The organism is Streptomyces sp. So13.3, from assembly GCF_005860785.2.
Classification (GTDB): Bacteria; Actinomycetota; Actinomycetes; order Streptomycetales; family Streptomycetaceae; genus Actinacidiphila; species Actinacidiphila fildesensis.
The window spans coordinates 8,036,585-8,151,927 of sequence record NZ_CP048835.1; the positions used below are offsets into that span (position 1 = coordinate 8,036,585).

Here is a 115,343-nt window from a genome sequence, read left to right on the forward strand (position 1 = left end):
GCCGACGGATGGCTGATCGAGCACTCGACCATCCAGTACAACTCCGGCGCCGGGCTGATGGCCGGTGCCCGCCAGCAGGTCCGCGCCAACTGCCTGCGCAACAACGGGCAGTACGGAATGAACGCGTACAAGTCCGGTGGCTCCATCAGCGGCCTGGTGGTCGAGGGCAACGAGATCGTCGGCAACAACACCGGCGACTGGGAGCGGCGGAAGGAAGGCTGCGGCTGCACCGGAGGCATCAAGTTCTGGGCCGTCAACGGCGCCGACATACGCGGCAACTGGGTGCACGACAACCGCGGACCCGGGTTGTGGGCGGACACCAACAACAACGACTTCCGCATCGAGGACAACGTGCTGGAGGCCAACGACGGTGCCGCGCTGATCTACGAGACCAGCTACAACGCGGTCATCCGGAAGAACACGATCCGGCGGAACAACTGGGTCGAGGGCCGCAAGTACGCCGACCGCGGCGACACCTTCCCGTTCGCGACCGTCTACGTGTCCGAGTCCGGCGGCGAACCACGGATCCGAGCCCGTACGGACAAGATCGAGATCTACCGGAACGTGCTGGAGAACAACTGGTCCGGGATCACCCTGTGGGAAAACGCTGACCGGTTCTGCAACAGCCCGGCCAACACCTCGTCCGGTGACTGCACGTTGCTGGTGAAGAAGACCGACCTCTGCGCACGGCCGGCGATCGCCACCGCACCGCTCTACGCCGACTGCCGGTGGAAGACCCAGCGGGTGGACATCCACGAGAACCGCTTCGTGCTGGACACGTCCGTCGTCCAGTGCACGGTGAAGTGCGACCGCATGGCGGTCCTCGCCAACTACGGCACCTATCCGGACTGGTCGCCGTACCAGGGCGAACGGGTCGCCGAGGCGATCACCGGCAAGCAGAACAACCGCTGGCACGACAACGTCTACATCGGACCGTGGAAGTTCGTCGCCCACGACCCGAGCCGGGTGCTCGACTTCGGGCAGTGGCAGGGCACGCCGTACCAGCAGGACACGGGCAGCACCCTCCGCGCACAGGGCGGTGGTTGAGATGAGCCCGGACCACACAGAGCACACGTCGAAGATCGTCGGGACGGTCTGGGGGCTGCTGATCCTCAACACGCTCGGCTCCACCGGAGCGAAGACCATCATCCCGCTGCCCCGCTCCCTCATCCAGATGGTCACCATGGGCGCGCTGGTCGCCGCGTTCGCGCTGGCGCTCGCAGGTAATCTCCAGCTGCGCATCCGGCCCAGCGCCTTCGTGTTCCTGCTCACCCTGCTCCTTGTGCCGAGCATGATCTCCAGCGCGAGCCTGGAGTCCGGGTCGGGTGCGCTGTTCCGCTGCGCCCGGCTTGCTCTGTTCATCGGCACGCTGTGGCTGCTCAGCCGCTGGTGGGACGGCGGCCTGACGTTCGTACGGCACCACATCCGGATCTACTTCGCGGTGCTCGGGTCGGTGGCCGTCGGCCTGGTCGCCTCACCGGGAGCGGCCATGCCCGGGCTCTACGGCGGGCGGCTTGTCGGCGCGTTGTGGCCGCTCACCCCGCCGCAGATCGGACAGTACGCCGCAGTGATCATCGGGCTCACCGTGCTGCTCGTACTGGGGCACCGGATCGACAGGGGCAGCGCGGCGGTAGTCATCGTGCCGTCACTCATCCTGCTCGCGCTGACCCATACCCGGACGGCCACGCTCGGCCTGCTCATCGGGCTGGTGCTGGCGATCGGCTCGCTCGTCCTGACCAGCGCCGCCGCCCGCCGGTTCTTCGGCTGGACGGTGGTGATCGCCACGGTGACCGCGGTGGGGTTCAGCTCCGCGCTGCAGGCGTGGTTCCTGCGCGGACAGGACAAGGAGAACTTCTCCAACCTCACCGGTCGGGCCAAGGTCTGGGACGCCCTGCTGGCAGCCCCCCGGACGAGCTCGGAGCAGTGGTTCGGCATGGGCCTGGGCGACAAGTCGTTCGGCGGCCTGCCGATCGACAACAGCTGGCTGGCCGTTTACAACGAGCAGGGTCTGACCGGCGTCACCCTGGTAGCGGCGATCATCATCGTGCTCGGCGGCGTCGCGTTGCTGCGGCCACCGTCGCTGTCGAGGGCCTGCGCGATCTTCCTGATCAGCTACTGCGCGATCGCGTCGTACACCGAGGCCGGGCTTGGCGACGCCTCGCCGTATCTGCTGCATCTGGCCGTGGCCGCCTCGCTGCTTGCGGCACCTGCCGCGGTCACTCCCCGCTCCACGCCCCAAGTCCCTCGACGGCACATACCGCGATGGGCCCAGAGATCGGAGGTGATCTGAGCATGCATGTCCTCGTGTTGCACAACCGCTACGCCTCGGCGCAGCCGAGCGGGGAGAACAAGGTCGTCGACCAGGAGGTGGCTCTGCTGCGCGAGGCCGGCCACCGGGTCGAGGTGTTCGAGCGGCGCAGCGACGACATCGCCACCCTGTCCCTGCTCGCCAAGGTCGCGCTGCCGCTGCTCGTGCCGTGGAACCCGGCGGTCCGCTCGGAGCTCGCCGCCCGGCTTCGCACCTCACGCCCTGACGTGGTGCACGTCCACAACGTCTTCCCGCTCCTGTCGCCCGCGGTGCTTGCCGCCTGCGCCGACGCCGGTGTGCCCGTCGTCGCCACGCTGCACAACTACACCCAGGTCTGCCCGCCCGGCACGCTGCAGCGGGACGGCCGGCCGTGCACCGAGTGCGTCGGGTCGGCGCCGCTGCCCGCCGTACGGCACGGCTGCTACCGGAACTCCCGGCTTGCGACGGTGCCGCTCGCGGTCAGCCTCTCGGTCAACCGGCGGCGGTGGTGGTCCGGCGTGGAGCGGTTCTTCTGCATCTCCGCTGCGCAGCGCGATGTCCTGGTGCGGGCCGGCATGCCGGCCGAACGGCTGGCGGTGAAGCACAACTTCGTGCCGGACCCGGACGCCCGCCGAGCGGGCGACGGCGAGCATCTGCTCTATCTCGGGCGGCTCGCGGAGGCCAAGGGCGTGCGGTTGCTCATGGCTGCGTGGGACGAGATCGCCGCCGGCGGCGGTGTGGGCGTGCCGCTCGTGGTCGCCGGCACGGGGCCGCTGGAGCCAGAGGTGACCGCCTGGGCGGCGGGCCGGGACGACGTGCGGTACGTCGGCCTGTATGACGCGGAGGAGTGCCGGCAGGCCATCGCGCGTTCGGTCGCCGTGGTGGCTCCCTCGACGTGGTTGGAAGCGTTCGGCCTGGTGGTCGTGGAGGCGATGGCGGCCGGGGTCCCGGCCGTCGCCGCCGGTCACGGCGCCTTCGTCGAACTCGTCGAGGACGGGGTGACCGGGCTGCTGCACCGGCCGGGCGAGCCCGCCTCGCTCGCGTCCTGCATACGCCGGATCGCGGCCGAGCCGGCCCGCAACCAGGAGATGGGCCAGGCGGCCCGGCGCCGTTACGAGCAGGGCTTCAGCCCGGCCGTCGGCCTGGAGCGCCTGGTGGAGGGGTACCGCACCGCGATCGCGGTGCGGTCCGGCGGCGGGGACAGCGCGCCGCCGATAGGGATGGAATCAATGGGGGGCAGTAAATGACACGTTGCCGACTGTGCGGCTCGGCGTCGCTGGCGAGCGTCGTCGATCTGGGGGCGACCCCGCCGTGCGAGAGCTTTCTCGCCGCGGACCAACTGGACCTGCCGGAGCCCGCGTACCCGCTGCATTTGCGGGTCTGCACCGACTGCTGGCTCGCGCAGATCCCTCCGCTGATCACGCCGGAGGAGACGTTCAAGGAGTACGCGTACTTCTCCTCGTACTCGACCTCCTGGGTTGAGCACGCGCGCACGTTCGTCGCGGATGCCGTGCAGCGGGTGGGTATCGGGTCCTCGGAAGAGGAAGCCTTCGTGGTCGAGGTCGCGAGCAACGACGGGTACCTGCTGCGGCATGTGGTGGACCGGGGGATCCGCTGCCTCGGCATCGAGCCGTCGGTCAACGTCGGGGCTGCGGCGCGGGACGCGGGTGTGCCCACGCTCACGGAGTTCCTGAGCCCGGACACCGGCGCCGCCGTCCGCGCCGAACACGGTCCGGCGGACCTGGTCGTGGCCAACAACGTGTACGCGCACATACCCGACGTGGTCGGGTTCACCCAGGGGCTGCGCGCCCTGGTCGCCGACGACGGCTGGGTCTCCATCGAGGTGCAGCACCTGTTGACCCTGATCGAGGACAACCAGTACGACACGATCTACCACGAGCACTTCCAGTACTACACGGTCGCGTCCGCGATCCGGGCCCTTGCGAGTGGCGGACTCGCGCTCGTGGACGTCGAGTTGCTGCCCACGCACGGCGGCTCCATCCGGCTGTGGGCCCGGCCCATCGAGGTGGCCGGCGAGCCGACACAGCAGGTGGCCGATGTACTGGACCGGGAGAAGGCCGCCGGGCTTCAGGAGCTGTCCGGGTACGCCGAGTTCTCCGCCCGGGTGGCCAAGGTGCGCCGGGACCTTCTGCGGTTCCTCATCGAGGCGGCCGAGCGCGGCGAGACGGTCGTCGGCTACGGCGCCCCGGGCAAGGGCAACACCCTGCTCAACCACTGCGGCATCCGGCCCGACCTGCTCGCGTACACGGTCGACCGCAACCCCTACAAGCACGGCAGGTTCACCCCGGGCACCCGCATCCCGATCCTGCCGCCCGAGCAGATAGCCGCCGACAGACCGGACTACGTCCTCGTCCTCCCGTGGAACCTGCGGGCCGAGCTGGTCGAGCAGCTCTCCTTCGTGCACGACTGGGGCGGCCGGCTGGTCTTTCCCATCCCGGAACTGAGCATTGTCGAGGCCAAGTCATGAAGGTCGTGCTGTTCTGTGGCGGTTACGGGATGCGCATGCGCAACGGAACCTCCGACGACGTCCCCAAGCCGATGGCGATGGTCGGACCGCGACCGCTGATCTGGCACGTCATGCGCTACTACGCGCACTTCGGGCACACGGAGTTCATTCTGTGCCTCGGGTACGGGGCGCACCACATCAAGGACTTCTTCCTCAACTACGAGGAGACGACGTCCAACGACTTCGTGCTGCGGGGCGGGCGGACCGAGCTGCTGTCCACCGACATCTCGGACTGGACGATCACGTTCGCGCAGACCGGCATCGAGTCGCCGATCGGGGAGCGGCTGCGCCGGGTGCGGCGCCACCTGGACGGCGACGAGATGTTCCTCGCCAACTACGCCGACGTGCTCACCGACGCCCCGCTGCCGGAGATGATCGACCAGTTCGCCCGGCGCGACGCCGGTGCGTCGATGATGGTGGTGCCGCCGCAGTCCTCGTTCCACTGCGTGGAACTGGGCGAGGACGGCCTGGTGGGGGGCATCACCGCGGTGAGCGACATGCCGCTGTGGGAGAACGGTGGCTACTTCGTACTCCGCCAGGAGGTCTTCGACCACATACCGGAGAACGGGGACCTGGTCGCCGACGGATGTGGACAACTGGCCAAGCGCGGACGGTTGGTGGCGCATCAGCACCGCGGCTTCTGGAAGCCGACCGACACCGTGAAGGAGCGGGCCGCGCTCGACGACGCCTACACCCGGGGCGACCGCCCGTGGGCCGTGTGGGAACGGGACGGCGCCGGGGCGAGCACGACCGGCAGCAGGCACGGCGCCGGAGCGAAGGCGTGATCCGGCTCGGGGCCGGGCGCCTGGACCGGATCGCCGCGGTGGGCGCGCACTGCGACGACATCGCCATCGGCGCCGGCGGCACGCTGCTGACGCTGTGCCTCGCGCGGCCGGGTATCCGCGTCGACGCGCTGGTGCTCTCCGGCGGTGGCGGCGCGCGGGAGCAGGAGGAGCGGGCCGCGCTCGCCGCCTTCTGCCCGGGCGCCGATCTGCGGCTGACGGTGCTCAAGCTGCCGGACGGCCGAATGCCCGTGCACTGGGACGAGGCCAAGGCCGCGGTCGAGGAGCTGCGCGCGGGGACCGAGCCGGATCTGGTGCTCGCGCCGCGTACCGATGACGCGCACCAGGATCACCGCGGCCTGGCGAAGCTGATACCCACCGCATTCCGCGACCACCTCGTGCTCGGCTACGAGATCGTCAAATGGGACGGCGATCTCGGCCGTCCGTCGGCGTACCAGCCGCTGTCGCCGGAGACCGCCGAACAGAAGGTGCGGCTGTTGCAGGAGCACTACCCCTCGCAACGGCACCGGCCCTGGTTCGACCGGGAGGCCTTCATCGGTCTTGCGCGGATCCGCGGCATCGAATGCCATGCGCGCTACGCCGAGGCGTTCGCCGTCACCAAACTCACGCTCAATCTGGAGGGATGAACCTTGCGCGTACTACTGACCGGCCACCAGGGCTACCTGGGCACCGTGATGGCCCCGGTCCTCAGCGCCGCCGGACACGAGGTCGTCGGGCTTGACGCCGGTCTGTTCGCGGACTGCGTGCTCGGCCCGCCGCCCGCGGACCCGCCGGGGCACCGGGTGGACCTGCGCGACGTCACGGCCGACCACGTGGCCGGGGTGGACGCCGTGATCCACCTGGCCGCGCTCTCCAACGACCCGCTGGGATCGCTGGCGCCGGAACTCACCTACGACATCAACCACCACGCGTCCGTCCGCCTCGCGCGGCTGGCCCGCGACGCCGGAGTGCGACGCTTCCTGTACGCGTCGACCTGCTCGGTCTACGGCGCCTCCGGCGGCGACGACCTGGTCGCCGAGGACGCCCCGCTGCGCCCGGTGACGCCGTACGCGGAGTCGAAGGTGCGGGTGGAGGACGACCTGCACGCGCTGGCGGACGGCGACTTCACCCCGGTGTTCATGCGCAACGCCACCGCCTTCGGCTACTCGCCCCGGCTGCGCGCCGACATCGTGCTGAACAACCTGGTGGGCCACGCGCTCCTGTCCGGCGAGGTGTTGGTGCTCTCCGACGGCACCCCGTGGCGCCCGCTGGTGCACGCCGCCGACATCGCGCGCGCCTTCACGGCCGCGCTGACCGCGCCGCGCGAAGCCGTGCACGACCGGGCCTTCAACATCGGCAGCGAGATCAACAACGTCACGGTCGCCGAGATCGCCGACCAGGTCGCCGAGGCGGTGTCCGGCGCGAAGGTGGTGATCACCGGGGAGAACGGTGCCGATCCGCGGTCGTACCGGGTGGACTTCTCCCGGTTCCGCGCCGCGATACCCGGCTTCGACTGCGAGTGGACGGTGAAGCGGGGTGCACTCGAACTCGCCGCGGCCTACCGGAAGTTCGACCTGACCCGGGAGGACTTCGAGCAGCGTTTCACCCGGCTTGCCGTGCTGCGCGCGGCGTCCGACGCGGGCACCGTCGACGACACCCTGCGGTGGCGCCGATGACCGACACCGCCGAAGAGATGTACACGCTGGTGGAGCGGCTGTACCCGCTGTGCCGGAGCATCACCGGCGACGGTGTGCGCGCCACCCTGGACATCGTCGGGGAGTACATCCCCTTGCAGGTGCATGAGGTGCCGACCGGGACGCAGGTGCTCGACTGGACGGTGCCGCAGGAGTGGAACATCCGGGACGCGTACGTCGCCGACGCCGCCGGCAACCGTGTCGTCGACTTCGCCGCGTCCAGCCTGCACGTGCTCGGCTACAGCGTGCCGGTGTCGGCGACCATGCCGTTGGCCGAGCTGCGCGAACACCTGCACACCCTGCCGGACCAACCGTCCTGGGTGCCGTACCGCACCAGCTACTACAAGCCGGAATGGGGGTTCTGCCTGGCCCAGGAGACCCTGGACGCGCTGCCGGACGGCGATTACGAGGTGCGCATCGACTCCACACTCGCGGACGGCCACCTCACCTACGCCGAGCACGTGGTCCCCGGACAGGTCGCCGACGAGGTCATCGTCTCCTGCCACACCTGTCACCCGTCGCTGGCCAACGACAACCTCGCCGGTATCGCCGTGGCGACGTTCCTGGCCCGCGCGCTGGCGCAGGAGACGCCGTACTACACCTACCGGTTCATCTACGCGCCCGGCACCGTCGGGGCGATCACCTGGCTGGCCCGCAACGCGGAGCGGGTGGAACGGGTCAAGCACGGCCTAGTGCTGGCCTGCGCCGGGGACCCGGGACAGTTGACGTACAAGCAGAGCAGGCGCGGCGACGCGGAGATCGACCGCGTGATGCGGCACGTGCTGGCCGCATCCGAACGCCCGCACCACGTCAACGAGTTCACCCCGTACGGCTACGACGAGCGGCAGTACTGCTCGCCCGGTTTCAACCTGGGCGTTGGCTCGCTCACCCGCACCCCGTACGCCGGCTACCCCGAGTACCACACCTCGGCGGACAACCTGGACTTCGTCTCCCCGGACGCGATGGCGGACACCCTCGCGGTCTGCCGCGAGGCATTCGCCGTCCTCGACCGCAACCGGCGGTACCTCAACCTCAGCCCCTACGGCGAACCACAGCTGGGCCGACGCGGGTTGTACGACGCGCTCGGCGGCCGCAGCGACACCAAGCAGGCCCAGATGGCCATGCTCTGGGTGCTCAACCTCTCCGACGGCGAGCACAGTCTGCTGGACGTCGCCGAGCGGTCCGGGCTTCCGTTCGACACCGTGGCCGCCGCCGCCGACGCCCTGCGCGGCGCCGAACTGATCAAGGCATGAAGCCGATGACCACCGAGGGGGAGAAGACGACGGCACCGGCGGCCCCGGCCGGACCCGCCCGGCAGACCGCCAAGCGGGCCATGGTCGGCCGGCTGTCCTGGGGACTGGCCGACCAGGCGGCCTCCAGCGTGAGCAACTTCGCGGTGGGCATCTACGTGGCCCGCTCGCTGGGGGTGACCGCGTTCGGCGTGTTCAGCCTGGCCTGGGTGACCTACGGTGTGGTGCTCAACGTCTCCCGCGGCCTTGCCACCGACCCTCTGGTGGTGCGCTTCAGCGGCGCGCCGGACACGTCCTGGCGCGGGGCGGTGGCCCGGTCGACGGGTACCGCACTCGGCGTCGGTACGGCCATCGGCGCGGTGTGTCTGGTGGCCGGGCTCGGCCTCGGCGGCCGCCTGGGGCCCGCGTTCGCCGCCCTTGGTGTCATGTTGCCCGGGCTGCTGCTCCAGGACGCCTGGCGGTTCTCGTTCTTCGCCGCCGGCGCCGGGCGGAAGGCGTTCGTCAACGACGTCGTGTGGGGTGTCGCGCTCGTCCCGGCCCTGGTGGTGGCGGCCCGGGTGGGCAGTGTGGCCGCCTTCGTGTTCGCCTGGGGCGCGTCCGCCACGGTGGCGGCGGGGTACGGCTGCATCCAGTCCGGCATCGGGCCCCGGATGACCGAGGCACGCGGGTGGCTTCGCGAGCAGCGTGATCTCGGCTACCGGTACCTGGTCGAGAACGTCAGCCTCAGTGGCGCGAGCCAGTTGCGGGCCTACGGGCTCGGCGCGATCGTCGGGGTCGGCGCGGTGGGCGCGGTGCGGGGCGCCGAGCTCCTGCTCGGCCCGTTCCTGGCAGTGCTCATGGGACTTTCGCTGGTCACCGTCCCGGAGGCGGCACGGGTGCTGCGGCGGGCCCCGCATCAACTGGGCAGATTCTGCCTCCTCCTTGGCGGCGGGCAGGCCGCCGGCGCGCTGATCTGGGGCTCGGCGCTGCTGCTGATGCCTGGCCGGTTCGGCGAGCTGGTGCTCGGCGACGTCTGGCACTCCGCCTCGCAGCTCATCGTGCCCATCACCCTCGGCGTCGCGGGCGCGGGACTCGGCACCGGCGCGGCGGCCGGGCTGCGCGCGTTCGGCGCGGCTCGGCGCAGCCTGCGCTGCCAACTGTTCGCCTCCGCCTGCTATGTCAGCGGCGGACTCGGCGGGGCGGCTGTGGCCGGCACGGTCGGCTCGGCCTGGGGCGTCGCCGCCGCGACCGTCAGCGGCTCGGCCGTGTGGTGGCTGCAACTGCGGTCCGCCCTGCGCGAGCACAACCACCCCCTCCCCGAAGTGAGGACCTCATGACCGCCCAACCCAGGCTGAGCATCGGCCTGCCCGTCTACAATGGCGAGGAGTACCTGGCCGAGTCGCTCGACGCCCTGCTCGGCCAGACCTACGAGGACTTCGAGCTGGTCATCTGCGACAACGCCTCGACCGACGGGACTCAGGACATCTGCCGCAAGTACACCGAGCAGGACTCGCGCATCCGGTACCTCCGGCTGCCGCGGAACATCGGCGCCACGCCGAACCACAACCATGTGCTCGCCGAGTCCCGCGGCGAGCTGTTCAAGTGGGCCTCGCACGACGACCTTTACGCCCGCGACCTGCTGCGGCGCTGCGTCCAGGCGCTGGACGAGCGGCCGGACGTGATCCTCGCGCACACCGGCCAGGCGGTCATCGACGGCGACGGTCAGGTGACAGTCCCGTACGAGTACACGCTCGCCACTGACTCGCCGCACGCGCCGGAGCGCTTCCGCAGCATGCTGTTCGAGCCCGGCGGTGACGACTTCTACGGGGTGATCCGGGCCGACGCGCTGCGCCGGGTGAAGCCGATGGACAGCTACCACCACGCGGACCGCACGTACGTCGCCGAGATCGCCCTGCACGGGCGCTTCCACCAGGTGCCGGAACTCCTGTACTTCCGCCGCGACCACCCCACCCGCGCCGAGCGGGCGAACCCGTCCAAGCGCTCCCGGTGCGTCAATCTCGACCCGCGCCGGGCGGGCCTGCTGCACCCGACGCCCCGGCTGCTCGCCGAGTACGTCTGGGGCTTCGCCTCAGCGATCCGGCGGGCGCCGTTGTCCGCGGCCGACCGGCGCTCGTGCTACCGCCACCTGGCCGCATGGATGACCAGCCGGGTCCGGCCGGGCGCCGGCGAGCGGGTCGAGGACCGCGCTCCGGTCGATCCGGCCCTGCTCACGGTCTCCGTCGACGCCGTCGTCGCCGGCCGTGAGGGGAGGCAGAGATGACGTCCACGGATGAAACTCCGGTGCGTGTCGGCGTGTTCGGCCTGCTCGGATCCGGCAACCTCGGCAACGACGGATCGCTCGAAGCCGTGCTCGGGTACCTCCGCACCGAACACCCGGAGGCGGTCGTGGACGCGCTGTGCGGCGGACCCGAGGCCGTGACGACCCGGTTCGGGATCCCCGCGACGCGGCTGCACTGGTATCGCGGGGAGTACCGGACCGCGTCGCGCGCGGGCGCGGTCGCGGCGAAGGGTCTGGGCAAACTCGTCGACGTCTTCCGCACCGCTGCCTGGGTGCGCCGGCACGACGTGGTGATCGTGCCGGGCATGGGCGTCCTGGAGGCCACGCTGCCGCTGCGGCCGTGGGGCTTCCCGTACTCGCTGTTCCTGCTCTGCGCGAGCGGCCGACTGTTCGGCACCCGGGTCGCGCTGGTCAGCGTCGGCGCCGCGACGATCGGCAACCGGCCGACCCGGCTCCTGGTCCGCTGGTCGGCGCGGCTGGCCGCATACCGGTCGTACCGGGACGCGCAGTCCCGCGACGCGATGCGGGCGATGGGCGTGGACACCGCGCGCGACGAGGTCTACCCGGACCTCGCGTTCGCCCTGCCGACGCCGCGGGCCGGCGCGCCCTCGGACCCGTCGGCACCGCCGGGACCGGTCTGCGTCGGTGTCATGGACTTCCACGGCGGCAACGACGACCGCGCCCAGGCCGAGGAGATATACCGGCGCTACCTCGACGGGACGATCCGGTTCGTCGGCGCGCTGGTCCAGGAGGGCAGGTCGGTCCGGCTGCTCACCGGCGACGAGTGCGATGCGTCGGTGGTCGCCGCGATCCTCGACGCGGTGGACTCGCCGCTGGTCACCGCTGCCGAGCCGTCCTCACTGGCCGACCTGATGAAGGAGATGGCGGCTGCCGACACCGTGGTGGCGATCAGGTACCACAACCTGATCTGCGCGCTGAAGACCAGCACGCCGGTGCTCGCCCTCTGCTATGCGGCGAAGAGTGACGCGCTCATGACGGAGATGGGTCTCGGCGCGTACTGCCACCCGGCGCGCGAGGTCGACGCCGACCGGCTGCTCGAGCAGTTCTGGGCGCTGGAGAAGCGATCGGCCGAGCTGCGGCAGACCCTCACCGAGCGGAACCTGGCCGCCGCCCGGCAACTCGAGCACCAGTTCAACTCCTTGACCGCGGCCCTGTTCCCTGCGGCCGACCACGTCCACACCTCGAGGAAGGCTCCATGAAGGCGACCGAAGTCCCGGAGATCACCGGCGCGTACCTCTTCGAGCCGACGCGGTACGCCGACGAGCGCGGCTTCTTCTGCCGTACCTTCGACGCCGACGTGGTCCGCTCGGTGGGCCTCGACCCGGACGCCTTCGTCCAGGACAGCGTGTCCCGCTCGGTCCGGGGCGTGCTGCGCGGCCTGCACCTGCGCTCCGGAGCCGGCGAGGCGAAGCTGGTGCGGTGCTCGTACGGGAGGATCTTCGACGTCGTCGTGGACCTGCGGACGGACTCGCCGACCTATCGCAACCGAGCCTTCTTCGAGCTGTCCGGCGAGACGCAGACGACCCTGTACATCCCGGCGGGGTGCGCGCACGGCTTCCAGGCGCTGACCGAAACCGCTGACACCTCGTACCGGATCGACCGCCCGCACGATCCGGCCGAGGACGTGACGATCGCCTTCGACGACCCGGAGCTCGCCATTCCCTGGCCGCTGCCGGCCACATCGATGTCCCAGCGGGACCGGGAGGCGCCCAGCCTCGCCGAAGTCCTGAAGCACAGCGAGAAGTGAGGTCGGCGTGGACACCCAACACACCGAAGAGACTGAAGTCACCGTGGACACCGAAGAGTTCCTCCTGCCCCGGTCGCGGATGGCGAACGAGCGGTTGCACGCCATGATCCCCGGGGGCGCGCACACCTACGCCAAGGGCGACGACCAGTACCCCGAGAACGTGGCGCCGGTCATCAGCCACGGCCGCGGTGCCCACGTGTGGGACATCGACGGCAACCGCTATATCGAGTACGGCTCCGGCCTGCGGTCGGTCAGCCTCGGCCACGCCCACCCACGCGTGCTCGAGGCGGTGCGGCGGGAACTCGACCGCGGCAGCAACTTCGTCCGGCCGTCCATCGTGGAGGTCGAGGCCGCGGAGCGCTTCCTGGCCACGGTGCCGACCGCGGAGATGGTGAAGTTCGCGAAGAACGGCTCCGACGTCACCACCGCCGCGGTGCGCCTCGCCCGCGCCGTCACCGGGCGCCCGCGGGTGGCCATCTGCGGCGACCATCCGTTCTTCTCCGTCGACGACTGGTTCATCGGCATCACGTCGATGTCCGCAGGCATTCCGGCGGCGACCACCGGGCTCACCGTGGCGTTCCCTTACGGGGACCTGGCCGCCACGGAGGAATTGCTCACCCGGTACCAGGATGAGGTCGCCTGCCTGATCCTCGAACCGGCCGGCCACACCGAGCCCCCGCCCGGATACCTCGCCGGCCTGCGCGAGCTGGCCGACCAGCACGGCTGCGTACTGATCTTCGATGAGATGATCACCGGCTTCCGCTGGTCCGAGGCGGGCGCCCAGGGCCTGTACGGCGTGGTGCCCGACCTCTCCACGTTCGGCAAGGCGCTGGGCAACGGGTTCGCCGTCTCCGCGCTGGCCGGGCGCCGCGACCTGATGGAGTGGGGCGGGCTGCGTCACTCCGGCGACCGGGTGTTCCTGCTGTCCACCACGCACGGTGCGGAAACGCACTCCCTGGCCGCCGCGATGGCCGTGCAGACCACCTATGTCGAGGAGGGCATCACCGCACAACTGCACGCCCTCGGCGAGCGGTTGGCCACCGGTGTCCGCGCCGCCGCGGCCGGCATGGGCGTCGGCGACCACGTCGTCGTACGAGGCCGGGCCAGCAACCTGGTCTTCGCCACCCTGGACGAGAACGGGCAGCCGTCGCAGCAGTACCGCACCCTGTTCCTGCGCCGGCTCCTCGCGGGCGGAGTGCTGGCCCAGTCGTTCGTGGTGAGCAGCGCGCTTGACGACGCAGACATCGACCGAACCATCGACGTGGTGGCCCAGGCATGCGCGGTGTACCGGAAGGCACTGGACGCCGCTGACCCCACCCCCTGGCTGGCCGGGCGGCCGGTGAAGCCCGTGTTCCGCCGCTTGGTGTGACGTGACGTCAGCGACGCTCCCGCCAACCGGCCGCGGCCGTCCGATCAACCAGCCAGTCGGCCATCCGGTCGACCAGCCACGCGGTCGCCGGGATCACCGCCAGCGCGGTGCACCAGCCGCCGAGGGCGTCGGTCGGGTAGTGCGCGCCCAGAGCGACCTGCGCCCAGCCCATGGCTGCGCCGGCAACCAGCGCCGCGGCGAGCACGAGTAACGTGCGGCCCGTCCGGCCGAGGCCGAGCCGGCCGGTCGCGAGCAGCGCCACCATGAGGGCGAGCGCGGTGGCGAAGGCGGTGTGCCCGCTCGGGTAGGACAGGTTGCCGTCGCCGTGGATGGTGCGCCCCACCAGATGCTTGAGCAGCGTCGCCGTTCCCACGGTCATGCCGACACCGGCAACGACGAGCACCGCTGCGCGAGGACTCCGAAGCAGCAGGCACCCCGTCACGATGGCCACGACCAGCATCACCGCTCCCACGGGCTCCCCCAAGAAGTCCATGGTCAGAGCGACGTTCCGCCACGGCGGCCGCACACCCTCCACCGCCGGCTGGATCCACCCGTCCACCCTGCCGGGCTGGCTGTGGCCGGCATACAGGACCCCGAGTACCGTGACCGCCAGCGCGGCGAGGGCCGCAATCAGCCCGAGCCACACGCGCAGCGATGGGGGCAGCATCGCGGGCGCCGCCCGGCCGGTCACCCGCCCACCGCGTCCGGTCGACCTGCGGTAGTGACCATCTTTTCTGCCGTGCGCAGCGTCGGGCGTTGCGGGATTGCGTCGCAGCCGTGCCGGCGCCGCGGGACCGCATCAAGACGCTGACCGCGTTGGCGGAGCCGGTGACCGCGCCCCACGCCGGCGGGGCGTGGTTTCCGAACGACTCCGGTGCCCGGAAGTCCGGGCACGCCACGGCTTACCGCCCGCTGCCGCCCGCCGACATGGCCGGGATCGTCAGCCTGTACGGGTTGCTCGGCTGGACCGAGGAGGATGACAAACCCGTGCAGGATGAACTGGTCTTGGCCGACTTCCAGGTCCGCTCCGGCCAGGCGATCCAACGCGAGCCCCCGTCGTGTCCGACTCATCCTCCAGCGACCATGACCATCCCGCGAAGAACCGCTCCTGGCCTGTACGACCCCTTTACGTGTCATCCTAACGATCCGAACCATGCGGCGCTGCCGGTCTGGGAGCGTTACAACGAGCAGTCCCGTACCACCATGCGTTTCGACTTCGTGATCACGGCCACCGGTGACCTCGCGGAGACGGCGACGGTGACCGCCGTCGAGGTGGCGTACACCCAGGACTCGGTGGCCCAACTGGCGGAACGCTGGCCGGGGCTGGGTCTGGACGCGGTCTTCGCGTACAACGACGAGTACGCGGCGCTGCTGATGCACGCCTTCCAGGACGTGGGCATCGGGTTCCCGGAGGACGTGGCCGTGGTCGGCGCCGACGATCTGATGCTGGCCTCGCTGCAGCGCCCGCCCCGGTGGACGTCACCCTCATCCACCGGGCGTCCTCGTAGCGTCAGTTCACTTCCGGCTCAGCCGGCGCGCTCCCGGGCGAGCAGCGGCGCGAAGGCCCACCAGAGCAGCAGCGAAGTACCCGCCCCGGCCAGCGCGCCCGCGACCGTGTCGCTGAGCCAGTGCGCGTGCAGCCACGTCCGGCTCCACATCATCAGCGCGACGAACAACCCGCCGCCCAGCCACCAGGCCCGGCGCCGGGCGAGCGGGATCAGCAGGACGCCGACGATCACCACGAGGGTCGCCGCGCCGGCGGCGTGGCCGGACGGGAACGAGCCGTGGTCCACCCTGACCAGCGGGTGGGCGGGCCGCGGCCGGTCCACCACCTGCTTGAGGACCTGGACGACGAGCATGTTCGCCGCGAGGTAGGTGGTGAGCAGATACAGCACCGACCACCAGCGCCTCAGGACGAGCAGCGCCACCAGGAGCGCCAGCGGGACCACCACGCCGAGCGGTCCGCCGAACCAGTTCAGGACCGTGGCGACCGCCTCGTAGACACCTCGGTGCGGTCCTCCCATCCAGCCGAGCCACCGCTCGTCCAGCCCCTGGAAGAAGGGGCGCCGGACGTCGGCGCGCGTGGCGATCCCGATCAGCGCGGTGGCCAGCAGGCAGACCAGCGCGAGGGGGAGCACGCGTGGTCGCGGGGGAGCGGCGGGCAGCCGGTGGTTCCCGGCGGCGGTCGGGAGCTCGGGAACGGCGGTCGATGTGTCGGTCACGTGGTGCCTCTCGCGGCCCGGTCCGCGGGGGCGGACGGACGGGGAAACGGATGAACGGATACGGATACGGAAGAGCTGGACGAGGGACGGGGGCGGCGTGCCGAGAGCGGCGGCCGGAGGTCCGGCCGCCGCTCGCGGAAGCAACCGCCCGGGTCAGGGCTGGGACGGGCCGTTCAACCGGCCGGCGATGAAGGCGACGCTGTCGCAGACGATCGAGACGATGTCCGGGGAGCCGAGGAAGATGTGGTCGGCGCCGTCCACCGGCGTGAGGGTGACCTCGCCGCCCGCGGTGCGCAGCTCCGCGGCCAGGAGCTCGCTCTGGCTGTAGGGCACCAGACCGTCCTTGGTCCCGTGGATCAGCAGGAAGGGCGGGGCGCCCGCGCCGACATAGGTGACGGGGCTGGCGGCCCGTGCCAGGTCGGTCCGCTCGTCCTCGGTGCCGCCGAGCAGCGCCGCGAACGGGTTGGGGTACTCGGGCGCGCCGGGCGGTGACGGCGGCATCGGGTGGGCGAGCAGCGAGGCGATCTCGTGGACCCCGTACCAGTCGACGACGGCCTGCACCGCGGTCGGCTCGCCGAGGACGCCCTCGGTGCCCTCCATCGCGGCGCCGCCGGGGCCGTCGGCCGTGGTGAGCCCGGCCAGTGCCGCCAGATGACCGCCGGCCGACTCGCCCCACACGGCGATCCGGTCGGTGTCGATGCCGAAACTGCCGGCGAAGCGGCGGATGTAGCGGATCGCCGCCTTGACGTCGTGCAGCTGCGCCGGGAACGGCGCCTCGAGGCTGTGCCGGTAGTCGATGGAGACGAGGGCGAAGCCGGCGCCGAGGACCGAGCCGTGCAGCAGCTCGACGGGCACGGTGGGCGGCGGGTAGCGCCGGTCGCCCTCCATCCAGCCTCCGCCGTGGATCCAGAGGACGACCGGCGGGGGCGTCGCGCTCGCGGGCACCTGGACGTCGAGCAACCGCGGCCGGTACCCCGGCGAGGTCGCGTAGGTGACGCCCTCGAACCGGGTCACGCCGTCGTCGCCCACCACGGGCGGCACGGGGGCCAGGAAGGGCGGCGGAGGCCACCCCAGGTCGAGTTGGGCTGGCGGTGACTGCGTCATTCCGGTCCCTTTCCATCCAGGTCGATCGACGTGTGTCCGCGGCGGCGCACGGGCCGTGTGCTCGGCGGAGACCACCGCGGACGGCCGCGCACGTCAGTGGAGGTCCACGAGGTCCACGAGGTCTATGAGGCGCACGGGAGTGCGCGGTGGTTCACGGCGTCGGTGAAATCCGACATTCGGCAACTTTTGCCCGAAATGCCTTGCGCTTGGCGCGGAGGGCTGCCTAGCATGTTACACGTGTAACAACGATCCGTACCGGCACTGACCCCAGAATTTCGGTCCAGTTGATCCGAGAGGTGGCGCAGGAGCCGGCGGAGGTTGCACGAGCGACACAGGCGTCCGTCCCCCCTCGCCTCGCCGTCCCGCCCCGGGAGTCCCGCGATGCTCACCGTCACCGCGTTCACCGTCTCCGCTCCGTCCACCCCGCCGATGCCGTCCACGTCGTCGGCCCCGCCGGTCCTGCCGGCGCCCGCCGGCGCCGGGCGGGCGCGGTCCCGCCCGTCCGCGCCGCCTCCTCCGGGCCGCGCGATCGTCCACTGGGTGCTGTCGCCCGAGGTGGCGGCCGTCCCGCGGATCCGCCGGCGGCTGCACCGTGTCCTGCTGGACTGGCACATCCATGCCGACGTCATCGACACCCTCCTGCTGGCCGTCACCGAACTGGCCGCCAACTCCGTGCAGCACGCCGGGCCGGCCACTGAGCAGCTGCGCGTCACCGCGGCCGTCGGCGGCGGTCAGCTGTGGCTGGACGTGAGCGACGGGGACCCGTGCCCGCCCCGGGCCGGGGCGGACGTCGATCCGGATGCGGAGTGCGGGCGCGGTCTGCTGATGGTGAACCTGTTGGTCGACGAGGCGTGCGGCTCGGTGGAGGTCCTCCCGTACGGCGGTAGGGGTGCGGGCGGTGGTGCCGGGAAAACCATCCGGGTGCGGGTGCCCGTCGCGCGCTGACGGGCGTCCCGGCGGCGCCAGGTGACCGCCCCGGCCCGTTGCGGACCTCCGCTTCCGTCACTTTCCGTGACGAAACCTGTTCTTAACGAGAACCTTTATAGCGAATCATTGACTGCCGTCATTTTGGCGAGATACTGGCTCCACTCTCCCCGCTGCCCCGAGATTGAGGTGCCGCCCCATGGAGCTCTCTCCGTCCGCGCATGCCGATACCTTCTGTCGCGACCGGCTGCCACCGTTCGCCCAGTGGCCCGAACTCAGCTTCGATCTACCGGAGTTGGCGTATCCGACCCGGCTCAACTGCGCGCAGTCGCTGCTCGACGACGCCGTCGCCCGCTGGGGTCCCGACCGGCCGTGCCTGCTCACCCCGACCGGGCGATGGACGTACGGGGACCTCCTGCGGCGCGCCAACCAGGTGGCGCAGGTGCTCACCGAGGACCTCGGCCTCCAGCCCGGCAACCGTGTGCTGCTGCGCGGCCCGAACAATCCGTGGCTGGTCGCGTCCTGGTTCGGCGTCCTGAAGGCCGGCGGCGTCGCCGTCACCACCATGCCGCTGCTGCGCGCCGCGGAACTCGCCGAACTGCACGACATCAGCCGCCCGGTCGCCGCCCTGTGCGATCACCGCTATCTCGAAGAGCTCGACGCGGCCGGTGCCGCCGGCCTGACCGTCGTCCCCTACGGCGGCACCGGACCGGACGACCTGGCGGCCCGCAGCGGGACGAAGAGCGGCTCGTTCGTGAACGTCGACACCGCCGCGGACGATGTGGCGCTGATCGCCTTCACCTCCGGCACGACGGGACGTCCCAAGGCGACCATGCACTTCCACCGGGACGTGCTCGCCAACGCCGACACGTTCTCCCGGCATGTCCTCCAGCCCCGGCAGGACGACGTGTTCACCGGAACGCCTCCGCTGGCGTTCACCTTCGGGCTGGGCGGGCTGGTGGTGTTCCCGCTGCACGTCGGCGCGGCGACCCTGCTGATCGAGCAGGCGACACCGACCCAACTCGCCGACCTGGTGGCCGAGCACGGTGTCACGGTGCTCTTCACCGCACCCACCGCCTATCGCGCGATCATGGCCGCCGGTGTCGCGGACCGGCTGGCGGGCGTCCGCCGGTGCGTCTCCGCCGGCGAGGCGCTGCCGGCGAGCGTGTGGGAGGAGTTCCGCGCCACCACCGGACTGCACATCATCGACGGCATCGGTGCGACCGAGATGCTGCACGTGTTCATCTCCGCCGCCGACGGCGACATACGCCCCGGCGCGACGGGCAAGCCGGTCCCGGGCTACCGGGCGGCCGTCGTCGACGAGACGGGGGCGGCCGTCCCCGACGGGCAGCCGGGCCTGCTCGCCGTCAAGGGCCCCACCGGCTGCCGGTACCTGTCGGACCCACGGCAGTCGGAGTACGTCAGGGACGGCTGGAACATCACCGGCGACACCTACGTCCGGGACGCCGACGGCTACTTCTGGTACGTGGCCCGCAGCGACGACATGATCGTCTCGTCCGGCTACAACATCGCGGGTCCCGAGGTGGAGAAGGCGCTCGTCGTCCATCCCGACGTCGAGGAGTGCGGTGTGGTGGGAGCCCCGGACGGCAGGCGCGGCATGGTCGTCACGGCCTATGTCGTCCTGCGGGCCGGGGTCGAGGCCGGCGCGGACACCGTCAAGGCGCTGCAGGACCACGTCAAGCGGACCATCGCGCCCTACAAGTACCCCCGCGCCATCGAGTTCGTCACCGCGCTGCCGCGCACCAGCAACGGGAAGCTGCGCCGCGGTGAACTGCGCAGGATGGCGGTGGACGGTGCGACGGGCGGCGAGGCGTCGCTGCCCAGCGTGACCGTCGAACGGCGGGTCGAGTGGCCGGACACGGACGCGGCCGGGCACTACCACCACTCCACGGTGGTGCGCTGGGTCGAGGCGGCCGAAGCGGTCCTGCTGCGCAGGCTCGGCCTCGGCCATCTCTTCGGCAGCATCCCCCGGGTCCACTTCGAGGCGGACTACCGGGAGCGGCTGTGGTTCGGGCAGGCCGTCCGCACCGAGCTGCGGATCACCAAGGTGGGCACCAGTTCGCTGCATTACGCCTTCACCGTGCGCGGTGAGAGCGAGGACGGGGCGGCGGACGGGGACGGGGTCGCCGCCACCGGGCGTATGACGATCGTCCACTCCGCCGCGCGCGCCAAGGGCTCCGAGCCCTGGCCCGACGACGTCCGCCGGCTGCTGTCGACGGCGGGCGCACAGGCTCCCGAGCTGTTCGCCTGACCGGCGCGAGCCGGGCGGGACCGCACGCGGTCCCGCCCCGCCATGTTGCAATATTGACGATCGCAGAAAATGCGGCATATCTTATGTCGCAGAACCACGAGGAGGACCCGTGCGCGTAGCAGTCATCGGAGGAGGGCCCGGCGGGCTGTACTTCGCAGCCCTGGCCAAGCAGCTCTCACCGCGATGGGACGTCACCGTCTGGGAGCGCAACGCCGCTGAGGACACGTTCGGCTTCGGGGTCGTGTTCTCGGACGAGACGCTCGACGGCATCGCGCAGGCCGACCCCGAGGTCTACGCCGCCATGTCGGAGGAGTTCGCCCGCTGGAGCGACATCGACGTCTGTTACGGCGGCCAGGTCCTCACCTCCGGCGGCCACGGCTTCGCCGCCCTGGGACGCAAGCGGCTGCTGCAGATCCTGCAGCAGCGCTGCGCCGCCCTGGGGGTCGACGTCCGGTACAGCACCCAGGCGCCGCCGGCGGCGGAACTCGCCGCGGAGTACGACCTCGTGGTGGCCTCCGACGGGGTGCGGTCGGCGACCCGGGAGCACTTCGCCGACCGCTTCGGGCCGGATCTCGACGAGCGCGGGTCCCGCTACATGTGGCTGGGCACCGACCGGGTCTTCGAGGCGTTCACCTTCATCGTCGCCGAGGCGGACTTCGGCACCCTGCAGGTCCATGCCTATCCCTTCGACGGGAAGCGCAGCACCTTCATCGTCGAGATCGACGAGGCGGCCTGGCGGCGCGCGGGCTTCGACACGTTCGCGGCCCGTGACCTGCCGCCCGGCACCAGCGACGAGGAGAGCATCCGGCTCTGCGAGGAACTCCTCGCGGACCACCTCGACGGGCACCGGCTCATACCCAACAACTCCAAGTGGCTGCGGTTCACGACCGTGCGCAACCGGTCCTGGCAGCACGGCAACGTCGTGCTGCTGGGGGACGCGGCGCACACCGCGCACTTCTCGATCGGCTCCGGCACCAAGCTGGCGATGGAGGACGCGCTCGCCCTCGCCGCCTGTCTGCAGGAGCACCCGGACGTTCCCGCGGCGCTGAGCGCCTACGAGGCGGAGCGCCGGCCGGTGGTCGAATCCACCCAGCGCGCGGCCCAGGCCAGCCTGGAGTGGTTCGAGAACGTCGGCCGGTACACCGGCCAGGACCCGCACCAGTTCGCGTTCAACCTGCTCACCCGCAGCCGCCGCGTCACCTACGACAACCTCCGGGTGCGGGACGGGGAGTTCACCGCGGCGGTCGACTCCTGGCTCGCCGAGGCGGAGGAACCGCTGACCGCGGCGGTGCGGCCGGCGGCGGTGTCCGTGCCGCCGATGTTCCGGCCGTTCCGGCTCGGCGGCCTGCACCTGCGCAACCGGGTGGTCGTGCCGCCCACGGCGCTGTACACCGCACGCGACGGTGTGCCGGGGGACTTCGACCTCGTGCACCTGAGCACCCGGGCGCTCGGCGGCTCGGCGCTGGTCTTCGCGGGGATGACGGCCGTCAGCCCGCAGGGGCGGGCCACCCCCGGCTGCCCGGGGCTGTACACCGACGGGCAGGAGGCCGCCTGGCGGCGGATCACCGACTTCGTCCACCAGCAGTCGGACACCTGCCTGGGCATTCAGCTCACCCACGCCGGACGCCGCGCCGCGACCACCATGCCCCGCTCCGACGGCAGTTCCGGCCCGCTCGGCGACGACGGCTGGCCGACCATCGCCGCCTCGGCCCTGCCCTGGAACGAGGCGGACCCGGTGCCGCGCGAGGCCACCCGCACGGACATGGACGAGATCGCCCGGGACTTCACCGCCGCCGCGGAACGCGCCCACCGGGCCGGATTCGACGTCCTGGAGCTGCAGTACGGCCACGGCCATCTGATGTCCGGCTTCCTCTCCCCGCTGACCAACCTCCGCACCGACGCCTACGGCGGCACGCTGGAAGGACGGCTGCGCTTCCCCCTGGAGGTGCTGCGGGCGGTGCGCGCCGTATGGCCGGCGGGGAAGGCACTGGTCATCCGGATCTCCGCGGCGGACTGGGCCGAGGGCGGCACCAGCGAAGCCGACGTGGTGGAGATCTGCCGCGCCCTCGCGGACGCCGGGGCGGACGCGCTCGACGTCTCCACCGGTGAGGTCGTCGCCCATGAGCGGCCGCGCTACGGGCGCAGCTACCAGACGCCGTTCGCCGACCTGGTGCGCAACGCCACCGGGATCCCGACCATCGCCGTGGGCGCCATCTCCACCTACGACGACGTCAACTCGATCATCCTGGCGGGCCGCGCCGACCTGTGCGCCGTCGGCCGGGCCCAGCTCCACGACCCGCTGTGGACCCTGCACGCCGCCGCGGCCCAGGACTACACCGGGCCGGGAGCGACCTGGCCGCACTCGTGGAAGGCGGGCAGCGGCAAGCCGCCCGGCGCCCGCACCGACCGGGTGCCGCCCCGGCTCCAGCTGCTGCGCGAACCGCCCGTGCCCGTGCACCAGCGCTGGCTTCCGCACCCGGCGGCCGGGCTGCCGGACGCGGACCTGTCCGGCGCGACGAGCGGCCGCTGATCGTGCCGACCACCGACCGGGCGCCGTTGACCGCGCTCACCACCGCAGAAGCAAGGAGGACCGGATGCTGAACCTGCCCCGCTTCACCGCCGCCGCGGTCCAGGCGTCACCGGTGTACCTGGACGCCGGCGCGACCGTCGACAAAGCGATCGCCCTCATCGGGGAGGCGGCCGGCAACGGCGCCTCGCTGATCGTCTTCCCCGAGGTCTTCATCCCCGGATACCCGTACTGGAACTGGACGATGAACCCGGTCCAGGGCTCCCCGTGGTTCGAGCGCCTCTACCGCTCGTCGGTCGACATCCCGGGACCGGAGGTGGACGCGCTGCGCGCCGCCGCCCGCCAGTACGGCGTCGTCCTCGTCATCGGCGTCAACGAGCGCGGCGCGCACAGCCTCGGCGTCCTCTACAACACGATGCTGACGATCGGTACCGAGGGCGAACTGCTGGGCGTGCACCGCAAATTGGTGCCGACGTGGGCAGAGAAGCTGACCTGGACCGGCGGCGACGGCAGCTCCCTGCAGGTGCACCGGACCCCGATCGGCCCGCTCGGCGTCCTGGCCTGCGGCGAGAACACCAACACGCTGGCCCGCTTCACGCTGCTGGCACAGGGCGAACTCGTCCACGCCTCCAGCTACATCGCCCTGCCGGTGGCCCCCGAGGACTACGACATGGCGGACGCCATCGCGGTCCGCACCGCCGCGCACTCCTTCGAGGGCAAGGTCTTCTCGGTCGTGGCCTGCTCCACGATCTCCCCGGAGATCGTGGACACCATCGCCGGCGACGACCAGGAGGTGCGCCGGATGCTCGCCCGCCCCCGCAGCGCGCTGTCCGGGATCTTCGGCCCGGACGGACGCCCGGTCACCGAGCCGCTGATCGACGACGAGGGCATCGTCTACGCCGAGATCGACCTCGGCAAGTGCATCCAGCCCAAGCAGATGCACGACATCACCGGCCACTACAACCGCTTCGACGTCTTCCAGCTCCACGTCGACAACCGTCCACGCCAACCGGTGACCTTCGCGACCGACCCCGCGCCGGCGGCTCCCGCCCCGGACGCCAAGGACAGCACCGAACTGCAGGACCGCAACGGCCTCAAGGACCTCAAGGAGGAGATATGACCGCCGAGAACGACGACACCATGCTGGGACGCGCCCGCGTGTCCGACACCCCCGAGCTGACGGCGTACTACGGCGAGCTCGCCGGCCTCGAGGCCGGCGCCCTGTGGACCGTCGCCAACGAGATCGAACCCTGGTTCCCGCAGCCGAAGTCCGTGCCCGTCCTGTGGCGTTACGAGGAACTGCGGCCGCTGGTCCACAAGGCGCTCGACCTCGTCAAGGCCGACGACGCCGGCAGGCGGGTCGTCATGCTCGTCAACCCCGGCCGCAAGGACGTCAGCGCCGCCGCGGGACTGCTCTACACCGGACTGCAGATCATGGGCCCCGGCGAGGCGATGACCGCCCACCGGCACCAGGCCGCCGCACTGCGCTTCGTCCAGGAGGGCACCGGTGCCTGGACGATCGTGGACGGGCAGAAGCTGAAGGTCGGCGCCCGCGACTTCGCCATCACCCCCAACGGCACCTGGCACGAGCACGGCAACGACTCCGACGACGCCCCCGTCATCTGGCAGGACGGCCTGGACATCCCCCTGGTCAACTCCCTGGACGCGGGCTTCTACGAGGTCCACCCCGACCTCTACCAGACGCCCGGAAAGGTGATCAACTCCTCCGTTCTCACCTACGGCGGCAACCTCCTGCCGTACGGCGTGGAGAAGTGGACGAGGCCGTACTCTCCGCTGCTGGCCTATCCCTGGGAGCCGACCTACGCGGCGCTGCGCGACCTGGCGAAAACCACGGACGGCTCCCCGTACGACGGCGTGATCATGGAGTACACCAACCCGCTCACCGGCGGATCCGTGATGCCCACGATGAGCGCCCATATGCAGCTGCTGCGCCCCGGCCAGGCGACCCGCGCCCACCGGCACACCGGATCCGTCATCTACACGGCCGCCAAGGGCCACGGTGTCTCGGTGATCGCCGGGCAGCGGTTCGCGTGGAAGCAGGGCGACATCTTCTGCGTGCCGTCCTGGGCCTGGCACGAGCACGAGAACCTCGACCGGTCCGAGGACGCCTGCCTGTTCTCGTTCAACGACTTCCCGGTGATGCGCTCGCTCGGCTTCTTCCGTGAAGAGGCGTACACCGCGAACGACGGGCACCAGCCCGTCACCTAGGCGAGCACCGACCCGTCGCTTGTCGGGCCCGTCACCCGACGGGCCCGCCACCCAAGACGTCCCGCGCCGCCGGATCCGCCGGCCCTGACACCGGCTCCGGCGCCGGAGTCTCCGGGGACACTCCTGTCGCGCCGACACCGTCCCCGGCCAGGACCGGCGGTGTCCTCCTGATGGGGACACCGCCGGTTCACCCCCCGGCCCTCCCGACCCCGACGTACCCCGTCCCACCCTCGCAAGGAGCAGCCATGCGCCTGATCACGTACACCCACAACGACGCGCCCGACCGCCTGGGCGCCCAGCTCGACGACCGGGTGGTCGACCTCGCCGCACTGGCCGGGCACGCCGGGACCGAGCTTCCGGCCGACCTGCTCTCCTTCATCCGGTCGGGATCCGCCGCCCTGGACGCGGCCCGCGAGCTGCTGAGCGGCGACCCGGCCGGCTGGCCGGCCGGCGTCGTGCACCGCCTCGCCGATGTCGAACTCCGCGCACCGCTGCGGCCGGGCAAGGTCGTCGGCGTCGGTCTGAACTACGTCGAGCACGTCGCGGAGTCCAGCCGCACGCTGGACACCGCGAAGGAACTGCCCGACCGGCCCGTGCTGTTCGGAAAGCCCGCCACCGCGATCACCGGCCCCGGCCGGCCGATCCTGCACAACGCGGATCTGACGACACAGCTGGACTGGGAGTGCGAACTCGCCGTCGTCATCGGCCGCACGGCCTTCCGTGTCTCGGAGGCGGACGCCTGGGACCACATCTTCGGCTACAGCATCATCAACGACATCAGCGCCCGCGACCAGCGCCGCTCCGGCCAGTGGTTCTTCTCCAAGGGCCAGGACTCCTACGCGCCGTTCGGCCCGGCCGTGGTCACCGCCGACGCGGTGGGGGACCCGATGGCGCTGGACCTGTCGCTGCGGGTCAACGACGTGATCAAGCAGAAGTCGAACACCCGGCACATGCTCTTCCCGATCGCCCGGCTCATCGCGGACATCACCTCGGGCATGACCCTGGAACCCGGTGACGTCATCGCGACCGGCTCCCCGTCGGGCGTCGGCGCCGGCATGGTCCCGCCGGAGTTCCTGCAGCCCGGCGACCTGGTCGAAGCCACGATCGAGGGCATCGGCACGCTGTCGAACCCGGTGATCGACGCCCGCTGACCCACCGTCATCAGCCAACCCCCGCACCGAAGGAGCGCACCGCCTTGTCCCACCGCAGCTACCGGATCGGCCAGATCGTGCCGAGTTCGAACGTCACGATGGAAACCGAAGTGCCCGCCATCCTGCGCGCCCGGGAGACCATCGCACCGGAACGGTTCACCTTCCACTCCAGCCGGATGCGGATGACCCACGTCACGCCGGAACAGCTCAGGGCCATGGACGCCGACTCCGACCGGTGCGCCCTGGAGCTCTCCGACGCCCGGGTGGACGTGCTCGGTTACGCCTGCCTGGTGGCGATCATGAGCATGGGTCTGGGCTACCACCGCGTTTCCGAGAGCCGGCTGCACGCGCGCACCGCCGAGAACGGCGGAGCGGCCCCGGTGGTCACCAGCGCCGGCGCCCTCGTGCACGGGCTGCGCACCCTCGGCGCCAAGAAGATCGCGCTCGTCGCCCCCTATATGCGCCCGCTCACGCAGACCGTCGTCGACTACCTCACCCATGAGGGTTTCGAGGTGCTCGACTACGAGGCGCTGGAGATCCCCGACAACCTCGACGTCGCGGCCCACGACCCGGCCCTGCTGCCGGACATCGCGCGGGCGCTGGACTACGAGGAGGCCGACGCCGTCGTGCTCTCCGCGTGCGTGCAGATGCCCTCGCTGGGCGCCATCGACCAGGCCGAGCAGCTGCTCGGCAAGCCCGTGGTGTCCGCGGCGGTGTGCACCGCCCACCAGCTGCTCCGCGCGCTGGACCTGCCGGCGGTCGCGCCCGGAGCGGGACATCTGCTGTCCGGCGGCTACGCCGAGGTGCCCATCCTCGGGCAGGAGGTGGCCGCCGGGTGACCACCGGGGGATACCGCCGGGTGCCCGCCGGCCCGCTTCCCGGACCGGCCGGGCCGGCCCGACGTGCCCTGGGGACGGGCCGAGGGCGTACGTCTCGGTAGGATCGCCTCCGCACACGACGGAAGGCGATCATGTCGGACAGCTCGACCCGGCCCAGCTCCCTGATCAACACGGTCTACGGGGCCTTCGTCCGGCATCTCGGCGGATGGATCTCCATCGCCGACCTGATCGTCCTGATGGCGGAACTGGACGTGGACGGCCCCGCGGTGCGGTCGGCGATCTCCCGGCTCAAGAAGCGGGGCATTCTCGAACCCGAGCGGCAGGGGGCGACCGGGTACCGGCTCAGCCCCGCCGTGCACGCGATCTTCGACGAGGGCGACCGGCGGATCTTCGGCAGCCTGGAACCGGCGAACCTCAGCGACGGCTGGGTGATGGCCGTCTTCTCCGTGCCCGAGTCCGAGCGCGCCCACCGTTACCAGCTGCGCACCCGGCTGACCTGGCTGGGCTTCGGGAACACCGCGGCCGGCGTGTGGCTGGCGCCCGGCCGGCTGCTGGAGGACGCGCGCAACACGCTCGAACGCCTCGGGCTGAGCGACTACGTCCATCTCTTCACGGCCGACTACGCCGCGTTCAGCGATCTGCGGACCGCCGTCAGCTCCTGGTGGGACTTCCCGGCCATCGAGGCGCAGTACGAGGCGTTCACCGGGATGTACGCGCCCATCGCGGCCCGGCTGGCGGAGCAGTCCGCCATCGATCCCACCGAGGCCTTCCGCGCCTATGTGCCGATGCTGACGCAGTGGCGCCGGCTGCCGTACCTCGACCCCGGCCTGCCCGCCGAGCTGCTTCCCGGTGACTGGAACGCGGTGGAGGCCCGCCGGGTCTTCCAGCAGCTGCACGAGCTGCTCGCCGAGCCGAGCCTTCGCCATGTGCGCAAGGTGACGGGCTCCGAAGCTCCGTAGACCGGGCTTCCCCCGGGGTGAAATCCCCGTCAATCCACCCTCAGGTATCACGTGTAACCCGCCATCTTGAGTAGTGCGGTGCAGTCTATTGACACGTGTAAATTTCGTATGTTCTTCTTCTGGCTGTAGCTAAATCAGCTCGATAATCTTCGCTGGAGCCGCGCAAGCGGCCATGCCCGCCGCGTAGTCGCACCGCCTGTGGCGGTGGCCCGGCCGGGGGATTCGGCGTAACCCGCCACCGCCCTCCGTTCCGCGACCCGGCATCCAGGATCTCTCTCGCCATCGCCGCCGAGGCGCCCTCAGCGCTCCCCAGATCCTCCCTTCGTACAACTTCCGATGAGGTGAGCATGGCAATATTCCGGCTGGTGATCCGGCGGCTGCTGTCGTCGACTCCGCTGCTGTTCATGGTCTCGGCCCTGACGTTCGTGCTGGTGTCACTGGTGCCGGGGGACCCGGCCCGGACGATCGTCGGGCAGCACGCGACCGAGGAGCAGTACCGGACCGTCCGCGGCCAACTGGGCCTGGACGAACCGCTGCCGGTGCAGTACTGGCACTGGCTGGTGCGGGTGTTCCACGGCGACCTCGCCTCCTCGCTGTTCAGCGGTGAGCCGGTCACGTCGGTGCTGAACAACCGGCTGCCGGTATCGATATCGCTGATCGTCGCGGGCACCGTGGTGTCCGGGATCCTGGGCGTGGCGCTGGGCCTGCTGAGCGCGCGGCGCGGCGGTTTCCTCGTCAGGATCGTGGACGGGCTGTCGCTGATCGGCCTGGCCGTCCCGGCGTTCTGGCTCGCGCTGGTCCTGATCGCGGTGCTGGCGGTGCAGTTGCGCTGGTTCCCGGTGACGGGCTACGTACCGTTCGCCGACGACCCGGCGCAGTGGGCGCGTTCGCTGGTGCTGCCGGTCATGTCGCTGTCGGTGGGCGCGGTGGCGATCATCGCCAAGCAGACCCGTGACTCGGTGCTGGACACCTCCACCCGCGACTTCATCCGGGTGATGCAGGCCAACGGCTTCTCACCGCGCTCGATCCTCTACCGGCACGTGCTGCGCAACGCGGCGCTGCCGGTGGTGACCGTCCTGGGCGTGGTGCTGGTCAGCCTGCTCTCCGCCGCTGTCTTCGTCGAGACGGTGTTCGCCATGCCCGGCCTCGGCAGCCTGACGCAACAGGCCACCATCCAGCACGACATCCCCCTCATCCAAGGAGCCGTCTTGTACATCACGGTGCTGGTGGTCCTGGTCAACCTGCTGGTGGACCTGGCGTACGGCCGTCTCGACCCGCGGGTGCGTGCCGCATGAGCACCGCCGCGAAGAGACCGGGTCTGCTCGCCCGGGTCGTGCGCCGCCCGTCGGGCGCGGCCGCCATCGGCTGGCTGGTGCTGCTGACCGCGGCCACCGCCGGAGCCTCGTTCACCGCCCCGCGCGGGCCGCTGGAGCAGGACCTCGGACACGTGCTGGCCGGCCCCTCGGGCGGCCATCTGCTCGGCACCGACAACCTGGGCCGGGACCTGCTGAGCCGGCTGCTGTTCGGCGGCCGCTCCACGCTGCTGGCGGTGGCCGAGTCGCTGCTGGTCTACCTGGTGATCGGCACCGTCCTGGGGCTGGCCTCGGGGTATCTCGGCGGCTGGGTGGACTGGCTGGTCACCCGTACCGCGGACCTGATGTTCGCGCTCCCGGGCATCATCATCGTGCTCGTCGTCCTGTCGGTGTTCCCCGGCAATCTGCACGCCGCGATGATCACCTTCGGGGTGCTCGGCAGTCCGGGCCTGATCCGGATCCTGCGGTCACAGACCCTCGGCATCCGCGAGGAGTTGTACGTCGCCGCGGCGAAGGTCGCGGGGCTGACGCGCTCCCAGATCCTGCGCCGGCACGTGCTGCCGCGGATGACCAGCATGGTCATCGTCCAGGCGGCGCTGTTCTCCGCGATCGTCGTCACCATCCAGGCGGGGCTGGGGTTTCTTGGCCTCGGGGCGCAGCCGCCCGACCCGTCGTGGGGCGGTCTGGTCGCGGACGCGTCCCAGAACATCGACCGTGATCCCTGGATGCTGGTCCCCGCGGGCATTCCGCTGGTCATCACCGTGATCGCGCTGGGTCTGCTGGGCGACGCGATCCGCGACGCGGCCATCGAGGGCTGGTCGGTCTCCAAGATGGCGGCACCGCCGGGCCGCACGGTGCCGGCGCCGAGGTCCGCCGAGGACGCCGTGGCCCCGGTGGAGGGCTCGATTGAACCGGACGCGCGGGCGCTGCTGTCGGTGCGGAACCTGTCGGTCGAGATCGGCGGCATCCCCGTCGTCCAGGGAGTGTCCTTCGACGTCATGGCGGGCGAAACACTCGGCGTCGTCGGTGAGTCCGGGTGCGGCAAGTCGGTGACGGCGCTGGGCGTCCTGGGCCTTGTGCCCGGCGGCGGCCGGGTCGCCGGCGGCCAGGTGGTGTTCGACGGGGTCGACCTGGCCGGCTCCCCGGCCGAGCTGGCCCGGGTCCGTGGCTCCGGGATCGCCTATGTGTCCCAGGAACCGATGGTGGCCCTCGACCCGACCTTCCCGGTCGGCCGCCAACTCGCCGAGGCCGTACGGCGGCACAGCCGCGCCGACCGGCGGACGACCCGCGCCGCGGCCCACCGCCGGGTGATCGAGCTGCTGACCATGGTGAACATCCCCGACCCGGAGGCGGTGGCCGGCCGCTACCCGCACCAGCTGTCCGGCGGGATGGCCCAGCGTGTCGCCATCGCGCTGGCCCTGGCGGGCGACCCGAAGCTGCTGATCGCCGACGAGCCGACCACCGCGCTGGACGTGACCGTCCAGGCCGAGATCCTGACGCTGCTGCGCGGGCTGCAGGCAGAGACGGGGATGGCCGTGCTCATCGTCACCCACGACTGGGGGGTGGTGGCGGACCTCTGCCACCGGTCGGTCGTGATGTACGCGGGGCAGGTCGTGGAGCAGGCGGACGTCGAGTCGATGTTCACCCTGCCGCTGCATCCGTACACCGCGGGCCTGCTGGCGGCCAACCCGCACCTGGCCGGCGGCGGAGAGCCGCTGCCGACGATCCCCGGCACGGTGCCTGCCCCCCGCGACTGGCCGCAGGGCTGCCGGTTCGCCGCCCGGTGCTCGCGCGTCACCGACGCGTGCGCGGCGGCACCGGTCGCCCTCACCCGGCCCGTACCCGACCGCCTCACGCGGTGCGTCCATTCCCAGCAGCTCCTCGTGGAGGGCACCCCCAGATGACTCCGCAGACCATCCTCGACATCCAGGACCTGACCGTCGAGTTCCGCCAGGGCCGGCGTACCGCGCCGTTCCGTGCCGTGGACTCGGTGTCCCTGACCATCGCGGCGGGGGAGACCGTCGGCCTGGTCGGCGAGTCCGGCTCGGGCAAGTCGACCATCGGCCGGGCCGTGCTCGGTCTCAACCCCGTCCGCTCCGGCCGGATCCACTTCGAGGGCGCCGACATCACCAGCGCCCGGCCGGGTGTCCGGCGGGAGCTCAGCGCCCGGCTGCAAGTGGTCTTCCAGGACCCGTACTCATCGCTCAATCCGGCCCGCACCATCGGCCGGACGCTCGCCGAACCGCTGCTGGTGCACCGGAAGATCGGTGCGGCGGAGACCGCCGAGCGGGTCACGGAGATGCTGGCGCGGGTCGGGATGCCCGCCGACACCGCGAACCGGTACCCCGGGCAGTTCTCCGGCGGGCAGCGGCAGCGGATCGCCATCGCCCGCGCGCTGATGCTCTCACCACGCCTGGTGATCTGCGACGAACCGGTCAGCGCACTCGACCTGTCCATCCAGGCCCAGGTGATGAACCTGCTGGCCGATCTGCAGAGCGAGCTCTCCCTCAGCTATCTGTTCATCGCCCACGACCTCCCCGTCGTCCGGCACCTCTCGCACCGCATCGTCGTCCTGTACCGCGGCCAGGTCATGGAGTCCGGGCCCGCCGACGACGTCTACGCCGATCCCGTGCACCCCTACACCCAGGCGCTGCTCGCCGCGGTCCCCGAACCCGATCCCCGGGTGCAACGGGCCCGCAGGGCCGACAAGGAGGCGGCCGGCGCCACGGTCCTGTCCACCCAGCCGCCCGCGGCCACCGGCTGTGCCTTCGCGCACCGCTGCCCGCACGCGATCGACATCTGCCACAGCCTGCGCCCCGAGCTGCTGCCCGTCCCCGGCGGCGAAGCGTCGGGCGGCGGGCGGACCGCCGCCTGCCATCGCGCCGCGGACCTGCATCCGCTGACCGTTCCAGCACATTCAGGAATCACAGGAGAGGAAGTGCCGTGTTCAGGCAACGAATGATCAGCGGGCTGGCGACCTTGGTGGTGCTCGCCGCCGCGGCCACCGCGTGCGGCGGGTCGTCGAAGGAATCCGGCGGCCAGGGCGACACCCTGACCGTCATCTCCCCGAGCGCCCCGGCGAGCCTCGACCCGGCGAAGGCCAACGTCGGTTCCGACAACTGGTTCGTCAACCTGGCCTACGACACCGTTCTGCGGCAGGGGCAGGACGGGAAGACCGGTCCCGCGCTCGCCACCAAGTGGGGGTACGTCGGCACCGGCAACCGGGAGTTCGAGTTCGCCCTGCGCGACGGGGTGAAGTTCGCCGACGGCACGGCCATGACCGCCCAGACCGTCGCGGCGTCACTGAACTACACCCGCAAGAACGGGCTCAACGTCTCCTGGACCTCGGCGATCGACTCCGTCACCGCCACCGGTCCGCTCACCGTGCGGATCCACTGCTCCAGCCCGCACCCCAACGTGCCGCAGCTGCTCAACCAGATCCTGCTCGTCGGCTCGGTGATCAGCCCGGCGGGCCTGGCCGACGCCAAGAAGATGGGCACCCAGTCCTTCGGCGCGGGCCCGTACGTCCTGGACACGGCGCACACGGCCACCGGCGACCACTACACCTACACCCCCAACCCCAACTACTGGGACAAGACGAAGATCCACTGGAAGAAGGTGATCATCAAGATCGTCGCCAACCCCAACTCGGCCCTCCAGGCCGTGAAGACCGGGCAGGCCGACATCCTGGGCATCACCGCCAACCAGGTCGACACCGCCACCTCGGGCGGCCTGAGCGTGATCCGCTCGCCCAACGCCTTCCTCGGCATCGACCTCGTCGACCGGGACGGGGTCCTGTCCAAGCCCCTCAAGGACGTCCGGGTCCGCCAAGCCCTCAACTACGGCGTCGACCGCGAGAGCATCACCAAGGCTCTCTTCCAGCAGTACGGCCACGCCACCGACCAGATATCCCTCCCCGGCCTGGACGGTTTCGCCGCCGACTACGACAACCACTACTCCTACGATCCGGCGAAGGCCAAGCAGTTGCTCGCCGCGGCGGGATACCCGAACGGGTTCGCGCTGCACATGGAGACCCAGAACTTCTTCGGCATCGACCTGGTCACCCAGGCCGTCGTCCAGCAGTGGAAGCAGATCGGCGTCACCACCACCGTCACCACGGACACCAGCATCGGCCAGTGGCTGGGCAACGCCACGTCGAAGAAGTTCCCCGCGCTCGGGTTCGGCTACGGCGGCGCCTCCACCTACACGCTGTCGCTGGACTGGATGCTGCCGCACCCGACCGCGTTCAACCCGTTCGCCTCGCAGGACCCCGCACTGACCGCCATGCTGGCCACCGCCGCGGCCGCCCCCCAGGAGAAGCAGCCGGCGCTCTACCAGAACGTCATGCGCCGGGTCGTCGACCAGGCGTGGTTCGTCTCGGTGCTGCGGACCGACGGGATCTACGCCTTCAACAGCCGCAAGCTGAAGGGGTTCGCGGTGGCACCCAGTTACCTTCCCGACCTCGCCTGGGCCACCGCACCGAAGTAGTACCCGTCCCTGCCGCCTCACGCTTTCCGCCTCGCGCCTTCCGTCTCCCGCCCGCCCCGTTCCGGCCGGCGGGAGGCGGGAGGCGCGCTTCGCCATGGGGCCCGCGGGCGGCTCGCACCTGATCGTCCCTGATCAGTTCCCGCTCCCGTGCGCAGGTCGGCGCAGCGTGGCCGTCCGGTGACCGAGAGGTAGGCGACAACCCTTGCCAGCAACGGCCAACTGTGCTGATATCCGAACCTGCTGGCAGTGACAGCAGGTGCCCTCACGAACACGCCGGGGCGAACGGGCGGCGCACGTACGGCGCCCCCAACGGCGCCCCCAACGGATCAGCTCTGCGGCAGCCCACCCGGCCGCCCTCCCTCAAACGAGTGCCATGCCACAGGACTTCTTCGAACCGCGTCGGCCGGCCCTGATCACCGGCAAGGCGTTCGCGGCCGGGGTGAAGGCGCTGATCCAGGCGGTCGTGGTGATCGTCATCGCGGCCCTGGGCATCGCGGCGGCCTCGTCCCTCCTGGGCCGCCTGGCCCGCTGACCGGGAGCACCGACGCGCGGGGGTACGGCGAGGAACCTATGGTGGGATAGGGAACCAAAAGCGGACGATGTGCAGACGCTTCCCAGGAGGCGATGACCATGCATCGCGCTCAATGGCTGTGTGCGTCGTCCCTCTTCGCCGTGGTGCTCGCCACCGTCGCCGTCGGCTGCTCCTCCCCGACGGTCACCACGTCCCCCGCGTCCGTGCAGCCTTCCACGTCCGGATCGTCCGTCCCGGGTCCCACCGCGTCACCGACCGGTGCGGGGCAGCAGGAGGCGCAGATCGGCGACACCCTGGATCTGGTGGGTACCGGTGACGGTGAGCGCATGGCCGTCACGGTCACGCGGGTCGGGACACCGGGACGGCCGTGTACGCGGATTCCCCCTCCAACGGGGCGCAGGTGATCGACACCCAGGGCCAGGCCTTCAACTCCACGATCGCCGACACGAATGCGGGGCCCAGCTTCCCCGGCAGTGTCCGGATCACCCCGGGGGACACGGCGCTGGGCTTCATCACGTTCGAAGTGCCGAAGGCCTCCGTGATCGCCAAAGTGCAGTTCACCCTGAATTCCGGCTTCGCCGCCAACACCGGCCAATGGACCGTGCAGGGCGTGGAGAAGGGCTCGCCGTCCACGGGCACCGCCCCGGTGCCCCAGCCGACCGTCTCCACGGCACCCGCGCCCACGTCCGCCGCCGGGGCGACGAGTCCCCGCCAGGTCGTCGAGAACTACTACGCCGCCATCAACGCCCACGCCTATCTCACGGCATGGAACCTGGGCGGCAAGAACCTCAACGGGTCCATGCAGGGCTTCGTGGCCGGCTTCGCCGGTACCGCCCACGACACGGTGACGGTGACGGATGTCCAGGGCGACACCGTGAGCGTCGTTCTCGACGCCACACAGACGGACGGCAGCCACCGCGTCTTCTCCGGGACCTACACGGTCCGTGACGGCATGATCGTCAGCGCGGACATCCACTGAGACGCCGCCGTCGGCCATGGGTCGGTCAGGAGCCCACGGGGTTCACGAAGGTGCCGGGGTGGGTGGCGCCGTCCTGGCGGACGATCGAGCCGCCCCAGGGCCACTTCAGCGCGAACTGGGTCTTCTCGTCCGGCGGCGTGATGCGGACCAGGGCGGGCTCGAAGGCCTCGGCGGCGGGGGCGGTGGTGGGGAGGAGAGTGATGGAGAAGTTCGTGGTGTCCGAGGGCTTGAGCAGGATCTTGGTGGGCGTCGTCGAGGCGCGGATCAGCGACCAGGTGCCGTCCGTCGCGCGGTTGCCGACGATGTCGACGCCGGGGAAGCCGATGAGCGAACAGGTGTGGCGGCTGATGTTGGTGAAGAAGACGGAGGCCCGGGTCTGGCCGGTCGAGGCCATGTCCGGGGCCGCGCCGCCGCCGGCGGCGAAGCCCGCCTTGAGGTCGCCGGTGTGGCAGCGGGCGATGGACGCGAGATCGACGACTGTGGACGTGCCGGAGGTGGACGTATCGGCGTTCGACGGGCCGTCATCGGACGACGCGGATCCGCCGGTCGTATCGTTTCCGCTGCTCTTGGCACCGTCGGTCACGCCGCCGCTGCCGGCGGTGGGTGTCGCCTTCGGAACGCCCGTGGTGGGGGCGGGGGCCGGGGTGCTCGGGGCGTGGTTGGGGCGTCCGCTGGATCGCGCGCCGTCCGCCGAGGTCTGGCACGCGACGGCGCCGGTGCTCAGGGCAGCGATGGCGAGTATCACAGCCGCGTGGCGGGGCAGGCGATTCAGCATGGCGGTCATGGGTACCCGACTCTCTGCGTGCGGCGGCGCGACGATCTCTGTGCGTTCACGCGCGGAACGCGGGCCGCGGTTCCAGCGGACTGCCACCGGCCGGGTCGGTCAGGGCCGCGGGGTCCGCCGGCAGGTGCTGCTCCGCACCGGACCGACGACAGGGAGCGCTCAGCGCAGCTGCTGGACGCGCAGGGCCAGTTCCATCTCGAAGCGGGCGTCGGGGTCCTGGAGCCGGTCGCCGAACAGTTCGTCGAGCTGGCGCAGCCGGTAGCGGACGGTCTGCGGGTGGATGCCGAGCCGGCCCGCCACCTCGTTGGCGTTGCGGCTGCACTGCAGCCAGCAGAGCAGCGTGTCGGCGAGGCGGGCCCGGTACGGCGGGCGCATCCGTTCCAGCGGGCCGAGATGGCGTTCGGCGAGGGCGTCCACCAGGGCCTCGTCCTGGAAGAGCAGCATGGTGGCGAGGTTCTCGGAACAGCGCACGACCTCGCCGCCCGGCAGCACATCGCGCCGGGCGAGGGTCAGCGCGTCCATCGCCCAGCGCAGCGACCGGGCGCCTTCGGTCAGTTGCACGGTGGGGCCGAGGGCGGCGCGGTGGCCCTGCAGCGCCGAGTCGACGGCGCGGGTCCTGCCCGGTCCGCCCGGGTCGGGGACGACGATGCACCCGGGCCGCTGGTCGAAGCGGGCCAGGAAGCCGGGCGGCAGGATCGGGTAGAGGGTCTCGCGTTCCCAGTGGTGGTCCACGACGACCACGGCGAGGGAGGTGGGGACCGGCCAGTGGGCGGCGTGGGCGAGATCGCGGATGGCCTCCTCGGTGGGGGGCCGCTCGGCGATCAGCATGTCGAACAGCCGCAGCCGCCGGCGTTGCAGCTCACCCGCCAGATGTAACTGGGCCTCGGCGTACCCGGCGGAGGTGGCCGTGGCGATCTCGTCGATATGGACCAGCGCGGCCTCGCCCAGCAGGCCGAGGACCTCACGCGGCAGGACGTCGGCGTCGGCGAGGGAGACGATGCGGCGCCAGGAGATCCGGGCGCCGATGCGGAGCGCGCCCTGGAAGGAGTCGAGGCTGCGGCCCTCCCGGGCTTCGCCGCGGCCGATACCGCGGTAGATGCCGATGACCTCCTGCGCGCTGATGCCCGGGGCGGAGAGGCGGTCCAGCAGGAGGTTCAGACCTAATTCCACGCCGGTGTGGATGGTTTTCGTGTAGGTGTCGTTCGTCGGGCGGTCGTACTCGGGAATCTCGGCCTGGATGGCTGCGACCACCTCCTTCCGGATAGCGTCGAGGAAGGGCCGGAGATGGTGGGCGAGCTCCGGGGGGATCCGGCTGAACGGCTCATCTGCCAGTTCTTGGGTCTGTCGCACCGTGGCGGAGTTCCTTCCGCTTATTGGTTCGATTGCTTGCGACGGTACTCCCCGGAAGCAGCTGCCCGCCACGGTGCCTGACGGAGCATCAGATGAGGATGCGTTGTCACTTGAGTGACAACGAGTCCCCGACGGTGCGGCCTTCCGGCACAGCCGGTGCCCGGTGGCGGAGGGCGAGGAACGTCACCAGGGCGCCGCACAGGACACAACCGGCCGCGAGTCGCAGGCCGGCCGCATAGCCGTCGAGGAACGCGGTAAGCGGATCGGAACCGGCGGCGAGTTCCGCGCTCCGGGTGTGCGTCAGGACGACGCCGACCAGGGCGATACCGAAGACCCCGGAGATCTCCCGGGCCGCGCTGACCACCCCGGACGCCATGCCGTTGCGGGAGGCCGGCACCGAGGCGAGGGAACGGACCGTCAGCGGCGTGGTGAGCGCGGAGCCCGCGCCGATCAGCAACAGCCCCGGCTGCAGACCGAGATAGCTCGTCCGCAGACCGGTCGCGGACACCTGCACCAGCCCCCACGCCACCAGCACCAGCCCGGCCGCGATCACCCGGTGCGCGCCCCAGGCCGCGCAGAGCCGCTCCGCGAACGGCGTCAGCGCCAGCAGCGCGAGCGCCAGCGGCAGGAAGGCGAGACCGGCCTTGGTCGCGGAGAATCCGAGCACCTGCTGCAGATACAGCGTGGTGAAGAAGAACACGCCGTTGACGCCGATGCCCCAGAGCACCTGCGCGGCCGTTCCGCCGCTGAGGAGGCGGTCACGGAAGAGGCCCAGTTCGAGCAGCGGCGCCGCCCTGCGGATCTCCAGAGCCACGAACAACCGGCCCGCCAGCGCCGCCGCGAACAGACACTGGGGCACCGGCCAGCGGGTGAAGCCGTGCGCCCCGCCCTCCAGCAGTCCGTAGGCCAGCAGCCATAGCGCCGCACTCGACAACACGACCCCGGGCACGTCGAGTCGGCGCAGCGCGGACAGACCCGGGCGGCGTACCGCCGCGGGCACCGCGCCGGCCAGCAGCAGTCCGAGGACGCCGAAGGGCACGTTCAGGAAGAACACCCACCGCCAGCCCCACCGCTCGGTGATGAAACCGCCGAGCACCGGCCCCAGGGCCAGCGCGACCGCCAGCGCCCCGGTCCACAGCCCGACCGCGAGCGAGCGGCGCGCCGCGGGCAGTTGGCCGGTGATCACCGCCAGTGTCGCGGGGATCACCAGCGCGGCTCCAGCGCCCTGCACGGTCCTGGCCGCGATCAGCGTCGGGCTGTTCGCCGCGAGACCGCCCGCCACGGAGGCGGCCGTGAAGACCGTCAGCCCCGCGATCAGCACCGGGCGGCAGGACAGCAGGTCGGCGAGCCGGCCGCCGGCCAGCAGCAGCGCGCCGAAGCTCAGGACGTAACTGGTGCCCACCCACTCCAGATCCGGCAGGTCGAGACCCAACGCCCGTTGCACGGAGGGCAGCGCGACGTTGACGACGGTGTTGTCCAGCGTCGTGATGAACCCGGTCACCGCGATCCCCAGCATGATCGGCAGCGTCCTGACCCGGTCCACCGGCGGCTCCTCTCCCGGGTCAGGAGCCCCTGGTCCTGGCGGGTCATGTGCTCGGGGCCGTCCGACCTTAACCACCGCACCCGCCGTTCGGCTTGTCATCGGAGTGACAGAAGGCGGACGGGCGGCTGTCACGCCCCGCTCTAGTGGCCCGGCACCCGGAAGCGGAACCTGTTGCCCCCATGACGCTCCAGAATTCCGGATCCCCCCTCCGGGAAGGAGAGCCGCGCATGACCCGTTTCGCCGAGTTCGAGTCCCGTCGCGCCCAGGTTCTGCGAGGAGGCTCACCAGCGGCCGTGGAGCGCCAGCACTCCCGAGGCCGGCTCACCGCGCGGGAGCGCATCGACCTGCTGCTCGACCCCGGCTCCTTCACCGAGACCGACGCCTTCGTACGGCACCGCTGCACCGCCTACGGCATGGACGCCTCCCGCCCCGACGGCGACGGGGTCGTCACCGGTCACGGCACCGTCGACGACCGCCCGGTCGCGGTCTTCGCGCAGGACGCCACCGTCTTCGGCGGAAGCATGGGGGAGGCGTTCGGCGAGAAGGTCCTCAAGGTCATGGACCACGCGCTGAAGGTCGGCTGTCCCGTGATCGGCCTCAACGACTCGGGCGGCGCGCGCATCCAGGAGGGGGTCGTCGCCCTCGCCCACTACGCGGAACTCGTCCACCGCAACGTCATGGTCTCCGGGGTGATCCCCCAACTGTCCATGATCCTCGGCCCGTGCGCGGGCGGCGCCGCGTACTCGCCGGCGCTCACCGACTTCACGGTCATGGTGAAGGACATCTCCCACATGTTTGTCACCGGCCCCGACGTCATCCACTCGGTGACGGGGGAGGAGACCACGGCCGAGGAACTGGGCGGCGCCCGCACCAGCTCCGCCGTCAACGGCACCGCCCACTACCTCGCCCACGACGAGGCGGACGCCTTCGACTTCGTGCGCGGGCTGCTCTCCTACCTGCCCGCCAACAACCGTGAGGCGCCACCGCGCTACCGGCAGCGCTCCGACCCCGGCATCACCGCGACGGACCGGGAACTCGACGAGATCGTGCCCGCCAACCTCGGTCACGCCTACGACATGCGGGAGATCCTGCGGCGCGTCGTGGACGACGGCGAACTGCTGGAGATCCAGGAACTGTTCGCGCCGAACATCATCTGCGCCTTCGGCCGGGTCGAGGGCTCGTCGGTGGGCATCGTCGCCAACCAGCCGCTGCACTCCGCCGGCGCCCTGGACATCAACGCCTCCGAGAAGGCCGCCCGGTTCGTGCGGTTCTGCGACGCCTTCGGCATCCCGATCCTCTCGTTCGTCGACGTGCCCGGCTACCTCTCCGGCGTCCGGCTGGAGCACGAGGGCATCGTCCGCCGGGGCGCCAAGCTGCTGTACGCGTACGCCGAGGCCACCGTGCCCGCCATCACCGTCGTCGTCCGCAAGGCCTACGGCGGCGGCTACGCCGTCATGGGGTCCAAGCACCTCGGCGCCGATCTCAACCTGGCGTGGCCGACCGCGCAGATCGCCGTCATGGGAGCACAGGGCGCGGTCGCCGTCCTGCACCGCAAGGAACTGCGCGACGCCGAGGACCCGGAGCTGCTGCGCAAGCAGCTCACCGCCGAGTACGAGAACGATTACGCCACCCCGTACCTGGCCGCGGAGCGCGGCTACCTCGACGCCGTCATCCTCCCGCACGAGACCCGCGGCCGGATCGTCCGTGGACTGCGGTCGCTGCACGGAAAACACCGGCCCGCACCGCAGCGCCAGCACGGCAACATCCCCCTCTGAACCCCTCTGAACCCGTCTGAACCACCCGTCCCCCGGTCCCACGGATCCCCCCCACCGGTCCCACGGAACCACCTCCTCCGAGAGCGGCCCCCCTCGCGCCCCCACCCCTCTGGAGTCCCATGCCCCCCGCGCGCCCTCTCCCGCCGACCGAGTTCCCGCTGACCGAGTCCCTGCGCCGCTGGTCCACCGAGCGCGGCGCCCAGCGGGCCTTCACCTTCGTCGACTTCCCCACCCCGGACTCGCCGGGCCGGCACCGCAGCCTGACCTGGAAACGGCTCGACCAGCAGGCCCGCACGATCGCCTGGCGGCTGCGGGCCGATGTGGGCCCCGGCGAGCGGGCCGCGCTGATGCTGCCCCAGGGCCTGGGCTACGTGGCGGCCTTCCTCGGCTGCCTCTACGCGGGGGTGATAGCCGTCCCGCTGTTCAGCCCCGACCTGCCGGGGCACGCGGGCCGGCTCGCCGCCGTGCTCGACGACTGCGAACCGTCCTGCATCCTGACCGACACCCCGACCGCCCCCGCCATCGCGGCCTTCGCCGCCGAGCACGGGATCCCGCACCTCCCGGTCGTCCCCATCGACCGGCCGGCCGGCGCGGGCCCGCTGACCGACGCGCTCCCCGATCCGGACCGGCCGTTACCCGTACCCGAACTGGACGACATCGCCTACCTCCAGTACACGTCGGGCTCCACCAGGGTCCCCGCCGGGGTGATGATCAGCCACGGCAACGTCGTCGCCAACGCCCGGCAGGCCGTCAGGGCGTTCGGCGTGACGGCGGACGGCAGCACCAGCGTCGGCTGGCTGCCGCTCTTCCACGACATGGGCCTGGTGCTGAGCATCGCCGCACCCGTACTGGCCGGCATGTCGTCGGTGCTGATGGACCCGGTCTCCTTCCTGGAACGGCCCGTGCGCTGGCTGCGGTTGCTCGGCGCGTACCCGGGCACCATCAGCGCCGCCCCCAACTTCGCCTACGACTACTGCGCCACCCGCATCGACGAGGAACAGACCGCGGCACTGCGGCTCGACCGCGTCCGCGTCATGATCAACGGCAGCGAACCCGTACGGCAGGGCACCGTGGAACGCTTCCAGCGGGCCTTCGCCCGCACAGGACTGCCGCCGGAGGCGCACTGCCCCTCGTACGGCCTGGCCGAGGCGACCGTCTTCGTCACCACCGAACCGCCCGCCGACCTGCCCCGGAAGCTGGTCTGCGACCGCGAGGCACTGGCGGCGGGGCACATCCGGCCGTGTGCGGACGACGACGCCCTGGCGACCGTACTCGTCGGCTGCGGAACCCCGGTGGGGCAGGAGCTGCGCATCACGGACCCGGTGACGGGGCTGGTGCTGCCCGAGGACCGGATCGGTGAGATCCGGCTGCGCGGTCCCAACATCGGCCTGGGCTACTGGAAGCGGACCGGCCGTTCGCAGGCGTCCTTCGCCTCCCGCATCCCCGGCGAGCTGGGCGACTGGCTGCGCACCGGCGATCTCGGGGCGCTGCACGAGGGCCGGCTCCAGGTCACCGGACGGCTGAAGGACCTGCTGATCGTGGACGGCCGCAACCACTACCCGCAGGACCTGGAGGAGACCGTCCAGTCCTCCCTGGACTGCGTACGCCGCGGCCGGCTCGCCCTGTTCACCGTCACCGGCGACGGCGGGCCCGACGAGGTGGTCGCCGTCGCCGAGCACGCCCGGGACCTCGACGTCACCGCCGAGCTGTGCGCGGCGGCGGAGCGGGCCGCCCGCGCCCGGATCTCCGCCCGGCACGGGGTACGGCTGGCCCGGCTGCTCCTCGTACCGCCCGGCGCGGTGCCGCGCACGTCCAGCGGCAAGGTCTCCCGTTCCGCCTGCCGCGAGCGGTATCTCGCGGGCGAGTACGAGAGGGAGGCGGCGGCAGGTGAGTGACGGCGCCGGGGGCGCGGGGGAGTCCGGCATCGCCGGGGAACTCCGCCGCACGATCGTCTCGCGGCTCTCCCAGTGGTACGGGCTCGACCCGGCAGAGATCGACGACGACCGGCCGTTCGCGGAGCTCGGCATCACCTCACGGGACGCCATCGCCCTCACCGCCGATCTGCGCGCCCTCACCTCGGTCCAACTCCCCGCGACCCTGCTGTGGGAGGCGCCGACGCTGGGCCGGCTGCTGTCGGTGGTCGAGGCCGCGGTCGGCGTCGGGGAAACGGCCGGCCTCCCGGCGCCGACTCCCCGGTCCGCCCCGGCACAGCCACCGGGCGGCGCGTCGAGTGCCGTCGCCGTCGTCGGTATCGGCTGCCGGCTCCCGGGCGGCATCACCTCCCCGGCCGCCTTCTGGGAACTGCTCAGTGCCGGCGGCAACGCGGTGGGCACGCTCCCCGAAGGGCGGTGGGCTCCGTTTCTTCCCGACGGCGTGCCGCCCGAGGGCATCAACCGGCATGGCGCGTTCCTGTCCGATGTCGCGGGGTTCGACGCCGAGTTCTTCGGCATCTCGCCGCACGAGGCCACCCTCATGGACCCGCAGCAGCGGCTGCTGCTGGAAGTGGCACGGGAGAGCCTGGACCACGCCGCGATCCCCGCGCCAGGACTGGCCGGTACCCGCACCGGCGTGTTCGTGGGGATCAGCGGCAACGAGTACGCCCAGCTCACCACCGCCGACCTGGACGCGGTCGACGCGTGGACCCCGCCGGGCGTCGCCCTGAGCATCGCCGCGAACCGCCTCTCGTACGCGCTGGACCTGCGCGGACCCAGCCTCGCCCTGGACACCGCCTGCTCCTCGTCGCTGGTCGCCGTGCAGCACGCCGTCCGCAGTCTGGTGTCCGGCGAGACCGACACGGCTCTCGCCGGCGGGGTGAACCTGCTGCTGTCGCCCGCGCTGACCCTGGCCTTCCAGCGCGCGGGCGCGCTCGCGCCCGACGGACGCTGCAAGACCTTCGACGCCGCGGCCGACGGCATGGTGCGCGGCGAGGGCTGCGCGGTCGTCGTCCTCAAACGACTGGCCGACGCCGAGCGGGACGGGAACCGCGTCCTCGCCGTCATCCGGTCGACCGCCGTGAACTCCGACGGCCGCTCCAACGGGCTGCTGGCCCCCAACCCCGAGGCCCAGCGGGCCCTGTTGGAACAGGCCCACGCCGGTGCGGGCTCCGAACTGGACTACGTCGAGGCGCACGGCACCGGCACCGCGCTCGGCGACCCGATCGAGGCTCACGCCCTGGGGGCGGTACTCGGCCAGGGCCGCGAACCGGACCAACCGCTGCTCATCGGCTCGGCGAAGACCAACGTCGGCCATCTGGAGGCCGCGGCCGGAATCACCGGGCTGGTCAAGACGGTGCTGGCGCTGCACCACGACGAACTGCCGCCGCACCTCAACTTCGGCACCCCCAACCCGCTCATCGACTTCGACGCGCTGGGCCTGCGGGTCGTCGACTCCCCGGAGCCCTGGCCCCGTTACTCGGGCCGGGCCACCGCGGGCGTCTCCGCCTTCGGGTTCGGCGGCACCAACGCGCATGTCGTGCTGGAGGAGTACCGGCCCGCGCTGAGGAAGGCGCCCATGCCAGGGGGAGCGCCGGCGATCACCGTTCTCGACGCCCTCTCCACCGCACGGCTGCGCGAGGACGCGGCGCGGCTGAGCCGCTGGCTGTCGTCGCCCGCGGCCCGAGGGGTCAGGATCGAGGACGTCGCCCGTACGCTGCACGGCCGCACCGGTCGCGGCCGGTACCGCGCGGCCGTGGTCGCGGGCAGCATCGAGGACGCCGCGGCGGCCCTCTCCTGCCTCTCCGCAGGCCGGCCCCATCCGGCGGTCGTCACCGGCGGCCCGGTCACCGAAACCGCCCGCCCCGTCTGGGTGTTCTCCGGCTACGGCTCACAGTGGCCGGGCATGGCCCGCCGGCTGCTCACGGCGGAACCAGCGTTCGCCGAGGCGGTGGACCGGCTGGAACCCCTGTTGCTCGAGCACGCGGGCCTCTCGCTGCGCGCGGGACTCGAACCCGGCGCGGAGTTGTCGTCCCCTTCGGTCGTCCAGCCCGTGCTGTACGGCCTCCAGGTCGCCCTGGCCGGACTCTGGCGGGCGTACGGGATCGAACCGGCGGCCGTCATCGGCCACTCGATGGGCGAGGTCGCCGCGGCCGTGGTCGCCGGTGCGCTCGACGCCGAAACCGGCGCCCGTGTCATCGCGACCCGCTCCCGGCTGCTCGACGGGCTGACGGGCGGGGCGATGGCCGTGGTGGAACTCTCCGCCGCGCAGGTACGGGCACACGCCGGAACATGGTCCAGTCTGCGGGTCGCCGTCCACTCCTCGCCCGGCCAGAGCGTCGTCACCGGCACGGCGGACGACATCGGCGAACTGATCCGGCAGGTCGCGCGGGAGGGCGGGCTCGCCCGATCGCTGGGGGTCACCGCGGCGGGCCACTCCCCGCAGGTCGACCCGCTGCTCGGCCCGCTGGCCGAACAACTCGGCGAGGTGCCGCACATGCCGTCCGGCGTTCCCTTCTACAGCACCGTCCGGGACTCGCCCCGCGACCTGCCGGTCTTCGACGCCGGGTACTGGGTGGCCGCGCTGCGCCGACCCGTGCGCTTCGCGCAGGCGGTCGCCGCCGCGGCGGCGGACGGGCACCGGCTGTTCGTCGAGGTCTCCCCGCACCCCACACAACTGCATCCGCTCGCCGAGACGCTGCGCGCTTCGGATGCCGCTTCGGGAGCCGGGGACGCCGCGCTGTTCCCGACCCTGCGCCGGAACACCGACGACGCCTTCTCGTTCCGGCACAGCCTGGCGGCGCAGCTGGTCAGGGGTGTGGCGATCGACCCCGGGGCGCTGCACGGGACCGGCCGGATCGTCGACGTACCGAGCGCCGGCTGGCGGCACCGTCCCTACTGGGTGAAGGGCCGGCTGGCGGCGCAACGGCAGGAACCCGATCCCGTACCGCTGCCGGTCCCCCGAACCGCCGAACCGGCGGACCGGCCCAGGACCGTCATCGACCGGCTGCGCGAGCATGTCGCCCAGGTCATGGGGTACGCGCCGGAACATATCGACCCCGGGACGCCGCTCACGGAACTCGGGCTCGACTCCCTCATGGCCACCCGCATCCTGGCCGCCGTCCAGCGGGACTTCGGCACCGTCGTCGAACCACGCGTGCTGCTGCGTAACGGCACCGTCGCCGCGCTCGCCGCGTGGCTGGAGCCGTCGTGCGCGGGGGACGGTACGGAGCAGGCGGCCGAGGATACGTTGACGGGTGTGCTTCCCCGGGACGCCGCCGAGCGGCTGGTCTCCCGGGCCTGGCAGAGCGTCGCCGGCGGCCAACCGCCCGGCGCCGAGGACGACCTCGGTCTGCGGGAACTGCCCCGGGAGCGGCTGGCGGAGCTGGCCCGGGAACTGTCGGAGCGGGCCGGATGCGAGGTACCGGCCGATGACCTGCTGACCGGCCCCTCCACCGTCGCCGCCGTCGCCGGTCTGCTGCGCCCGCGCCTGGAGACACCCGTCAGCGGTCCACTGCGCGTCCTGCGGGCGGGCGGGAGCCGGCCGCCGCTGTTCCTGATCCATCCCGCGGGCGGATCCACCGCCGTCTACCGCGCCCTCGTCCAGCGGCTCGGCGACGAACAGCCCTGCTACGGACTGGAACGGCTGCCCGGCCCCGACGCGGTGCACGAGCGGGCGGCGGCGTACGCGCGGATCGTCCGTGAGACCCGCCCGCTCGGGCCGTGGCTGCTCGGTGGCTGGTCCTACGGCGGGGTGGTGGCGCAGGAGACGGCACGGCTGCTGGCCGGCGACGGAACCGTGCCCGCGCTGATCCTGATCGACAGCGTGCTGCCGCTCCCCGTCCCCGAGTTGTCGCCTGCCGAGGAAGCCCGCCGCCGCTTCGCGGAGTTCGCCGCGTACGTGGAGCGCACCTACGGCAGTCCGCTGCCGCTGCCCTACGACGAACTCGCGACGCTCGACGACGCCGGGCAGATCGAGCTGGTGGTCAAGGCGCTGGAGCAGGCGGCGGATCTGCCCGCGGCCGTGCTGGAACACCAGCGCACCTCGTACCTGGACCTGCGTAGCGGGGAACGGCACACCCCGCGCCCGTACACCGGCCGCACGCTGCTCTACCGCGCCACGCGGAGCGCGCCGCACACCGTCCAGGACGCGCGCTACACCCGTACCGACGAGGCGCTCGGCTGGGACGGGTCCTGCACCGACCTCTCCGTCGCGCCGATCGAGGGAGATCACCTCTCCCTTCTCGATCCGCCCGCGGTCGACGACCTCGCCGCGCTGCTCACCCGCGATCTCAACCCACCCACGACAAGAGGGATCTGATGCACACACAGCGCCGCCGCCGTACGTCCCGCGCCGCCGTCACCGGAGCGGCCATGCTCGCGGCGACCGCCGCGCTGACCCTCGGCCCCACCGCTCTCGCCCCCGCCGCCGCTGCCTCCACGGCGGCGGCCGCCCCGGCGCGTACCGCCCTGGACGGGGCCGGCATCGTCTCCGAGACCTGGCTCGACAGCCGTACCGTCGATCTGCAGATCAACTCCCCGGCGATCCGCGGCACCGTCGGGACCAGGCTGCTGCTGCCGGCCGACTGGTCGGCCCAGGCCACCCGCACCTGGCCGGTGCTCTATCTGCTCCAGGGCGCGCACGACGACTACACCTCGTGGACCCGCGAGACGGATATCGAGCAGTTCACCGCGGACAAGGAAGTCATCGTCGCCATGCCGTCGTCGGGGCCCACCGGCATCCCCAGCACCTGGTGGAACTTCGGCTCGGGCGCCCCGGACTACGAGACCTTCCAGGTCACGGAGTTGATGCAGCTGCTGCAGCAGAACTACCGGGCCGGGACGACGCGGGCCATCGGCGGGGTGTCCACCGGCGGTTGGGGCGCGATCGCGTTCGCCGCCCGGCACCCCGGAACGTTCAAGGCGGCGGCCTCGTACAGCGGTGTCCTCCACACGACGATGCCCGGTATGCCGATCATCGTCGAGGCGATCGTGGGCCGTGAAGGCCTTCTGCCCTGGGCGCTGTGGGGCTCCCCGATCTTCCAGAGCCCGCTGTGGAACGCCCAGAACCCCTACGCCCTGGCATCGAAGCTGACCGGCACCAGCCTCTACCTGTCCTCCGGCACCGGTGTCGTCGGCGGGAACGGGGAGCTGAGCGCCGAGGCCCTGGAGACCACCCTGTGGCCCGCGTCCCAGAGCTTCGCCGCCCGGCTGCAGCAGCTCGGCATCCCCGTCCAGACCCACTTCTACCTCGGCGGCACCCACAGCTGGACCTACTGGCGCAACGAGTACAAGACGTCCTGGCCGCTCCTCTCGCAGGCCCTGGGGCTGTGACCGACTGACGCCCGGCGCGCTGTGACCCCGGTCAGGCGCGCCGGGGCTCCCAGCGGAAGAGGCGCCGGGCGGCCAGCAGCACGCCGGCCGTCCACAGAGCGGTGATCAGCAGGGCGGGGCCGGCGGACTGCCAGGTGTGCAGGAAGGAGAGATCGGCCAACGGGCCGCCGTTCCAGCTCTCCTGGCCGAAGCTCTTGCCGAACCACGCGGTTCGGAGGGCCTGCACGACCGGGGTGAGGGGCAGGGCGTGCGCCGGACCCTGCAGCCAGGAGGGGAGCGACGACAGAGGCGTCGCGACGCCCGCGCCGAACATGCAGAGCATGAGGACCGGAGTGGCGACCAGCGGGGATGTCTCGGCGCTCGGCGTCAGCCCGGACAGCGCCACGGCGAGCAGGGCGAACAGCAGATAGCCCGCGACCAGGGTGAGCAGCAGCAGCGCCGGGTCGGCGGGCAGCGGCGCGTGGAACAGACCCACCGAGAGGGTGCCCAGCACCACGGCCTGCAGCAGGACGACGATGCCGCTCGCGCCGATCTGGCCGGCGAACACGGCGCTGGGGGGCACCTCCGTACCGCGCAGCCGCTTGAGCACCAGATCGTCGCGGCGGGCGACGACCGCGTTGAGGAGATTGACGAAGGACGTGACGAGCGCCAGCCCGATGAAGCCGACGGTGACATAGCCGGCCGCGCTCACCCCGCCGATCTCCTTGTCGCGCAAGGGCGCCGCGACGAACAGATCCAGCAGGACGGGGAGCAGGAACCCGATGAAGGTGGAGCGGCGGTTGCGCCAGAAGACCTTCCAGGACAGCAGGAGTTGGCCGTGGGCGTAGCGGGTCCAGGTCATCGGGCGGCCGCCTTGCTGTGGTGGTCCGGGCGGACGGTGCCGTGGTCGTCGGACGCCGTCCGTTGGTCGCCGGCGAGGGCGAGGAACACGTCCTCCAGCGAGGCGTGCCGTACTTCGATGCCGTCGAGTTCGACACCGCGCGCGCCGGCCCAGTCGTGCAGGACGGCCAGCGCGGGCGCCGTCCGGGCGACGGCGTAGGACACCGCGTCACCCTGTACGGCCAGGTCCGCGCCGGGAAGCCGCGGCAGGTCCGAGGCGGTGGTGGCGAACGGCAGCGGGAAGGTGATCCGGCTGCGCTGCCCGGAGAGGACCTCGGCGACGGTGCCGGTGGCGGTGATGCGGCCGGCGTCCATGATGGCGACCCGGTCCGCGAGTTGCTGGGCCTCTTCCAGGTAGTGCGTGGTCAGCACCACGGTGGTGCCGGCCGCCCGCAGTTCCCTGACGAGCTGCCAGGTGTTGCGGCGGGCCTCGGGGTCCATGCCTGTGGTGGGCTCGTCGAGGAAGAGCAGCTCGGGGTCGTTGAGCACGGCGAGCGCGAGGTCCAGCCGGCGGCGCTCACCCCCGGAGAGCTGGCCGACGCGGGTGCCGGCCTTGGTGTCGAGCCGTACCTGGCCGAGGACGTCGGCGGTGGCGCGGGCCCGCCCGCTGAAACGGCGCCAGGCGTCCACCGTCTCCCGGACGGTCAACTCCTTGAAGAATCCGCCCTCCTGGAGCATCACCCCCGTCCTGCGGCGGAGCGCGGGCCCGTCCGCGTAGGGATCCAGTCCCAGCACCCGCACCGTACCCGCGGTGGGCGGACGGTAGCCCTCGACGACCTCGAGGGTGGTGGTCTTGCCGGCGCCGTTCGTTCCCAGCAGCGCGAACAGCTCTCCGCGCCGGACGGTGAAAGACGCTCCGCGTACTGCTTCGTAGTCCCCGTAGGACTGCCGCAATTCCACTACTTCTATGACTTCGGGAATCTCTTTCATGCGCACATGGTGCGCGGTATCAGAGAGGGTCTGCAAGAGGGAATGAATTCATTTTACCTTCCTGAGCTGCGAGTTCGTCGAACATGTAAAACGTCATAAGAAAGCGGTATGACATTTTGCAGGCGGTGTTTCTGACTTTTCCCACTGATGTGCGGACGGCCCTCGGGTGCATATTTCTCTCATCGCCGGAAGCGGCCGGGAAAACCGGAAGCCGAAGGGGATGAGGGAATCGGCAGACCGGCCCACCAGGGTCCGGCGCCGTGAAACGAGAGGAGTCGGCCATGGCTGACAACAAGGACATCACCGAGACCGCCGCTGTCGCCGAGACCGAGCAGTTCGACATCGAGGTCGAGGAGCTGGACACCGTCTCCGGCGGCATCAGCGTCAGCTCGCTGCTCTCCGCGGCCTGCCCGGTCTCGTCCTTCAGCTCGGTCTCCAACTGACCTCACGGTCCGTGTTGGTAAGGCCTCCGAGTCTGACGCAGTAGCGGCCGACTGAGGCCGGGCCGGCGGGCGTCATCGCTCCGCCGGCCCGCCACGGCCGCGGGAATCCGCGCCTCGGTGGGACCTGAACGGTCCCACCGGGGCGCCCCTCGTCCGGCACCCGGCTCCATCCCTGACGACACAACGACACATCGATACATCGACCAACTCACGGACCGACAAGGAGAACCGGGCATGGAAAGCCTCCGCCACCAGCTCACGCGGTTCATCCAGGACCCGGCCGCGCGACGCGACCCCGCCGGGCTCTACCGGCGGCTGCTGACCGAGGCCCCGGTACTGGACCTGGGACGCGTCCACGTCATCTCCGGCTACGAGGAGATCGTCACCGTCCTGATGCACCCCGGAACCGCGGTGGACCCCGCCGCGATCGGGCTCGACCGCCCCGGTTCCTCCGCACTCGCCCAGGTGCTCGCCCGTACGCTGCCGATGCGGGACGGCGCCGACCACACCCGGCTGAAGCGCCTCGCGACCGCCGCGTTCAGCGCCCGCCGGCTCGCCGAGATTCGCGCCAGGATCGAGAACACCACCGAGGAACTGCTCGCGCCCCTGCTGGCCGGCGGCTCCTTCGACCTGGTGGCCGACCTCGCCGTGCCGCTGCCGGTGGCGGTGTCGTGCGCGATCCTCGACGTGCCGCCCGAAGAGCGCGAGCGGGTCACCGGCTGGGCCGGACTGGTCGCCCGGTCCCTCCTGGACCCGTTCGCCGGCGCCGAACAGACCGCCGCCCTGGACGCCGAGTTCGAGGGGTTCCGCGACTGGGTCGAAGAGCTGTGCGCCGCCCGCGCGGCGCGTCCCGGCGGCGATCTCATCAGCCGCCTCGTCCTGGCCAGGGACGCGGGACAGCTGGACGACGAGGACCTGCTCGCCTTCGTCGTCATGCTGTTCGCCAACGGGCTCGAAACACTCACCTCCGGACTCGCGGTCGCCGCCTGGCAGTTGCTGCGGAACCCCGCGCTGGCCGCCGGAATCCGCGCGGAACCGCACACCGCCGAGGCCGTCTTCGACGAATGCCAGCGGCTGGGCAGCCCGGTACGGGCCAGCGCCCGCGGGCTGGGCGGCGACGTACAGGCCGGGGACACACTGCTGCCCGCCGGACGGGTGGTGCTGCTGCTGTACGCGGCCGCCAACCGCGATCCGCGCCGCTTCCCCGATCCCGACCGATTCGACCCGGCCCGGGCGGAGCGCCGACATCTGGCCTTCGGACACGGGCCGCACCACTGCCTGGGCGCTCCGCTGTCGCTGATGGCCGGCGGAACGGTCCTGGCCCTGCTCGCGGCGGCAGGCGCCGAGCGGGAGTTGAGCACCCCGCTCGACGAGAGCACCGCCCGCTGGAGCGAGCAGTTCGTCTTCGGCGGGCTGCGGGAACTGCCCGTCGAGGTCAGGCAGCTCACCTCCCTCGGCGCGGGGATGTGACGGCGATGACGACAACGATCCCGATGAAGACCGTCCCGGCCGTCCCCGACGGAGAACCGCCCGCGTCAGCGGAGCGAACGGGCCCGTCCGCTCAAGCGGTGACGATCGCCGCCGCGGCGGCTGCCGCACAGCTCGAACCGGGCCTCGACCGCCCGGTCCGTGTCATCGGCAGCCGCCTCGGCTCCGCCCTCGTCGCCCTGGTCCTGGCCCTGGGGGCGGGCGGTGCCTGGGTGGGCTGGGGGTCGCTCCCGAACACCCTGTCCCTGCACGGCGTGCTGGCCCACGGCCCCGCGCCGGTCCTCGCCCGGGCCGACGTCGCCGGTACGGTGCTCGACCTGCGGGTCCGCCCGGGGGACCGGGTCACCCGCGGGCAGCTCCTCGCGCTGCTGCGCACCACGGCCCCCGGCCCGGGCGGCACCGCCGAGCTCCGCTCTCCCGCGGACGGCACGGTCGCCGGTGTGCTGACCGCGCCCGGCGGCACTCTGCCGGCCGGGGCCGCGCTGCTCGCGCTCGACCCGGCCGGCGAACCGGCCACGTTGCGGCTCTACACCGGTTCCGCCCGGGACCTGGCACGCCTGCGACCCGGCCAGTCCGTACTGCTGCCCCTGCCGTCCGGCACGGTGCGCGCCCGCATCACGGCCGTGGACCCGTATCCCGCCCGCGCCGACTCGCTCGACGGCGCACTGCCGCTCGGCGAAAGCGACCTGGGGTCGGGGGCCGACCCGGTCTGGACGATCACCGCCGTGCCGGATGCCGCGTCCGGCGCGCTGCCCCCGACGTACGGCCCGGTGCCCGTGGACGTCTCCGTCGACCTCGGCTCCCGCCGCCCCTACCAGGTCATCCTGGGTACGGGGGCCGGGCGATGAGCCTCGACACCCGGACCGCCGAGGAGCGGAAGAGCCAGGAGCCGGCGGCGGCCGCCCCGGGTCCGCCACCGAAGAGCAGCGCTGTCCGCGCGGGCCGCCGGCGCCGCTATCTGCGGACGCCCGTCGTCCCGCAGATGGAGGAGCAGGACTGCGGCGCCGCCTGTCTCGCGATCGTCCTCGGCGCGTTCGGCCGCCGGACGACCCTGCACGAGGCGTCCCGCTCCTGCGGTGTCTCCCGCGACGGTGTGAGCGCCGCCGCGGTGGCCCGCGCCGCGGGCCGCTACGGCCTGGTGGCGCGGGGCCGCCGGGTGGTGCGCGGCGAGGACCGGCTGCTGGGCCTGGACGCCGTGCCGGTGCCGTCGATGGTGCTCGTCACCGGTCCGCACTTCGCGGTCTTCGAAGGCATCAAGCGCGGCCGCGTACGCGTCAACGATCCCTCGCTGGGCAGCCATTCGGCGACACCGGCCGAGTTCTGGGACTCCTTCGCGGGCATCGCGGTCGGCTTCGAACCGGGGCCGGACTTCGAACGGGGCGGAGCCCGGTTCCCGTTCCTGCGGGGGCTGTTGACGAGGATCCGGCCGTACGGGTTCGCGCTGCTGATCGCCGTGCTGGTCGCGGTGCTGCTCACCGTTCCCGCGATGGCCGCGGCGTTCCTGCTGCGGGCCTACCTCACCTCGGTGACGATCGGCGGAACCGGCGCCTGGGCCCTCCCGCTGGTCCTGGCCACCGGCGGTTCGGCCGCCGCGGTGCTGCTCGGCACCTGGCTGCAACAGAGCGTCGTCAACCGGGTGCTGGCCTCCATGGCGGCCCGCACCTCGACCGGATTCCTGTGGCGCATGCTGCGGCTGCCCGGTTCGTTCTTCCACCGCAGGCAGCTCGGCGGTCTGGTGACCAGGGTCCAGATCAACGACGGGCTCTCGGCGCTGCTCTCGTACCGCGCCGCCGGCGCCGCCGCCTCGGCCGCCACCGCCGCCGCGCATCTCGCGGCTCTGATCTGGCTGCAACCCCGGCTGGCAATCGTGCCGGTGGTGGTGGCGGTCATCGACATCGCGGCCCTGAAACTCGCCGACCGGCGGCGCGGCGGCATGCTGCACCAGCTCCACTCCGAGCAGCACAAGCGCGACGGGGTGGCCTTCGCCGGGATCTCCGCCATCGAGACACTGAAGGCGGAGGGGGCCGAGGACTCGTTCTTCCGCTCCTGGTCGGGCTGGCAGGCGCGGGCCATGGACACCGCGCAGAACGTCGCCACCGCCGTCCTCGTACCGCTCTCACTGCCGACCGCGCTCACTACGGCGGGCACCGCGGCCGTCGTGGTGGCCGGGACCGCGCTGCTGATCGGCGGCAGCGTGACCGTAGGAACGCTGCTCGCCTTCCTGCTGCTGCTCAACGGGTTCCTGCTGCCGGTCACCCAGCTCGTCGGCACGGGATCCGAGCTGACGATGGCGCGAGCCCAGTCCGCGCTCCTCGACGACGTCGAACTCTCCGAGCCCGACCCCTATCTGACGGCCGTCCTGGACCCGGTGGACGGCTCGGCCGGACCCGTCGCGCTCAGCGGCCTGCTGGAGCTGCGGGACGTCTCCTTCGGCTACGACCCCAACCGGCCGGCGACGCTGGAGGGCATCTCGCTGACGGTGCGGCCGGGGGAGTGGGTCGCGGTCGTCGGATCGAGCGGCAGCGGCAAGTCCACGCTGGCCCGGCTCGCCGCCGGAGTGCTCCGGCCCTGGACCGGCGACGTGCTGCTGGACGGAGTGCCGCGCGAATCACTGCCGCGCGCCGTGGTGACCAGCCAGGTCGCTTACGTGGAGCAGCGGTTGCGGCTCTTCGAGGGCACCATGCGCGACAACCTCACGCTGTGGAACCCGGCGGCCGACGAGACCGCCCTGCACCGGGCGCTCGCCGACGCCGAGGCCGCCGACCTGGTCCGTGGCCGTGGTGGCCTGGACGCCGGGCGGATCGAGGAGGACGCACGGAACCTCTCCGGCGGAGAGCGGCAGCGACTGGAGCTGGCCCGTGCGCTGGCCCTCGACCCGCCGCTGCTGGTGCTGGACGAGGCGACCTCCGCGCTGGACGCCCGCACCGAGGCCTTGGTCAACACGCACCTCCGGCGGCGCGGTACCAGCTGCCTGGTGCTCGCCCACCGGCTGAGCACCGTCCGCTCCGCCGACCGGGTGGTCGTCCTGGAGGGCGGCCGCATCGTCCAGCAGGGCACCCCGGCGGAACTGGCCGCGGTGCCGGGCCGCTACCGGACGCTGCTGTCCGAGGCCGGTGGCCAGGACGCCACCGCCGCCGCCCCGGTCGCATCGACCCCGAACCGTCCTGTTCAGGAGCAGTCATGACGCCCACTCAGCAGGCGGAGCGCAGCCGCGCCGCCGACGCGACGGCCGCACTGAACGCGACGGCGGCGGCCAACCGCGCGACCCTCGCGGCCGCGCTCGACGGGCTCGGCCCGGCGGCCCGCCGCCCGAGCGGGGAGGCCCGCGCGGTGGCCGTCCCACCGCCGGACGCCGCCGCCCACGCACTCGCCGTGCTCGCGGCCCTCGGCCCCGCCCTGGGGATCGAGGTGCCGGCCCAACTGCCCGCCTCGGTGCGCACTGCCCGCGACCCGCTGATCGCCCTGCTGCGGCGGCTGGGCGTGCGCTGGCGGCAGGTCACCCTCCCGGCCGCCAAGGCGCCCAAGGGCGCAAAGAGTCCGGACGGCGACGACGTTCACGGTGATCCCGGTGGCACCGCCGGTGCGATGATCGCGTTCGCCTCCGACGACGGCCGCCCGCTCGCCCTCGTGCCGCGCGGCCGGGGCCATCTGGTGCACGATCCGGCGGCCCGGGACACCGGCGGTGCCCGGCGCCGGCCGGCGGGACCCGCCTGCTCACGCCAGGCGCTGCTGCTCTACCGGCCGCTGCCGCCCGGCACCCCGACCCCCGGTTCATTGCTGCGCTTCGCGCTCGGCGCCCCCGGCACCCGGCGCGACCTGGTGGTCCTCGCGGGCGCCGGTCTGCTCACCGCCGTTCTGACGCTGCTCGTGCCACTGAGCGCCGGACTGCTCGTGCCGCGGCTGCTGGCCGCCGACCGCCACCCGCTGCGCTGGCTGGCGCTGCTGCTCGGCGCGGCCTCGGCGGCGGGACTCCTGCTCCTGCTGGTCCGCAACACCGCCGCCGTGCGGCTCACCGGACGCATCCAGGCGGCGCTGGAACCGGCCGTCTGGGACCGGCTGCTCACCCATGACGCCCGGTTCTTCCGGGACTTCTCCACCGGCGACCTCGTGCACCGGGCCAACGCCGTCGCCGAGGCCCGGCAGGCACTGTCGGAAGTGCTGGTCTCCGCGGTACTGGGAGCGTTCTTCTCGCTGTCGGGACTTCTGCTGCTGCTCACCGTGGATCTGCGGCTCGGCGGTGTGCTGCTGGCCGCCGCCGTCGCCGCCGTCACCGTCCTGCTCCTGCTGGGACGGCGCAGGCAACGGTACGAATCCGAGGTGTACGCGCTGCACGGCCGGCTGCACGGAGTGCTGTACGGGCTGCTGCTGGGCATCGACAAGCTCCAGACGGCGGGGCGCGAGATCCAGGCCTTCGCCCGCTGGGCCGGGCCCTTCGCCCGGCAGAAGCGCGCCGACGCCGCCGCGATGCGCACCGACGCCGCATCGGGCGCCGTCACCGCCGCTCTGCAACCGCTGCTGCTCGCCGTGCTGCTGGCGGCGACAGCCGCCGGGGGCGCCGGGGGCGTCTCCGCAGGGCATCTGATGGCAGCCGGTATCGCGGCCGGACAGGTGGCGCTGGCACTCGGCCAGCTCACCCACGCGGCGGCCACCGCGTACGGCATCGCGCCGGTGCTGGACCGGCTGCGGCCGGTGCTCGCGGCGCCCGCCGTCCCCGCCTCGGGACCGCACCGCCGCGACCCCGGGGTGCTGGGCGGCGCGGTCGCCCTCGAAGAGGTGACCTTCCGCTACCCGGGCGCTGCGGTGCCGGCTCTGGACCGTGTCAGCCTGCGGGCCGAGGAGGGCGAGTTCGTCGCCGTCGTCGGAGCGTCCGGCGCCGGCAAGTCCACACTGATCCGGCTGATCCTGGGGTTCGACATCCCCGAGTCCGGAACCGTGCGGCATGACGGACAGGACCTCGCCGCCCTCGATCTGCGCCTGGTGCGCGGACAGTTGGGCACCGTCCTGCAGAACGGGCGGACGCTGCGCGGCAACCTGCTGGAGAACCTGGCGGGCACCGACCCCGACGTCACCGAGGACGACGTCTGGGCCGCCGCGGAACAAGCCGGCATCGCCGCCGAACTCCGGGCCCTGCCGCTCGGCCTGGGCACTCGCATCGGTGAGGACGCGCAGGGTTTCTCGGGTGGTCAGATCCAGCGCATCCTGCTCGCCCGCGCGCTGGTCAGACGCCCCGCCGTGCTGCTGCTCGACGAGGCGACATCCGCCCTCGACAACGCCACCCAGGCCCACGTCGCCGACGCCGTGGCCGCCCTCGACCGCACCCGCATCGTCATCGCCCACCGGCTCAGCACCATCCGCCGGGCCGACCGCATCCACGTCATGGACGCCGGGCGGGTCACCGCCTCGGGGACCTACGACGAACTGCTCGACCACGACCCCCTGTTCACCCGCCTCGTCCGACCCCAGGAGATCTGAGATGACGCTCGACCTGCAGGCCTGGCTCACCACCCCCGCCGTGCCGGGAACGGCCGCCGGGTCCCCGGCGGGCGACGGCACGCTCCTGCCCGGCGTCCCCCGCGGTGACGACCGGCTGCGTGCCGTGATCGCCCTGGCCGCCTCCTTCCCGGAGCGCGCCGCGGCCTCGACCACCGCCGACGGGACACCGGACGGGGCCGGACCACCCGTCTTCGCCGCCGCCGAGGACGAACAGCACAGCCGTTCCACCGCCGTCGCGGGCTGGCTGCGGCGGGCGGCGGGCGACCCGGCGTCGGCCGGGGTGCTGCTCGACCACCTGGCGGCCACCGGCCGTGAACTCGGCGACGGGCTGCGGCCGGTCGCGCTGCGCGACCCGTCCGTCGTCCCGGACTGGGCGCACGCCCTCATCGGCTTCCTGCGCGCCCAGCCCGCCGCCCCCACCGCCGAGACCGTCGCACCGGGTGCGATCACCGCGTCCTTCCGCACCGCCGCCGGAGCCCTGCTGCCCTACGACCTCACGGGAGCCGCGGACACCGCGTCCGTGCTCGGTGTCCAGGTGCTCGACTCCGCGCGGGCCGACCTGGCGGAGACCCTGGTGCGGCGGCTGACCGAGGCGCTGGACCTGCCGATGCGCTACGAGGTCCAGTCGTCGTCCGCGCACCCCGGCGGTGGTGACTGGGACGCGCAGGGCGGCCCCGACGCCTCGCAGGAGGGCTGGCTGGCCCGGCTGGAACGGCTGCCCGCGCTCGCCTTCCTCGTCGGCACCGCCTGCCGCCACTGGCAGCACGTCTACACCGAGATGTTCGCCCGGCTCGCCTCCGACCGGGAACTGCTGCGCACCCGCCTCTGGGACGGCGCCGACCCGGGCGCGCTGGCCGCGGTGCACGGTGACGCGGGCGACCGCCACGCGGGCGGCCGGTCCGTCGCGCTGCTGCACTTCGCGGACGGCCAAGGCGTCGTCTACAAGCCGAAGGACCTGCGGCACGCCACGGCCTACATGGACCTGGTCCGTGACCTCAACGCCGCGGGCCTGTCACCCGAACTCCACGTCCGCACCGTGCTGGTGCGCAGCGACCACAGCGCACCGGACGACGGCGCCGCGACCGGCCCCGCCGCCGATCCGGCGACCGAGCACGAGCCCGACCACGGCGACGCCTACGGCTGGGAGGAGCTCGTTCCCGCGCTGCCCTGCACCGACCGGGAGGGCTTCGCCCGCTTCTACCGCCGGCTCGGGATGACCGTCCGGCTGGTGCAGCTGCTCGAAGGCCGCGACCTGTGGTCCGACAACCTGCTGGCCAGCGGCGAGTATCCGGTCATCACCGATCTGGAGTGCCTGCTCTACCCGCGGGTCCAGACCCCGCCGGCGCTGCCCGCGGGCCAGGGTGGACTGCTGGACGTACTGGAGTCGACCGTCGTGCGCACGGCCATGGCCGTGCAGCCGTGGGTGCCGTCCAAGGACCGCCCGGTGGTGGACATCGGCTGCCTCTCCCGCGCCGATGACCTGGAGATCGAACCCGGCAAGCCCGCCCTGCCACTGCCGCCGTACCGGCCGGTGCACGGCGGCGAGAAGGCCGACCCGTGGGAGTACGCGGACGAGGTCGTCGCGGGCTACCGCGACATGCACCGCACACTCGCCGGGATGCGGGACCGGCTGGCGTCCCCCGACGGCCCGCTGGCCGGCTTCAAGGGCGTCTGGGTGCGCTACATCTGGCGGCACACCTGGGACGGCTACAAGATCCTGCGCACCTCGACCAGCCCGCTCGCGCTCTCCGACGGCGCCACCCGCGAGACCGTGATCGCCGGCGCCCTGCGCGGCGCCGTGGCCGCCCGCGCCGGCGACAGCGCACGCGGCGACCTGCTGGAGGTGGTGCTCAGCGAACTCGACTCCTACCGCGTCCTGGACATCCCGTTCTTCCGCTCGCTGACCACGTCGTCCTCGGTGTTCACCGCCCAGGGCCACGAGATCCCCGGTCACTTCCAGAGCACCGCCTGGGACCGGCTGCACGCCCGCATCACCGAACTCGACCGCTTCGACCTGGATCTGCACACCGCGGTCCTCTCCGGCTGCATCGACGCGGCACGGTCCGGGACGCAGCTCCCGCCGGCCACCACCGCCTCCCGGGGACCGGCCTCGCTCTCCGTACCGACGTCCGGTGAACTCCTCGACCACGCCGTGCGGCTGGGCGACCGGATGCTCGCCGACCGGCAGCGCACCGCCGCGGGCGGCGGCTGGATCGGGCTGAGCTGGTACCCGGCCACCGGGCTGCGCCAGGTCGAGGTGCTCAGCGGCGTCGACCTCGTCACCAGCGGTGTCGGCGTGGCGCTGTTCCTTGCCGAACTGTGGTCGGCGACCGGGTCGCCGCGCTTCCGGCAGGCGGCGCACGAGACGCTGTGGGCCGCGGCTTCCCTCATCGACCCGCGCCACCCGGCCTCCTTCGGCTTCGCCCGCGACACCCGGCTGGCCTCGGGGGTCCCGGTGCCCGGCGGTCTCGCCGGACCCGGCTCCCTCATCCACGCCCTGGCCCGCGGCGCCGAAACCCTCGCCGAGCCCGCCTTCCTCGACGTGGCGCGGGCACTGGTCCCCGGAGCGGCGGCCCTCGCGGCGGCGCCCGCCGGCCGGTCCTCGGCCCGCGACGCCGACCGGCTCCCGTACCAGGACAGCCCGTTGGGCGCGGCCGGGCTGCTGCTGAACCTGCTGCGGCTGCGCCGCGCCACAGGCGCCGGAACGACGGGCGTCGCCACCGACGCCGACGCGGCGATCCGCGACCTCGCCGAGGCCGCTCGCCGGGAACTGGCGGGCGACGCCCCGGCCGGCCGCTTCACCACCCCGGCGACCTTCCTCGACCTGGTGCCGACCGGCGCCGACAGCATTGCCGCGGCCCTCGCCCGTACCGTCGCGGAGGCGCCCGGCCTGCTGGCCGATCCCGACGCCGCCCGCGCGCTGCTGCGCGCGCACCGGTTCACGACGACCGCCCGCGGCGGACGGCTGGCCTGCCTGGACACCGCCGTCTCGCTGGGCACCGGCGCCGTCCACCCCGGCGACCTCGCCTGGCTCACCCCGCCCGTCACCGCCGCCGAGATCGCGGCGCTCGGCACCCGCGAACTGGTCGCCGCAGCGGGCGAGGCACTGACCTCGGCCGAGGCCGGCCTGCTGCACACCCTGGACGACGACCTCGCCGGCAGCACCGCCGAGACCCTGGTGCCGGGACCGTTCTTCGACGGCCGGGAAGCGGCCGGCGTCCTCGTCGCCGAACTGCTGCGCCGGCACCACGCCACCGGCAGCTGGTTCGGGGACCGCGCCGAGGTTGACGCGGTCGTCGGCCTCCTCCTGCTGCGGCTGATCGACCCGGCCACCGCCCCGCTCGCCACCCTGCGCTGAGCCCGGCACCAACGCCCTGGGTCGCAGCCCGGCCCGCCCCGCCCCAATTCGGACTACGGAGTCACCATGACCAGTACCCGGCCGACGCCCGGCATCGGCTTCAAGCGGCACTACACCCCCTACGTCGTCGACGGCGAGGCCGTCTACCTGGTGTCCGAACGCGGCGTCTGCGTCGTCAACGGCTCACTGGCCGAACGGCTGGCGCCGCTCCTGGACGGCACCAGGAGCGCCCACGAGATCGGTGCTGAGCTGGCGCCCGCGGTGCCCGCCGACCGGGTAGCGGTGGCCCTGGACCAACTCGTGGCCGGTGGCTGGGCCGCCGCCTCCGACCCGGGGACCGACCCGGCCGCCGCCGGATTCTTCGAGATGGCGGGCCGCGACGGCGACACGGCCGTCGCCGCGCTGCGGGACGCCCGGGTGCGGGTGGAGGTCTACGGGAAGGTGACACCGGAGCCGTTCGTCGCGGCGCTGCTCGCGGCCGGCGCCGCGCACGTGGCGCTCGCACCGGCGGACGCGCCGCCCGCCGACACCGAGGGTGCCGACCTCGTCGTCGCGCTGACCGACGACTACCTCAACCCCGGCCTTGCGGGCCGGAACGCGGCCGCCCTCGCCTCCGGCACCCCGTGGATGCTCGCCCGTCCGGTCGGTTCGATCGTCTGGGCGGGACCGGTCTTCGTCCCGGACGCACCGGCGTCCGCGGACACCCCGGCCGGAGCGCCCGGCACCGGAACCGGCTGCTGGGAGTGCCTCGCGCACCGGCTCTCCGCCAACCGGCAGTCGCTCAGCTACCTCCAGCACCGGCTGGGCAGGGACCAGCCGGTACCGACCGTCGGGGCGCACCTGGCGCCCACGGCCGCCCTCGGGGTGCAGCTCGCCGCGCTGGAGGCGGCGAAGTGGGCCGCGGGCGTCCGCCCGGAGAAGGCCCAGGTGCTGACGTTCGACACCGTGCTTGCCGAGGCGGAACGCCATGAGCTGGTCCGCCGGCCGCAGTGCCCGTCCTGCGGCGACGCCGCGACCATGGAGCGCCGCCAGCTGGCACCGGTGCGCTTCGAGAGCCGGGCCAAGGCGTTCACCGCGGACGGCGGCCACCGGTCCGCCTCGCCCGAGGACATGCTGCTGAAGTACCGGCCCCAGCTCAGCCCGGTCACCGGTGTGGTGACCACCCTGGTGCCCGCCGAACGGACGCCCGGCGGCCTGCGGGTCTACGTCGCGGGCCAGAACCTCGCCCGCCAGGTCGGCGACCTGCGCCAGCTCCGTACCGGTCTGCGCAGCATCAGCTGCGGCAAGGGGCGGACGGACTCGCAGGCGCGGGCGAGCGCGATGGGCGAGGCGATGGAGCGCTACTCCGGGGTGTTCCAGGGCGACGAGGCGCGCCGCACCGCCCGTTACGAGGAGCTCGGCGAGCAGGCGGTGCACCCGTCCACCAGCCTGCTCTTCAGCGACCGGCAGTTCCGCGAGCGGGAGCTGTGGAACGCCAAGAAGTCGATGTTCAACACCGTGCCCGAGCGGTTCCGCGAGGACGCGGTCATCGAGTGGTCGCCCGCCTGGTCGCTGACGTCGGAGCGCACCCGCTGGCTGCCGACGATGTCGCTGTACTACGGCTACCGGCACAACGGCCCGTTCTTCGCCATGGGCGACTCCAACGGGGCCGCCGCGGGCACCTCGTTCGAGGACGCGACGCTGCAGGGCTTCCTGGAGCTCGTGGAACGTGACGCGGTCGCCCTGTGGTGGTACAACCGCGTCCAGCGACCGGCCGTCGACCTGGACTCCTTCGGCGACCCGTACATCGACCGGATGCGCGAGGTCTACGCGGGCCTGAACCGTGAGATGTGGGCCCTGGACCTGACGGCCGACTTCGGGATCCCGGTGGTGGGCGCGTTCTCCCGGCGGACCGACAAGCCGGCCGAGGACATCCTGATCGCGTTCGGCGCCCACCTCGATCCGCACATCGCGCTGACCCGGGCCCTCACCGAGATGAACCAGTTCCTGTCACCGGTGGCCGACGCCGGTCCCGGCGAGACGACGTACTCGGGCGCCGACCACGAGCAGAAGGCCTGGTGGAAGAGCGCGACGCTGGCCAACCAGCCGTACCTCAGGCCCCTCGACGGCCACGCCCCCGCCGCGGCCGGCCGCTGGGACCCGCTGGCCGCCGACGATCTGCGCACGGACCTCGAGACGGTGCAGCGCCTGGTGGCGGACCACGGCATGGAGATGCTCGTCCTGGACCAGACCCGCCCCGATGTGGGCCTGCCCGTCGCCAAGGTGATCGTCCCCGGGATGCGGCACTTCTGGGCCCGGTTCGCGCCCGGCCGGCTCTACGACGTTCCCGTGCGGCTGGGCTGGAAGGCCGCGCCCACCGCGGAGGCCGACCTCAACCCGACCGCCATCTTCATCTGACCGCAGGACGGAAGGCGCGCCATGACCATCACAGAACAGCCGCTGACCACCGCTGACGCCGAACTGTCCCGGGTACGACGGATGCTGACGCTCCGCCAGGACGTAAAAGTGGCGGCGGAGGGCGACGACGTCGAACTCACCCACCCCTGGGGCCGCCAGCGCGTCCACGCGCTCGGCGCGCCGACCGTGCGCCGGCTGCTGGCGCTGGGCGCCGGACCGGTCGACGCCGACGCGCTGGCCGGGGACCGCGAGGCCGGCCGGCTGCTGAGCCTGCTGGGCCGGTTCCCCTATCTGGTGACCAGCATCCTCGACGACCCGCTGACCGGACCGCTGGCCACCGCCGTGCCGATCGCCCGCTCGGCGGCCACACCCGGCGCGCCGGACCTCGGCACCACGGCCGTGGTGCTGTCCCGGTTCGCCTATCTGCGCAGACTGCCCGACGGACCCGCCGACGGCGGCGGGGGAACGATCGGCCAGGGCTGCGTCATGGAATCCCCGCTGGCGCCCTACCGGGTGACACTGCACCAGTCGGCCGCGGCGGCGTTCGTCGCGGCGCTGACCACGCCGCGCACCGTGGCGGAGGCGGCCGCGCTGGCCGGGCTGCCGGAGCAGTCGGGCGCCGCGCTGGCCGCCCTGCTGGCGGGGACCGGCTTCATGGAGCCCGCCGCGGGTGCCGCGGTGGGCGCCGCCCCCGCGCTCCCGGCGGCGGACCCGCCGCTGTGGGACTTCCACGACCTGCTCTTCCACTCCCGCAGCAGGGCCGGCCGGCACGACTACACCAGCGGCGGCGTCTTCGCCCACCAGGACGTACCGCACCCGCCGGCCCTGCCGGGCGCCGGGAGCAACGAGGACGAGCCGGGTATCGACCTGCCGGTGCCGGACTGGGACGAGGTGACGGCCCGGGACCCGCGGCTGACCGAGGTGCTGGAGGGGCGCCGGTCCATCCGCACCTACGCGGAGACCCCGGTGACGCTGGAGCAGATCGCCGAACTGCTCTACCGGGCGGCCCGGGTCCGTCAGGTGATCCCGCGCGACCCGTCCTCCCCGAACTCGTACGACGCGATCGACCGCCCCTACCCGGCCGGCGGCGCCACGGGCGAGCTGGAGATCTATCTGTCGGTCGCCGCCTGCGAGGGGCTGCCCACCGGGGTCTACCGCTACGACGCCGCCGCACACCGACTGCAGCCGCGCCGTTGGCACGGCGCGGCTGACGAAGCGGCGTTCAGGGAACTGCTGACGGCGGCATGGCGGGCCACCAACTGCACGGTGGATCCGCAGGTGCTGCTGACGGTGACCTCGCGGTTCGGCCGGCTGTCGTGGAAGTACAGCCAGATCGCGTACGCGCTGACGCTCAAGCACGTGGGAGTGCTCTACCAGACCCTCTACCTGGTGGCGACGGCGATGGGTCTGGCACCGTGCGGGCTCGGTTCGGGTGACACCGACGCGGCGGCGCGCGCCCTGGGTCTGGACTGGACGTCGGAGTCCTCGGTGGGGGAGTTCCTGATCGGCAGCCGCCCGGCATCGGGTTCCGGCAGCCTGCCCCAGGGCTTCTGCGACATCGTCGACACGATGCGGGAGCAAGGCTGAGGACGGGGGTCCGTCGTTCCGCCGGCCGCTACAGCCAGTCGTTCTCGCGGGCGATCCTTATGGCGTCGCAGCGGTTCCTGGCGCCGGTCCTGGCGATGGCCGACGAGACGTAGTTGCGCACCGTCCCCGGGGACAGCGACAGCTGGTTCGCGACCTCGCCGATGGTGCTGCCGGCGGCGACCAGCCGCAGGACCGCGAGTTCCCGGCGGGTCGGCGTGTCCGGCCCCGGCCGGATCGCCACCAGCACCAGCTCGGGGTCGAAGACCCGTCGTCCCGCCGCGAGTTCACGGACGGTGCTGATGAGCCGCTCGGGCCGTACGTCCTTGCGGAGCATGCCGTGCACACCGTCGGCGTAGGCGCGCTGCACCTCGTCGGCGCGGGGTGCGGCACCGAGCAGCAGAACGGCCGTCCGCGGGGAGAGCGACCGGATCAGCTCGGCGGTCCGCAGTCCGCCGGCTCCCGGCACGTCGAGATCGACGACCGCGATGTCGGGCCGGTCCCCGGTGGCCTGGGCCACGGCGCTCTCCGCGTCGCACGCCTCGGAGCAGACGGTGAGGTCCGGTTCGCGGTCGAGCAGGGCGCTCAGACCGGAACGGAACAGGTGGTGTCCGTCGGCGAGCAGGACGCTGGTGGTCGTGGTCACGGTGGTCGTCGCGGCCGCCATGGTCAGGGTGGGCGGGAGGTCCTGCGGTCGGTCCAGTGCCGTGGTCATGTTCCCCGTACTCCCTTCGTCCCCGGATACGAACCGCTGCTCAGCCCCAGCCCCAGGTGTCCGGGTGCGTCGGGTCGGGCTCGACCGGCGGGTGGGTGGGCGCCGGGGTGGGCGTCGGAGCCGGCGTGGGGCCGTCGGCCACGACGCTGACGGAGTGGGCGGGAGCGGTGGCGGGGGACGCGGCGCCCAGTGAGCTCCCCACGGAGACGGAGGCACCGAGGATGACAGCGACAGAGGCGATGGATACCGCGAGCTTGCGCATAGGAATGCCCGAGCCTTCCGTTCGTGGGGATCCCGGACTCCCGCCGGGGTCATGGCCGAACCGGTGTGAAACCGGTGGGTGGTGCTGGTGTTGCGCTTCGGATGGTCCGGCTGCCGTGCCGTTCTTCCGACACCATGAGAGTGGCCCGCGGTGGCCCCGGCTGTCAGTAGCCGGAGCTGTCACCAAGCTGCACTGGCACCCTCGGGCCAGCTCCGGCCACCGGTCGGCCCACTCGAACAGCGTCGACGCCCCAACCATCCCTGGCATCACTGGCACCCCTTGAACACCAGCTGTCACAGAGGCCTGCGGCGACTTCCTTACAGCAAGGCGTCAATGGCGCATGGCAGGAAGGTGACACCGACGGTGGACAGGGGTTGCGGGACCGGTAGAAAGGGTTCCCATTGCAACGTTCTGAACTGCGTCTTTACCGCGCGCCCGCGGGCGGTTCGCGATCGATATGTCCGCGCACCCCGCCCGGCCACGCGTTTTCCGCAGAATCGGAGCTTCCGAAGCCCTCACCTAAGGTTGCTGCACCGCTACGCTGACGCCCTGAGTCGGTCGTCGAACACCTTCAGCGGGGTGTTCCTCGACGGCGTTTTTGTCACGGGCGGGTGCGTCGCAGTCTGACCACCCAGGGGAGCTCGGGGGGTACCAGGTGGGAGAACGGCTAGTTCTTGACGCGGTGGCCGAGGGGGTCTATCGGACGATGCTCATGCATCCCGAGTTAGACATCCCCGACGTGGCCGATCTGTTGGAGCAGTCGGTGGAAGCCATACGCGGTTCGCTGGACCAGCTCGCTGACCTCGCGCTGGTCCGCCCGGCAGGACCGACCGGGCGCTGGCGTGCCGTCAATCCGGAGCTGGGGCTCGCCGCCATGCTCGCCCGTCAGGAAGCGGAGGCACAGCGCCGGCAGAACGAGATGGACCGCAGTCGCAACGCGATGGCCAGTCTGATCACCGAGTTCGCGACCACGCGGCCGGCCAGCAGCTCCTCCGGCGTCGAGATCCTCTGCGACCTGAGTGAAGTGCGGCTCCGGCTGGAGGAGTTGGCGGCGGACGCGGCGGGGGAGGTGCTCTCCTTCGCCCCCGGCGGACCGCAGCCGGCCCATGTCATGGAGGCCAGCCGCGACCTGGACCAGGAGACGCTGGACCGCGGGGTACGGATGCGGACCGTCTACCTCGACAGTGTCCGCAACGACCCGGCCACCGTGCAGTACGCGCGCTGGCTCAGCGAGCTGGGCGGCAGTGTGCGCACCACGCCCACCCTGCCGCTGCGCATGATCATCGTCGACGGCAGGACCGCCGTCGTCCCCGTCGATCCCGAAGACCCGCGCAAGGGCGCGGTGCTGCTGCACAGCCCCGGGGTCATCGCGGCACTGCGGGCCCTGTTCGAGCAGGTGTGGGACCAGGCGCGGGCGCTCGGTGAGACGCCGACCCGTGATCCCGCCGGACTCACCGTCCAGGAGCGGCAGTTGCTGCGGCTGCTCGCGTGCGGTCTCACCGACGAACGTGCCGCGCAGCGGCTGGGCGTCTCGCTGCGCACGATCCGTCGCATGATGGCCGACCTCATGACCCGGGTGGACGCGCGCAGCCGCTTCCAGGCCGGTGTGCAGATCGCCGCGATGGGCTGGCTCGGCGCCCGCACACCGGCCCCGCTCGGGGTCGACATCAACGCGGTGCCCGTCGAGTGACCGCGGCGGGGTGAGCGCGTGCGGCCCGGTCGTCGCGTGCTCCGGTCGAGGGTTCGCGGCCGGCGTCGCTCACTGTCGGGTGTCCGGCCCCGCCGGTTCGTCGATGATCCGTTCGGCGAGTTCGGCGAGCCGCAGCTGATGGCTGCGGGCGTGCCGGCGCAGGAGGGCGAAGGCGTCGTCGGGGCTGCAGTGGTGGCGTTCGGCGAGGATGCCCTTCGCCTGCTCGATCACGATGCGGCTGTCGAGCGCGTTGTGCAACTGGCCGATCCGCGCCTGCTGTTCGGCCAGGGCTCTGCCGTGCCGGAGGGTGATGGCGGCCGCTTCGGCGAGCGACTGGCCGAGATCCAGGACGGACGGCGTCAGCGTCCCGGCGCGCCGGTGGAACAGCGCCACGGCGCCCTGGGTGCGGTCCGCGCGGCGCAGCGGGATCACTGCCACCGTGGTGAACCCGCAGGCCAGCGCCTGCCCGGTGAAGTGCGGCCAGCGGATGCGGTGCACGGGCCGGCTCAGCGGTGTCTCGGCCAGCCGTGTCCCGGACCGCAGGACGTCGTGGCCGGGCCCCTGGCCCTTGTCGAGCTGGATCCGGGCCAGCCGGCCCACCGCCTCGGCGCCGGCCGGGTCGGCGGCGGACGCCGCGGTGTGCAGGGAGTGGTCACCGGCCGGGCCCTGGCCCTGCGCGAGGACGGTGGCGGCGTCGAGGTCCAACAGGTCCACGGTGTGGTCGGCCAGCCGCTGCAGGAGCCCGACGCAGTCCTGGCTGTCGTCGAGGGCCTGGGAGAGAGCGAGGAAGGCATCGGCCAGCCGGACCTCCCGCAGCGTGGAGGACATGATGCGGTGCCGCCTTCCTCGCGGTGCTCGGGGCCCCGGATCCGCACGCCCCCGGCCAGCGTCCCAGCTCGGGGGTCCGCCCGCCACGGCATTCCCCGACCGGGCGGCCACCCGCTGCGGTCCCGGCATGCGGACGGCCGCCGCCGTACCCGGAGGTACGACGGCGGCCGGGAAGTGCCGTTCGGTCAGTGGTGCAGCCAGCTCTGCAGTGCCAGGGCCGGGACGAAGCGGGCCGCGTCGAGGGTGCCGATGCCGGTCGCCATGTCATAGCCCTTCACCGCGGTATAGCCGGTGACACCGTCATAGGTGTTGTTCGTACCGTCCGCGACGTCCACGACGCCCGTGAACGGGTTGTGCGGGGCCTGCTGGGACAGCGCGTACAGCGCGCTGTGGATGTCGCCCACCCGGTGCCCCGCGAGCTGGTCGGCCAGCGCCACGATGCCCGCGAAGAGCGGACTCGACTCGCTCGTACCGCCGTTGACGCCCCAGCCGACCGACGTCGGGTCGTAGCTGGAGTACACCCAGGCGCCCCCGTCGACCGCTGCGGCCATCGAGATGTCCGGCGTGCCGCGGTGGTTGCCGACGATGCCCTTGACGCCGTTCTGGTACGCGGGACGGCCGAAGACGTGGGACTGGCCACCGCCACTGGCGCCGTAGTCGTTGTAGACACTGTCCGGCGCGGTGCGGTTGCCCGCGTCGTTCAGGTGCAGCTGGGTGCCGCCGATCGAGGTGACCAGCGGGTCCGACGACGGCCAGGAGTTGACCTGGTAGGGGTAGTTGGCGCTGCCGTCCTCGATGTAGTCCGTGGCACCGCTGTCACCGGAGGACCCCAGCACCGTCACCCCGTGCCTGGCCGCGTCCTTGAACGCGTACCGCAGCTTCTCGATGCTCGAGAAGTTGCCCTGCTCGAAGCCGGGGAAGGTGTTCTCGGTCGCCCCGAAGCTCTGCGAGATGACATCACCGATGCCGCGGTCGATCAGCGACTTCTCGGCGTCCATCATCTCCGGCAGGCCGACGACGCCCTCGGTCTCGGCGACCGCCGTCTCCACCAGGATGATCTTCGCGTCCGGCGCCACGGCGTGCGCCATCTCCACGTCCAGCGTGGACTCACCCGCCCAGCCGGTCATGTCCGGGTTCGTGGCGTCCCACGGCGGGACGTTGCCCCACTTGACCACCTGCACCGGCGCGCTCTTGATGCCGAACTGCGCGCTGTACACGTCCAGGTCGTGCTGGATCGTCGGCGAGCCGAACGAGTCCACGATGACGATCGTGCGGCCCTTGCCGGTGATGCCGGCCCGGTACAGCGGGTTCAGGTTGTACGCCTGCCGGTACTGGGTCGGGGTGTAGCAGTTGATCCCCCACTTGGCCTGGCACTGCTCGATGCTGAGCGGGCCGTCGGCGGCGCGGACCAGTTGGTGCCCTTCAACGGCCGGTACCACCCTGACCACCGGGGCCTTGGCGGCAGGCGCCGCGGTGGCGGCCCCTGACAGCGGGGCGGATATGAGCGCTGCGGCTGTGAGGGCGGTGGCCCCGGCCGCTGCGACCACGGCACGCTGCCGCGGACGAACTCTGGGCATGGATCCTCCTTGTATGGAGTCGGGCCGCGCTGGGCGGCTGCCGTGATCACATCCGTACATCATGAGCAGGACAAGCGTGTTGGCGGATTACTGCCGACGGCTTTACCTGGGAGCCGATAACTTTGCGGAGCCATTACCCGGGCGGTCTCCGCTGCCCCTGCCGTCTCAGCGCTCCCCGTCGTCCGCCACCGGATCGAAACGGACCGGCGCCTCGGAGTTGGCCCGCCGGGCGGTGCGCCGGAACGTGATGAGGACGGCGGGCCCCGCGACCAGGATGCAGATGAAGTTGGTGACGGCCCGGCCGGTGTCCCGGCCCAGCGACGTGGCGAGGTCGAAGGCCAGGTAGCGGTGCCAATGCTCGGTGAGCGGCAGCCCCGGCAGACAGGCGATCGAGCTGTTGGGGTCGAGCGAGAACGGCCAGAACGACAGGTTCAGCAGGAAGCCGCCTGACGACTCAAGGACGACTCAAGCCCTGACGACCGCGACCCGCGGTGCGTGCGTGCCCGGTCACCCCGCCAACGGCCGCCCGCACCGCAGGTTCCACCGTCCTGCGCGGCCGACCAGCTCGGTGACCGTCAGCGGCAGGACGTCCAGCCGCCAGAACGCCTGCGGCGGCAGGCCGACGGCGTGCACGACCGCGGCCCGCACGACCGCGGGCTCCGCGACCGCGAGCACCCGCCCGCCGTCCGGCGCCCCGCCGTCCAGCCAGCCGCCGACCCGTTCGCAGAGCTCCGTCAGCGATTCGCCGCCGTGCGGGGCCGCGGCGGGGTCCGACAGCCAGCCGGCCACCGCCTCCGGCTCGGCGGCCGAGACCTCGTCCAGCCGGAGCCCCCGCCAGCGGCCCATGTCCCAGTCCCGCAACGGCGGCTGCTCCCCTGCGGTGATGCCGAGGAGCTCCGCGGTCCGCCGGCAGCGCTCCGACGAGGCGGTCAAGTACGCGGTCGCGCCCGGCAGTCCGGGCGCGCCGGCGCGCGCCCGGCGCTCTCCGGCGTCGGTCAGCGGGCTGGTTCCGTCGTCGAACCGCGCCTCCGCGAAGGCCTGGCTCTCCGCCGACGAGACCAAGAACACACGCACCGTCATCCCCGCTACCCCTCCCTTGTCGCACCGGCCCCACAGCGGAACACATCGTCGCAGGTTGGCGCGTATCGCCTTCGCGCACGCCCTTGGCCGCGGGTGTCGCTTCACGGTACGGTTCAGCCCGACCCGACGACGGTGTGAACGGAAGCACGGTGAAAATCCGGCACGGTCGCGCCACTGTGAAACCGGCTCACCCCGGTAAGTCAGACCCGGCACCTTCGTCAACAGCACCACCAAGTGGGACGCGTGTTCCCGAGGAGGCACTGCCATGGCCCAGTCCGCTGCACCCGCGGCCGCCAGCCCAGCCCTACCCATCACCCCGCTGCCGCTGAAGGCGATCCTGCCCTGGGCAGTGTTCTTCGGCATGCTCGCGCTCGTTCTGCTGTACTTCGTCGGTGCGGAGCAGGGCGCCACGTCCCTGGTCGCCGGATCGGACGTTCACGAGTGGGTCCACGACGGGCGCCATCTGCTCGGCTTCCCCTGCCACTGATCGGAAGCCGCTCCAATGAACTCCACCACTGTGCGCTCCCTGCTGGTCCGGGGGATGCTCGCCGGGCTCGTCGCCGGTCTGCTGGCCCTCGTCGTCGCCTATCTCATGGGCGAACCGAGGGTCGACGCGGCCATCGCCTTCGAGGACTCCCACTCCCACGAACACGAGATGGAGATCGTCAGCCGCTCCCTGCAGTCCACCGCGGGACTGGCGACCGGCGTTCTGATCTTCGGCGTCTCGCTGGGCGGGATAGCGGCCCTCGCGTTCTGCTTCGCCCTGGGCCGCGTCGGCCGCTTCTCCCCGCGGGCCACCGCCGTGCTCATCTCGGGCGCGGCGCTGCTCACCGTCTACGTGGTGCCGTTCCTGAAGTATCCGGCCAACCCGCCGTCGATCGGCGACCCGGAGACCATCGGTAAACGCACCACCCTGTACTTCCTCATGATCGCGCTGAGCGTGCTGCTCGCGGTGGCCGCCGTCATCCTCGGCAAGCGGCTGGCACCGCGGCTGACCACCTGGTACGCCAGTGTCGTGGCCGGTGTCGCGTATCTGGTCGCCATCGGGCTGGCCTACGCGTTCCTGCCCGCGATCAACGAAGTGCCCGCGGACTTCTCCGCCACTCTCCTGTGGCAGTTCCGCCTTGCGGCCGTGGCCATCCAACTCACCCTGTGGACCGCCTTCGCCCTGACGTTCGGCTATCTCGCCGAACGCGTACTCACCCCCCGGCCCGCCAAGAGCGAGGCCGCGGAGGCGAACAGCGAGAGCAACACGGCGGCACGGACGGCCGCCTCCGCCGGCTGACACCGACCGACGTCCACCTGACACGACCGACAGCCCGCCGGGGCCCGCCCCGGCGGGCTGTCGGTCGCGCCGCGCTGTGCCGGGACCCGGCACGGAGCCGAAGGAGTCCGCGTGACCGCCCCCTTTCCCACGCCGTACGCGGCCCGGCCCTGCACCCTGGTGGTGTGCCGGGGGTGCTGCTGCGGCAATGCGAGCAAGCACCCGGGCACCGACCACCAGCGGCAGTTGGACCGGCTGAGCGCCGCGGCCGCGGACTCCGGCGGCCGGCTCGCGCTGCGCACCACCGACTGCCTGGGGCCCTGCGACCAGGCGAACATCGTGGTCGTCCAGCCGTCCGCCGAAGGACGCCGCAAGGGCGGCCGGGCCGTATGGATCGGCTTCGCCACCGATGACGGCTCCACCGACGACATCCTCGCCTGGGTGGCGTCGGGCGGCCCCGGCGAGACCGAACCACCCGCCTCCCTCGCCCTCCAGATCGTCAGCCCACGGCGCGCGACCCCGCTGCGCCGGCGCCGCTGACCTTCCGCCGCGAGCGCCGCGGCACGGCGGGCACTGGGCCGCCCGGACCACGGGGACCGGAGCCGCCGCGCGGCGCTGATCAAGAGTCCTGGCCTGCCCTTACGCTCACCCGCGTGGCAAGAATCGTGGATGCGGTCAAACGGTTGGTGATCGGGCGGGCGTTGCCGAGCGAGGGGTTGCAGGAGACGCTGCTGCCCAAGCGGCTGGCGCTGCCGATCTTTGCGTCGGACCCGCTGTCGTCGGTCGCGTACGCCACGCAGGAGATCCTGCTGGTCCTCACCCTCGGCGGGCTGGCGTATCTGCACCTGACGACCTGGGTGGCGATGGCGGTCGTCGGGCTGATGGCCGTCGTGGTGCTCTCCTACCGGCAGGTCGTGCACGCCTACCCGTCCGGCGGCGGATCGTACGAGGTGGTCGCCACGAACCTCGGCCCGTCCGCCGGGCTCGTCGTGGCCGCGTCATTGCTCGTCGACTACGTGATGACCGTCGCGGTGTCCGTCGCCTCCGGCGTCGACAACATCATCTCGGCGATCCCGTCCGTCAACGAGTACCGGACCGTGATGGCGGTCGCCTTCGTCGCGCTGCTGGCGGCGATCAACCTGCGGGGGACGAGGGAGTCGGGGCGGGCGTTCGCCGCTCCCACCTATCTGTTCATCGCGGGCGTGCTGATCATGTGCGCCACCGGACTGTTCCGCTGGCTGGTGGGCGACGCGCCGGTGGCGGAGTCCGCCGCGTACGGCATCACGCCGGAGCCGGGCGACACCAACCTCGCGGGTCTGGCGCTGCTGATGCTGGGGCTGCGCGCGTTCTCCAGCGGTTGTACCGCACTGACCGGTGTCGAGGCGATCTCGAACGGCGTGCCCGCGTTCCGCAAGCCCAAGTCCCGCAACGCGGCCTCCACCATGACCGCGATGGGCCTGATCGCGGTGGTGATGTTCTCCGGCATCACCACGATCGCGATGATCTCGGACGTCCACATCACCGAGGACACCTGCCGGCTGACCGGCTTCTCCGGGGACTGCGCGACCACTCCGCAGCGCACCGTCATCGCCCAGCTGGCCGCCGCGATCTTCGGCGGTGAACACAGCTTCGGCTTCTTCTTCATCCAGGCCGCCACCGCCCTGGTGCTGGTGCTGGCCGCCAACACCGCCTTCAACGGTTTCCCGTTGCTGTCGTCGATCCTGGCGCAGCACCGCTACCTGCCCCGTCAGCTGCACACCCGCGGTGACCGGCTCGCGTTCTCCAACGGCATCGTCGCGCTGGCCGTCGTCGCAGGCGCCCTGTTGTGGGCCTTCCACGCGTCGGTCACCAATCTGATCCACCTGTACATCCTGGGCGTCTTCACCTCGTTCACGCTCTCGCAGACCGGGATGGTCCGGCACTGGAACCGCGCGCTGCGCACCGAGACCGATCCGGCCCAGCGCCGCCGGCACCGGACGGCACGGGTGATCAACGGTGTCGGGGCGTTCGTCACCGGACTGGTGCTGGTGATCGTGCTCATCACCAAGTTCACCGAGGGCGCGTATCTGGCGGTGATCGCCGCGGTGGTCCTGTGGGTGAACATGCGCGCCATCCGGCGGCACTACGACAGAACCGCCGCCGAACTGGCGGTCACCGAACCGGCGGAGGAACTGGCGCTGCCGGCCCGGGTGCACGCCATCGTGCTGGTCTCCAAGATCCACAAACCGACGCTGCGAGCCCTGGCCTACGCCCGCGCCTGCCGCCCCGACACCCTCGAAGCCCTCACCGTCGACGTCGACCGCGACGAGACGAAGGCGCTGCATACCGCGTGGGACACCTTCGACGTGCAGGTGCCGCTCAAGACCCTGGCGTCGCCCTACCGGGAGATCACCCGGCCGGTCGTGGGATACGTGCGGTCGCTGAACCGCGCCAGCCCGCGCGACATCGTCAGCGTGTTCATCCCCGAGTACGTCGTCGGGCACTGGTGGGAGAACGGGCTGCACAACCAGTCCGCGCTGTGGCTCAAGAGCCGGCTGCTGTTCACCCCCGGGGTCATGGTCATCAGCGTGCCCTGGCAGCTCAGTTCATCTCAGTTCAGGCCGCACCGCCCGACCCGCCGTGCCCCCGGCTCCGTCCGCCGCGGCGAACCCGACCCGGTGCTCCGGGCGGGCGTCGGCGCCGCCGCGGGGAAGCCGGAGGCCGGACGGGAAGAACCTCCGCGCCCCGGTGGCCCGCGCTGAACGGCGGGCCCAGGGGAGCCGTCTCAGTCCGGGGGCATGGACACACCCCGGTCCTGTAACGCCGCGCGGGCCGCTGCCGGGCCGTCGGTGACCGGGTACCCGTCGACCGTGCGGCCGTCGACCAGGCCGGCCCTGACCCGGCAGCGGACCCGTTCGACGGCGGGGGAGCCGATGAAGGCGTCCGAGACCTGCATGAGCCAGGCCGCCTCGGCCTCGACACTCGCCCGGACCTTCGGCGGTACGTACCCCTCACAACCGCCCGGGGTGGAGCGGCGTCCCGAGCGGGCGGCCTCCAGGGCCGCGGCGATGGTCGCCGCCTCCACGATGGGCGCCAGCCGTTCCGAGGCCGCGTCCAGGCCCGACCCCTCCGCCTCGGCGGTCCAGGCCGCGACCTCCGGATGGAAGTACGGGCGCAGCGCCAGATGCCCGTCCCGGATCTCGATGATGCGGCGGTACAGCGCGAACTGGGCGCCGAGCGGCAGGATGCGGCCGAGCCGCAGGGCGGGCCCGGCCAGGGTGATCTCCGGCAGCGCGGCGTGCATCGCGGTCCACAGCGGACCGATCCGCCGGTAGCCGTGCCAGGCCCGCAGCCAGCCGGCCGGGGTGGGCAGCGCCCGCCCGTTCGGCAGCCGGTCCCGTAACCCGGCGGCCGCGTCGTACGCCGCGCTCCAGGGCGGGCCGATCCAGCGGTAGCCGCGCCAGGCCCGCAGCCGGACCAGCCCCCGCCGGACGCGGGCCGCCACGGGTGGCCCCCACGCGGAGGACATCGTCCCGCCCAGCCCCAGTGCCAGGCAGACCATGCCGGCCAGCGCCGACACCGTGCTCTCGCAGCCGTCCTCGCGGCCGGTGCCCAGCGCGGAGAGCACATCGCCCAGACTCCACACCGTCCACAGCAGCCCCAGGGCCGCGCTCGCGGTGATCAGTCCGAGCCCGCCGCGCAGCAGCCGCGACCGGATGTACCGGGTGCAGCGCCGGATCAGCACGATGAACACCATCAGGCACCAGGCGGTGTGCAGCGTGAGCAGGGTGTTGTACGCCGCCAGGAACCCCTCGCGCCCGTCGGCCGCGACCAGGTCCCGGCCGTCGCGGGTCACCCCGGCACACAGATACGCGACCAGGCTGGCGACCATGACCACCGACGTGCCGGTGAGCTGCCGGCGGACCGCTGTGCGGCTGTACGGCTCGGTCCCCGCCGAGCGCGCGACCAGCGCGAGGAACGCCATCGCCGCCAGATTGCAGCACTGTCCCGCGGGCGCGGTCCACAGCGCGAACGGCCCGGCCCGGCCCGCCAGCCGGGTCGTCGCCGGGGCCAGGACGGCGAGCGAGCTCCCCATGGACACCGCACAGCCGAACAGATGGCGTACGGGAGTGCCGGTCGGAGTCCCCCGGGTGGTGAGAAGCCGCCAGCAGACGCCCGCCAGGACGATCAAGCAGCCGGTCAAGGCGACCGCGTCGGTCACCTATCGGTCCCCGGACCGGGAAACGTCCGACCGGGAAGCGTGCGCAAGGGTCCGACGACCGCGGTGGTCCGGATCGGGGCGGCGCCGGCGAGTCCGACGATCGGCCCGAGCCGGGCGAACGCCTCGGCGATGTCGAGGCTGCCCTCCAAGGGGAACCAGGCCTCGCGTGAGCGCCTGACCTTGCGGGCCGGACGGTGCAGGGCGAGCGAGGCGATGAGCTCGGCCTCCTGCTCCTGGGCGTCGGAGTAGACGCTGCGCCCCAGGACCCGCCGGACCAGCTCGCCCGACAGATGCGGCAGCAGCACCCGCGACGCCGACGAGCCGAGGTGCGCGACGCCGGTGTGGCCGCAGACGAGGTGTCCCACCTCGTGCAGCAGTATGTGCTGTTGATGCAGGGCGCTGGTGCTGGTCGGATAGCCGATGTAGTCGGCCCGGTCGGTGGTCACCAGCATGCCGCAGGGTGTGCACGCGTGGGGCGGTAACGGCACCAGCACCAGGGGCCGGCCCCGCTGTTCCGCCAGTGCGTCGGTGAAGCCGGTGGCGTCGAACGGCCGTGGCAGTGGCAGCGCCGCCACGGTTCGCCGACATCGCCGCCACAACATTTTGTTCTGCTGTTCCGCGTAGTCCCCCATAAGACCCTCCCCGGGCAAGGCACCGCACAACGATCAGCAACCACTCATGAGCGATATGAGCGATGAGCGATCCTATGCCCAGGGGTGGACCAGTGGATATCAGTCCGCGCGGCGCAATCCCGCCTCTCTGCGGGCAATGACTTCGATCATGTCGCTGATGGTGCCGAGGCCCTCGGGCGACAGGTTGACCGCGCGCAACGCCACCTCGCGTACTCCTGCGTCCCGCAGCGCCCCGAGGAGCTGGAGCTCCTGCGCGATCTGGGCGCTCTGTTGGTCGTCGAAGAAATACATCGGCGGCACCTGGAAGAATTGAGCCAGTGCTTCGAGGTGACGTTTGGTCGGATTGTCCCTTCGGCCCGTGCGCAGTTGCCACAAATAAGTGGCTGAAAAGCTCTCCCCGGTGGCCTCGCGGCACGCCCGCGCCACTTCCTCGTGGGTGTACGGCGTGTGGTCCGGTCCGCGGACGACGTCGAACAGCCGGTCGATCTTGTCCGCGAGCGTCGGGGTGCCGGACATCGGATCAGGCACCGCATACCTCCCTTGGTCGAGTGCCCTGCGTATCGCCTGTGGTAAGCGCGGGTGGGGTCCGCTCTGCGTCTCACGCATCTTAGTTGGTGACGCGCGGGTTCTGACCGCCTTGGCTGTGGAGACCGGGTGCATGTTCGCCGGGTCCCGAGGGACTCCCCAACTGGCTTGAAACGAGCGATTGTTGGCCTGACATCCGATCTGTCGTCCTGTCAGATGTACGCCGTGTCCGACTGTTGACGGCCGGGAGGACGCGTGCCAGCCTGTCAGCGGAGATGAATGAGGGAGCAAATCTCATTCACATCAGTCTCTGTTCCTTTGCGCCACACAGACCCTCCCGGCTGCCGGGAGCGTCGGGCGCGACCGCGCCCGACGATGCGTCACATCACGGAAAAGGAGCACAACATGAAGAAGATCGTTGTCCGCAAGGCCGGCACCGTCCGTCTGACCTCCGCCGCGACGTCCTGCTACTGCGGTGGCACGCCCGTCCTCGCCTGACCCAACCCTTACGGGCCGCGGCGAGCCGGTCGAGACCGGTCCGCCGCGGCTCGTGGAGCTCCAGCCGGTCCGGGCCACGGTGTCCGCGGCCCGGACCGGCACTTCTGCGGACCAGTGACAGTGAGGTAGTGATGGACGCCGCGGCAGTGGACCTCGACCGACCCCTGAGGCTGTACCCGCTGACCTTCCTCGAGGAAGGCGACGAGGTCACCGTGGGACGGGCCGACATCGATTCCTACGGCCTCTTCCCCGCCGACGGCGCGGCGCTGCTGCGCCGCCTGGAGACCGGGGAGACCCCGAACGACGCCGCCCGCTGGTACAACACCCAGTACGGCGAGACCGTGGACATGGTGGAATTCCTCGAAGTCCTGGAGGCCTTCGAACTGCTCGTGCCGGACGGCGAGGAGGTCGTCGAGGCGGGCGCGGTGCGCTGGCAGCGGCTCGGCCGGGCGCTCTTCTCTCCCGTGGCCTGGGTGCTGTACGGACTGCTGTTCATCGCCGGCATCGTCGCCATGTTCCGTGAACCGGCCGTGGTCCCGACCTACCACAACATCTTCTTCACCAGCTCGTCCCTGGTGGCGCTCGCCCTCGGCAACGTCCTCGGCCAGGCGCCGTGGATCCTGCTGCACGAGTCCTACCACGCACTGGCCGGACGCAGACTGGGCCTCAACTCCTCCCTCAGCATCGGCCGGCGCTTCTACTACGTCGTCTTCCTGACCAAGCTGGACGGCCTCGTCGCCGTGCCCCGGCGCAAGCGCTACCTGCCGATGCTCGCGGGCATGCTCGTCGACGTCCTGGTCGTCACCGGGCTGACGCTCGCCGCGGTGCCCCTGGTCTCGTCCGACGGCTTCGCCGGATTCATGGGCCGCTTCCTGCTCGCGATGGCCTTCGGCACCCTGCTCCGCTTCGCCTGGCAGTTCTACTTCTTCCTGCGCACCGACCTGTACTACCTCGCCACCACGGTGCTGGGCTGCAACGATCTGCAGACCGTCGCCAAGGGCATGCTGCAGAACCGGCTCTACGGCCTGATCGGGCGGCGCGACAAGATCGTGGACGCGGAGACCTGGACCCCGCGCGACCGCGAGGTCGCCCGCTGGTACGTCTGGCTCATGGTCACGGGCTACGCGGTCCTCACCGGCCTGCTGATCACCGCCGTCGTCCCCGCCGCGATCCGGATCACCGAGATGGCCGTCAGAAAGCTCTTCTCCGACATCTCGCCGCTGAACGTCCTGGACGTGACGGTCTTCCTGATCCTCAACTTCGGCGAGCTGATCCTCGCTGGCATCCTCGCCGTCCGCGGCTACCGCCGCCGCACCCCCGCCACCGCCAGCTGAACCGAGGCCGGCACCGACCACGGCCCGCACCGACCGCAGCCCACCGGAACGCCGTACGACGCGACGCAGAGGAGCAGTCCGCATGAACGAGGTTGTCCCCACTCACCACTGGGTCCGCGGCGGGCTGGTCCGGGACCGCGAGGCCGCCATGGAACGGCTCGGCCTGCCGGCCGGACCGGTCATGGTCGTGAACGCGCACCGCGGACTGCGCGGACCGTACACCGCGGCCGGGACCCTCGTACGCGCCATGGTGCCCGACGTCCTGCTCCGCGACCGGAAGCTGGTCGAGCGGTACGACATCGAACTGCTCTCCGCCGCGCCGGACCTCCGCTCCGTCGTCCCCAACTCCCGCGAGACGCTCACCTCCATGGCGCTCCCGGCCGAGCGCACCCGCTACTACGCCCGGCTGCGCACCACGCGTATCTCCAACGGCCTGGTGGAGTTCGTCCGCGACGGCCTGGCCGCCGACGGGCCGCGCGTCCTCGTCGTGGAGAACGCCGACCGGGCCGAGGCCACCGACCTGGAGTTCCTCACCGCACTGGTCCGCCGGATCGACCCCGCGCACCTGACCGTCGTCGTGCGCAGCGGCGGCACCGGACCCGCCGACGAGGCCCTGCTCGCCGTCCTCGCAGCCCGCGCCCGGGTCACCGAGGTCCGTCAGGCCGACGCGGCGGGCGGGCCCGCCGACGCGTGGGCCTATGTCGCCTCGGACTGCACCACCGACGAGCCGGCGCCGCGCGCGGCCTACGAGGCACTCGACCCCGCGGCACGGGCACTGCTGCACGACCGGCGCGCCGCCGAACTCGCCGAACGGGACGAGGAGTCGCTCCGCCTCGGCGCCATCGCCTACCACCTGGAGCACGGCTCCGACCCCGGCGGCGCGGGCGTTCCCGCGGTCTTCCACGCCATGGACCACAGCCTGTGCAACGGATTCTACGAGGCGTGCGTCGACTACGGCCGGCGCGGACTGGCGCTCGTCGACCCCCGGACGGAACACGACCGCTGGTGGGCGTTCACCAAGGGCGTGACGCTCTCCCTCTCCATCCTCGGCCGCACCTACGAGGCCGAGAAGCTGGACGACCAGGCCCGGCTGAACTCCGTCAAGCCCGCCGTCCACATGGCCGCCGCCTACAACACGGCCATGCTCTACACCCGGCACAACGACCCCGAGGACCGCGACGAGTTCAAGGCCAAGGCCTGGCTGAACTCCGCCATCGCCACCGCGTCACTGATCGAGAACCGCAGCGACCGGGCCTTCCAGAGCGCCTTCTACAAGAACGGCCTGGCCCTGGTGGAGGTCAATCTCGGCGAGCCGACCGAGGCGCTGCGGCTGGTCGACGAGGCGATCAGCAGCCTCGACGAGCTGCTCGGCCCGGACGAGCACGTCCTGCACCGCTCGGTGCTGAAGAACAACAGGGCCCGGGTCTACCTCAGTCTCGGCCGCATCCAGGAAGCCCTCGCGGACTACGCGATCGTCATCCGGGAGGACCCCAACCACGCCGAGCACTACCTGGAACGCGGCAACATCCTGCGCCGGCTGGGCCGCCCCGAGGAGGCGTTCGAGGACTACGCGAGGGCCATGCGGCTCTCCCCGCCGTTCCCGGAGATCTACTACAACCGCGGCGACCTCCGGCTCAACGAGGGTGACACCGAGGGCGCGCTCGCCGACTTCAGCTATGTACTCGAACTCGTCCCGGAGTTCGTCGACGCGTACGTCAACCGGGCCGGTCTGCTGCTGGAGGCGGGCGAGCTGGACGCGGCCGAGCAGGACGCGAACACCGGCCTCGGCTACGAGCCCGACAACCCGTATCTGCACGCGGTCCTGGGCCAGGTGCACGCGGAACGCGAGGAGTTCGAGGAGTCCCGGGCCGCGTTCGACCGCGCGCTCACCGCTGATCCGGACATGATCACGGCACTGTCCGGACGCGCCGCCCTCGCCTACGACATGGGCGAACTGGACACCGCCGCCCTCGACCTCGGCCACGCCGTGGACTTGCAGCCGGACGACCCCGCGCTGCGCTACAACCGTGCCTTCGTCCACCAGGACACCGGCCACTGGGAGGAAGCCCTCGCCGACCTGGAGATCGCCGCCGGGCTGGCACCGGACGACTCCGACATCACCGAGGCACTGGACACCTGCCGGCGCAAGGCGGCAGCCGCGCGATGAGCGCGGACGGAGCGGTGACGACGGACGAAGCGGTACGCGAGCAGCAGCGGCCGCTGCGGTCGGTGCTCGGGCGCTTCGCCACCGGTGTGGCGGTCGTCACCACCGTCCGCCGGGGGCGCCCGGCCGGACTGACGGTGAACTCCTTCACCTCCCTGTCCCTCGACCCGCCGCTGGTCCTGTGGTGCCTCAACCGCGCGTCCAACCACCGGGCCGCCTTCACCGCCGCCCCGCACTTCGCGGTGCATCTGCTCGCCGCCGACCAGCGCGAACTGGCGGCCCGCTTCGCCGGCCCCGGCGACCGCTTCGAACGCCTCACCACCCGGCCGGGACCCTACGGGGTACCGCTCCTCGACGGCACGATCGGCACCCTGATCTGCCGCCGCGACCGTATCGTCCCCGCCGGGGACCATCTCGTCCTCATCGGAGAGGTGCTCGACCACCACGCGGAGCCCGGCGCGCCGCTGCTCTTCCTCGACGGCCGTTTCCATCGCGGTCCCGACCCGGAAACGACCTGAACAGGTATCAACCGGCCGGACGCCGACTAGAGTCGGATCACCGCGAAATGCCGTACTGCTGGTGGGTGTGCCAGTGCACAGTTCCGGGTCCGTGATGCGACCCGGGGGGAGGGCGTGTGCCCGGATGAGTAGTCGCTCCAACCGGTCGATGGGCGTGTGGGCCGAGGCGCAGCGGCAGAGGCAGCGCCAGTTGGAAGCGCATCAACGGGAACAGCGCTACGCCGAACGGGAACTCGCCCGCAGCAACCGGGAGCAGCAGGCCGCGTACCGGCAGCGCCGCGAGGCGGACGCCAGGCGGCGTACCGAGGAACTGGACGCGCGGGTCGAGTCGTTGACCCGGCTGCTCGCGACGGGCTGCCGGGCCCCGGCGTTCCGCACGTCGGCCCTGCTCCGGTCCGAGCAGCTGGAGCCGTTCGCCCCCGGCAGGCTCGCCGTCCCCGTCCCGATGCCGCAGCAGAGCGCCTACCGCCCGCAGTCCGGCTGGGGTTTCGGCTCGGGCCGGCGGGCCCAGGAGGAGGCCCAGGCCCGGTACGAGCACGACCTGGCGGCCGCGCGGACCGCCGAGGCGCAGCGGCAGCAGCAACTGACGTCGCACGGGCGGCAGTACGACGCCTGGCGCGCCACCCAGCTGGCGGAGATCCGCCGGCACAACACCGGTATCGCGGAGAACGTGAGCGGGATGCGCCGGGGGGACCCGGAGACGGTGGTGGAGTACTTCTCCGCGGCGCTGTACGCCTCCACGGCCTGGCCGGAGGGATTCCCGCGCCAGGTGTCGTGCGCCTACGACGCGGCCGCCCGCCGCCTCGTGCTGAACTGGGAACTCCCGGGTTACGACATCGTGCCGGAGGCCAAGCTGGTGCGGTACATGCCGGGCGCGGACCAGGACAAGGAGACGGCCAGGCCGGTCGGGCAGCGCCGGGCCGTCTACCGGGACGTGGTGGCGCAGTGCGTGCTGCTGGCGCTGCGCGAGCTGTTCGCGGCGGACGAGTTCGGCACGCTGGACTCGGTCACGCTCAACGGTTTCGTGGACGACCACGACCCCTCGACCGGACTGCGCGCCCAGCTCTTCCTCGCCACGGTCGCGGCGGACCGCCAGGTCTTCGAGCGGCTGAACCTGGTGCAGGTCAGCGCGGTGGACTGTCTCGTCGACGGCCTGGGCGGCAAGCTGTCCGCGCGCCCCGACCAGCGCACCGTGGTGCGGCCGGGCGCGGTTCCGGCGGACCTGGGCCGTGGCACGGTCTCGCACGGGGGAGGGGAGGACCCGGACCTCTTCGAGATGGACCCCATCGAGTTCGAGTCGCTGGTGGCGGAGCTGTTCCGGGCCCGCGGCATGCAGGCGGTCATGACGCAGCGCTCCAACGACGGCGGTGTCGACGTCGAGGCGCTGGACCCGGACCCCATCAGCGGCGGCACGATCATCGTGCAGGTGAAGCGATACCGCCACACCGTGCCGCCCACCGCCGTACGCGATCTGTTCGGAACGGTGCAGGGGGCGGGGGCGATCAAGGGCGTCCTGGTGACGACCTCGGGCTACGGCCCCGGCTCCTACACCTTCGCCAGCGGCAAACCGCTGACGCTGATCTCCGGCCCCGAGCTCGTCGATCTGCTGGGCCGCCACGGGCTGCGCGGCCGGCTCGGCGGCGGCCCCGCGGTGCCCGCCCAGCGGACGACTCCACCGGCCGCGGCGGCCGTCCCTGACACCGAGTACAACCTGTTGGGAATGTCCTGGTCGGGTGGCGTCGCGCTGGATGTGTGCGCACTCGTCTGCCGGGGGAACCGCGCGCTGAGCGACGACCACTTCGTCTTCTTCAACAACGCGCAGACTCCCGACGGGGCAGTGCGGGCGGTGTCCCGGCCCGCCCGGGACAAGGCGGCCGTCCGGGTCGCCTTCGACGCCCTTCCCGCGAGTGCCGACCGGCTCGTGCTGGCGGTGTCGATCGACCCCGAGATCAATCCGCACGCCGACCTCGCCGGCTTCACCGACTCCTTCATCCGGCTGTCCGACGGTTCGGGAGCCGAACTCGACCGGCTGGAGGTCTCCGACGGCCGGGCCGGGGAGACCGCGCTGATCCTCGGCTCCTTCCGCCGTCGGGCCAGCGGCGACTGGGAGTTCGTCATCGGCGGCAAGGGATACGAGGGCGGGCTGGAAGCGCTGGTCCGGGAGTACGGCATCGACGTCGGTTAGGACCCTCCCGCAGGGCCCCGACCGACGCCGTGCCCGTTCAGGTGATCGTGTAGTTGACGACGAGGAAGATCTCGTCGACGGCGTCGGCGGCAGAGCCACGCGCCGTCCTCCTCGGAGCGAGGAGTCCCGGTGCCGTGCTCGCCGTAGTCGGGGTCCAGCGCGGACGGGCCGGGGCTCGTCGCGATCGGCACGGTCATCCGACCCGTTCCGGTTGCCGGATTCGCGGCGAATTTCTCACCGATCCCGCGCACCGCTCCGCCGCCCTTGGGCAGGGAGACGGAGGGCGCGGCCGGCTGCGTCGGCGCAGGATTCCTGGGTGTGCTGGATCGAGGCATGGCGACCTTCCGGAGTGGAATTCCCTCGCGTCGCAGAAATGCGAACTCATGTACGTGGGACGGGAATTCGAAGAGGGAATTCCGGGCGAAAGGTCAGGTATTAGGCACGCGCAGCTTCGCCCAGGAAACCGGACCGGGCCAGCCGTCGGCGTCCGAACCCCGGTAACCGATCTTCAGCTGGAACTTCGCGTACGAACGCCGGTCGGTATCCGTCCACTGCGGGCCGGGCCCCTGGCTGTACAACGCCACCCCTTCGGCCACCAGCCGGCGGCCCATCGCCGTGATGACCGGGCTGTGCGGAGCGGTGTGGAACCACTGCGCACCGGGGAACGGTTCCAGGGCGGGCGGGTGCGGGGTGGGTGTCGGGCGGGGCCAGGCCGGATCGGCGGAGGCGATGCCGCCCGGGTACTTCGGGTAGCCGTAGCCGTACACCCGGGGCGAGGTGCGTTCGCGCACCCGCCGGTAGACCCCGTCGCCCTCGGCGGAGCCGTTCACGTTGGTGTTGCCCTCGATGGTGTAGATGCGCGTGGCGTCGAACCGCTCCACCACGCCGGTGTGCTCAGAACCGCCGACACCGTAGAAGACCTGGGCTCCTACCGCCGGATACTCCGAGAACCGCCCGCGCTCCTTGAACCAGGCGACGCCCGTGGCGCACGACGCGGTACGCGGGAACAGGGCGGCCGCGCCGGCGCGCAGCGCCACCCAGGAGACGAAGGTCGCGCACCAGGGCTGCCCCTGCGACCACTCCAGGCCGGGGACCTCGTCGCTGTACCGCTGGATGTTGTTCCAGGCGCCGTGATCGCGGCCCTCATGGACGCCGACCTGCCCGGCCGCGGTCCGCATGACCGCGTCGGGATCTCCTTGTACCGTTTGCGCCGATAATGGGTCTGCGGACATGTGAATCACCCCCGTCGGCTCCACCGTTGGAGCCGGTAAAGACACAGTCCCCGGGTGACCTTGCAGAATTCGTGCAACTTGCGTGCAAGGTGCGTACCAGGCCTACTTCTCATCCATGAGATGCGCGTGTTAAACAATGACCGTGAAAGACGCACCATCGGTCTGGGGGGAGACCATGGAGTTCCGCTTACTCGGACCTGTCACCATCGCCGACGAAAACCGTTCGATCAGCCCGGGAGGGCGTAGACAACAGGCTGTCGTGGCAGCTCTGTTGATGCACCGCAACACATTCGTTCCGGTGCCCCGGCTCATCGACTACGTATGGGGGGACGAGGCGCCGCCCAGCGCCGTCAACAGTCTCCAGAGTTATGTCTCGCGATTCAGGAAACTCCTGGAACCGGGGCCGCCCGACGGATCGGTGCGCCTGGTGCGCAGCGTTCCCGGCGGGTATTCACTGCACGCTCCGGACGAACAGGTCGACGGAGTCCGGTTCGCGCGGCTCGTGTCGGACGGCAGGTCGCTGCTCGAGGCGGGCCGAGCGATGGAGGCGTACCGCTGTCTGACCAGGGCGCTGCGGCTGTGGCGCGGGCCCGCGATGGCCGGTCTCGCCGATCATGAGCCGCTCGCCGCGGAGATCGCGAGGCTGGAGGAGTTGCGGACGTCCGCGACCGAGTACCTGGCGACGGCCTCCCTGGCACTCGGCCGGAACGAGGAGGCCGTCGCCCTGCTGAAGGGCGTCATCCGCGAATGCCCGCTGCGGGAGGGGCCGCGCGCCGGCCTCATGCTGGCGCTCTACCGCTCGGGCCGGCAGGCGGAGGCACTCGCGCTGTTCAGGACGACCCGGGCGATGCTCATCGACGAGCTGGGGGTGGAGCCGGGCCATGAACTGGCCCGGCTCCAGCAGTCGATCCTCCGCCAGGACCCGGCGCTCGCCAGGCCGGCTCTGACCGTCTAGCAGAGGAGGGACGAAGGAACAGCGGGAGCAGCGGTCAGCGCGTGGCGATCGCCGGGTCGCTCGTACCGGGCTTGCCGGTCTCGACATGGCCGGCCAGCCGGCGAAGGAAACCGCCGTCCTGCTCGGAGCAGACCGTCAGGTCGTACCAGTCGTGGCTGTGGCGCGGGTGCGCGGTGTGGACGGCGCGCGCGCCGGGCCGCAGCCGGTACGTGGCCGGGCGCTCGTGCCCGTACCCGTCCTTGACGGTGAGCTTGACGGTCGTCGTGCCCGGATTGCTGAGCACCAGCCGCACCTGGCCGCTGCTGCCGTCATGGGCCGCGGTGACCTCCGGGCCCCGGCTGCCGGCGTGACCCGCGAACTGCCGCAGGAAGCCGTTGGGGCCGTGCACGGTGAAGTCGTAGGCGCTGTGCCCCGCCGGAGCGATGGCCAGGCTGTCGGACAGCCGTCGTCCCGCCTCGACGGTGTACGTCCACGGGCCGTCGGTGTTGGTCGGGGAGGTGACGTACAGGTTCGCGCCGGCCTTGCCGTGGTTGGCGAAGTCGATCTTCAGCCGGTGGCCCTTGACGTCGACCCCGGCGTCGGCGGCCAGGTCGTACGGCAGCGCGCGGGCCGGGCGCAGACCGGGTTCCTGCTTCGGCAGCACCGGGTTGGCCGGGGGCGCCGGCACGTAGTCGGGGTGCCGGTCCCGGTCCGGCGGCACGTAGCCCGCGGTGTCGGGGAGCGACGGGACCCTGGTGTCGGTCCTGCCGAACTGGAACGCGGTGGTGAGGTCGCCGCAGACCGCCCGGCGCCAGGGCGAGATGTTCGGCTCGTGGACGCCGAAGCGCTGCTCGATGAACCGGATGATCGAGGTGTGGTCGAAGACCTGGGAGTTGACCCAGCCGCCCTTGCTCCACGGGGACACCACGAACATCGGGACCCGCTGCCCCAGGCCGTAGGCGCCGGGCACGCTGTGGTCGGTTCCGGTGGGCGTGAACAGCTCGCCCGTGATGTCCACGGTCGACTTGCCCTGCGCCGGGGAGGACGGCGGGTACGGCGGCACGGCGTGGTCGAAGAAGCCGTCGTTCTCGTCGTAGGTGATGAAGACCGCGGTCTTGCTCCACACCTCGGGGTTGGACGTCAGCGCGTCCAGCACCTGGGAGATGTACCAGGCGCCGTAGTTGACCGGCCAGTTCGGGTGCTCGGTGAAGGCCTCGGGGGCCGCGATCCAGGAGACCGCGGGCAGCCGGTCGGCCGCCACATCGGCCTTGAGGATGTCGAAGAACCCCTCGCCCGCCTTGGCGTCGGTGCCGGTGCGGGCCTTGTCGTACAGCGGGTCGCCCGGCTTCGCGTTGCGGTACTGGTTGAAGTAGAGCAGCGAGTTGTCGCCGTAGTTGCCCCGGTAGGCGTCCTCGATCCAGCCCCAGCCGCCGGCGGCGTCGAGTCCGTCGCCCACGTCCTGGTAGATCTTCCAGGACACCCCGGCCTTCTCCAGGCGCTCGGGGTAGGTCGTCCAGGAGTAGCCGGCCTCGGCGTTGGTGATGACGGGTCCGCCGCCGGTGCCGTCGTTGCCGACGAAGCCGGTCCACATGTAGTAGCGGTTGGGGTCCGTGGGGCCGAGCAGCGAGCAGTGGTACGCGTCGCAGATGGTGAACGTGTCGGCCAGCGCGTAGTGGAAGGGGATGTCCTCGCGCGTCAGGTAGGCCATCGTCGTCGCGGTCTTGGCCGGCACCCAGCGGTCGTACTTGCCCTGGTTGAAGGCGGCGTGGCCGCCGTTCCAGTCGTGGTTGAGGTCCTGGAGGAACTGCAGGCCGAGATTGTCCGCCTCCGGGTGGAAGGGCAGGACGTCCTTCGTGCCGTCGGACTGGTGGAAGACCGTCTTGCCGCTGGGTAGCACCACCGGCCGGGGGTCGCCGAACCCGCGGGTGCCGCGCAGGGTGCCGAAGTAGTGGTCGAAGGACCGGTTCTCCTGCATCAGGACGACGATGTGCTCGACGTCGCGCAGGGAGCCGGTGCGGCGGTTCGCCGGGATCTCCGCCGCTCGGGCGATGCTGTTCGACAGCAGGGAGGCGGCGGCGGTGCCACCGGCCAGCTGCATGAATCGTCGGCGGTCGATGGCGGTCATGAGAGGCCGGCCTCCAGGGTCGTCCGTGGCAGTGCGGATGCGCTGCCAGTCTCCTCAGGTGGTGGAGAACCCTCCGTGACCGATGGATGGAACCACGGTGAATACTCCGCCAACCACGATCACTCGTGGGCGAGCGACATGCTCGCAGCCACCGGCACCGAAACCAAGAGGACGCCCCGGCCCCGTACCATCCGGCCCGGCGACCGCCGAACCCGCCGGATTCTCATCACGTACATCACAAACGGTCAGGTCCGGGGCCATATCGCTCCCACCGGGCGGGCCGGGGTGGCACGATGGCCGCATGACCACCGGGCCGGCGTCCCGCACCGCACGAGCCGCGATGTTCGCGGCCGTCTGCGTGCTGATGGCAGCGCTCGGGCACTCCTGGGCCTCCGGCGTCGCCGTTCCGTGGTGGTCGCTCTGCGCGGCCTTCTCCGGTACGGCCTCGGCCGCCTGGTGGCTGGCCGGGCGGGAACGCGGCGTTCTGGTCGTCACCGGATCCACCGTCCTGGCCCAACTCGGCCTGCACACCCTGTTCGGCCTGACCCAGCCGCTCGGCCGCGGAACGGCCGGCCTCATGTCCCACGACATGCCGGGCATGCACGGCGGCTCCGCCGCGATGTCCGCGGTCATGCGCATCGGCGACATGGACATGAGCATGAACATGGGCATGGGCATGGGCATGTCGGGTTCCGAGAGCCGCCCGACCGCCGCCTCCGACCTCATGGGCATGGCGCCCGGCGGCCACGACTCCACCACGATGTTCCTCGCCCACCTGCTCGCCGCCATGGTCTGCGGACTGTGGCTGTGGCGCGGTGAGGCGGGCGCCTTCCGTCTCGGACGGGCCCTGTCGGCCCTGATGACCGCCCCGTTGCGACGCGTCTGGCGCGTGCTGTGCCGCTTCTTCCGCACAGCCCAGGACGACGGCCGGCCGTGCCCGCGCCGTACCGCCGACGACGCTCCCGCGCACGCGCTGCGCGGCGTACTGCTGCACCACGTCCTGTCCCGCAGGGGCCCACCAGCAGCCGCCCAGTACTGCTGACACCGCTCGTCCCCGCGCGCCCGGCCGACAAAAGCCGCGCGCCCGGGTGACGGGCGGAGTACCCGCCTGCCCGTACGCCGCCGCGCCCACGGCGGGCGCCGTCGCGCAGGCCGGTCCCTGACCATACGGATCTCTCCCACCGCCCGCCGACCGCGGCCGGGGGACACGGACCGGGCCCGTCCGGACGGACACCGCCGGTCCTGAGATGCCGTTCGCCGACGGCCGCTTCACGCCGTGGTGCGGCCGTGCAGCACGAGAAGGACCTTTTGTGATGACTCATGCCCTGGTGAGGGGCGCCCCGAGGGCGTCGGCTCGCAAGGACGACGAACAGGTCACCGAGTGGGCGCTGGCCGCGCGCGGCGGTGATCCAGCGGCGGTCGAGCGTTTCGTACAGGCCACGTACAGCGACGTCTGGCGGTTCACCGCCCATCTCAGCGGCGATGTGCACAGCGCCGACGACCTGACACAGGACACGTTCCTGCGGGCGCTGGGCGGCCTGCCGCGGTTCGCCGGCCGCTCGGGCGCGCGGACCTGGCTGCTGTCGATCGCCCGCCGGGCCGTCATCGACCGCTACCGGCACGCCGCCGCCCGGCCCCGTATCTCCGACGCCGTCGACTGGCGCAGCGCCGCCGAGGGAACCCAGCCCGTCGGGGTGCCGGGCTTCGAGGAGGGCGTGGCGATGCTCGAACTCCTCAACACGCTGCAGGCGCCACGCCGTGAGGCGTTCGTCCTCACCCAGCTGCTCGGTCTGTCCTACGCCGAGGCCGCCTCCACGACCGGCTGCCCGATCGGCACCGTACGGTCCCGCGTCGCCCGCGCCCGCGACGACCTGGTCGTCCTGCTGAAGGCGGCGGAGACGGCGCCACACCCGGGAGCCGTGCACCGGCAGCACGGCACGGAGCACCAGGCCACGGCGCACCCCGCCGCGGAGCACCCCAGCCGTGGGCGCGAGACCGCCGAATACCCCGTCCGTTCACGCCACATCACCCAGCAGCACGTCTGGAGCCACGCATGACCCCCGAGATAGAGAAGGCCTTCGCCGCGCTGCGGGAGCAGTACGGAGCGGGGGCCATCGTGCGCGTCGAGCAGATGCTGGAGCCGGGGCGGCAGGATCGGCACCCGCTGCAGAAGGGCGCGAAGTGGATCATGCCCGGGATCTCGCAGCGCCCATGGCACGACCCGTACGAACACCTGGAGCTGGCCCCCGTGGTGCACGCTCTCGAAGCCGCGCACACCGCCGTCAGGGACGAGTTGGCGCAGGCCTGGTCCGAGCGCCGGGCCGCGTTCTCCGACTACGAGCACTACCTGACGCGCCAGGAGGACTGGCAGGCGCTGTATCTGTACCGCGGGGGAGAACTGGTGCGGGAGTCGGCGGACGTCGTGCCGACGGCGTTCGGCGTGCTCGAGGAGTACGCGGTCGACACCGGGAAGATCTGCCCGCTCCTGGAGAGCCACTTCTCCACACTGCTGCCCGGCGCGTCGATCGCCCCGCACTACGACCTGTGGAACTTCAGCATCAACCTGCACCTCGCCGTGGACATCCCGGAGGGCTGCGGCATCACCGTCGCCGGTGAGACCAGGAGCTGGGAGGAGGGCAAGTGCCTGCTGTTCGACTACTCCTTCGAGCACGAGGCGTGGAACCGCGGCACCCGGCCGCGCACCGCCCTCCTGATCGACCTCTGGCACCCCGACACCACGATCCCGGAGCGGGCCGCGCTCGTCGCCCTCATCACCGAGATCCGGAAGCTGATGGGGGAGGGGTGACCGAGGGCTGACGGGCCGTCGTCCGTCCGGGGTCAGGCTCCCGGACGGACGACCACGGCATCGACCCGTACTTCCCCGCTGTCCCGGAAGCGCAGGACGAACGGCACCCGCTCGCCCAGCGGCAGCCGCGGCGGGCGCGGGATCATGACGTCGAGCCCGGCCGGATCCATGGTCACGGCGCTGTGCGCGCGCACGGCGACCGGGCCTGCGGGCGCCATCCGCCCGGCTCCGTCGCGGACGACCGTGCGGGTGAGCATCGCCGGCCCCAGGACCGGGGAGTCCACCGACAGCAGGATGTCGTCGGTGCCGCCGGAGTTGCGCAGGGTGAAGAAGGCCGCGGTCGCCTCGGTGTTGGTGGGCCGGAAGACCCGGGCGTCGGTGACGGTGATGCGGGCCGGGGGTTCACCGGCCGCGCCCGTCGTCGTATAGGCGGTGAGCAGCGCCAGCACGGCCACGCAGGTGGCCACCGGGACCAGGGCGGCGCGCATCGCACCCGGCACCTCAAGGACGATGCCGTCCGAGGCGGAAGCGGGCCGGTCGTGGTCGTCGTGGGTCGGCGTACTCATCGCGCACCCGCCAGGGACCGTTCGCCGCCCTGCCGCCGCCCCGGCGTATGCCCGGACCGTCCGCCGCCTCCCGGCCCGGATCCCGGGGTGGGTCCGGTGCCGGACGAAGGAGCGAGCAGCCGCAGGCTGTTGCCGACGACGAGCACCGAGCTGGCCGACATCGCCAGCGCCGCGAACATCGGGTCGAGCCAGCCGGTCGCCGCGAGCGGCACGGTGAGGATGTTGTACCCGAACGCCCAGCCGAGGTTGGCACGGATCGTGCGCAGGGTGCGGCGGGTGAGCCGGACCGCTTCCACGACCGCCTCCATGTCCTCGCGGACGAGCGTGATGTCGGCCGCGCCGATCGCCACGTCGGTTCCCGCTCCCATCGCCATCCCGAGATCGGCGACGGCCAGTGCCGCGGCATCGTTGACGCCGTCACCGACCATCGCCACCCGCCGCCCGGCGGCCTGCAGTTCGGTGATGATCTCCGCCTTGCCCTGTGGGAGGACACCCGCGTGCACGTGAGTGATGCCGGCCTGCTCGGCGACCGCCTCGGCCGCGGCGGGACCGTCGCCGGTCAGCAGGACGGATTCGATGCCCAGCTCCCGCAGATGGCGTACGGCGCGATAGCTGGAAGGACGTACGGTGTCGCCGACGGCCAGCACGGCGACCGCCCGGCCGTCCAGCTCCACGACGACGGCGGTGTGCGCGGCGCGCTCCGCCCGGTCCAGCGCCTGCCGCAGGACATCGGGGAGAGCCGATCGGCCGCGGGGGCCGGTCACCCGGATCTCATGGCTCTCGACCCGGCCGGACACACCGACGCCGGGCAGCGCCCGGAAGTCCTCGGCCGCGGGGAGCGCGTTTCCTTCTCCCGCGCGGCGGCGCGCGGCGGCGGCCACCGCCCGCCCGATGGGGTGCTCAGAGCCGTGCTCCACCGCGCCCGCCAGCCGCAGCACCTCGGCCGCGGCCGGCCCGTCGGGGACGGTCGTGGCCTCAACGAGTGTCATCCGGCCGGTGGTGAGCGTGCCGGTCTTGTCGAACACGACGGTGTCCACCCGGCGCAGCCGCTCCAGTGCTTCGGGCTCGCGGATCAGGATGCCCAGTTGGGCGCCGCGTCCGGTGGCGGCGAGAAAGGCGGTCGGAGTGGCGAGACCGAGCGCGCACGGGCAGGCGACGACCAGTACGGCTACGGCCGCGGTCACGGCAGCTTCCGCGCCGGCACCCGCTCCCAGCCAGAAGCTGAGCACGGTGGCGGCGACCGTCACGATGGCGGGGACGAAGACACCCGCGATGGAGTCCGCGAGCCGCTGGATACGGGCCTTGCCCGCCTGGGCGTCGGTCACCAGGCGGGTGATGCGGTCGAGTTGGGTGTCGGCGCCGACGGCGGTCGCCCGTACCACCAGCAGCCCGCCGGAGTTGACCGCCGCGCCCACGACCGTGGTCCCGGGCCCGACCTCCACCGGAGTGCTCTCACCCGTGACCAGGGAGAGGTCGAGCGCGGAACTGCCCTCGACCACGACACCGTCGGTGGCGACCCTCTCACCGGGCCGGACAAGGAACTCCTGGCCCACCCGCAGCTCCGCGATCGATATCCGCGGGCCGCCGTGTCCGTTCCGGTCCCGCAACTCGACGTCCTTGGCGCCGAGTTCGGCCAGCGCGCGGAGCGCCGAGCCGGTGCCGCGCCGCGCGTGTGCCTCCAGCCAGCGTCCGGTCAGTACGAACAGCGGGACGCCGACCGCCGCCTCCAGATACACATGGGCGACCCCGTCGCCCGCTGTCGGCAGCCAGTTGAACGGCATCCGCATGTTCTGTTCGCCGGCGCCGCCGAGGAACAGCGCGTACACGGACCAGAGGAAGGACGCGGCCGCCCCCACGGACACCAGCGTGTCCATGGTGGCCGCCGAGTGCCGCAGCCCCCGCAGAGCCAGCCGGTGGAAGGGCCAGGCCCCCCATACGGCGACGGGTGCGGCGAGGGTGAAGCACAGCCACTGCCAGTGGTTGAACTGCCAGGCCGGGACCATGGACAGCAGCATGACGGGGAGCGCGAGCGCCGCGGTGCCGAGCAGCCGGTCACGGTCGGCGTCACGGGCCGGGGCGCCATCGGTCCCGGCGCCGTCGGCCGTTGCGGTGGTTCCGGAGCCGGCCGGTGCGGGCGGCCGCGGGAGTTCGGCGGTGTACCCGGCCTGTTCCACGGCCGAAATCAGCTGCTCGGCGGACATCTCCGGCGGGTGGGTGACCCGGGCCCGTCCGGTGGCCAGATTCACGCTGGCGGTCACGTCCGGGAGCCTCGCGAGCTTCTTCTCCACCCGGCCGACGCAGGCCGCGCACGTCATACCACCGACGACCAGGTCCGTGGTGACCGGACCGGTGGCCGTCATCTTCCGGCCCCCGGGAGCTCGGGCCCCTGCGATCCCATGCCGCCCATGCCCGGCATCCCACCGCCGTCGGAGTCCGGTTCGGACGGTGCTCCCGGCTCCGCACCGGGACCGGATCCCGGCCCGGAATCCGGCGACGGATCGCCCGGGACACGTGGTGCGTCATTGCCCGTCCGGTGGATTCCGGGGGAGACGGGACCGGCCGCCCGGCCGACCGCGAACGAGCCCGCCATCAACACGGCCAACAACACCAGGAATCCGAGCAGGGCCGGTGGTGGCGCGGCCCGGGATATACGCCAGGAGCTGGCGGAACGCGAGGGAGTGCGGGTTTCTGCCACGGGAGTCAATGCCACTCCCTAATGTTTGCATGCCGTACGGGGCTGGTAGCCCGATCGGCAACTCAGTAAGGTGTGAGGAAAAATATCGAAGGGGCCGGGAACTGAACGGCTCCGTCATCCGACTACTGTAAAAGACCTGTTGAAGGCCGGTGTCGTGAGAACGACGCGGTGTCGCGGGAGTTACGGTCGGAATTCGCCATCTCCTCTGCCGTGCAGGGCCGCAGGAATGGCCAAAAATAGCAGGTTTGGTCAGCTGCTCGGGTTGACATCGTCTCCAAGAGTGCCCAATATTTTGGCCAGATATCGGCGGCACATCCCCTTGCTCCGAAACGGCGGCTCCTCCGGATCATAAGGAAGCCGCATTCGCAACAGGACGTCAGGTCAGTCCAAAACGAATGCACGGCGTTTGCCGCGTTCCGGGACCTCGGTCAGGATCCAGGACGGGCCGCCGCTCCCGGCGTATGACGGGCATACGACCAGGGGCGGATTCCAAGGGGGAACGTCCGAGCATGTCTGCACTGAAGGCACCACCCGCTCCATCGCGCCAACGTCTCGGACTGTCCTTGTTCGTTCTGGCCACCGCCCAACTCGTCATCGCTCTCGACTTCAACGTCGTCTATGTCGCGCTCCCGAGCATCGGCAGCGGTCTCGGCTTCTCGGCCCAGGACCTCCAGTGGGTGGTCAGCGCCTACGTCGTCGCCACCGCCGGCTTCCTGCTGCTGGGCGGCCGGACCACGGACCTGGTCGGCCGCCGCCGGATCTTCGTCGTCGCCGCGCTGCTGTACGCCGGCTCCTCGCTCGTCGGCGGACTGGCCGGATCCGCCACCGTCCTGGTGGCCGTCCGAGCCGTCCAGGGCATCGGCGGGGCACTGCTGTTTCCCGCCACTCTCTCTTTGATCACTACGCTGTTCAGCGAGGGACCGGCCCGCAACCGGGCGCTCGCCGTCTGGGGCGCCGCGGGTGCGGGCGGACTCTGCTTCGGCTCACTGCTCGGCGGGGTGCTCGTCGACGCGTTCGGCTGGCCGTCGGTCTTCTACGTCAACGTGCCGCTGGCCGGGGCGATCGCCGTGGCGGGGTGGATGCTGTTCCCCGCTGACGAAGTGCGGGGGCAGCGGCGGGAGTTCGACGTGGCCGGCGCGCTCGCGGCGACCGGCGGCATCACGCTGCTGGTCTTCGTCCTGGTGCACGCGCCCGAAGCCGGCTGGACCAGCGCCTCCGTCCTCGGCTGCTCGGTGGCTTCCGTCGCCCTGCTCGCGGCCTTCGCGGTCATCGAGACCCGCACCCGCGATCCGCTCACCCCGGCCCGGCTGTTCGCCCACCGGAGCCTGGTCGCCGCCATGGGACTGACCGCGGTGTTCAGCGCCACCTTCAGCTCACTGCCGTACTTCCTGACGCTGTACTTCCAGACGGTCCGTGGCTACAGCGCCCTCGAGACCGGGCTCGCCTTCCTCGTGCCGGCGCTCGTGGTCGCGGCCGGCACCAAGGCGGGCGAGCTGGCGGTCGGCGCGATCGGGATGACGAAGACCCTGCTGGGATCACTGCTGCTGGGCGCCGCCGGTGCCGCGCTGCTGGCGCTGGGGCTGACCACCGACGGCTCGTACGCGCGGGTGCTGCCGGGGATCGTGCTGCTGAGTGTTGGGCAGGGCGCCGGATGGACCGCGATGTGGATCGCGGCGGCCGCCGGGGTCGCGCCCGGGGACCAGGGCGTCGCGTCCGGTCTCGCGTCCACGACCCTCCAGGTCGGTGGTGCGGTCGGCCTCGCGGTGCTGGTGGCCGTCGCCGACACCGGCCGGCACGGTGGACTCACCGGCGAGGCGCTGCGGCTCGCCCTGCTGGGCGACATCCGCACGGCCGTGTACGTGATCGCGGCCGGCATCTGTCTGGGCACGGTGGTGCTGCTGGCTTTCCGCAGAGCGCCGGGCCCCTTAACTCCGGCCCCTCCGGCGCCCTGACCCGGGTCACGCGTGGCGTTGCGGACTGCCGCCCGCCGTCCCTGCCGCTTCCGATTTCCTCCCGGCCTCCGTGGCCGCGCAAGTGCACGCATACCGAGGAGAACCGTCGTGCTCAGCCCGAACACTCCGACCCTGCCGAACACCGTCACCGATCCGACCCACCCGGCCCACCGGCCCGACAGGTCACGGCCCGTCGCCGTCGTCTGCGGACTCGCCGGGTGGCTACCGCCCCGGGCCGTCACCAATGAAGAACTGTCGCAGCGTCTGGACACCACCGACGCGTGGATCAGGACCCGTACCGGCATCGGCCGGCGGCACTTCGTGGACCCCGGGCAGGCCACCTCCGACCTGGCGGTCGAGGCGGGCCGCCGGGCGCTGGAGTCGGCCGGCATCGAGTCGGTGGACGCGGTGATCGTCGCCACCACCACCCCGGACCGCTCCTGCCCGGCCACCGCGCCCGTCGTCGCCGACCGGCTCGGTCTGAACGGTGTGGCCGCGTTCGACGTCAGCGCGGTCTGCACCGGATTCGTCTACGGGCTGGCGTCCGCGGCCGGGCTCATCGCGGCCGGTGTCGCGCGCCGGGTGCTGCTGATCGGCGCGGACACGTACTCCGCCATCGTGGACCCCGGCGACCGGGCGAACGCGATCATCTTCGGCGACGGTGCGGGAGCGGTGGTGCTGCGCGCCGGGCACGCCGACGAGCTCGGCGCCGTGACCCACTTCGACCTCGGCAGCGACGGCGCCAACGAGGACCTCATCATGGTCGCGGCCGGCGGCTCCCGGCAGCGCGCCGACGGCGCCACCCGCGCGGACCAGCACTTCGCGATGCGCGGCCGGGAGGTCTACCGGCACGCCGTGACCCGTATGGCCGGCTCGGCGCGCGCGGTGCTGGAGCGCGCCGACTGGAAGGTCGAGGACGTCGACCACTTCGTGCCCCACCAGGCCAATCTGCGGATCCTGCACTCGGTGGCCGACGAGCTCGGCCTCGCCAGGACCGCCTGTGTGTCCAACATCGAGTCCGTCGGCAACACCGGCGCCGCCTCGATACCGCTCGCCCTCGCCGACGCCGCCGCCCGGCAGGCCGTCCGGCCGGGCCAGCGCATCCTGCTCACCGCGTTCGGAGGCGGCCTCACGTGGGGCTCCTGCGTGCTGCGGTGGCCCGACCTCACCGCTTCCGGTACCCGAAGGACAACGGAGGAGACAGCCCACATGAGTACCACCTACGAGCAGTTGGTCGCGATCATCGCGAAGCTGCACGACGCGGACCCGGAGCTGGTCCGCCCCGAGGCGTCGTTCGCCGAACTCGACGTCGACTCGCTGACGATGGTCGAGATCAGCATGCGCCTGGAGCGTGACCTCGGCATCGAGGTGGCGGACAACGAACTCCGCGGCGACCTCACCCTCGACGAGGCCGTACGGCTGATCGACGCCAAACTCGACGGCCCGATCGGCACCCCGGCCACCCACCACACGAAGGGCTGACCCCATGAAGATCACTCCGCAGGCCGGCAAGACGCTCGGCGCGAGCATCGAGGGCTTCGACCACGCCGCCGCCTCCGACGACGACATCGCCACGCTCAAGCAGACGGTCTACACGCGCAAGATCGCGGTGCTGAAGGGCCAGGACCTGTCGCCCAAACAGTTCCTCGAACTCGGCAAGCGGCTGGGCCGTCCGGAGACGTACTACGAGCCCATGTACCAGCACCCCGAAGTCGAGGAGATATTCGTCTCCTCGAACGTCCCCAAGGACGGAAAGCAGATCGGGGTACCGAAGACCGGCAAGTTCTGGCACGCCGACTACATGTTCATGCCGGACCCGTTCGGACTCACCCTCATCTACCCGCAGGTGATTCCGCAGAAGAGCCGCGGAACCTATTTCATCGACATGGGGCGGGCGTACGAGGCGCTGCCCGAGGACCTGAAGCAGGACATCGAAGGAACCTACGCACGGCATTCCGTACGGAAGTACTTCAAGATTCGGCCGCACGACGTGTACCGGCCCATCTCCGAAATCCTGGAGGAGGTCGAGACCAAGACCCCGCCGGTGGTGAAGCCCACCACCTTCACCCACCCGTTCACCGGTGAGACGGTGCTGTACCTCAGCGAGGGATTCACCGTCGGCCTGGAGGACGCGAACGGCGTGCCGATCGACGAGGCGCTGCTGCGCCGGCTGTTCGAGGCCACTGGCCAGCTCGACGACGAGTTCACCCATCCCGGCATCCACCTGCAGAGTTTCGAGCAGGGCGACCTGCTGGTCTGGGACAACCGCAGCCTGATCCACCGGGCCCTGCACACCGCCACTCCGGAGCCGACGGTCTCCTTCCGCGTCACGGTGCACGACGAGCGCAAGCTCTACGACACCGAGTCTCCGGCGGCGTAGCGCGATGACCGTCTTCGCCACCGACACCGAACTCCTGTCGCAGGTACTGCGGCCTTACAAGGCGAATTGCCGTTATCTCCAGTCCGCCGAGGTCGCCGCGGAGAACGGCCGGGTGTCGGCCGTGTGTGAATTCTCCATCGACGAGTCCTGCTACATCGACGACACCGGGCACCTCAACGCGGTCGAAGTGAACATCAGCTACAACCAGATGATGTATTACGTGGTCGCGAAATCCGTCAAGGAGGGGCTGCTGGCGGAATTCAGCTCCTGGACGCTGGAGGACTACTGGCGGCACCAGCTGCCCGACATCCTCATCGCCCGGTTCGGCGGGAGTTTCCGGCGTCCCATCAACGCCCATGCCTTCTCGGGGGAGTTCGCATTCCTCGCGGTGGACCGGCGCTCACCCGGCGGCGGTGCTCCGCTGATCATCGCGGACACCTCCTACCGGTACTGGGACGCGGCGGGCGGCCGCTGTGACGGCGAGGTGAAGCTCGCCTTCGTCAACGCCTTCGACGAAGCCGCCGTCGGCACGTCCTGAAGGCCCCCTGAAACCGCCGCGCGCCGCCGTCCTGTCCAGCGGCGGCGCGCGGCCCCGGAAAGGACAGTGGCTGTGAGCACCGTGGGTCGTCCGCAGGACGACGAGAACCCGTACTACCCGTTCCTGCGGACGCTGTGGGAGACCGCCGCCTTCCACGCCGCCCAGCGGCCGGAGACCCCGGCCGTACGCTGCGAGGACCGCACGCTCACCTACGGCGAACTGCACCGGGAGAGCAACCGCGTCGCCCACGCGATCCGGGCCGCGGGCCTGGCGCCGGGCGCGCGGGTCGCTTACCTCGGCCGGGAGTCCGAGCACTACTACGTGATCCTCTTCGCGTGTGCCAAGAGCGAGACGGTACTGGTGCCGGTCAACTGGCGGCTCACCGCTCCCGAGGTGAGTCATATCCTCCAGGACTCGGCGAGTGAACTTCTCTTCCTGGAGGGTGAGTTCGGCCCGGTCGTCGACCGGATGCCGACCGATCCGCCGGGAACGGTGGTCCTGCTCGGCGGTGCTCCCGACGGTGACCGGCCGGAGTACCGGTCCTGGAAGGACGTGCAGCCCGACACCGATCCGAACCCCGGATCGGGCCCCGACGACGCCATCGCCCAGCTCTACACCAGCGGAACCACCGGACTGCCCAAGGGAGTCGTCCTCGCGCACCGCAGCTTCTTCGCCGTCCGGGACGCGCTGGCCGGCGAGGGTCTGGACTGGATCGACTGGCGAACCGGTGACATGGCCCTGGTCGGTATACCCGGCTTCCACGTCGGCGGCCTGTGGTGGGCCACCCAGAACTTCAACGCCGGGGTCACGGTGGTGGCGATGCGCGCCTTCTCCGCCCCCGACGCCGTCGCCCTCATCCGGGACCTCGGTATCACCACCGCCTGCGTGGTGCCCGCGATGCTGCGCATGATCCTCGCAGAACCCGGAGTGACACCCGGGGACTTCGGCACTCTGCGGAAGATCGTCTACGGCGGTTCGCCGATCTCCGAGGCGCTGCTGGAGGAGAGCCTGGCGATGTTCGGCAGCGACTTCGCCCAGATCTACGGTCTGACCGAGACCGGCAACACGGCGGTGTGCCTGCCGCCCGCCGCCCATGTGCCGGGCGGGGCACGGATGAAGGCCGCCGGACGGCCCTACCCGGGCATCGGCTGCAAGGTGATCGACGACAAGGGCGAACCGCTGCCGCCCGGTGCCGTCGGCGAGGTGTGCCTGGCCACTCCGGCCCGCATGCTGGAGTACTGGGGCCTGCCCGACAAGACCCGCGAGACGCTCGTCGACGGCTGGGTGCACACCGGTGACGCCGGGTACCTGGACGACGAGGGCTATGTCTTCATCAGCGACCGCATCAAGGACGCCATCATCGTGGCGGGTGAGAACGTCTACCCGGCCGAGATCGAGTCGGCGCTGGAAGCACACCCGAGTGTCGCGGAAGCGGTGATCGTCGGGGCGCCGGACGAGCGCTGGGGCGAGAGCGTCCGTGCCTTCGTCGTCCCCGTCCCGGGCCAGGAGCCGCCGAAACCCCGGGATCTGCACCGCTTCCTGGTGGAACGGCTGGCCGCGTTCAAGCTGCCCGCCACCTACGAGTTCATCGACCACGTGCCCCGCAATCCGAGCGGCAAGATCCTGCGCCGGGAGCTGCGTGACCGCTTCTGGGGCGACGCCCGGCGCAAGGTCAACTGACCCGGCGCCCGCGACGCCCCGCGTGACTTCGAGAGAGACCACATGACTGTGCCTGAGCCCCTGACGCCCTCAACGTCCCCGACACCCCTGACGCCGCTCACCCTCGCGGACTTCCGTGCCGACCTGGCCGAGTTCCTCCACCAGCAGCCCGACGAGGTCGACCTGGAGGAGAACCCGCTCTACGCCGGCCTGGACTCGCTGCGCATCGTCACCCTTGCCGAGCGCTGGCGCGCGGCCGGGTCCGAGGTCAGCTTCGTCGAACTGGCGGAACGCACCTCGTTCGCCCAGTGGTGGCAGCTGCTGTCGGACCGGCAGTCCGGAGGCGAACGTGCCGACGCCTGACCACCGCACCGCGCCCGGGGGCCGCCGGGCCCTGCTCACCGCGCAGGAGGGCATCTGGACCGGCCATCAGCTCGACGCGGAGAGCCCCGCGTACAACACCGCCGAATACGTGCAGATCCACGGGCCGGTGGACGTGGCGGCGTTCGACAAGGCCCTGCACCATGTCGTCGGCGAGGTCGAGGCGCTGAACGTACGGTTCGTCGAGGTGGACGGCCGGCCGTGGGAGATCGCGGTGCCCGCCGTGGACTGGCGCCTGCACACCGCGGACCTGACCGCCGAGCCGGACCCGCGGGCCGCCGCCACCGCCTGGATGGAGCGCGATCTGGCCCGCCCGGTGGATCTCGCCCACCACCCCGTCTTCGGGCACGCGCTGCTGCAGACCGGACCCGGGGAGTTCCTCTGGTACCACCGCGTCCACCACATCGCGCTCGACGGCTTCGGCCTGTCGCTCGTCGCCCGCCGTGTCGCGGACGTCTACACGGCGCTGGCCCAGGGCACACCGCTGGGGGAGAGCGGCTTCGGCACCCTGGAGTCGGTCTTCGAGGAGGACCGGGCCTATCTGGCGTCGAAGCGGCGGGAGACCGACGGCGCCTACTGGACCGGGCGGTTCGCGGACCGCCCGGCGGTCCCCAGCCTCGCCGACCGTTCCGCACTGCCCGCCCGCACCTTCCGGCGCCGGGTGACCGACCTCGGCGCTGCGGAGACCGAAGCGCTGCGCGCGGTCGCCCGCGAGCTCTCCGTCACCTGGTCCGATGTGGTGCTCGCGGTCACCGCCGGGTACCTCGGCCACGTGTCGGGCGAGCCCGAAGTGGTGCTGAGCCTGCCCGCGATGGGCCGGCTCGGCTCGGTGTCGCTGCGCGTACCGTGCATGGTCCGCAACGTCCTGCCGCTGCGGATCGCGGTCGGCGACGGCGACACGCTGCGCGACCTGGCCACCCGCGTCTCGGCGGAGCTGCGAGCCGGGCTGCCGCACCAGCGCTACCGGTACGAGCACCTGCGCCGGGAACTCAAGCTGGTCGGCGGCAAGCGCCGCTTGTCGGGACCCGGCGTCAACATCATGCCGTTCGAGTACGATCTGCGTTTCGCGGGGCACCGCAGCACCGTCCACAACGTGTCGGCGGGACCGGTCGACGACCTGTCCGTCAACGTCTACGACCGGGCCGAGGGCGCGGGTCTGCGGTTCGCCTTCGACGCGCACCCGGAGCTGTACAGCGAGACCGAACTCGCCCGGCACCAGTACGCGGTGCTGGCCCTGCTGAACGACGCGACGGCCGCACCGGACCGCCCATTGGGCGAACTGGGGACCTGCCGGACCACCCGGCCCGCCAGGACCGCGGTGACCCTGGACGGAGGGCCGCTGCCCCGCCCCGCGCGTCCCGTCCTCGACCTGATCGCCGAGCACGCCGCCACCCGCGGGGACGCGACCGCCGTCGAGTTCGACGGCGCCACGCTCAGCTACGCCGGACTGCTGGCCGCCGCGCACGGCGTGGCCGGCCGGCTCGCCGATGCGGGCACCGCTCCCGGAGACCTGGTGATCGTCGCGCTGCCGCGTGGGATCGAGGCGGTCACCGCCATCCTCGGAGTCCTCCTCGCGGGCGCCGCCTACTGCCCGGTGGACCCCGGCGCTCCGGCCGCGCGGATCGAGGCGCTGTGCGCCGAGTCCGGGGCACGGGCCGTCCTCACCACGGCGCGGTACGCCGACCGGCTCGCGGGCGGCGGCCTGCCGCAACTGCTGCTGGACGGTGCGGACATCGCGGATTCACCGCCTCGTGCATCCGACCCGGACCCCGACCCGCACCGGCTCGCCTACGTCATCCACACCTCCGGCTCCACCGGCCGGCCCAAGGGCGTGGAGATCAGCCACGCCGCGCTGGCCCATTTCGTGGCAGGGGCGACCGACCGGTACGGGATCGGCGCGGACGACCGCGTCCTGCAGTTCGCGCCGCTGCACTTCGACGCGAGCGTGGAGGAGATCTTCCTGACGCTCTGCGCCGGAGCCGCGCTCGTGGTGCGCACCGACGCGATGACCGAGTCCGTTCCGGTGCTGTCGCGGTCGTGCGAGCGGCTGGGGATCACCGTTCTCGACCTGCCGACGGCGTACTGGCACGAGCTGGCGTACGCGGTCTCGACCGGGGCCGCGGAACTTCCGTCAGGGTTGCGGACCGTCATCATCGGTGGCGAGGCGGCGCTACCCGAGCGGGTGGACCGCTGGCGGGATGCCGTCGGGTCCTCGGTGCGGCTGTTCAACACCTACGGGCCGACGGAGGCGACTGTCGTGGCCACCGTGGCGGAGCTGCACGCGCCGGAACTGGCGCGCGGGGACGTCCCGATCGGACGCCCGCTGGCCGGCACGAGGGCCGTTGTCGTCACCTCGCCCGCGAACGACGGCAGCGTGGATTCCGACACCGGCGAGCTGTACCTCGTCGGCGGGTCCCTCGCCCGGGGCTACCGGGGCGGTGCGGGCGCCGACGACTCCCGGTTCCAGCCGCTGCCGGAGCTGCCGGACCGGCCGCGTGCGTACCGGACCGGCGACCTCGTACGGCTCGGAGCGGACGGACAGCTCCGGTTCGTGGGGCGGGCCGACGGCGAGTTCAAGATCAGTGGACACCGCGTGCAGCCCGCCGAGGTCGAGACCGTCCTGCTCACACATCAGCGGATACGGGAGGCGGCCGTCGTCGGGCAGGTGCTGCCCGACGGTACGCGGCGGCTCGTCGCGCATGTGGTCGCCGACCCGCCGGCACCGGCCGCCGCCGAGGTGCGTGAGCATCTGCGGGCGACCCTGCCCGCCGCGATGATCCCGTCCGCCGTCGTCTTCACCGACCGGCTGCCCCGCACGGGCGCGGGCAAGATCGACCGCAACGCGCTCGCGGCGCCAGTTGTGGCGGAGCCCGCCCTGCCGGCCCCCGACGGGGTCGGCGACGTGACCGTCAACCGTACGGAGCAGGTCATCATCGCTGCCTGGGCGCGGATCCTGGGCACCGCGGACATCTCCCCGCAGGACGACTTCTTCGACCTCGGCGCCCAGTCCCTGCAGGCGATCCAGGTCGCCAACCGGCTCGGTGTGGAGCTGGAGACCGATGTACGCGTCGCCTGGCTCTTCACGTACCCCACGGCCGCCGAACTCGCCCGTCATCTGGACGATCAGCGCGGCCCGACCGGAACCGAAACCGTGTCGAGCGGATCGCTACCGGACGCCGTCCTCGCCGACTCCGTCCTCGCCGACTCCGTCCTCGACGACGACATCACCGTCCGTCCCGTCGACGAGCCCACCCCAGAGTCCGCCGCAGGGCCCGCCGCCGTGGCCGTAGCGCCGCCGCGCCGGGTGCTGCTCACCGGGGCGACCGGCTTCGTGGGGGCCCAGCTGCTCACCGAACTGCTGACGGCCACCGAGGCGGACGTCGTCTGCCTGGTGCGGGCCGAGGACCGGGCGGCGGCCGAGGACCGGATCCGCCGGGCCCTCGAGGAGCAGGAACTGACCCTGCCGCCCGGATCCGAGCGCCGCGTCATCGCCGAGCCGGGCGATCTCGCCCGGCCGCTGCTCGGGCTCACCGAGGCACGTTTCGCGGAGCTGGCGGCCGGCTGCGACGCGATCTACCACAACGCGGCGACCGTCAGCATCATGCGCGAGTACGCCAGCCTGCGTGGACCCAATGTGGAGTCCACCCGGCAGCTGTTGCGGATGGCCGCGGCCCGTTCGACACCGTTCCATCTCGTCTCCACCCTGTCCGTCGCACCGCCCGCCGGAGCGAGCCCCGAGGTCGCGGAGACGTTCCTGCCCCCGCACCCGGGCCTCGTCCACGGCTATCAGCAGTCCAAGTGGGCCTCGGAGCGGCTGGTGGAACAGGCCGCGGAACGCGGGCTGCCCGTCACGGTGCACCGGCTCGGCCGGGTCGTCGGCGCGGCCGGCTCCGGCTACGTCAACGAGCGCGACTTCCTGTGGAGCGTGCTGCGCGCCGGCATCCCGGCCGGCATCGTGCCCGACCTGTTCGAGGCCGAGGTGTGGACGCCGGTCGACTACGTGGCCCGGGCCGTCGTCCGGCTGTCCTCCGCGGTGAAGGCGGCCGCTCCGGCCGAGCGGCCGGTGTACAACTACGCCCCGGTGCCGACCGTCCGGCTGGCCGACATCTACTCCTGGACACGGGAGTTCGGCTATCCGGTGGAGCGCATGCCCCTGGCGAGGTGGCGGGCGGAACTGCCCCGCGCCGCCGACGTGGCGACCACGACCCTGGCGTTCTTCGACTCCTGGAACGGTGACGACGACACGGTGGCCGAGAGCGCGGAACCCGAGTTGGGGCTGGGCCGGGTCGTCGCCGACAACCTGCTGAGCGGGCTCGACGGCAGCGGGATCTCCTGCCCGCCCGTCGACCGGGCGCTGGTCTTCCGCTACCTGGAGCGCTGCGTCGCCACGGGCGCGCTGCCGCCGCCCGTTCAGTGGCGGAACCGTATCCCGCGCCAGACCCGCCGCTGATCCGGAAGATCTGATGCACGGCATCCGGGAACCCGGGCGGACTCCGCTCCGACTACTGAAGCGGAGTCCGCACCACCCTGAGGAGCCCGCATGTCATGGAAACGGCCAACCGCCGCATTCGCGGTCGGAGCACTCTGTCTGGCCACCGCCGCCTGTGGCACCTCGTCAGGGACGGCGGCGAGCGCGGGGAAAGCGGAACCACCGGGGCCCGGCTATCCGGTGACCGTCACCGACTGCGGGCAGACCACCACGTACACCAAGGCGCCGAGCCGGGTCGTCGTCATGAACGGCGCGTCCGTCGCCGAGGTGTCCTCGATGCTCGCCCTCGGGCTCGGTGACCGCATCGTCGCCAACGCCCAGTCCTACGGCATGTCGGAGGTGCCTGGGCGTGTCCAGGCGATCGCGAAGCTGCCCACCGGGGGAGTGAAGCTCAACGACATCCAGGACATCCCGCGCGAGGCGATGCTCAACCTCCGCCCGGACTTCGTGCTGTCCACCACCGGGTTCGGCTTCGACCCCAAGAACGGCTACGCCACCCGCAAGGACCTCGCGTCGATCGGCGCGCACACCTACATGCCGGTCAAGGGCTGCGACGACGCCAGCTCCGTCAAGGGCCCGCCGTCCATCGACGACAGCTACTCGATGCTGCGCGACCTCGGCACGATCTTCGGCGTCAGCGCCCGCGCCGAGAAGCTGATCGCGGACTCCCGCGCGCGCATCGCCGCCATCAGCGCGAAGGTCACCACCAAGCTCAAGGCGTCGGCCGGCACCGCGCAGCCGTCGAAGGTGATGGTGATCTTCTCCAACATGTCGATGGGCGCGAACGAGTTCAGCTCGATCGCGGGCGTCGGCATCTGGAACGACATCCTCGCCAAGGCCGCGGGATCCAACGCGTTCGCCTCCGTCACCAGCAACTCCTTCGCCGACCTCAGCAAGGAGAAGGTCGCCGCCGCGCAGGTGGACGCGCTCGTCGTCGTCAGCTATCACGACCCGGATCCGGACGCCTACGCGCGCAAGCTCTTCGCGCAGTTCCCGCAGTGGAACGCCGCCCGGGACAAGAGATTCACCGTCCTGTCCGACTCCATCTATCTCGGACCGAGCAACGACATCGCCGTCGAGCGCATCGCCCGGATGCTGCACCCCGACGCCCTCTGACGCGCCGCAGATGACCCCACGCGCGCTCAGCCCCCGATCCCCGCTGTCCGTCCTGGTGCTCCTGCCCGTCCTCCTCGCGCTGCTGGTCCTGGTGATGATGGTGGCCGTGGGCATCGGAGCCGTGAACGTGCCGCTCGGGGACATCTGGCACATCGTCCTCGCCCACCTGGGCGGCGGCAGCTACGCCGGCGATCCCGTCCAGGACCAGATCGTCTGGAACTTCCGCATCCCCCGGGTGGTCCTCGCCGCGCTCGCGGGCGGCGGCCTCGCCGTCGCCGGAGTCGTGCTGCAGGCGGTCGTCGCCAACCCACTGGCCGACCCCTATGTCCTGGGGGTCTCCTCCGGGGCGTCGCTCGGCGCGGTGCTGGTCATGACACTGACCACCGGCGCCCTCGGCGGCCTCGGCGTCTCCTCGGCGGCGTTCGCCGGGGCCGTGGCGGCCGTCGCGCTCGTCTTCCTCCTCGGACAGCGCGGCGGCCGGCTGGCGCCCACCCGGCTGGTCCTGTCCGGTGTCGCCATCGGCTATCTGTTCCTCGCGGCCACCAGTTATCTGCAGCTGCGGGCCACCCCCAACGAGCTGCGCTCGGTGATGTTCTGGATGCTCGGCAGCGTCGCCGGGGCGCAGTGGGGCCAACTGCCGCTGGTGAGCGGCGCGGTGCTCGGAACGACCGTGGTCCTCGCGCTGTACGGGCGGCAGCTGAACGCGCTGCTGGCCGGGGACGAGTCCGCGACGGCGCTCGGGGTGGAGGTGCACCGGCTGCGGGCCGCGCTGCTGGTGCTGTCCTCCCTGCTGACCGGCACCATCATCGCGGTCGCGGGCGGCATCGGCTTCGTCGGCCTGATGATCCCGCACCTGGTGCGGCTCGCCGTCGGCGCCGATCACCGCAGGCTGCTCCCGCTCGCCGCGGTGACCGGTGCGATCTACCTCGTCGTCGTCGATCTCCTGTCCCGCACCCTGGACCGGCCCAACGAACTGCCGCTCGGCATCCTCACCGCCCTCTTCGGCGCACCGTTCTTCCTATGGCTGCTGCGGCGGAACAAGAGCTTGGATTCCGTATGAGACTCAGCGTCGACCAGCTCGACATCACCCTGGACCGCCGGCCCATCCTCCGGGACGTGTGCCTGGAGGTGGGCCCGGGCGAGATCGTCGGACTCGTCGGGCCCAACGGCAGCGGCAAGTCCACGCTGCTGCGCGCCGTCTACCGCTCGCTGCGGCCGGAGGGCGGGGCGGTACGGGTCGACGGGGACGACATCTGGACGATCCCCGCCCGCGCCGCCGCCCGCCGCACCGCCGCGGTCCTCCAGGACGTCGGCCATGCGACGGGGCTGTGCGTCCGGGAGATCGTGGCGCTGGGCCGCACACCGCACCACGGACTGCTCGGCCGGGACGGCCCCGAGGACCACGAGGCGGTCGACCGGGCGCTGGACGAGTGCGGCGCCCGACCGCTGGCCGACCGTGACTTCGCCTCGCTCTCCGGCGGCGAACGGCAACGGGTGCTGCTGGCCCGCGCGCTGGCCCAGCGCCCGCACCTGCTCGTCCTCGACGAGCTCACCAACCATCTCGACATCCGCGCGCGCTTCGAACTGCTCTTCCTGATCCGCGCCATCGGCACCACCACGCTGGCCGTCCTGCACGACCTGGATCTCGCCGTCCGGCTCTGCGACCACCTCGTCGTCCTCCAGCAGGGCGCCGTGGTCGCGGCCGGCCCGGTGCTGGACGTGCTCACCCCGGCGGTGCTCCGCGACGTCTTCGGCGTCGCGGCGAGCGCGGACCGGCACGCCGACGGGGTCGTGCGGATCGTCTACGCCGCCGACCCGCTCGCACTGCAACTCGTCGAACGGGCCGCCGCCGGGTGATCCGCTCTCCCACGAGAATCTCCGGGGGAGCGGGCGCTGTTGCGGCGGGGAAACCTTCCGGAAACCCCGCGCGCGGCGGGCGTTCCTACGCTCGGTGCAGGTGCGGTACGCCCGGTCGGCACGCACATCGGCACGGTGAACAGGGAGGCGGGCCCATGAGCGGAACCTTCAGGGCGAGTCACCGTGAGGACCGGCTCCGCCCGGTGTCCCTCCCGGACGTCGAACTGCGCCACCATGTCGTGCACGGCTACCGCAGGGCTTACCGGATCGCCGGGGAGGGCCCGGCCATCCTGCTCATCCACGGCATCGGCGACTCCTCCGCCACCTGGGCGGACCTCATCCCCGGGCTGGCTCGCCACAACACCGTCATCGCCCCGGATCTGCTCGGCCACGGCGCCTCGGACAAGCCCCGCGCCGACTACTCGGTGGCCGCGTACGCGAACGGCATGCGCGATCTGCTGGGTGTCCTCGGCATCGAACGGGCCACCCTGATCGGCCACTCCCTCGGCGGCGGTGTGGCGATGCAGTTCGCGTACCAGTTCCCCGAGCGCACGGAACGGCTGGTGCTGGTCAGCACCGGTGGAGTGGGCAGGGAGGTCAACCCCGTGCTGCGCGCGGTCTCGCTGCCGGGGGCGGACCTGATGCTCTCGCTGCTCAAACTGCCCACCATGGGCCTGCAGACCCGCGCCTTCGTCCAGTTGATGAAGTTCCTGGACACCGATCTGGGCCAGGACGCGCCCGATCTGCTCAACCTGGTCGACGCCCTTCCCGACGCGACCTCCCGCAGTGCCTTCATCAGGACCCTGCGGGCGGTGGTCGACTGGCGGGGCCAGGTGGTCACCATGCTCGACCGCTGTTATCTGGTGCGGGGCATGCCCACCATGCTGCTGTGGGGATCGCGGGACAGCGTGCTGCCGGTACGGCACGCCCATGACGCGCACAGCGCGATGCCGGGCAGCCGGCTGGAGGTATTCGAAGGGGCGGGCCACTTCCCCTTCCACACCGATCCCATCCGCTTCCTGGCGCTCGTCGAGAACTTCATCGCGACCACAGAACCGGGCAGTCTGAGCAGTGAGCAGTGGCGGGACCTGCTGCGTGCCGGCCGCCGGGGGGAAGCGACGACCGGTCCGGCGGGGAACGCGGCCGACCGCCTCACCGGGCGGGAGATCAGGGAAGCGAGCGAACGCAGCGCGACCTGAACCGGGTTGCCCGTTCCTGACCCTTTCGGCCACGGCCCAGGGTCCGGGTGCTGGCGGGCGCGGCCCGTTTCGTACCCGGCGGCTGACGCGCGGCGGCCGGCCGTCAGCGCCGCTCATGCGCGTCAATCGCGCAGTTCCGCGTCGATGGCGGACGCCATGAGCTCGCGTGCGTGTGCCAGCGGGAGCGAGCCGCTCAGCCAGCGGACACTGAGGCCTTCCAGGAGTGCGGTCAGCCGCTCGGCGGACGCGGCGTAGCCGGTCGCGGTGCCGGAGGGGGCGGGCGCGGCCGAGCAGCTCGGCGATCTCCTGCACCCACTCCAGCGTGGCCCTGGCCAGGTCCTCGCGCAGCTCGGGGTCGAAGACGGCGCTGGCCCGCAACTCACCCCAGGCGGTGCTGTTCTCCCGTACGGCGGTGGTGTCCTGGAATTCCAGCAGTAGGGTCTGCCGCAACTCCGCGCGCGGATCGAGGGGTTGGGCGTCGGCCGCCCGGTCGGTGGTGTACCGCTCGGCGCGCTCGCTGATGAACTCCAGCGTCCGGCGGAGGACTCCGGCGCGGTCGGTGAAGTGGTAGTAGATCAGCGAGGTCGACCCCCCCGCTTCGGCCGCGAGTTCTTCCACGCGCAGGCCGCGCATGCCACGCCGCGCGATGACGCGCGATGACGCGCGTGGCGGCTTCCAGGATTGCTGTTCGACGGTCAGCCACAGGCCGACCCAACCGGTCCAGGCCCGTGACCTGCCCTCTTTCCTGACCGAAACTTCAGCGACCTCCGGTCGGCCCGTACGGACCGCCCGTGCCGCGGGCCTCGGTATTCTCGCTTGCCGGAGCGGTCCGGGTGGCGCTCGGGAGCCTGCCTCGAACGGCCTTGGGATGGGCGACCCGAAGACCATGACTGACGTGATGACTGAAGTTTCGATCAGGATCGGGACACGCCAGAGACCCCGCCGCTCCACGGGAATGATCAGGGGTCGGGCGGGCAGCAGTCAGGGGGAGAGTGCGGGTGGGGCAGGAGGCGCCCCGGCCCCACCATGGAACTGCGCGGCCCGTACCGGAATCTCGGCAGCCGTCCCCCGTCCGCCGTAGCCACCGGCCGGGCCGCGCGCAGACCAGCACCGCCAGACTGGTTCCCGGGCGTGCCCCCGCCGGGCAGCGTTTGTGAGGGCGCTGCCCCGGCTCCGTCGGCCCCGCACTCACCCCCCCGGGTGCGGGGCCGACGCATGTCCCGAGCGGGCCCGGTCGGAGGCCCGTCGGGTCACACCGCTATCGGTGCCTGCTGCGGTCGGCGTCGGGCAGGTTGCACCACAGGTCGATCGTCGCGGACAGCTCCCGGGCCTGGGTGTCCGTACGGCGCTCGGCCTGTTCCGACGCCTCGGCGGCGGCATCGAGCGAGCCGAAACCCCGTACGAGGGCGATCAGGTCCTCGACCAGGCCCGGATCCTCGTCCTGGGCACGGGCGTGCGCGTGCAGGGCTTGCAGGATGGCGAGTTCGTCGTCTTCGGCGTCCATGTGCACAGTCTGCCGTGTGGGTCTGACAGTCCGTAGGTTCTGCGGGCGCGCCGGACACCGTGCCTACCGGTGTCCCGCTCCGAGCGGCCGGCGGACCAGCGGTGATGCGAGCGGACTACCGCCTGGCGGCAGCCCTCGGTGTGCGTCGGGGCCGCGCCTGGGCCGGCGGCGCCGGGGGAGCGGCCTCTTCCTCGTCCTCGTCCAGGTCGTCGGGCTCGTCACCCAGGTCGGCCTGCTGGAAGGGGTCGGTCGACGGGATGGGCGAGGTGTGGGCCGCGACCGGCATGGAGGGATCAGGATTGGAGAACAGCGTGGTCATGGCACCTTCGTCGGGTTTCGCAAAACGGGGCCACCCGGAACGGACCAGACGGTGGCGATCGCGGCCTGAAATGGCGGCCGTCTCCTACCAGCATCCCACGTGGAGCGTTCCGCGTGGGTATCCGCAGCGGCACGGGCCCGTCACCCGGTGTGTGCCATGGCTCACCGATTCGAATGAAACCGCAGGCCAAGCGGGGGACGCAGACCGCTTCCCGGTGATCGACGGACCGAATGCGGATAGGACCCGTGTCCAGGAGGTCTGATCCATGGGTGCCGTCTTCCCGTGCCGCCGCGCTCAGCGCCGCAGCGGGCGCGACGCTGCCCTGGACGCCCTGCTGGCCCTCCTCGCGCTGGTCCTGCTGGTGGGCGGGGCGCTGTCACCGGAGCTGATGGCCGACCGGGGAGCGCAGTCCAGGACGGCGGTCTCCGAGCCGCTGTCCACCGCGGGCGACGAGCACCCGGACGAGGCCGCCACCGCCGTACGGGCGGCCCGGGCCCAGCGGGCCGCCGAGTCGTCGCGTGCGGTGCGCGACGCGACCCGCGGCGGTGTCCGTCCGGCCCTGGCCGCGCCGTCGCACCGCGACCCCGTGCCGGGCGACGGACGGCCGGGAGCCGGCCTCCTGGGGCTGAGCTGTGTGGTTCTGCGCTGCTGACCGGTCCAGGGGCCTTCCCGGCCCCGTTCCGTTCCGCAGGCACACCCCCACTTCTCGTCCCGGAGGACCCCCATGCCCATCGACCCTTTCGTGGCCCTGAACGCCATGCTGCGCGCCGAGGTCACCCGCGCGGAAGTCACCCGCGCCGAGGTCACCCGCGCCGCCGCGCCGGAGTCCGAGCCCCGGCAGCCCGCCGCCCCTGACACACACGACGCCCCCAGCGCCCTGCCGCCACCCCCACCCAGAGCGACGGCGCCTGACCGGAGCCGTTCGACCGGAGCCGTCCGACCGGCGACGTCCGACCGGCGACGTCCGACCGGCGGTGCCGGGCAGGCTTCGAGGCATGCCCGGCACCGCCGGGGGTGGATCACCAGCCGATGCCGAGCGTCAGGGCGGTCGGCGGGTTCGCGTTGTTGAGGGTCTGGACCGACGACTGGTCGTTGATGTCGTCGTACGGGAACCCGTAGGCCCGCTTGTTGATGCCGACGGTGTGGAAGAAGGCGGCGTAGTCGTTCTTGACGGCGCCGGTGTAGTAGGCGGACGGGGTGTACCAGGTGGTGGCGTCCAGTGCGACGCCACGGTTCAGCGCCGCGCAGAACTCCGCGCCGAGCTGCTTCTCGGTGTCACTGCCCGCGGCCGGCGCCCCGGCGCACGCCACCACGTCGGGCGAGGTGGGCTTGTTGAGCGTGAACGGGCCGACGCCGCGCCGGCGCTTGCCGACCACCCCGTCGGAGCACCCCGGGCAGGCGATGCGGACCGGCCGCGCTGACGGCCGTCAAGAATTCCCTCCTCGCCTCCGCGAGCCATTTCCGCTTCAACACTTGACGCCGACCCGATGTCCGGGCACTCTCCTGGCCATTGCTTGAGAGCGCTCTCAAGACATCACGTCCGTCCTGAAGCCATGGGAGGCTTCCATGCCCGTTGCCCGAGCCGCCAGACACGTCGCCATTCGATTCGGGGCGGTCGCACTGGCCGGGGCACTGCTCGCCGCCTGTGGATCCAGCTCCTCGGGGAGCAGTTCCGCGGACAGTGCCGACGGGGGCAAGGTCACGCTCACCGTCGATCTCTTCGGCACCTTCGGTTACAAGGAGGCCGGCCTCTACGCGGAGTACCAGAAGCTCCACCCGAATGTGACGATCAAGGAGAGCGACACCGAGAACGAGGCCGACTACTGGAAGGCGCTGCAGACCCGTCTCGCCGGCGGTGGCGGCCTCGCCGACGTGCAGGGGGTCGAGGTCGGCAGGATCGCCTCGGTGACCCAGCAGCAGGCCGACAAGTTCGAGGACCTGAGCGCTCTCGGCGCCAAGGACCTGCAGGCTCAGTTCTCGCAGTCCAAGTGGTCGGCCGCGACCGCGCCCGACGGGCGGGTGCTGGGCCTCGGTACCGACACCGGACCCGAGGCGATCTGCTACCGCTCCGACCTGTTCAAGGCGGCCGGGCTGCCCACCGACCGGGCCGAGCTCGCCAAGCAGTGGGCGACCTGGGACGGCTATCTCGCGCTGGGCAAGCAGTACGCCGCCAAGGCACCGGCCAAGAGCCACTGGATGGACAGCATCGCCAGCCTCTACTCGGTGATGGTCGGACAGCAGAAGGAGCGCTACTACGACGCGTCCGGCAAGCTGATCTACGACTCCAACCCCGCCGTGAAGACGGCCTGGAACGCCTCGGTCAAGGCCGCGCAGGACGGTCTGAGCGCCAAGCTCGCCCAGTGGGCCCCCGAGTGGAACCAGGCCTTCAGCAGCGGCTCCTTCGCCACCATCGCCTGCCCCGCCTGGATGCTGGGCTACATCAAGGGCCAGGCCGCCGACGCGGGCAAGGGCAAGTGGGACGTCGCGGCCCTGCCGGGCGGCGCGGGCAACTGGGGCGGCTCGTACCTGTCGATCCCCAAGGGTGCCAAGCACACCAAGGAGGCCTTCGACTTCATCAAGTGGATCACCGCCAAGGAGCAGCAGGCGAAGCTCTTCACCAAGCAGGGCAGCTTCCCCTCCAACCTCGGTGCGATCGACCTGGTGAAGGACGTGAAGGACCCCTACTTCAGCAACGCGTCCATCGGCACGGTCTTCGGCGCGGCCGCCGAGCAGGCGCCGGTGCAGGTGCCGGGGCTGCGCGACAACGATGTGAACACCCAGATCACCAACGCCCTGGGTGAGGTCGAGCGCAAGGGCACCTCGTCCGACGAGGCCTGGAGCCACGCGCAGAAGGGCGTGAAGAACGCCCTCGGCTGACCCGGACGGCCTGACGTGCCGGGTCCGGACGCATCCACCTCCCCACGCCCGCGCCCGGACCCGGCGCACCACCACCGCCCCGTCGCCGTCACCCGCTCGCTCCCGTACGACAGCACCGTTCCCCGATCCGAAGGCCTGGCACATGACCGTGTCCGTCGATACGCCGCCCGCCCGGACGGCACCCCCGCCACGGCCCCGCGCCGAGCGTCGCACCCGGCTGCTGCGCCGGGTGTCGCCGTATGTCTGCATAGCCCCGTTCTTCACCCTCTTCGCCGCCTTCGGGCTCTTCCCGCTGATCTACACCGCGTATGTCTCGCTGTACCGGGTCGAGCTGCAGACCCCGGACCAGATGGAGTGGCGCGGCCTCGACAACTACACCGCGCTGCTGAGCGACAGCTACTTCTGGACCGCGCTGCGCAACACCTTCAGCATCGGCGTCCTCTCCACCGTGCCCCAGC

88 protein-coding genes and 7 pseudogenes (2 of these 95 running past the window's edge) are annotated in these 115,343 nt (G+C 71.8%); 70 read left to right on the forward strand and 25 right to left on the reverse strand.

Features of this window, described 5'->3' with window-relative positions; genetic code table 11:
- The 13 genes in view from C8250_RS35940 to C8250_RS36000 are tightly spaced (at most 43 nt apart) and all read left to right on the forward strand, a layout consistent with a single transcriptional unit that may run on beyond the window.
- Positions 1-1,047, forward strand: partial view of a right-handed parallel beta-helix repeat-containing protein gene (locus C8250_RS35940; RefSeq protein WP_138352495.1) — the 3' portion only. The gene continues 486 nt to the left of window position 1, outside the view; only the last 1,047 of its 1,533 coding nucleotides appear in the window; its start codon lies beyond the left edge, outside the window; its stop codon occupies positions 1,045-1,047.
- Between the two features lies 1 nt (position 1,048).
- Complete coding sequence (locus C8250_RS35945; protein WP_138352496.1) at positions 1,049-2,290, forward strand: O-antigen ligase domain-containing protein; 1,242 nt, start codon at positions 1,049-1,051, stop codon at positions 2,288-2,290.
- A 2-nt stretch (positions 2,291-2,292) separates the two neighbouring features.
- On the forward strand, positions 2,293-3,534 hold the full coding sequence (locus C8250_RS35950) for a glycosyltransferase (RefSeq protein WP_138352497.1): 1,242 nt from the start codon (positions 2,293-2,295) through the stop codon (positions 3,532-3,534).
- On the forward strand, positions 3,531-4,775 hold the full coding sequence (locus C8250_RS35955; RefSeq protein ID WP_138352498.1) for a class I SAM-dependent methyltransferase: 1,245 nt from the start codon (positions 3,531-3,533) through the stop codon (positions 4,773-4,775). The genes C8250_RS35950 and C8250_RS35955 overlap by 4 nt, the downstream gene beginning before the upstream one ends.
- Complete coding sequence (locus tag C8250_RS35960) at positions 4,772-5,599, forward strand: glucose-1-phosphate cytidylyltransferase (RefSeq protein WP_138352499.1); 828 nt, start codon at positions 4,772-4,774, stop codon at positions 5,597-5,599. The genes C8250_RS35955 and C8250_RS35960 overlap by 4 nt, the downstream gene beginning before the upstream one ends.
- Complete coding sequence (locus C8250_RS35965) at positions 5,596-6,243, forward strand: PIG-L deacetylase family protein (RefSeq protein WP_138352500.1); 648 nt, start codon at positions 5,596-5,598, stop codon at positions 6,241-6,243. The genes C8250_RS35960 and C8250_RS35965 overlap by 4 nt, the downstream gene beginning before the upstream one ends.
- A gap of 3 nt (positions 6,244-6,246) precedes the next feature.
- Positions 6,247-7,272, forward strand: a complete 1,026-nt coding sequence (locus tag C8250_RS35970) for an SDR family oxidoreductase (protein WP_138352501.1) — start codon at positions 6,247-6,249, stop codon at positions 7,270-7,272.
- Positions 7,260-8,543: a DUF4910 domain-containing protein gene (locus C8250_RS35975; protein ID WP_138352502.1), complete on the forward strand. Its 1,284-nt coding sequence runs from the start codon at positions 7,260-7,262 to the stop codon at positions 8,541-8,543. The genes C8250_RS35970 and C8250_RS35975 overlap by 13 nt, the downstream gene beginning before the upstream one ends.
- Positions 8,544-8,548: 5 nt before the next feature.
- Positions 8,549-9,856, forward strand: coding sequence for a hypothetical protein (locus C8250_RS35980; protein ID WP_138352580.1), 1,308 nt, complete (start codon positions 8,549-8,551; stop codon positions 9,854-9,856).
- A complete protein-coding gene (locus C8250_RS35985) occupies positions 9,853-10,800 on the forward strand; it encodes a glycosyltransferase family 2 protein (RefSeq protein ID WP_138352503.1) in 948 nt (315 codons plus the stop codon). Before C8250_RS35980 ends, C8250_RS35985 begins: the two co-directional genes overlap by 4 nt.
- Positions 10,797-12,038: a polysaccharide pyruvyl transferase family protein gene (locus tag C8250_RS35990; RefSeq protein WP_138352504.1), complete on the forward strand. Its 1,242-nt coding sequence runs from the start codon at positions 10,797-10,799 to the stop codon at positions 12,036-12,038. Before C8250_RS35985 ends, C8250_RS35990 begins: the two co-directional genes overlap by 4 nt.
- Entirely contained in the window at positions 12,035-12,586 is a 552-nt protein-coding gene (gene rfbC / locus C8250_RS35995; RefSeq protein ID WP_138352505.1) for a dTDP-4-dehydrorhamnose 3,5-epimerase, read from the forward strand. The genes C8250_RS35990 and rfbC overlap by 4 nt, the downstream gene beginning before the upstream one ends.
- Positions 12,587-12,629: 43 nt before the next feature.
- Positions 12,630-13,955, forward strand: a complete 1,326-nt coding sequence (locus C8250_RS36000) for a glutamate-1-semialdehyde 2,1-aminomutase (protein WP_138352582.1) — start codon at positions 12,630-12,632, stop codon at positions 13,953-13,955.
- A 7-nt stretch (positions 13,956-13,962) separates the two neighbouring features.
- Here the strand turns inward: C8250_RS36000 and C8250_RS36005 are convergent, their stop codons facing one another.
- Positions 13,963-14,646 (reverse strand): phosphatase PAP2 family protein, encoded by a 684-nt coding sequence (locus C8250_RS36005; protein WP_138352506.1) that lies wholly within the window; start codon positions 14,644-14,646, stop codon positions 13,963-13,965.
- A 560-nt stretch (positions 14,647-15,206) separates the two neighbouring features.
- On the opposite strand from C8250_RS36005, the pseudogene C8250_RS44030 reads away from it, so the two are divergent.
- Positions 15,207-15,422 (forward strand): annotated as a pseudogene (locus C8250_RS44030) (substrate-binding domain-containing protein); the annotation flags it as partial.
- A gap of 59 nt (positions 15,423-15,481) precedes the next feature.
- Here the strand turns inward: C8250_RS44030 and C8250_RS36015 are convergent.
- Both C8250_RS36015 and C8250_RS36020 read right to left on the reverse strand, forming a co-directional pair.
- Complete coding sequence (locus tag C8250_RS36015; protein ID WP_244809590.1) at positions 15,482-16,177, reverse strand: phosphatase PAP2 family protein; 696 nt, start codon at positions 16,175-16,177, stop codon at positions 15,482-15,484.
- Between the two features lie 153 nt (positions 16,178-16,330).
- The gene (locus C8250_RS36020) at positions 16,331-17,281 is read right to left on the reverse strand and encodes an alpha/beta hydrolase (protein WP_138352507.1); all 951 of its coding nucleotides are present in this window, start codon (positions 17,279-17,281) and stop codon (positions 16,331-16,333) included.
- Positions 17,282-17,662: 381 nt separating this feature from the next.
- Here C8250_RS36020 and C8250_RS36025 point away from each other — a divergent pair, with 381 nt between their 5' ends.
- The 16 genes and pseudogenes from C8250_RS36025 to C8250_RS36095 all read left to right on the forward strand — a co-directional run bounded on the left by C8250_RS36025 (position 17,663) and on the right by C8250_RS36095 (position 35,494).
- Complete coding sequence (locus C8250_RS36025) at positions 17,663-18,226, forward strand: ATP-binding protein (RefSeq protein ID WP_138352508.1); 564 nt, start codon at positions 17,663-17,665, stop codon at positions 18,224-18,226.
- A 178-nt stretch (positions 18,227-18,404) separates the two neighbouring features.
- Positions 18,405-20,003 (forward strand): annotated as a pseudogene (locus C8250_RS36030) (AMP-binding protein); the annotation flags it as partial.
- 78 nt (positions 20,004-20,081) lie between these two features.
- Positions 20,082-20,477, forward strand: a pseudogene (locus C8250_RS44035) (thioesterase family protein); the annotation flags it as partial.
- Between the two features lie 109 nt (positions 20,478-20,586).
- On the forward strand, positions 20,587-23,007 hold the full coding sequence (locus C8250_RS36035; RefSeq protein ID WP_138352510.1) for a bifunctional salicylyl-CoA 5-hydroxylase/oxidoreductase: 2,421 nt from the start codon (positions 20,587-20,589) through the stop codon (positions 23,005-23,007).
- A 64-nt stretch (positions 23,008-23,071) separates the two neighbouring features.
- The gene (locus C8250_RS36040; RefSeq protein WP_138352511.1) at positions 23,072-24,124 is read left to right on the forward strand and encodes a carbon-nitrogen hydrolase family protein; all 1,053 of its coding nucleotides are present in this window, start codon (positions 23,072-23,074) and stop codon (positions 24,122-24,124) included.
- Positions 24,121-25,233 (forward strand): cupin domain-containing protein, encoded by a 1,113-nt coding sequence (locus tag C8250_RS36045; RefSeq protein WP_138352512.1) that lies wholly within the window; start codon positions 24,121-24,123, stop codon positions 25,231-25,233. Before C8250_RS36040 ends, C8250_RS36045 begins: the two co-directional genes overlap by 4 nt.
- A 245-nt stretch (positions 25,234-25,478) precedes the next feature.
- Positions 25,479-26,384 (forward strand): fumarylacetoacetate hydrolase family protein, encoded by a 906-nt coding sequence (locus tag C8250_RS36050; RefSeq protein ID WP_138352513.1) that lies wholly within the window; start codon positions 25,479-25,481, stop codon positions 26,382-26,384.
- A gap of 98 nt (positions 26,385-26,482) precedes the next feature.
- Positions 26,483-27,223: an Asp/Glu racemase gene (locus C8250_RS36055; RefSeq protein WP_138352584.1), complete on the forward strand. Its 741-nt coding sequence runs from the start codon at positions 26,483-26,485 to the stop codon at positions 27,221-27,223.
- A gap of 131 nt (positions 27,224-27,354) precedes the next feature.
- The gene (locus tag C8250_RS36060; protein ID WP_138352514.1) at positions 27,355-28,182 is read left to right on the forward strand and encodes a PaaX family transcriptional regulator C-terminal domain-containing protein; all 828 of its coding nucleotides are present in this window, start codon (positions 27,355-27,357) and stop codon (positions 28,180-28,182) included.
- A gap of 347 nt (positions 28,183-28,529) precedes the next feature.
- Entirely contained in the window at positions 28,530-29,477 is a 948-nt protein-coding gene (locus C8250_RS36065) for an ABC transporter permease (protein WP_198357623.1), read from the forward strand.
- Positions 29,474-31,399: a dipeptide/oligopeptide/nickel ABC transporter permease/ATP-binding protein gene (locus C8250_RS36070; RefSeq protein ID WP_138352515.1), complete on the forward strand. Its 1,926-nt coding sequence runs from the start codon at positions 29,474-29,476 to the stop codon at positions 31,397-31,399. Before C8250_RS36065 ends, C8250_RS36070 begins: the two co-directional genes overlap by 4 nt.
- Complete coding sequence (locus C8250_RS36075; RefSeq protein ID WP_138352516.1) at positions 31,396-32,457, forward strand: oligopeptide/dipeptide ABC transporter ATP-binding protein; 1,062 nt, start codon at positions 31,396-31,398, stop codon at positions 32,455-32,457. The genes C8250_RS36070 and C8250_RS36075 overlap by 4 nt, the downstream gene beginning before the upstream one ends.
- Complete coding sequence (locus C8250_RS36080; protein ID WP_138352517.1) at positions 32,439-33,983, forward strand: ABC transporter substrate-binding protein; 1,545 nt, start codon at positions 32,439-32,441, stop codon at positions 33,981-33,983. The genes C8250_RS36075 and C8250_RS36080 overlap by 19 nt, the downstream gene beginning before the upstream one ends.
- A gap of 400 nt (positions 33,984-34,383) precedes the next feature.
- Positions 34,384-34,479: pseudogene (locus C8250_RS44975) on the forward strand (multidrug ABC transporter permease); the annotation flags it as partial.
- A 134-nt stretch (positions 34,480-34,613) separates the two neighbouring features.
- The gene (locus C8250_RS36090; RefSeq protein WP_138352518.1) at positions 34,614-34,919 is read left to right on the forward strand and encodes a hypothetical protein; all 306 of its coding nucleotides are present in this window, start codon (positions 34,614-34,616) and stop codon (positions 34,917-34,919) included.
- Entirely contained in the window at positions 34,916-35,494 is a 579-nt protein-coding gene (locus tag C8250_RS36095) for a nuclear transport factor 2 family protein (protein ID WP_138352519.1), read from the forward strand. The genes C8250_RS36090 and C8250_RS36095 overlap by 4 nt, the downstream gene beginning before the upstream one ends.
- A 25-nt stretch (positions 35,495-35,519) precedes the next feature.
- Here C8250_RS36095 and C8250_RS36100 read toward each other — a convergent pair whose 3' ends face one another.
- The 3 genes from C8250_RS36100 to C8250_RS36110 form a co-directional block, all read right to left on the reverse strand.
- Entirely contained in the window at positions 35,520-36,269 is a 750-nt protein-coding gene (locus tag C8250_RS36100) for a DUF4232 domain-containing protein (protein WP_138352520.1), read from the reverse strand.
- Between the two features lie 168 nt (positions 36,270-36,437).
- Positions 36,438-37,628: a helix-turn-helix domain-containing protein gene (locus C8250_RS36105; protein WP_138352521.1), complete on the reverse strand. Its 1,191-nt coding sequence runs from the start codon at positions 37,626-37,628 to the stop codon at positions 36,438-36,440.
- A gap of 106 nt (positions 37,629-37,734) precedes the next feature.
- The gene (locus C8250_RS36110) at positions 37,735-39,171 is read right to left on the reverse strand and encodes an MFS transporter (protein WP_187145127.1); all 1,437 of its coding nucleotides are present in this window, start codon (positions 39,169-39,171) and stop codon (positions 37,735-37,737) included.
- A gap of 227 nt (positions 39,172-39,398) precedes the next feature.
- Between C8250_RS36110 and C8250_RS36115 the strand changes: the two genes are divergently transcribed.
- The 4 genes from C8250_RS36115 to C8250_RS36130 all read left to right on the forward strand — a co-directional run bounded on the left by C8250_RS36115 (position 39,399) and on the right by C8250_RS36130 (position 48,211).
- On the forward strand, positions 39,399-40,946 hold the full coding sequence (locus C8250_RS36115) for an acyl-CoA carboxylase subunit beta (protein ID WP_138352523.1): 1,548 nt from the start codon (positions 39,399-39,401) through the stop codon (positions 40,944-40,946).
- 119 nt (positions 40,947-41,065) lie between these two features.
- Entirely contained in the window at positions 41,066-42,841 is a 1,776-nt protein-coding gene (locus C8250_RS36120; protein ID WP_138352524.1) for a fatty acyl-AMP ligase, read from the forward strand.
- Positions 42,834-47,198 carry a type I polyketide synthase gene (locus C8250_RS36125; protein WP_203218448.1) on the forward strand — a complete coding sequence of 1,455 codons (4,365 nt, stop codon included), beginning with the start codon at positions 42,834-42,836 and terminating at the stop codon, positions 47,196-47,198. Before C8250_RS36120 ends, C8250_RS36125 begins: the two co-directional genes overlap by 8 nt.
- A complete protein-coding gene (locus C8250_RS36130) occupies positions 47,198-48,211 on the forward strand; it encodes an alpha/beta hydrolase family protein (protein ID WP_138352525.1) in 1,014 nt (337 codons plus the stop codon). The genes C8250_RS36125 and C8250_RS36130 overlap by 1 nt, the downstream gene beginning before the upstream one ends.
- A 31-nt stretch (positions 48,212-48,242) precedes the next feature.
- On the opposite strand, the gene C8250_RS36135 is transcribed toward C8250_RS36130, so the two are convergent.
- Positions 48,243-49,052: an ABC transporter permease gene (locus C8250_RS36135; RefSeq protein WP_138352526.1), complete on the reverse strand. Its 810-nt coding sequence runs from the start codon at positions 49,050-49,052 to the stop codon at positions 48,243-48,245.
- Positions 49,049-50,020 (reverse strand): ABC transporter ATP-binding protein, encoded by a 972-nt coding sequence (locus tag C8250_RS36140; RefSeq protein WP_138352527.1) that lies wholly within the window; start codon positions 50,018-50,020, stop codon positions 49,049-49,051. The genes C8250_RS36135 and C8250_RS36140 overlap by 4 nt, the downstream gene beginning before the upstream one ends.
- Before the next feature lie 281 nt (positions 50,021-50,301).
- On the opposite strand from C8250_RS36140, the gene C8250_RS36145 reads away from it, so the two are divergent.
- The 8 genes from C8250_RS36145 (at position 50,302) to C8250_RS36180 (ending at position 64,786) form a co-directional block, all read left to right on the forward strand.
- Positions 50,302-50,463: a hypothetical protein gene (locus C8250_RS36145; protein ID WP_164292920.1), complete on the forward strand. Its 162-nt coding sequence runs from the start codon at positions 50,302-50,304 to the stop codon at positions 50,461-50,463.
- Between the two features lie 234 nt (positions 50,464-50,697).
- Positions 50,698-51,933, forward strand: a complete 1,236-nt coding sequence (locus C8250_RS36150) for a cytochrome P450 (protein WP_138352528.1) — start codon at positions 50,698-50,700, stop codon at positions 51,931-51,933.
- Positions 51,934-51,938: 5 nt separating this feature from the next.
- Positions 51,939-52,799: an HlyD family efflux transporter periplasmic adaptor subunit gene (locus C8250_RS36155; RefSeq protein WP_138352529.1), complete on the forward strand. Its 861-nt coding sequence runs from the start codon at positions 51,939-51,941 to the stop codon at positions 52,797-52,799.
- Positions 52,796-55,135 carry an ATP-binding cassette domain-containing protein gene (locus C8250_RS36160; protein ID WP_138352530.1) on the forward strand — a complete coding sequence of 780 codons (2,340 nt, stop codon included), beginning with the start codon at positions 52,796-52,798 and terminating at the stop codon, positions 55,133-55,135. The genes C8250_RS36155 and C8250_RS36160 overlap by 4 nt, the downstream gene beginning before the upstream one ends.
- Positions 55,132-57,423 (forward strand): ATP-binding cassette domain-containing protein, encoded by a 2,292-nt coding sequence (locus tag C8250_RS36165; protein WP_138352531.1) that lies wholly within the window; start codon positions 55,132-55,134, stop codon positions 57,421-57,423. The genes C8250_RS36160 and C8250_RS36165 overlap by 4 nt, the downstream gene beginning before the upstream one ends.
- 1 nt (position 57,424) lies before the next feature.
- Positions 57,425-60,802 (forward strand): type 2 lanthipeptide synthetase LanM, encoded by a 3,378-nt coding sequence (locus C8250_RS36170; protein WP_138352532.1) that lies wholly within the window; start codon positions 57,425-57,427, stop codon positions 60,800-60,802.
- 66 nt (positions 60,803-60,868) lie between these two features.
- A complete protein-coding gene (locus C8250_RS36175; RefSeq protein ID WP_138352533.1) occupies positions 60,869-63,199 on the forward strand; it encodes a TOMM precursor leader peptide-binding protein in 2,331 nt (776 codons plus the stop codon).
- A 21-nt stretch (positions 63,200-63,220) separates the two neighbouring features.
- Positions 63,221-64,786: a SagB family peptide dehydrogenase gene (locus tag C8250_RS36180; RefSeq protein ID WP_138352534.1), complete on the forward strand. Its 1,566-nt coding sequence runs from the start codon at positions 63,221-63,223 to the stop codon at positions 64,784-64,786.
- A gap of 28 nt (positions 64,787-64,814) precedes the next feature.
- On the opposite strand, the gene C8250_RS36185 is transcribed toward C8250_RS36180, so the two are convergent.
- Together C8250_RS36185 and C8250_RS36190 are read right to left on the reverse strand one after the other, a co-directional pair.
- Positions 64,815-65,498, reverse strand: a complete 684-nt coding sequence (locus C8250_RS36185) for a response regulator transcription factor (protein ID WP_138352536.1) — start codon at positions 65,496-65,498, stop codon at positions 64,815-64,817.
- Positions 65,499-65,538: 40 nt separating this feature from the next.
- A complete protein-coding gene (locus tag C8250_RS36190; RefSeq protein WP_138352537.1) occupies positions 65,539-65,760 on the reverse strand; it encodes a hypothetical protein in 222 nt (73 codons plus the stop codon).
- A 712-nt stretch (positions 65,761-66,472) separates the two neighbouring features.
- Between C8250_RS36190 and C8250_RS36195 the strand changes: the two genes are divergently transcribed.
- On the forward strand, positions 66,473-67,450 hold the full coding sequence (locus C8250_RS36195) for a LuxR C-terminal-related transcriptional regulator (RefSeq protein ID WP_232485165.1): 978 nt from the start codon (positions 66,473-66,475) through the stop codon (positions 67,448-67,450).
- A gap of 69 nt (positions 67,451-67,519) precedes the next feature.
- Here C8250_RS36195 and C8250_RS36200 read toward each other — a convergent pair whose 3' ends face one another.
- From C8250_RS36200 to C8250_RS36210, 4 genes and pseudogenes are all read right to left on the reverse strand, one after another.
- Entirely contained in the window at positions 67,520-68,278 is a 759-nt protein-coding gene (locus C8250_RS36200) for a GAF and ANTAR domain-containing protein (protein ID WP_164293425.1), read from the reverse strand.
- Between the two features lie 185 nt (positions 68,279-68,463).
- Entirely contained in the window at positions 68,464-69,855 is a 1,392-nt protein-coding gene (locus C8250_RS36205; protein WP_138352540.1) for a S53 family peptidase, read from the reverse strand.
- A gap of 165 nt (positions 69,856-70,020) precedes the next feature.
- Positions 70,021-70,299 (reverse strand): annotated as a pseudogene (locus tag C8250_RS44040) (ECF transporter S component); the annotation flags it as partial.
- Positions 70,300-70,362: 63 nt separating this feature from the next.
- On the reverse strand, positions 70,363-70,935 hold the full coding sequence (locus C8250_RS36210; RefSeq protein ID WP_138352542.1) for a phosphoglycerate mutase family protein: 573 nt from the start codon (positions 70,933-70,935) through the stop codon (positions 70,363-70,365).
- A gap of 265 nt (positions 70,936-71,200) precedes the next feature.
- Between C8250_RS36210 and C8250_RS36215 the strand changes: the two genes are divergently transcribed.
- The 4 genes from C8250_RS36215 to C8250_RS36230 all read left to right on the forward strand — a co-directional run bounded on the left by C8250_RS36215 (position 71,201) and on the right by C8250_RS36230 (position 74,940).
- Positions 71,201-71,422: a CbtB domain-containing protein gene (locus tag C8250_RS36215; RefSeq protein ID WP_138352543.1), complete on the forward strand. Its 222-nt coding sequence runs from the start codon at positions 71,201-71,203 to the stop codon at positions 71,420-71,422.
- A 15-nt stretch (positions 71,423-71,437) separates the two neighbouring features.
- Positions 71,438-72,220 (forward strand): CbtA family protein, encoded by a 783-nt coding sequence (locus C8250_RS36220; protein ID WP_138352545.1) that lies wholly within the window; start codon positions 71,438-71,440, stop codon positions 72,218-72,220.
- Positions 72,221-72,331: 111 nt separating this feature from the next.
- On the forward strand, positions 72,332-72,739 hold the full coding sequence (locus tag C8250_RS36225; RefSeq protein WP_138352546.1) for a (2Fe-2S) ferredoxin domain-containing protein: 408 nt from the start codon (positions 72,332-72,334) through the stop codon (positions 72,737-72,739).
- Positions 72,740-72,852: 113 nt separating this feature from the next.
- Complete coding sequence (locus C8250_RS36230; RefSeq protein WP_138352548.1) at positions 72,853-74,940, forward strand: APC family permease; 2,088 nt, start codon at positions 72,853-72,855, stop codon at positions 74,938-74,940.
- 23 nt (positions 74,941-74,963) lie between these two features.
- Here C8250_RS36230 and C8250_RS36235 read toward each other — a convergent pair whose 3' ends face one another.
- From C8250_RS36235 to C8250_RS36245, 3 genes are all read right to left on the reverse strand, one after another.
- Positions 74,964-76,400: an MAB_1171c family putative transporter gene (locus C8250_RS36235; RefSeq protein ID WP_138352550.1), complete on the reverse strand. Its 1,437-nt coding sequence runs from the start codon at positions 76,398-76,400 to the stop codon at positions 74,964-74,966.
- On the reverse strand, positions 76,397-77,032 hold the full coding sequence (locus tag C8250_RS36240; protein ID WP_187145128.1) for a hypothetical protein: 636 nt from the start codon (positions 77,030-77,032) through the stop codon (positions 76,397-76,399). Before C8250_RS36240 ends, C8250_RS36235 begins: the two co-directional genes overlap by 4 nt.
- A 99-nt stretch (positions 77,033-77,131) precedes the next feature.
- Positions 77,132-77,560, reverse strand: coding sequence for a helix-turn-helix domain-containing protein (locus tag C8250_RS36245; RefSeq protein ID WP_244809591.1), 429 nt, complete (start codon positions 77,558-77,560; stop codon positions 77,132-77,134).
- A 626-nt stretch (positions 77,561-78,186) separates the two neighbouring features.
- Here C8250_RS36245 and C8250_RS36250 point away from each other — a divergent pair.
- From C8250_RS36250 to C8250_RS36265, 4 genes are all read left to right on the forward strand, one after another.
- A complete protein-coding gene (locus C8250_RS36250; protein WP_138352551.1) occupies positions 78,187-79,389 on the forward strand; it encodes a hypothetical protein in 1,203 nt (400 codons plus the stop codon).
- Between the two features lie 82 nt (positions 79,390-79,471).
- Positions 79,472-81,556: a tetratricopeptide repeat protein gene (locus tag C8250_RS36255; RefSeq protein ID WP_138352552.1), complete on the forward strand. Its 2,085-nt coding sequence runs from the start codon at positions 79,472-79,474 to the stop codon at positions 81,554-81,556.
- Positions 81,553-82,071: a flavin reductase family protein gene (locus tag C8250_RS36260; RefSeq protein WP_138352553.1), complete on the forward strand. Its 519-nt coding sequence runs from the start codon at positions 81,553-81,555 to the stop codon at positions 82,069-82,071. The genes C8250_RS36255 and C8250_RS36260 overlap by 4 nt, the downstream gene beginning before the upstream one ends.
- A 124-nt stretch (positions 82,072-82,195) precedes the next feature.
- Entirely contained in the window at positions 82,196-84,256 is a 2,061-nt protein-coding gene (locus C8250_RS36265) for a restriction endonuclease (protein WP_138352554.1), read from the forward strand.
- A gap of 428 nt (positions 84,257-84,684) precedes the next feature.
- On the opposite strand, the gene C8250_RS36270 is transcribed toward C8250_RS36265, so the two are convergent.
- The gene (locus tag C8250_RS36270; RefSeq protein ID WP_306664975.1) at positions 84,685-85,434 is read right to left on the reverse strand and encodes a peptidoglycan-binding protein; all 750 of its coding nucleotides are present in this window, start codon (positions 85,432-85,434) and stop codon (positions 84,685-84,687) included.
- A 229-nt stretch (positions 85,435-85,663) separates the two neighbouring features.
- Between C8250_RS36270 and C8250_RS36275 the strand changes: the two genes are divergently transcribed.
- Complete coding sequence (locus tag C8250_RS36275) at positions 85,664-86,443, forward strand: AfsR/SARP family transcriptional regulator (protein WP_269288816.1); 780 nt, start codon at positions 85,664-85,666, stop codon at positions 86,441-86,443.
- 34 nt (positions 86,444-86,477) lie between these two features.
- On the opposite strand, the gene C8250_RS36280 is transcribed toward C8250_RS36275, so the two are convergent.
- Positions 86,478-88,547, reverse strand: a complete 2,070-nt coding sequence (locus C8250_RS36280; protein ID WP_138352557.1) for a phospholipase C, phosphocholine-specific — start codon at positions 88,545-88,547, stop codon at positions 86,478-86,480.
- Between the two features lie 301 nt (positions 88,548-88,848).
- On the opposite strand from C8250_RS36280, the gene C8250_RS36285 reads away from it, so the two are divergent.
- The 3 genes from C8250_RS36285 (at position 88,849) to C8250_RS36295 (ending at position 91,353) form a co-directional block, all read left to right on the forward strand.
- Positions 88,849-89,589, forward strand: coding sequence for a hypothetical protein (locus C8250_RS36285; RefSeq protein ID WP_138352558.1), 741 nt, complete (start codon positions 88,849-88,851; stop codon positions 89,587-89,589).
- 271 nt (positions 89,590-89,860) lie between these two features.
- The gene (locus tag C8250_RS36290) at positions 89,861-90,604 is read left to right on the forward strand and encodes a sigma-70 family RNA polymerase sigma factor (protein WP_138352559.1); all 744 of its coding nucleotides are present in this window, start codon (positions 89,861-89,863) and stop codon (positions 90,602-90,604) included.
- Complete coding sequence (locus tag C8250_RS36295; RefSeq protein ID WP_138352560.1) at positions 90,601-91,353, forward strand: aspartyl/asparaginyl beta-hydroxylase domain-containing protein; 753 nt, start codon at positions 90,601-90,603, stop codon at positions 91,351-91,353. Before C8250_RS36290 ends, C8250_RS36295 begins: the two co-directional genes overlap by 4 nt.
- Positions 91,354-91,385: 32 nt before the next feature.
- Here the strand turns inward: C8250_RS36295 and C8250_RS36300 are convergent, their stop codons facing one another.
- Positions 91,386-91,919 (reverse strand): copper chaperone PCu(A)C, encoded by a 534-nt coding sequence (locus tag C8250_RS36300; RefSeq protein ID WP_232485164.1) that lies wholly within the window; start codon positions 91,917-91,919, stop codon positions 91,386-91,388.
- On the reverse strand, positions 91,916-94,279 hold the full coding sequence (locus tag C8250_RS36305; protein WP_138352561.1) for a heavy metal translocating P-type ATPase: 2,364 nt from the start codon (positions 94,277-94,279) through the stop codon (positions 91,916-91,918). The genes C8250_RS36300 and C8250_RS36305 overlap by 4 nt, the downstream gene beginning before the upstream one ends.
- 844 nt (positions 94,280-95,123) lie before the next feature.
- Here C8250_RS36305 and C8250_RS36310 point away from each other — a divergent pair.
- The 12 genes and pseudogenes from C8250_RS36310 (at position 95,124) to C8250_RS36360 (ending at position 110,185) form a co-directional block, all read left to right on the forward strand.
- Positions 95,124-96,566: an MFS transporter gene (locus C8250_RS36310; protein WP_138352562.1), complete on the forward strand. Its 1,443-nt coding sequence runs from the start codon at positions 95,124-95,126 to the stop codon at positions 96,564-96,566.
- A gap of 132 nt (positions 96,567-96,698) precedes the next feature.
- Positions 96,699-97,733, forward strand: a pseudogene (locus C8250_RS36315) (beta-ketoacyl-ACP synthase III); the annotation flags it as partial.
- Between the two features lie 42 nt (positions 97,734-97,775).
- A complete protein-coding gene (locus C8250_RS44045) occupies positions 97,776-98,048 on the forward strand; it encodes a phosphopantetheine-binding protein (protein ID WP_232485180.1) in 273 nt (90 codons plus the stop codon).
- Positions 98,049-98,052: 4 nt separating this feature from the next.
- Positions 98,053-98,946 (forward strand): TauD/TfdA family dioxygenase, encoded by an 894-nt coding sequence (locus C8250_RS36320; protein ID WP_138352564.1) that lies wholly within the window; start codon positions 98,053-98,055, stop codon positions 98,944-98,946.
- A gap of 4 nt (positions 98,947-98,950) precedes the next feature.
- Positions 98,951-99,484 (forward strand): FcoT family thioesterase, encoded by a 534-nt coding sequence (locus C8250_RS36325; RefSeq protein WP_138352565.1) that lies wholly within the window; start codon positions 98,951-98,953, stop codon positions 99,482-99,484.
- A gap of 72 nt (positions 99,485-99,556) precedes the next feature.
- Positions 99,557-101,164, forward strand: a complete 1,608-nt coding sequence (locus C8250_RS36330) for a long-chain-fatty-acid--CoA ligase (RefSeq protein WP_244809592.1) — start codon at positions 99,557-99,559, stop codon at positions 101,162-101,164.
- A gap of 42 nt (positions 101,165-101,206) precedes the next feature.
- Complete coding sequence (locus tag C8250_RS36335; protein WP_138352566.1) at positions 101,207-101,506, forward strand: phosphopantetheine attachment domain protein; 300 nt, start codon at positions 101,207-101,209, stop codon at positions 101,504-101,506.
- Complete coding sequence (locus C8250_RS36340; protein ID WP_138352567.1) at positions 101,493-105,974, forward strand: non-ribosomal peptide synthetase; 4,482 nt, start codon at positions 101,493-101,495, stop codon at positions 105,972-105,974. The genes C8250_RS36335 and C8250_RS36340 overlap by 14 nt, the downstream gene beginning before the upstream one ends.
- A 90-nt stretch (positions 105,975-106,064) precedes the next feature.
- Positions 106,065-107,129 carry an ABC transporter substrate-binding protein gene (locus tag C8250_RS36345; RefSeq protein ID WP_138352568.1) on the forward strand — a complete coding sequence of 355 codons (1,065 nt, stop codon included), beginning with the start codon at positions 106,065-106,067 and terminating at the stop codon, positions 107,127-107,129.
- Positions 107,130-107,223: 94 nt separating this feature from the next.
- Complete coding sequence (locus C8250_RS36350) at positions 107,224-108,189, forward strand: iron ABC transporter permease (protein WP_198357665.1); 966 nt, start codon at positions 107,224-107,226, stop codon at positions 108,187-108,189.
- Complete coding sequence (locus C8250_RS36355; RefSeq protein WP_138352570.1) at positions 108,186-108,986, forward strand: ABC transporter ATP-binding protein; 801 nt, start codon at positions 108,186-108,188, stop codon at positions 108,984-108,986. The genes C8250_RS36350 and C8250_RS36355 overlap by 4 nt, the downstream gene beginning before the upstream one ends.
- A 155-nt stretch (positions 108,987-109,141) precedes the next feature.
- Complete coding sequence (locus C8250_RS36360; protein WP_138352571.1) at positions 109,142-110,185, forward strand: alpha/beta hydrolase; 1,044 nt, start codon at positions 109,142-109,144, stop codon at positions 110,183-110,185.
- Positions 110,186-110,307: 122 nt separating this feature from the next.
- Here the strand turns inward: C8250_RS36360 and C8250_RS36365 are convergent.
- From C8250_RS36365 to C8250_RS36375, 3 genes and pseudogenes are all read right to left on the reverse strand, one after another.
- Positions 110,308-110,888, reverse strand: a pseudogene (locus C8250_RS36365) (TetR/AcrR family transcriptional regulator).
- Between the two features lie 555 nt (positions 110,889-111,443).
- Positions 111,444-111,689, reverse strand: coding sequence for a hypothetical protein (locus tag C8250_RS36370; RefSeq protein ID WP_138352572.1), 246 nt, complete (start codon positions 111,687-111,689; stop codon positions 111,444-111,446).
- A gap of 115 nt (positions 111,690-111,804) precedes the next feature.
- Entirely contained in the window at positions 111,805-112,008 is a 204-nt protein-coding gene (locus tag C8250_RS36375) for a hypothetical protein (RefSeq protein ID WP_138352573.1), read from the reverse strand.
- Positions 112,009-112,273: 265 nt separating this feature from the next.
- Here C8250_RS36375 and C8250_RS36380 point away from each other — a divergent pair, with 265 nt between their 5' ends.
- Positions 112,274-112,660 carry a hypothetical protein gene (locus tag C8250_RS36380; RefSeq protein WP_138352574.1) on the forward strand — a complete coding sequence of 129 codons (387 nt, stop codon included), beginning with the start codon at positions 112,274-112,276 and terminating at the stop codon, positions 112,658-112,660.
- Between the two features lie 367 nt (positions 112,661-113,027).
- Here C8250_RS36380 and C8250_RS36385 read toward each other — a convergent pair whose 3' ends face one another.
- Complete coding sequence (locus tag C8250_RS36385) at positions 113,028-113,384, reverse strand: beta-1,3-glucanase family protein (RefSeq protein ID WP_187145130.1); 357 nt, start codon at positions 113,382-113,384, stop codon at positions 113,028-113,030.
- Between the two features lie 190 nt (positions 113,385-113,574).
- On the opposite strand from C8250_RS36385, the gene C8250_RS36390 reads away from it, so the two are divergent.
- Both C8250_RS36390 and C8250_RS36395 read left to right on the forward strand, forming a co-directional pair.
- A complete protein-coding gene (locus tag C8250_RS36390) occupies positions 113,575-114,885 on the forward strand; it encodes an extracellular solute-binding protein (RefSeq protein WP_138354242.1) in 1,311 nt (436 codons plus the stop codon).
- Positions 114,886-115,027: 142 nt separating this feature from the next.
- Positions 115,028-115,343, forward strand: partial view of a sugar ABC transporter permease gene (locus C8250_RS36395; protein WP_138354241.1) — the start only. Its footprint extends 647 nt past the window's final position; 316 of the gene's 963 nt are visible here — the first part of the coding sequence; the start codon lies at positions 115,028-115,030; its stop codon lies beyond the right edge, outside the window.

What these genes read in the sequence shown, in the direction of transcription:
- C8250_RS36295 (WP_138352560.1), top strand. Translation starts at nt 90,601, where the DNA reads ATGACCCCCGAGATAGAGAAGGCCTTCGCCGCGCTGCGGGAGCAGTAC.
- C8250_RS36190 (WP_138352537.1), bottom strand. Translation starts at nt 65,760, where the DNA reads ATGCGCAAGCTCGCGGTATCCATCGCCTCTGTCGCTGTCATCCTCGGT.
- C8250_RS36300 (WP_232485164.1), bottom strand. Translation starts at nt 91,919, where the DNA reads ATGAGTACGCCGACCCACGACGACCACGACCGGCCCGCTTCCGCCTCG.
- C8250_RS36345 (WP_138352568.1), top strand. Translation starts at nt 106,065, where the DNA reads ATGTCATGGAAACGGCCAACCGCCGCATTCGCGGTCGGAGCACTCTGT.
- C8250_RS36050 (WP_138352513.1), top strand. Translation starts at nt 25,479, where the DNA reads ATGCGCCTGATCACGTACACCCACAACGACGCGCCCGACCGCCTGGGC.
- C8250_RS36020 (WP_138352507.1), bottom strand. Translation starts at nt 17,281, where the DNA reads ATGACGCAGTCACCGCCAGCCCAACTCGACCTGGGGTGGCCTCCGCCG.
- C8250_RS36175 (WP_138352533.1), top strand. Translation starts at nt 60,869, where the DNA reads ATGACCAGTACCCGGCCGACGCCCGGCATCGGCTTCAAGCGGCACTAC.
- C8250_RS36075 (WP_138352516.1), top strand. Translation starts at nt 31,396, where the DNA reads ATGACTCCGCAGACCATCCTCGACATCCAGGACCTGACCGTCGAGTTC.
- C8250_RS36255 (WP_138352552.1), top strand. Translation starts at nt 79,472, where the DNA reads ATGAACGAGGTTGTCCCCACTCACCACTGGGTCCGCGGCGGGCTGGTC.
- C8250_RS36220 (WP_138352545.1), top strand. Translation starts at nt 71,438, where the DNA reads ATGAACTCCACCACTGTGCGCTCCCTGCTGGTCCGGGGGATGCTCGCC.
- C8250_RS36360 (WP_138352571.1), top strand. Translation starts at nt 109,142, where the DNA reads ATGAGCGGAACCTTCAGGGCGAGTCACCGTGAGGACCGGCTCCGCCCG.
- C8250_RS36060 (WP_138352514.1), top strand. Translation starts at nt 27,355, where the DNA reads ATGTCGGACAGCTCGACCCGGCCCAGCTCCCTGATCAACACGGTCTAC.
- C8250_RS36145 (WP_164292920.1), top strand. Translation starts at nt 50,302, where the DNA reads ATGGCTGACAACAAGGACATCACCGAGACCGCCGCTGTCGCCGAGACC.
- C8250_RS36280 (WP_138352557.1), bottom strand. Translation starts at nt 88,547, where the DNA reads ATGACCGCCATCGACCGCCGACGATTCATGCAGCTGGCCGGTGGCACC.
- C8250_RS35955 (WP_138352498.1), top strand. Translation starts at nt 3,531, where the DNA reads ATGACACGTTGCCGACTGTGCGGCTCGGCGTCGCTGGCGAGCGTCGTC.
- C8250_RS36290 (WP_138352559.1), top strand. Translation starts at nt 89,861, where the DNA reads ATGACTCATGCCCTGGTGAGGGGCGCCCCGAGGGCGTCGGCTCGCAAG.
- C8250_RS36350 (WP_198357665.1), top strand. Translation starts at nt 107,224, where the DNA reads ATGATGGTGGCCGTGGGCATCGGAGCCGTGAACGTGCCGCTCGGGGAC.
- C8250_RS36170 (WP_138352532.1), top strand. Translation starts at nt 57,425, where the DNA reads ATGACGCTCGACCTGCAGGCCTGGCTCACCACCCCCGCCGTGCCGGGA.
- C8250_RS36135 (WP_138352526.1), bottom strand. Translation starts at nt 49,052, where the DNA reads ATGACCTGGACCCGCTACGCCCACGGCCAACTCCTGCTGTCCTGGAAG.
- C8250_RS36205 (WP_138352540.1), bottom strand. Translation starts at nt 69,855, where the DNA reads ATGCCCAGAGTTCGTCCGCGGCAGCGTGCCGTGGTCGCAGCGGCCGGG.
- C8250_RS36260 (WP_138352553.1), top strand. Translation starts at nt 81,553, where the DNA reads ATGAGCGCGGACGGAGCGGTGACGACGGACGAAGCGGTACGCGAGCAG.
- C8250_RS36155 (WP_138352529.1), top strand. Translation starts at nt 51,939, where the DNA reads ATGACGACAACGATCCCGATGAAGACCGTCCCGGCCGTCCCCGACGGA.
- C8250_RS36275 (WP_269288816.1), top strand. Translation starts at nt 85,664, where the DNA reads ATGGAGTTCCGCTTACTCGGACCTGTCACCATCGCCGACGAAAACCGT.
- C8250_RS36285 (WP_138352558.1), top strand. Translation starts at nt 88,849, where the DNA reads ATGACCACCGGGCCGGCGTCCCGCACCGCACGAGCCGCGATGTTCGCG.
- C8250_RS36130 (WP_138352525.1), top strand. Translation starts at nt 47,198, where the DNA reads ATGCACACACAGCGCCGCCGCCGTACGTCCCGCGCCGCCGTCACCGGA.
- C8250_RS36210 (WP_138352542.1), bottom strand. Translation starts at nt 70,935, where the DNA reads ATGACGGTGCGTGTGTTCTTGGTCTCGTCGGCGGAGAGCCAGGCCTTC.
- C8250_RS36140 (WP_138352527.1), bottom strand. Translation starts at nt 50,020, where the DNA reads ATGAAAGAGATTCCCGAAGTCATAGAAGTAGTGGAATTGCGGCAGTCC.
- C8250_RS36240 (WP_187145128.1), bottom strand. Translation starts at nt 77,032, where the DNA reads ATGGGGGACTACGCGGAACAGCAGAACAAAATGTTGTGGCGGCGATGT.
- C8250_RS44045 (WP_232485180.1), top strand. Translation starts at nt 97,776, where the DNA reads ATGAGTACCACCTACGAGCAGTTGGTCGCGATCATCGCGAAGCTGCAC.
- C8250_RS35960 (WP_138352499.1), top strand. Translation starts at nt 4,772, where the DNA reads ATGAAGGTCGTGCTGTTCTGTGGCGGTTACGGGATGCGCATGCGCAAC.
- C8250_RS36310 (WP_138352562.1), top strand. Translation starts at nt 95,124, where the DNA reads ATGTCTGCACTGAAGGCACCACCCGCTCCATCGCGCCAACGTCTCGGA.
- C8250_RS36120 (WP_138352524.1), top strand. Translation starts at nt 41,066, where the DNA reads ATGCCCCCCGCGCGCCCTCTCCCGCCGACCGAGTTCCCGCTGACCGAG.
- C8250_RS36100 (WP_138352520.1), bottom strand. Translation starts at nt 36,269, where the DNA reads ATGCTGAATCGCCTGCCCCGCCACGCGGCTGTGATACTCGCCATCGCT.
- C8250_RS36185 (WP_138352536.1), bottom strand. Translation starts at nt 65,498, where the DNA reads ATGACCACGGCACTGGACCGACCGCAGGACCTCCCGCCCACCCTGACC.
- C8250_RS36215 (WP_138352543.1), top strand. Translation starts at nt 71,201, where the DNA reads ATGGCCCAGTCCGCTGCACCCGCGGCCGCCAGCCCAGCCCTACCCATC.
- C8250_RS36045 (WP_138352512.1), top strand. Translation starts at nt 24,121, where the DNA reads ATGACCGCCGAGAACGACGACACCATGCTGGGACGCGCCCGCGTGTCC.
- C8250_RS36150 (WP_138352528.1), top strand. Translation starts at nt 50,698, where the DNA reads ATGGAAAGCCTCCGCCACCAGCTCACGCGGTTCATCCAGGACCCGGCC.
- C8250_RS36090 (WP_138352518.1), top strand. Translation starts at nt 34,614, where the DNA reads ATGCATCGCGCTCAATGGCTGTGTGCGTCGTCCCTCTTCGCCGTGGTG.
- C8250_RS36320 (WP_138352564.1), top strand. Translation starts at nt 98,053, where the DNA reads ATGAAGATCACTCCGCAGGCCGGCAAGACGCTCGGCGCGAGCATCGAG.
- C8250_RS36355 (WP_138352570.1), top strand. Translation starts at nt 108,186, where the DNA reads ATGAGACTCAGCGTCGACCAGCTCGACATCACCCTGGACCGCCGGCCC.
- C8250_RS35945 (WP_138352496.1), top strand. Translation starts at nt 1,049, where the DNA reads ATGAGCCCGGACCACACAGAGCACACGTCGAAGATCGTCGGGACGGTC.
- C8250_RS36065 (WP_198357623.1), top strand. Translation starts at nt 28,530, where the DNA reads ATGGCAATATTCCGGCTGGTGATCCGGCGGCTGCTGTCGTCGACTCCG.
- C8250_RS36040 (WP_138352511.1), top strand. Translation starts at nt 23,072, where the DNA reads ATGCTGAACCTGCCCCGCTTCACCGCCGCCGCGGTCCAGGCGTCACCG.
- C8250_RS36325 (WP_138352565.1), top strand. Translation starts at nt 98,951, where the DNA reads ATGACCGTCTTCGCCACCGACACCGAACTCCTGTCGCAGGTACTGCGG.
- C8250_RS36265 (WP_138352554.1), top strand. Translation starts at nt 82,196, where the DNA reads ATGAGTAGTCGCTCCAACCGGTCGATGGGCGTGTGGGCCGAGGCGCAG.
- C8250_RS36180 (WP_138352534.1), top strand. Translation starts at nt 63,221, where the DNA reads ATGACCATCACAGAACAGCCGCTGACCACCGCTGACGCCGAACTGTCC.
- C8250_RS36195 (WP_232485165.1), top strand. Translation starts at nt 66,473, where the DNA reads ATGCATCCCGAGTTAGACATCCCCGACGTGGCCGATCTGTTGGAGCAG.
- C8250_RS36055 (WP_138352584.1), top strand. Translation starts at nt 26,483, where the DNA reads ATGGAAACCGAAGTGCCCGCCATCCTGCGCGCCCGGGAGACCATCGCA.
- C8250_RS36070 (WP_138352515.1), top strand. Translation starts at nt 29,474, where the DNA reads ATGAGCACCGCCGCGAAGAGACCGGGTCTGCTCGCCCGGGTCGTGCGC.
- C8250_RS36160 (WP_138352530.1), top strand. Translation starts at nt 52,796, where the DNA reads ATGAGCCTCGACACCCGGACCGCCGAGGAGCGGAAGAGCCAGGAGCCG.
- C8250_RS36250 (WP_138352551.1), top strand. Translation starts at nt 78,187, where the DNA reads ATGGACGCCGCGGCAGTGGACCTCGACCGACCCCTGAGGCTGTACCCG.
- C8250_RS35950 (WP_138352497.1), top strand. Translation starts at nt 2,293, where the DNA reads ATGCATGTCCTCGTGTTGCACAACCGCTACGCCTCGGCGCAGCCGAGC.
- C8250_RS36390 (WP_138354242.1), top strand. Translation starts at nt 113,575, where the DNA reads ATGCCCGTTGCCCGAGCCGCCAGACACGTCGCCATTCGATTCGGGGCG.
- C8250_RS36270 (WP_306664975.1), bottom strand. Translation starts at nt 85,434, where the DNA reads ATGCGGACCGCGGCCGGGCAGGTCGGCGTCCATGAGGGCCGCGATCAC.
- C8250_RS36380 (WP_138352574.1), top strand. Translation starts at nt 112,274, where the DNA reads ATGGGTGCCGTCTTCCCGTGCCGCCGCGCTCAGCGCCGCAGCGGGCGC.
- C8250_RS36200 (WP_164293425.1), bottom strand. Translation starts at nt 68,278, where the DNA reads ATGTCCTCCACGCTGCGGGAGGTCCGGCTGGCCGATGCCTTCCTCGCT.
- C8250_RS36165 (WP_138352531.1), top strand. Translation starts at nt 55,132, where the DNA reads ATGACGCCCACTCAGCAGGCGGAGCGCAGCCGCGCCGCCGACGCGACG.
- C8250_RS35990 (WP_138352504.1), top strand. Translation starts at nt 10,797, where the DNA reads ATGACGTCCACGGATGAAACTCCGGTGCGTGTCGGCGTGTTCGGCCTG.
- C8250_RS36305 (WP_138352561.1), bottom strand. Translation starts at nt 94,279, where the DNA reads ATGACGGCCACCGGTCCGGTCACCACGGACCTGGTCGTCGGTGGTATG.
- C8250_RS36335 (WP_138352566.1), top strand. Translation starts at nt 101,207, where the DNA reads ATGACTGTGCCTGAGCCCCTGACGCCCTCAACGTCCCCGACACCCCTG.
- rfbC (WP_138352505.1), top strand. Translation starts at nt 12,035, where the DNA reads ATGAAGGCGACCGAAGTCCCGGAGATCACCGGCGCGTACCTCTTCGAG.
- C8250_RS36375 (WP_138352573.1), bottom strand. Translation starts at nt 112,008, where the DNA reads ATGACCACGCTGTTCTCCAATCCTGATCCCTCCATGCCGGTCGCGGCC.
- C8250_RS36115 (WP_138352523.1), top strand. Translation starts at nt 39,399, where the DNA reads ATGACCCGTTTCGCCGAGTTCGAGTCCCGTCGCGCCCAGGTTCTGCGA.
- C8250_RS36025 (WP_138352508.1), top strand. Translation starts at nt 17,663, where the DNA reads ATGCTCACCGTCACCGCGTTCACCGTCTCCGCTCCGTCCACCCCGCCG.
- C8250_RS35980 (WP_138352580.1), top strand. Translation starts at nt 8,549, where the DNA reads ATGACCACCGAGGGGGAGAAGACGACGGCACCGGCGGCCCCGGCCGGA.
- C8250_RS36370 (WP_138352572.1), bottom strand. Translation starts at nt 111,689, where the DNA reads ATGGACGCCGAAGACGACGAACTCGCCATCCTGCAAGCCCTGCACGCG.
- C8250_RS35985 (WP_138352503.1), top strand. Translation starts at nt 9,853, where the DNA reads ATGACCGCCCAACCCAGGCTGAGCATCGGCCTGCCCGTCTACAATGGC.